We start from the raw sequence: 111202 nt of genomic DNA on the forward strand, positions 1-111202 counted from the left end.
GAGGCGCTGGGCGTGGGGCTCGCCCGCCGCGACGCGCGACGCGGCTTCATCCGCCGGGACATGCCGGCCGCGGCCGGCATAGAGCGGCGCGCCGTCGGGGTCGGTCGGAAAGGGCCGTCCGGTCGCTGCCGCATCGGCGGCCGCCAGGGCCTTCAGTTCGCCCCGGCTCTCGAAGCTCGGATAGACGAGACCCATGGCGCCGAGCCGCGCCAGCATGGCGCCGTGGTCGGCGAGATGCTCCGACTGCCGCCGGAACGGCGTCTCGAAGGGCAGCCCGAGCCAGGCGAGGTCGGCGATCATCGCCGCCTCGAGGTCGGGCCGGCAGCGGCTGCGATCGATATCCTCGATGCGCAGCAGCAGCCGGCCGCCGAGCGCTGCCGCCATCCTCTCGTTCTCCAGCGCGCTATGGGCGTGACCGAGATGGAGCAGGCCGTTGGGGCTCGGCGCGAAGCGCAGGACCGGATGCCGGGCTTTCGGGTGATGGGCGAGCGCCATGGCTTCAGCCTATGGTCGAGACGGCGGCGGGGTGCAAGATGCCGATGAAATCCATCGAGACGGAGGACGACCTCGACGCGCGGCTGACCGCCCTCGCCGGCCGCTGCGAGGTCATGGCGCGTCTCCACGCCCGCCATGGACGCCCGCCGCTGCGGCGCCGGCCGGCCGGCTTCGAGGGTCTGGTCCATGTCGTGGTGTTCCAGCAGATCTCGATCGCGGCGGCGGCGGCGATCTGGCAGCGGACGATCGGCGTCTTCGGCGCGATCACGCCGGAGCGGTTCACCGCGGCGAGCGACGAGGACTACCGGGCCGCCGGCCAGTCACGGCCGAAGGTCCGGACGCTGCGCGCCGTCGCCGCGGCGGTATTGGACGGTTCGCTCGATCTCGACGGGCTCGCGGACCTGCCGGCGGAAGCGGCGGAGGCGGCGCTGGTGCGGGTCAGCGGCATCGGGCCCTGGACCGCGGAAGTCTATCTCCTCACCTGCCTCGGCCATGGCGACGCCTGGCCGGCCGGCGACGTGGCGCTGCAGGCGGCGGCGGCGGAGGCGCTCGGCCTGCCCTCCCGCCCCGACCGGGCGGCCATGGTGGCGATCGGCGAGCGCTGGCGGCCGCACCGGGCGGTGGCGGCGCGGCTGCTCTGGGCGCACTATGCCGCGCTGAGGCAGCGGGCGGCGGTTCCCGCCACGACGGCGTGATCGCAGGCCCTTTGGGCTTCACAAGAGCGACACGATCCCCATAGTATCGGTCAGTGCCTGAATTCGCGGCTCGCGAATCGCCGAGCTGCCCGATCGCAAGGAGTTCATCTTGACGGTCGCCGTATCGCCTGGGGACATGCCGGTCTCGGCCGCCATCTCCCCCGGTTCATGGCCGGCCCTTGTGCTCAACGCGGATTACCGCCCGCTGAGCTACTATCCCCTGTCGCTGTGGTCATGGCAGGATACGATCAAGGCCGTCTTTCTCGACCGCGTCACTGTCGTCTCGACTTACGAGAAGGCGATTCACTCGCCCAGCTTCGAGATGAGGCTGCCGAGCGTGGTGTCGCTGAAGACCTATGTGAAGCCGTCGCGCAACCCGGCCTTCACCCGGTTCAACGTCTTCCTGCGTGACCGTTTCCGCTGCCAGTATTGCGGCCATGGCGAGGAACTGACCTTCGACCATCTCGTGCCGCGCTCCAAGGGCGGCCAGACGACCTGGGACAACGTGCTGACCGCCTGTTCGCCGTGCAACCTGCGCAAGGGCTCGAAGTCGCTCAGGGAATCGGGATTGCAGCTGGGCCACCTGCCCTTCGCGCCCACCGTCCAGGATCTGCACAGCAACGGCCGGCTGTTCCCGCCGAACTATCTGCACGAGAGCTGGATGGACTATCTCTACTGGGACACCGAACTGGAGCCGTGAGGCTTCAGACGCGCTCGTGCGGCCGGCTCGCCGCTGCGAGCGCCACCAGCGCCAGTGCCGAGGCGATCAGCACGTTCCAGCCCGCCAGCGACAGGCCTAGGAAGCGCCAGCCGGCGACCGTGCAATCGGCCAGCGGCTTGGCGGCCTGCAACTGGCGCAGGAGATCGGCCGGGTTGCGGGCGATGGTTGTCGGCTGGGCGCAGGTCGTCGGTCCCTGCCAGAAGCCCCATTCGGCCCCGGCGTGATAGATGCCGAGCCCGGCGCCCCAGACCATCAGGGCGGCGAGGCCGAACAATCCCAGGCGGACGAAGGGAGCCGGCCAGCGGCGCCAGGCCATGAAGGCGACGAAGAACGCCGCCGGGACAACGGCGTAATAGGGATGGCGCTGCTGCAGGCAGAGCGGGCAGGGCGGCAGGCCGACCACGAATTCGAAAAAGAAGGCGCCGAGGATCGTGCCGATCGCGGCGGCGGCGACGAGCAGGGCGCCGGAAAGCCATGGCCGGCCGACAGCCCCGGCAACGAGCGTTGTGGTCTTGATCATGAGGCCGGTTCTAGCCGCTCACGACGTTCTGTCCAGTGGGAGCCCCTCGCACCGAGGGTTTCCATTGACCCGGCCGGCCCCCTCGTTCATCACAAGATCATGAGCTCGGCTGATCCGATCGCCCGCCCACGTCGGGGCGGCACCTACAGCGTTCCGAACCTTCTCACCTACGGTCGCGTCCTCGCCGTGCCGCTGGTGGCCGCCTGTCTCTTCGCCCAGGTCATCTTTGAAGGCGGGATATGGCTGCGCTGGGTCGCGCTGGCGATCTTCGTCATCGCCGCCATCACCGACTATTTCGACGGCTACCTGGCGCGCGCCTGGTCGCAGCACTCGGCCATCGGCCGGATGCTCGACCCGATCGCCGACAAGCTGCTGGTCGGCATCGTGCTGATGATGCTGGCCGCGGACGGCACGATCCTCGGCTGGTCGCTCTGGGCCGCCATGGTCATCCTGGCGCGTGAGATCCTGGTGTCGGGTCTGCGCGAATTCCTCGCCGAACTGCGCGTCTCGGTGCCGGTGACGCGGCTGGCGAAATGGAAGACGGCGCTGCAGCTCATCGCCGTCGGCTTCCTCATCGCCGGGCCCGCCGGCGACCAGATCGTCTCGGGCGTCACGATGGTCGGCATCGGGCTTTTGTGGTGCGCGGCGATCCTGACGCTCTATACCGGCTACGACTATTTCCGCGCCGGTGCCGGGCATCTGATCGAGGAGGACGAGCCATGAGGGTCCTCTATTTCGCCTGGGTGCGCGAGCGGATCGGCAAGCCGTCCGAAGATATCGAAGTCCCGGCCGATGTCGTCACTGTCGGCGACCTCGTCACCCATCTGATCGGCCGGGGCGAGGACTACGCCCATGCCTTCGAGAACCGCACGGTGATCCGCGCGGCGATCGATCAAGTCCACGTGAAGCCCGACGCGCCGCTGGCGGGAGCCCGCGAGATTGCCTTTTTTCCGCCCATGACCGGCGGCTAGCTGGCGCGATGAGCAGCTCGCAAGACCCCTCCCGCCGCAAGGTCAACCGCCGCCGCCTTCTCGGCGTTCTCGCCTCGGTCCCCGTGATCGGCGGTGCCACCGGCGCCGTCGCCTATCGCAGCCAGCCCTATTACGCGGGGCCGGTGAGCGACCATTTCGACGGCACCCGCTTCTTTGATCCCCACGGCATTCCCCCCAAGCCCCTCACCGACCTGCTGCGCTGGCAGTTCGGCGGCGACGAGCGGGCCCGCTGGCCGGAGAGCTGGCCGCTGGAGCGCACTGACGTGCCGCCACCGCGGGTCGAGGGTGACGCGATCCGCCTGTCCTATGTCGGCCACGCGACGATCCTGATGCAGACGCGCGGGCTCAACATCCTGTTCGACCCGGTCTGGTCGGAGCGGGTCTCGCCGGTCTCCTTCGCCGGGCCGAAGCGGGTCAATGCACCGGGCATCGCCTTCGAGGCCCTGCCGAAGATCGACCTCGTCCTGGTCAGCCACGGCCATTACGACCATCTCGACGTCGAGACGCTCTCCCGCCTCCAGGCCGTCCATCAGCCGCGGGTGATCACACCGCTCGGCCAGGATGCGATCATGAAGGCGCACGACCCGGCCATCCGGGCCGAGGCGCATGACTGGGGCGACCGCGTCGTGATCGGCAACGACATGGCGGTGCACCTCGCGCCGATGCGGCACTGGACCGCGCGCGGCCTTTTCGACCGGAACAAGGCGCTGTGGGCGGCCTTCGTCGTCGAGGCGCCGGGCGGCCTCGTCTATCACATCGGCGATACCGGCTACGGCGACGGGCACCATTTCCGCGAGGCGAAGCGCCGGTTCGGTGGCTTCCGCCTCGCCATCCTGCCGATCGGCGCCTATGAGCCGCGCTGGTTCATGCGCGACCAGCACATGAACCCGGCAGAGGCCGTGCAGGTGATGATTGATTGCGGGGCGCGGCGCGCCCTCGCCCATCACTGGGGAACGGTGCAGCTGACCAACGAGGCGATCGAGGAGCCGCGCGTGGCGCTGCATGCGGCGTTGGCCGAACGTGCGATCGCGCCCGACCTGTTCCGCGCCATCCGCCCCGGCGAGGCCTGGGACCTGCCGGCCGCCGAGGCCTGAGCGCTACTGGATCTGCAGGCCGCGCAACAGCCGCTCGATATAGTCCATCTCGATCTGCGGGCGGTCCTGCTCTGACAGGCGGCGGCGCAACTCTTCGAGAACCCGCTGGGCCCGCTGGGCGGCGCCCTCTCCGGCATTGGGAACGCGCACGTCGGAATTTTCATTCGCCTCACGGCCGCGGGTCGGGCGTCCGAGGGGATCGTAATCCTGATTGCCGGCCTGCCCCTGGCGACCGCCCGGCTGGCCGGGCTGGCCCGGCTGGCCCGGGCCCTGGCCCTGGCCCTGGCCCTCCTGCATCTGCTGGGCGAGGCCCTGGGCACCCTGCTGCAGGCTGCGCAGGGCGCGGCCCTGGGCATCGGTGGCGCCCTGTCCGTTGCCGCGGCCGAGCGCCTCTTCCGCCTCGCGCATGGCGCGGCCGGCATTGCCCATGCCCTCCTGCGCCTGACGGCCGGCATCGGATTGACCCTGTCCCTGCCCTTGGCCCTGGCCTTCTCCCTGCTGTCCCAGCTGCTCGCGCAGCTGGTCGAGGAGTTCGCGGAGCTCGCGCTGGGCGTCGCCGAGCTGGCCGTAACCCTGTTCGCCCTGCTGTCCCTGTTCGCCCTGCTGGCCGGGCTGCTGCTGGCCCTGTTGCCCCTGCTGGCCGCGCTGGCCGGGGCGCTGCTGGCCCCGCTGGGCGCGACGCTGTTCCTGGTTGCGGCGGAACGTGTCGTCGCGCAACTGCTGCTGGCGGCGGATCATGTCGGCGAGACGGTCGAGCGGGCCCTCGCCCTGCTCACCCTGTTCGCCGTTCTGGCCCTGCTGCTGCTGTTGCTGGCGGCCGGCCTGCAGGCCCTGCAGCATCTGCTGCAATTCCTGCATCAGGCGCTGGGCCTGCTCGCGGGCGCCGCTGCGCGCGAGGTTCTCGATGCGGTTGAGCATGTCGCGCAGGTCCTGCGGGCGGACCTGGCGGGAATTGGGGTCGCGTTGCGCCTGCTGCTGCTGTTGGTTGCCGTCCTGGCGGTTGCGCATGGCCTGTTCGGTCAGTTCGCGCATCAGCCGGTCCATGGCCTGGCGCAGATCCTGCGACAGCCGGCGGATCTCCTCCTCTGACGCACCGCGCTCGATGGCCTGGCGCAGCCTTTCCGCCGCCTGGGCGACAGAGCGCTCGGCCTCGGAGACGTCGCCGTCCTCCATGCGCACCGCGATGTCCCAGAGATAGTCCATGACCTCCCGCAGCGCCGCGTCGTTGCGGGCGCGGACGAGGCGGAAATAGGCAGTGCGCAGACCGAGATAGACCGGGGTCTCCATGCCGAACCGGTCGGGCGCCGTCGTCAGCGCCTCCAGCGCGCGGGCGACGCGCGGCGCGGCCTTGGCGTCGAGGGCGAGGATGCGGCGCTGCTCGACGAGGACGCGCGGTATGGGCTTCGAGAAGACGCGGGCCGGGAGGGTGCCGTAGACGGTCTCCGAGAAGCCCTCGTTGCCGGCATCGTCCTTCGCCCTAAGCCGCACCGCCACCTGCAGGCCGGCGAAGGGGTGGGCGACGAAATCGCGCGACGTCTGGCTGCTCCCCGTGCGGGTGCGCGCCTGGGGCAGGGTCAGCGGCAGCGGCGGCAGCTCGGCGAGAGGCCGGGCGCCCTCGCGCTGGAGGGCGAGGGCGGAGGGCGCGAGCGACAGGGTCGCCTCGGCTTCCTTGACGCCGTAATCGTCCTCGACCTTGTAGGAGAGGACGAACTGGTTGCGCTGGTCGGTCTGCGGCGCGCGCTCGAAGGCGATGGTCGGCGCGGTGTCGGCGATGGCCTCGAAACGCCAGGTCAGCGGCTGGGCCCCGGTTCCGGTCACCTGGAGCGTACCGTTCTGGCTGATCGTCCAGCGGGTTTCCGCGAGATTGGCCTGGGTCTGGCTCGCTTGGGCCGGAGCCGGCGCATCGGCGGCACGCTCGGGCACCGGTGCGGCGGCGACACCGCCCTCCGGCTTGATAGCGACATCGGCGAGGCCGGCGACGCGCAGGGTGATGACGGAGCCCGCCGGCACCCGGAAGATGTCGGGCTCGGCCGCCGCGGCCGCGGTGACGGGCGGAGCGGCGTCCTCGGCGACGCGGCGGGTCGGCAGGATCACCGGCGGACGGGCCGTATAGGCCGGCGGGGTGACCCAGGCGTCGATGCGGTAGTTGACCGGCACGGGCGGCGCCCGCCAGTCGAAGGCCGTCATCAGACGCTGGGTGCGCTCGTCGCCGGCGAGGAAATAGGCGGGGACGATGAGCAGCAGCGCCAGGGCGCGGATGGCATAGCGATCGAGACTGGGCATGCGCGGCGTCGGAATGCCGGTGCGCAGCCGGCCGGCCGCGGCGGCGACCCGGGCGCGGTGTTCCTCCCAGAGCGCCTTGGCGAAAGGATCATCGGACGTCGCCAGATCATCGTTCAGCGCCGTCGCCGGACGGTGGCCGCCCTCGGTGGCCCGGTCGATGCGGCGCAGCGCCTCCTGATCGGAGGGGCGGCGGATCGTCACCAGCGGCCAGGCGGCGAGCAGCAGCAGGCCGAGGACGAACAGGACTCCACCGAAACGCGCCCAATAGGGCACGACCTGCCAGAAGCCGAGCCAGGACACGGCGAGGACGCCGCCGAAAATGGCGAGGAAGAGGACGAGACGCGGCCAGACCCGTTCCCAGAGGATGACGAGCTTGGCGCGATCGATCGCGTGACCGAGAGCGAGCTGATGTTCGTTGGGGGCCCGGGGCCGATCCCTGTTCATGCCGTCGCTCAAGATCCGCTCCGGTTCGAGGTCTCCTGCAAATTTCAGGCTAACACGCTAGGTCGCAAAAACCACCATTTCATGGCAGCCGGCCGATCACGGATCGTTCAGCGCTCAGGCGTCCGTGACAAGACCAGAAAGCGCGGCGAGATCGACATTGGCGCCGCAGGCGAGAACGCCGACCCTTTCGCCCGGAGCCGGCTCATAGGCGCCGCAGACAAGGGCGGCGAGGGCCGCCGCGCCGCCCGGTTCGCTCGCCGCCCGCAGGCCGAGCCAGAGCCGCTTCTGGGCGTCGCGGATGGCAGCGTCGGGGACGAGCGCGACATGGTCGACATAGGCCGCCGCCGTCGCGTGGACACGGGCGAAGACGTTGCGGGCGCCGAGCGAATCGGCGGCAATGGACTGGACGTCGACATCCACCGGGCCGCCGGCGGCGAGCGCGGCATGGAGCGCCCGCGAGCCCTCGGGCTCGACGCCGACCACCTTGACCCGCCGGTCGAACCACCGCGAGATGCCGCCGATCAGACCACCGCCGCCGACCGCCACCAGGACCGTGTCAAGGCCGCCGGCATCCTCCTCCCACTCCAGGCCGACCGTTCCCTGCCCCGCCATGGTCGGCCAGGCGTCATAGGCATGGACGGAAAGGGCGCCGGTCTCGGCGGCATAGGCCTCGCAGGCGGCCAGAGCGTCGGAATAGCGGGCGCCGCCGACGATGAGGGCGGCGCCGGTCTCGCGGATGCGGGCGATCTTCGCCGGCGAGGAGATCTCGGGCACGAAGATGCGGGCGGGCAAGCCGAGGGTCGCCGCCGCATGGGCGACGGCGATGCCGTGATTGCCGCCCGAAGCGGCGCAGACGCCGGCCGCCGGCATGGGTCCGGCGAGCAGGGTGTTGAAGGCGCCGCGGGCCTTGAACGTGCCGGTCACCTGCAGGAATTCGAGCTTCATGACGACGGGGACGGGCGTGCCGAACGTGTCCGCGCTCAGGGTCATGGTCGGCGTGCGGCGCACCCGCCCCGCGATACGTTCATGGGCGGCGCGGATATCGTCGGTGGTGAGCATGGTCGGGTCCTGATGGGAGGGGCACGGGAGCCCAGTTCGGCCGGTGCGGTCAAGCCCAGATGGCGACGGGCAGGCCATGCGCGTCGCGGGCCGGAGGGCTGGGAAACGACAAGGCTGTGCCGGCATGGAGGCGGCGGGCGACGAGGGCGCAGACGCAGGCGTCGAGGAAGTCGTCCGGTTTCGCGCCCCACTCGACGGGGGCATCCAGGAACGCTGCCGGGAAGCCGTGGCGTTCCAGCAGGTCCCGTCGTTCGCGCAGGCCCTGAGGCTTGGATTTCGGGAAGAGCATGGGCGCCTCATCATTGGCGCGCCAGAAGGCCACTTCCGGATGCGTTTCGAAAACCCGCGCAAGCAACGAGGCGTCGTTCCGCAGGAGCGAATCGATCTGCCTGATCTTGGGAAACAGGAAGAAGGCCTGCTTCGAGATTTTCCGAGGCGGATCAGATGTGGCCTCGGCGAGGCGGCACGCTTCGGGATAGTCCAGCGCATAAACTGCGCTGCGCGAGGGAACCGAAAACACCGACGACCTGCGACCACCCAAGACGACGCGAGCGGCTGTTTCGGCACCCCGGCCGCCCGGTCCGGCGCGCTCGGGCAGGCCGATCGGCATGTCCACGGCGATTTTTTCGACACCGGTGGTCAGATCGGCGAAGTTTCGCGTTATCGTGACGCCTGGCGTCAGCGGACCCTCGGCAGCGATGGTCACGGCGATCCAGCCGGCGGGGCATCCGTCGACGCCGCGCACCATCGCCCGCTCCCCGCCGGGGATGGGCGTCACCTCGTTCCGGATGGCCATGATCCGCCTCCTGCGCCGTTTCGTGCTCGCTGCCGTCCTGCTGGCCCTGACGCCGCTGGTGCTGACGGTCCTCTATACGGTCGTGACGCCGGTCTCGACACGCATGATCTGGCGCATGGTGACGCTGCAGGGCTACGAGCGGAGCGTCGTGCCGCTGGAGGCGGTGGCCCGCGCCGTGCCGGCGGTGCTCATCGCCTCGGAGGATGCCCAGTTCTGCCGCCACCGCGGCGTCGACTGGCGCGAACTCATGGCGGTGATCGAGGACGAGGACGGCCCGTCGCGCGGCGCCTCGACCCTGCCGATGCAGGTCGCCCGCAACCTCTTTCTCTGGCAGGGTGACACCGGTTTAACGGCGATCATCCGCAAGGGGCTGGAAATTCCGCTCGCCCTGATGATCGACCTCGTCTGGTCGAAGCGGCGGATGATGGAGATCTATCTCAACATCGCGGAATGGGGGCCGGGCGGCGAATTCGGCATCGAGGCAGGCGCCAGACGCGCCTTCGGCAAGCCGGCATCGCGCCTGACCATGGCCGAGGCGGCGCTGCTGGTGTCGATCCTGCCGAACCCGATCCGCCGCGACGCGCGGGCGCCGTCGACCGGCGTCCGGCGCAAGGCGGCCATCATCTCCCGCCGGGCCGGGGCGGCCGACACGGCCTGTCTCGGGCTGGCGGCGTCATGACCAGGGCCATCCGGTGGACGCGCCGGGCAAATCGCGCTTCTAATCCGGGCATGCTGCAAGCCATCGTCCTGCTGGTCATTCTGCTGATCCCGGCCGCCGCCGCCCGCGCCCAGGCGCCGGCGGCCCAGCCCGATGCCGCACTGACCGAGAGGGCCGTCGGCGCCTGGGAACTCTCCAACCCGGCGGGCACCCGCAAATGCGCCGTCACTTTCAGGGCCGACAGGGCGGGGACCGCAAGGGCCCTGTCCTTCGGCGAGGGCTGCGTCACGACCTTCCCGGCGGTCGCGACGATCGTCGCCTGGTCGGTGGGGCCGAGCGGGTCGATCCGCTGGATCGACAGGACGGGCCAGCCGGCCTTCGATTTCGAGGAGACCGAGGTCGGCATCTTCGAATCGCTGCGGCAGGGCGATCCCAACGTCTATTTCCTGACGAGCCTCGCCCTCGCCGGCAAGACACTGCCGACCGCCGAGGAGATCATCGGCGCCTGGAGCCTCGGCCAGCCCTCGGGGCGCAGCCTCTGCGCGCTCCTGCTGAAGCAGGAACTGGCGGCCGGTGCGGGGGCGCTGGAGCAGCGCTTCGCCGTGGATGTCGCCGCCGGATGCGAGCGCTCCATCGCCGCCCTCGGCCTCTCCCACTGGCGGCTCGATCGGGAATTGCTGGTCTTCGGCGGCCGGACGGGCACGCTGTCGTTCAAGCGGGAGGACGACGGCCGCTGGACCAAAACCCCGCCCGACAGCCGCCCCCTGGTCCTGTCCCGGCCCTGACGGCACCGCCCGAATTGGGGACTGGCGTTTCGCCGCCCGATTTCGTCCACTGAAACGATGCTTCGTCCGCGCTCCGGGCCCGGACCTCCATGACAGGAAGGACTGACCATGACCGCGACGACCGTCGAACCCTCGGTGCGTGTCGAAAGGGACGGGGCCGTCGCGACCCTCGTGCTCAACGAGCCGAAATCGATGAACGCCATGTCCGCCGGGATCAAGGCGGGGATCGAGGACCATCTGCCGGCGCTGCTCGCCGATCCGGAGGTCCGCGCCATCGTCATCACCGGAACGGGGCGGGCCTTCTGCGCCGGCGGCGACATCCGGTCGATGGACGACCGCGGCACGCTCACGGTCAGGGCCCGCATGACGCGGACCTACCGGTGGCTCGTCCCGCTGCTCACCGCCGACAAGCCGGTAATCTGCGCCGTCAACGGGGCCGCGGCGGGCGCCGGCCTGTCGCTGGCGCTCACCGGCGACCTCATCGTCGCCTCGCGCGACGCGCGCTTCAAGGCGGGCTTCCCCGGCCTCGGCGCAGCAGCCGATCTCGGCCTCGCCTATACGCTGCCGCGGGCCGTCGGCTACCAGCGTGCCAGCGATATCCTGCTGACCAACCGCGAGGTATCCGCCGAGGAGGCGCATGCCATGGGTCTGGTGGCGCGACTCACCGAACCGGAGGCGCTGATGGCGACGACGATGGAACTGGCGCAGGCGCTCGCCCGCGGCCCCACCGTGTCGCTCGCCCTGACCAAGCGGCTGATGCGCCGCGCCTACGAGCTGCCGATCGAGGGGTTTCTCGAAGCCGAGGCCCTGTCGCAGGCTGTCGCCTTCGGCAGCGCCGATTTCGACGAGGGCGTGGCGGCCTTCAAGGGCAAGCGAAAGCCGGACTTCAAGGGCCGCTGAGACGGCACCGGACGAGCCGAGGGAGACGACGATGTTCAAGGACGGGCTGCTCGCGGGCAAACGCATTCTCGTCACCGGCGGTGGCACCGGGCTCGGCCGGGAGATGACGGAGGATTATCTCCGGCTTGGCGCGACGGTGCATATCTGCGGCCGCCGCCTCGGCGTGCTCGACGAGACCGCGCGCGAACTGATGGACCGCCACGGCGGCAAGGTCATCACCCATTCCGTCGACATCCGTGTCGCCCAGGCGGTGGAGGAGATGATCGAGGAGATCTTCGCCGCGGGGCCGCTGACCGGCCTCGTCAACAATGCCGCCGGCAATTTCATCAGCCCGACCAAGGACCTGTCGCCGCGTGGCTTCGACGCCATCGCCGGCATCGTCTTCCATGGCTCGTTCTACGTGACGCTGGCCTGCGGCAAGCGCTGGATCGCCGGCGGCCACAAGGCCTCGGTCATCTCGATCCTGACCACCTGGGTGTGGAACGGCGGACCCTTCACCGTCCCCTCTGCCATGTCGAAGGCCGGCATCAACGTCATGACCCAGTCGCTGGCCGCCGAATGGGGACGCTACGGCATCCGCCTCAACGCCGTCGCGCCGGGCCCGTTTCCGACCAAGGGTGCCTGGGAGCGGCTCAATCCGGGCCTCGCCGCCGAGCAGGACAAGGGCCGCGCGGGGAGCCCGATGGGCCGCAACGGCGAGATGCAGGAGCTGAAGAACCTCGCAACCTTCCTGATGGCCGACGGCTGCGAGTACCTGACCGGCCAGACCATCGCCATCGACGGGGCCCGCTACAATGCGACGGGCGGCAATTTCTACAACCTCGCGACGCTCTCCGACGCCGAATGGCAGGCGATGAGCGAGATGATCCGTGCGGCGAACGAGAAGGACCGGGCCAGCCGCACGGCCTGAGGTCCACCGTCCCGGCCGGATGACAAGCGGTCCCCGGACATACGGCCGGGTCTGTTATGATAGCCTCGGCGAATCCTGCGGTGCCATCGCACCGCGGGGTGATCAGGAACCCGTCATGCCGTCGTTCGAACCCGTCATCGCGCTCTCGCGCGGCCTCGAAATCCTCCGCGTCCTGAACGCCGAGCGGCGTTCGACGGTGGGGTCGCTGCACAAGGCGACGGGCCTGAACAAGGCGACCATCGTGCGCATGCTGGAGACGCTGGAGCACGAAGGCTACGTGATGCGGGATGCCGAGCGGACCGAATATCTGCCGACCGGCCGCTGCCTGCTGCTCGCCCAGGGCTATGACCAGCACCTGTGGATCGGCGGCGTCGCCGAACCCATCATGCACGAGTTCCGCAAGCAGATCGGCTGGCCCTCGGACATCGCCATTCTCGACCGGGACGCCATGATCGTCGCCCAGACGACGCGCGAGCCGGGATCGATGCTGTTCTCGCGGCGGCCGGGCTTCCGCTTTCCGCTGCTCGCCACATCCATGGGCCGGGCCTATCTCGCCTTCTGCCCGGAGGAGCAGCAGCAACGGATCATCGCCCTGCTTTCCGCCATCCCCGGCCGGTCAACCGAACTCGCCCGCCAGCCGAAGAAGCTCGCCTCCCTGCTCGCCGAGGTGCGCGAGCGCGGTTATGCGCTGATGGACGAGGCCTATAGCCAGGATGTCTTCGACGGGCGGGTCTGGGCCATGGGAGTGCCGGTGCGCGACGGCGACGAGGTCTTCGCCAGCATCAACATCATGATGCTGCACGGCGCCATCTCGGTGGAGGATGCGGTCAGGAACTTCCTCGGGCCGCTGCAGGATACGGCGGCGCTCATCGCCGCGGCGCTCACCGACAAGTTCCGCGCCACGCTGTGGGCGCCGGGCGGCGCGGCGGCCGACTAGCCGAAGGACGGATGCTCTTCCCAGATTTCAGCTCATGAAACGGGGTTTCATCGGTTTGACGGGTCGGGAGGCCCGTGAGAGCATCGCGGCGGGTCGGGAGCACCGCGCCGGAACGCTTGCGGACGTTACGAGAGGAGCGGCGGCGCGGCAGGATCGACCCTCACGAGAGACCTAGCGTCCAGAGGAAACGACCATGCCCATCCTGTTATCGCGCCGCGGCCTGATCGCCGCCGGCGCCGCAGCCACATTGGCGGCACCCCGTATCGGCCAGGCTCAGGCCTCGGCCTGGCCCAGCAAGCCCGTCAGGATTCTCTGCGCCTTCCCGGCCGGCGGCATCACCGACGCCTATGCCCGTGCCTATGGCGACTACATCCAGCAGAAGAGCGGCCAGACCGTCGTGGTCGAGAACCGCCTCGGTGCCGGCGGCGGCATCGCGGCCCAGGCCCTGAAGAGTGCGCCGGACGACGGCCACACCCTGATGATCACCATCTCCTCGACCATGCTCGGGAACCGGGTCATGTTCAGGAACCTGCCCTACGACCCGGACAAGGACTTCGCCTTCCTCGCCCTCATGTCGACGGGCCACCTGCCGCTGGTGGCGCAGAAGGCGACGGGGGCCAGGACCATCGCCGAATTCGTCGACTTCGCGAGGAAGAACCGGGTGAGCTTCGGCTCCTATGCCGCCGGCTCCTTCGCCCATATCGTCGGCGCCGAACTGAACCGGCGGTTCAACCTCGACATGACCATCGTCCACTACCGGGGCGAGGCGCCGATGTGGCAGGACCTCCTCACCGGCAGCAGCCAGGTGGCGATGGGCAGCTACACGGCGGCGAAGGGCACTCTCGACAGCGGCGCCGGGACGGCCATCGCGGTGCCGACGACACGGCGTATGAAGACCCTGCCGGATGTCGCGACCTATGCCGAGCAGGGCCTGACCGACAAGGTCTTCGACCTGGTGAGCTGGGCCGGGTTCTTCGGCAAGGCCTCCATGCCGGCCGAGATGGTGCAGCAGATATCCGATCTCATGGTAGAGGCCGGCAAGACGGAGCGCATCCAGCGGCTGACGGCGACGTTCGGGATCGACGACACGGCACAGGATCACCGCTATTTCCGCCACATCTACGAGAGCCAGGGGCCGATCTGGCTCGACCACGTCAACCGGCTCGGCATCACGCCGAGCTGACGGATTCCCCAAGGGGTCTGACAATCGGTCGCAGGCCGCGCAGCGGTCCGTGCGGCTAGGCTTTCCATGCAAACCAACGGGACACAGAATCCCGATCATCGATTGAGGAAACAACAATGTCTTTTTCAATGACCCGCCGCGGCCTCTTGGCCTCCGGCCTTCTCGCCCCCCTCGCGACACCGCTGATCGCCCGTGCGCAGGGAACAGCCTGGCCCAACAAGCAACTGCGTATTATCTGCGCCTTCCCGGCCGGCGGCATCACCGACGCCTTCGCCCGCGCCTATGGAGAATTTCTCAGCCAGAAGAGCGGCCAGACCGTGGTGGTCGAGAACCGCCCGGGGGCCGGCGGCGGCATCGCCGCCCAGGCCTTGAAGACCGCGCCGGACGACGGCCATACCCTCATGATCACCATTTCGACGACGCTGTTCGGCAACCGCGTCATGTTCAAGAGCCTGGCCTATGATCCGGACAAGGATTTCTCCCTGCTGGCGCTCCTGCCCACCGGCAGCCTGCCGCTGGTCGCCGCCAAGGCGACGGGCGCGTCCAACATCGCGCAGTTCGTCGAGTACGCCCGCAAGAACCGCGTGAGCTTCGGCTCCTATGCCGCCGGCTCCATGGCCCATATCGTCTGCAATGCGCTGAACCAGCAGTTCAACCTCGACATGACCGTGGTGAACTATCGCGGTGAGGCGCCGATGTGGCAGGACGTGCTCACCGGCAACAGCCAGATCGCGCTGGGCAGCTTCACGGCCGCCAAGGCGGTTCTCGACTCGAATACCGGGACGGCCATCGCCATCCCCTCGACAAGGCGCATGAAGGCGCTGCCGGACACGCCGACCTTCGCCGAGCAGGGCCTCGACAATCCGGTCTTCCGCCTGCTCAGCTGGGTCGGCTTCCTCGGCCAGTCGTCGATGCCGCAGCCTCTGGTCGAGACCGTGTCTGCACTGATGCTGGAGGCGGCGCAGACGGAGCGGATCCGCAAGCTGAACGAGACCTTCGGCATCGAGGACCCCGTGCTCGGCCATGCCGACTTCAAGAAGATCTACGATTCACAGGGCCCGATCTGGATCGAGAACGTGCGCAAGCTCGGTCTGACGCCCGCCTGACGATGCCGCGATCTCGCCGGGATCAGACGATCTCGGCGAGGCCGTTGGTCAGCACGACGATGTCGCGCTCGACCACCCGGGCGCGGAAGGAGATGACGCCGGCGTCCTGCCAGATCTCGGTGCGGATGGTCTCTCCCGGCATGACCGGCGCCGAGAAGCGCACGCCGAAGCGCCGGAGCCGGGCCGGATCGTTGCCGCAGCAGGCCTTGAGGATGGCGCGGCCCGCCACTGCATAGGTGCACAGGCCGTGCAGGATCGGCCGCTCGAAGCCGGCGCCGCGCGCCACGTCCGGATCGGCATGCAGCGGATTGTCGTCGCCTGAGAGGCGATAGATCAGCGCCGCCTGCGGCAGGGTCTTCAGGTCGACGGCCGCGTCCGGCGCTCGGTCGGGGAGCGGATGAGGCTCGGGCGTCGGCCCCGAGGGACCACCGAAGCCGCCCTCGCCGCGGATGAAGGTCGTCGAGGTCAGGGTCGCCAGCAGATCGCCCGAGGCCTTGTCGATCACATCGCGCGTGGAGAAGAGCAGCGCGCCCTTGCCCGGGCCCTTGTCGACGATCTCGGTGACGCGGGTTCGGCCAATAACCGTGCCGGTGGCAGGCAGCGGCCGGTGGATGACGAGGCCCTGTTCGCCATGCAGGACCTTGCGCCAGTCGACGCCGGTGGCCGGATTCTTCAGCCAGAAGCCGGGATAGCCGAGAACCACCGCCATGGTCGGCAGGGCCTTCAGGCCGTCCTCGTAGACGAAGGGCAATTCGGTGCGGTCCATCGGGTCCGCGCCGCAGCCCACACCGAGGGCGTAGAGGATCGTGTCCTTCGCCTCGTAGCGGTGCTCGAGGTCGGGGAAGTGCCAGTGCTTCAGCTTGTCGTAGTCGATGGGCATCGGTGATTGTCCGTTCGAACCTGGACCGTCATGCCCGGGCCTGTCCCGGGCATCCACGAATTCCTGTCAGCGCCGTGTTCAAGTCGTGGATGGCCGGGACAAGCCCGGCCATGACAATGCAGCGATGGTTCGCCGCCACTCACAGCGAGCGGGCGACGATCTCCTTCATGATCTCGGTGGTGCCGGCATAGATGCGCTGGATGCGGCTGTCGGCATAGGCGCGGGCGATCGGATATTCCCACATGAAGCCGTAGCCGCCGTGCAATTGCAGGCAGGTGTCGACGACACGGCCCTGCAACTCGGTCAGCCACCACTTGGCCATGGCGGCGGTGGTGACGTCGAGTTCGCCGCGCAGGAATTTCGAGATGCAGTCGTCGAGGAAGACGCGGGCGACGGTGACCTCGGTCTTCACCTCCGCCAGCTTGAAGCGGGTGTTCTGGAAATCGGCGACGGTCTTGCCGAAGGCCTTGCGCTCGCGGGTGTAGTCGACGGTCCAGCGCAGCGCCGATTCCATCACCGCGACGGCGGAGATGGCGACCAGCAGGCGCTCGCGCGGCAGCTCGGTCATCATGTAGGCGAAGCCGCGACCCTCCTCGCCGATGATGTTGGTGGCCGGCACGCGGACATTGTCGAAGAAGAGCTCGGAGGTGTCCTGCGCCTTCAGGCCGATCTTCTCGAGGTTGCGGCCGCGCTTGAAGCCCTCGCGGTCGGCCTCGACCAGGATGAGGCTGACGCCCTTGGCGCCTTCCTTCGGGTCGGTCTTGGCGGCGACGAGGATGAAGTCGGCGAGCTGGCCGTTGGTGATGAAGGTCTTCTGGCCGTTGACGACATAGTGGTTGCCGTCGCGGATCGCCGTGGTGCGGATGGCCTGGACGTCGGAGCCCGCCCCCGGCTCGGTCATGGCGAGCGCGCCGATGGCCTCGCCCGAGGCCATTTTCGGCAGCCAGTGACGCTTCAGGTCCTCGGAGGCGTTATTGAGGATATAGGGGGCGACGATGTCGGAGTGCAGGCGGAAGCCCGGGCCGGTGAAGACATGGCCCATCATCTCCTCGATCATGATGGCGCTGGTCAGGAAGTCCGCGCCGCCGCCGCCATAGGCCTCGGGAATGTTGGTGAGCAGCATGCCGGCCGCGCCCGCCTTCAACCAGGCCTCTCGATCGACGACGCCTTCCTTTTCCCAGCGCGCGTGGTGAGGGGCGATCTCCTCGGCGATGAAGCGGCGGCAGGCGTCACGGAAGAGGTGATGCTCTTCCTTGTAATAGGCGGCGGTGGCGGTCATGGCGCGCTTCTCCTGATCCGGGCGCGGCGGCTCGAAGCCCCGCGGCGAGCCTCTATCCTAAGACAGGCGTTTCGGCGAATGAAACGGGATTTCGTGCAATTGACGATCGGACTATGGTGCCGCCACGGTCGCCGATCAGGCGAGAACGGGACTTGGAGAAGAGGATCAGCATGGCGGGCACGGGCGCACTGGACGGCAAGGTCGTCATCGTCACGGGCGCGGGCCGGGGCATCGGCCGCGAGATCGCGCTGACTGCCGCCGCCGAGGGGGCCAAGGTGGTGGTGAATGATCTCGGCGGCGCCGCCGACGGTTCGGGCGCCAGCGCCACGCCGGCCGAAGAGGTGGTCGACGAGATCCGCAAGGCGGGTGGCCAGGCCGTCGCCAGTTTCGACAGCGTCGCCGAGGCCGCTTCGGCCAATGCCATCATCAAGACCGCGGTGGATGCCTTCGGCGGCCTCGATGCGGTCATCAACAATGCCGGCATCCTGCGCGACGCCATCTTCCACAAGATGAGCGTCGCGGACTTCGAACTGGTCATCAAGGTGCACCTGATGGGCACCTTCTACGTCTCCCATGCCGCCGCCCGCATCTTCCGCGAACAGACGAGCGGCGCCTTCGTCCATTTCACCTCGACCTCAGGCCTCATCGGCAATTACGGCCAGGCCAATTATGCCGCGGCCAAGCTCGGCATCGTCGGCCTGTCGAAGTCCATCGCCCTGGACATGGCGCGCTTCAACGTGCGCTCGAACTGTGTCTCGCCCTTTGCCTGGAGCCGCCTCATCGGCACGATCCCGACCGAGACCGAGGCGGAGAAGGCGCGGGTCGCCCGCCTGCAGGCCATGGGACCCGAAAAGGTGGCGCCGCTGACGGCCTTCCTCGCCTCGGACCGGGCGAAGGACGTGACCGGCCAGATCTTCGCGGTGCGCATGAACGAGATCGTGCTGATGGGCCAGTCACGGCCGATCCGCTCGGTCCATCGCGACGGCGGCTGGACCTGCGACAGTCTGGCCAGCCACGCCATGCCGGCGCTGAAGTCGTCCTTCTACCCGCTCGACCGCTCGGCCGACATCTTCTCATGGGATCCGGTGTGATGGACGGCGAGCAAGCCCTGCGGTCCCGCCGCGCACCTCTCCCCGGCGGGGAGAGGTCGCCGAGCTTCGCGAGGCGGGGGAGGGGGAGAGAGGCTGAACGGAACTTTGCCCCCTCACCCGACCTTCGGTCGACCTCTCCCCGCCGGGGAGAGGTGTACGGCGCGGCGGCCGCGATCCTTTTCCAGCCCGCAACGATCGGGATCTGACCTGATGACCTTCGGAATTCTCGCCTACGGCGCCTATATCCCGCGCCTGCGCCTGCAGCGCAAAGCCATCGCCGACGCCCATGGCTGGTTCAACGCCGCGCTCAAGGGCCAGGGAAAGGGCGAGCGCGCCATCGCCAACTGGGACGAGGACGCCGTCACCATGGCGGTGGAGGCGGCGCGCGACTGTCTCACGGGCCAGGACGCGACCCGCGTCGAGGCGCTGTGTCTCGCCTCGACCACCTTTCCCTTCCTCGACAGGCTGAATTCGGGCGTCGTCGCCGAGGCTCTGAATCTCGGGCAGGACCTCGCCGCCGGCGATGCCGGCCAGACCCAGCGCGCCGCGACCACGGCCCTCGCCAGTGCCCTGCGCGGCGGCCCGGCGACACTGGTCCTCGCCGCAGAAAACCGGACGGTGAAAGCCGCGAGCCCGCTCGAAATGGCTGCCGGCGACGGCGCCGCGGCCGTGCTCGTCGGCGAGGGCCGGCCGGTCGCGACGCTGCTCGCCGCGGCCACCCGCACCGCCGATTTCGTCGACCACTACCGCACGCCGGAATCGGAGTTCGACTACCAGTGGGAGGAGCGCTGGATCCGCGATGCCGGCTACATGCCGCTGGTGCCGCCGGTCATCAAGGCCTGCCTCGCCAAGGCCGGCCTCGCGCCCGAAGCCGTGACGCGCTTCTGCATGCCGGCCGTGCTCGCCAGGGTCGCCCAGACCGTGGCCAAGGCCGCCGGCATCGCCGAAGCCGCCGTCGCCGACAACCTGCACGCCGTCTGCGGCGAGACGGGTGCGGCCCATCCGCTGGTCATGCTGGTGGCGGCGCTGGAAAAGGCGAAGCCGGGCGACCGGATCATGGTCGTCGGCTTCGGCCAGGGCGCCGACGTCCTGCTGTTCGAGGTGACCGACGCCATCGCCGATCTGCCGGCCCGGCTGGGCGTGCAGGGGCATCTCACCCGCCGCAAGGAGGAGAGCAACTACGCGAAGTTCCTCGCCTTCAACGACACGGTGGAGCTCGAGCGCGGCATGCGCGCCGAAGCCGACAAGCAGACCGCCCTCTCGGCGCTCTGGCGCAACCGGGCGACGGTGACGTCCTTCGTCGGCGGCAAGTGCTCGAAGTGCGGCACGCTGCAGTTCCCGAAGACGCGGGTCTGCGTCAACCCCAACTGCACCGCCATCGACACCCAGGTGCCCGAGCCCTTCGCCGCCAAGACCGGCAGGATCAATTCCTACACGGCCGACCGCCTGACCTATTCGCCCGATCCGCCAGCCTGCTACGGCATGATCCAGTTCGAGGAGGGCGGGCGCTGGATGATGGACTTCACCGACGTGGACGAGAAGGATCTCTCCGTCGGTCAGCCCATGCGGATGATGTTCCGCGTCAAGGACATCGACAGCCAGCGCGGCTTCCGCCGCTATTTCTGGAAGGCGGCGCCGGCCGCAACAGGGAGGACCTGACCATGCCCAAAGGCATTCGCGACAAGGTCGCCATTCTCGGCATGGGCTGCTCGAAGTTCGGCGAGCGCTGGGACATGAACGCCGAAGACCTGATGGTCGAGGCCTATGTCGAGGCATTGGGCGACGCAGGCATCGAGACCAAGCAGATCGACGCCGCCTGGCTCGGCACCGCCATCGAGGAGCAGCATGTCGGCAAGTCGGCCGTGCCGCTCGCCGTGGCGCTGCGGCTGCCCTACATCCCGGTGACGCGGGTGGAGAATTTCTGCGCCACCGGCACGGAGGCCTTCCGCGGCGCGGTCTATGCGGTGGCCTCCGGCGCTGCCGACATCGCGCTCGCCCTCGGGGTCGAGAAGCTGAAGGACACCGGCTATGGCGGCCTGCCGCAGCGCGGCCGCGGCACGTTGCCCAACATGACCTGGCCGAACGCCTCGGCGCCCGGCTATTTCGCCCAGCTCGCCGCCGCCTACCGCGCCAAGCACGGCTCGGCGCCGGGGGACCTGAAGCGGGCCATGGCCCATGTCTCGGTCAAGAGCCACGACAATGGCGGTCGCAACGCCAAGGCGCATCTGCGCAACAAGATCACCATCGACACGGTGCTGAATTCGCCGATGATCGCCGAACCGCTGGGGCTCTATGACTGCTGCGGCGTGTCGGACGGGGCGGCCTGCGCCATCGTGACGACGCCGGAGATCGCCCGCAGCCTCGGCAAGAAGGACCTCGTCTCGGTCAAGGCGCTGCAGGTTTCGGTGTCGAACGGTACCGAGGCCCAGCACAATTCCTGGGACGGCAGCTATTTCGCCACCACCCGGATCGCCGCCACCCGCGCCTATCAGGAGGCGGGCATCGCGAAGCCGCGCGAGGAAATCAGCCTGATCGAGGTGCACGACTGCTTCTCGGTGACCGAACTCGTTACCATGGAGGACCTCCACATCTCCGCCGAGGGCCGGGCCATCCACGACATCCTCGACGGGTTCTACGACGCCGACGGCACCATGCCCTGCCAGATCGACGGCGGCCTGAAATGCTTCGGCCACCCGATCGGCGCCTCGGGCCTCCGGATGATCTACGAGATGTACCTGCAGATGCAGGGCCGGGCCGGCGAGCGGCAGCGCCAGGACATGCCGCGACTGGGGCTGACCCACAATCTCGGTGGCTTCCCGCACCAGAATGTCTGCTCGATCTCGATCGTGGGACGTTACGAGGGGTAGGGGTTCAAAAAAGCCCCACCCTTAACCCTCCCCTCTGGCGAGGGGAGGGAGACTATGACCTCGCGCGGGGTTTCGACCGGCTGGGCCTGGCTCGACCGTAGCCGATCCAACGGGACGCTGTGGTCCCCCTCCCCTTAAAGCGGAGCGCACCAGGGGAGGGTAAGGGTGGGGCCATCTCTTCAGCGCCCTCGCCTCACACCCCGATGCCGAGCGCCGGCAGCTTGAGCCCCTTCTCCCGCGCGCAATCCACCGCGATGTCGTAGCCGGCATCGGCATGGCGCATGACGCCGGTGCCAGGGTCGTTCCACAGCACCCGGCCGAGTCGCGCCGCGGCCTCCGGCGTGCCATCCGCGACGATGACGACGCCGGAATGCTGCGAATAGCCCATGCCGACGCCGCCGCCATGGTGCAGCGACACCCAGGTGGCGCCCGAGGCCGTGTTGAGCAGCGCGTTGAGCAGCGGCCAGTCGGAGACGGCATCAGACCCGTCCTTCATCGCCTCGGTCTCGCGGTTGGGCGAGGCGACGGAGCCGGAATCGAGATGGTCGCGGCCAATGACGACCGGCCCGATCTCGCCCCTGGCCACCATTTCGTTGAAGGCGAGGCCGAGGCGGTGGCGGTCGCCGAGGCCGACCCAGCAGATGCGAGCCGGCAGGCCCTGGAACTGGATGCGCTCCTTGGCCATGTCGAGCCAGTTGTGGAGGTGCGGATCGTCGGGGATCAGCGCCTTCACCTTGGCGTCCGTCTTCGCGATGTCCTCCGGGTCGCCGGTGAGCGAGGCCCAGCGGAAGGGGCCGATGCCGCGGCAGAAGAGCGGGCGGATATAGGCCGGCACGAAGCCGGGGAAGTCGAAGGCATCAGTGACGCCCATATCCTTCGCCATCTGGCGGATGTTGTTGCCGTAGTCGAGGGTCGGCACGCCCATGCGGTGGAAGTCGAGCATGGCGCGGACATGGGTCGCCATGGATTGCTTGGCGGCGACCTCCACCGCTTTCGGGTCACGCTCGCGTGCCTCTTCCCAATGGGCGAGGCTCCAGCCGGCCGGCAGGTAGCCGTTGAGCGGGTCATGGGCCGAGGTCTGGTCGGTCACGACATCAGGGCGGATGCCGCGGGCGACCATCTCGGGGAAGATCTCGGCGGCATTGCCGAGGAGGCCGACCGAGATCGGCCTGCCCGCCATGTGGGAACGCTCGACGATCTCCAGCGCCTCGTCGATGGTCCGTGCCTCGGCGTCGAGATAGCGCGTCTTCAGCCGCATCTCGATACGGCTCGGCTGGCACTCCACCGCGATCATCGAGGCCCCCGCCATGGTGGCGGCGAGCGGCTGGGCGCCGCCCATGCCGCCGAGGCCGCCGGTGAGGATCCACTTGCCCTTGAGCGAGCCGCCGAAATGCCGGCGGGCAACCTCGGCGAAGGTCTCGTAGGTGCCCTGAACGATGCCCTGGCTGCCGATGTAGATCCAGGAGCCGGCCGTCATCTGGCCGTACATCATCAGCCCGAGCTTATCGAGGTGGTGGAAGTGGTCCCAGGTCGCCCAGCCCGGGACGAGGTTGGAATTGGCGAGGAGGACGCGCGGGGCATCCGTGTGGGTGCGGAAGATGCCGACCGGCTTGCCGGACTGGATGAGCAGCGTCTCGTCCGCCTCCAACGACCGCAGCGAGGCGACGATGCGGTCGAAGCTCTCCCAGTCGCGCGCGGCGCGGCCGATGCCGCCGTAGACGACCAGCTCGTTCGGACGTTCGGCGACCTCGGGGTCGAGATTGTTCATCAGCATGCGGAGCGCCGCTTCAGCGCCCCAGGTCTTGGCCGACATTTCCAGGCCGCGCGGCGCCCGGATGAGGCGCGAATTGTCGAGACGGGTCGTCATGGGCGGGCCTCCAGAGTGGCAGCGGCGGCGAGGATCGCGGCGACGATCCGGTCGAGGACGGCTTCCGTCTTCGCCGCGACGGTCTCCTCATAGGTCCAGGGTGGCGCCTCGGCCATGTAGGCAGATTGCGCCAGCTCCATCTGCACGGCGTGGACGTGGCGGTCAGGCGCGCCGTAGTGGCGGGTGATCCAGCCGCCCTTGAAGCGCCCGTCGGCGACGAAGGTCAGGTCGGAGGCCCCCGCCACCCGGATCGCGGCGTCGCGGAGCGCGGGGGCGCATGAGAGGCCGCCATTGGTGCCGATGTTTAAGACCGGCAGCGTGCCCGGGAAAAGGTTGGGGACGACCGACCGGATCGAATGGCAGTCGTAGAGCACGCAATAACCGTGACGGATCCGCGCCGTCTCGATGGCTGCGGCCATGGCGGCATGGAAGGGCGCGAAATAGAGGCGCCGGCGGCGGCCGATCTCGGCGTCGTCCGGCACCTGGCCATCGCGGTAGATGGGTTCGGCATCGAAGGTCGCGGTCGGGCACAGCGTCGTGGTGTTCTGCCCGGGATAGAGCGAGACGCCTGAGGGGTCGCGGTTCACGTCGATGACGAAGCGCGACAGGTTCTGGCGGATGACGGTCGCGCCGGTTCGCGCGGCGATGCCGGCATAGAGCCGGTCGAGCCACCAGTCGGTGTCCGGCACCGAGCGGCCGAGATCGTTCAGCGCGACCGAGACCTCCGGCGGGATCATGGTGCCGACATGGGGCTGGCCGAGGACGAGCGGGCCATCGCCCGGAATGACGGTGACGGGGTTCATGCCATGTCTCCGAACAGCCGCTCCACGACATGGCCGAAGGGCGTCGTCAGCCCGCCGGTGGCGACGAGGCGGGCGGCGCGCTCCATCTCCGCCGAAAGCGGCCGGTCGACGTCGAGGACCGGTGCCGTGGCGCGGATGGCGGCTTGGGCCTTCTTCAGCAGCGGGCTGGTGGCCAGCGGCGCCCGCATGTCGATGCCTTGCGCCGCCATCAGCGCCTCGATGCCGATGATGCGGCAGAGGTTCTCGGCCATCGGCCCGAGACGGCGGGCGCCGTGGGTCGCCATGGAGACGTGGTCCTCCTGGTTCGCCGAGGTCGGGATCGTGTCGGTGACGGCCGGCGCCGCCTTCTGGCGGTTCTCCGAGGCCAGCGCCGCGCTCGCCACCTCGGCGATCATGAAGCCGGAATTGAGCCCCGGTTCGCGGACGAGGAAGGCCGGCAGGCCGGAAAGGACCGGGTCCACCAACATGGCGCAGCGGCGCTGGGCGAGATTGCCGACCTCGCAGGCGGCGAGCGCCAGCATGTCGGCGGCGAAGGCCACGGGTTCGGCGTGGAAATTGCCGCCGGAGAGCACGTCGCCGTTGTCGGACATCACCAGGGGATTGTCGGTGACGCCGTTCGCCTCGTGCAGAAGCATGGCCTGAGCCGAGCGGATGACGTCGAGGGCGGCACCCATCACCTGCGGCTGGCAGCGGATGGAATAGGGGTCCTGCACGCGGGGATCGTCGGCGAGGTGCGACCGGCGGATCTCGCTGCCCTCCATCAGGGCGCGCAGCACGGCGGCGACGGCGATCTGGCCGGGCTGGCCGCGCAGCGTGTGGATGCGCGCGTCGAAAGGCGTGTCGGAACCGGCGATGGCGTCGGTCGAGAGCGCCCCCGTGACGAGGGCGGCGGCGAAGGCGTTCTCGATGAGGAAGAGGCCGTGCAGCGCCAGGGCCGTGGAGACCTGGGTGCCGTTGAGGAGAGCGAGGCCCTCCTTGGGGCCGAGGACGACGGGCGTCAGCCCGGCCTTGGCCAGCGCCTCACCGCCGGTCATGCGCGCGCCGCGCCAGACCGCCTCGCCCTCGCCGATCAGCACCGCCGCCATATGGGCGAGCGGGGCGAGATCACCGGAGGCGCCGACCGACCCCTGCGCCGGAATGACCGGCAGGACGCCCTCCCGCAGCATGGCGACGAGGAGATCGACTGTCGCCGGCTGCACGCCGGAGGCGCCATGGGCCAGGCTCGCCGCCTTCAGCGCCAGAACCAGCCGGACGATCGGCTCTTCCAGCGGCTCGCCCATGCCCGCCTGGTGCGAGCGGACGATGTTGACCTGAAGCTGCGCCAGTTTCTCCGCCGGAATCCGGACGCTGGCCAGCTTGCCGAAGCCGGTATTGACGCCATAGACGGCATCGTTGCCGCGTGCCTTGGAGAGGAGCAGGGCGTGGCCATGAGCGATGGCGTCCTGCGTCGCGGGGTCGAGGCCGGGCGTGGCCCCGGCGGCAATCTGACGCCAGAAGCCGAGGGCGTTCCCCCCGGCGCGGATGAAAGCGGTCATCAGGCGCCTCTGTAGCGGGCGAAGAGCGGATTGAAACCGATCCGGTAGACCAGTTCGGCGAGGCGCTCCACCGACCAGAGGCAGAGATCGGCGCGCCGACCCGGTTCCAGAGCCCCGATATCGTCGCGCCCCAGCGCCTTCGCCGCGTTGCGGGTGAAGCCGAGGAGGCATTCCGCCACGGTCATGCGGAACAGGGTCGCGCCCATGTTCATGGTCAGAAGCGGCGAGGTCAGCGGCGAGGAGCCGGGATTGCAGTCGGTGGCCAGCGCCATCGCCGTGCCGTTGCGGCGGAAGGCTTCCACGGGCGGCACACGGGTCTCGCGGATGAAGTAGAAGGCGCCCGGCAGCAGCACGGCCACGGTGCCGGCCTTCGCCATGGCGGCCGCGCCCTCCTCGTCGGTATATTCGAGGTGATCGGCCGAGAGCGCGCCATGATCGGCGGCAAGCCTCGCACCATGCAGGTTGGAGAGCTGGTCGGCATGGAGCTTGACCGGCAGGCCATGGGAAGCGGCCGCGGCGAAGACGCGGGCGGTCTCCTCGGGTGAGAAGGCGATGCCCTCGCAGAAGGCGTCGACCGCATCGGCGAGCCCGTGATGGGCGATGGCGGGGATCATCTTGTGGCAGACGAGGTCGAGATAGGCCGCCTTGTCGCCGTTCGCCTCGGGCGGCAGCGCATGGGCGCCGAGGAAGGTGGTGACCACACCGACATCGCGCTTGTCGGCGAGCGACCGGGCGACCTTGAGCTGCTTCTCCTCGGTGTCCAGGTCGAGGCCGTAGCCGGACTTGATCTCGACCGTCGTCACCCCCTCGGCGATGAGCGCATCGAGGCGGGGCAGGCTTTCGTCGGCGAGATCGCGGGGTTTCGCCGCCCGCGTCGCCTTGACGGTGGAGACGATGCCGCCGCCGGAGCGGGCGATCTCCTCGTAGCTGGCGCCCTGCAGCCGCAGCTCGAATTCATGGGCGCGGCTGCCGGCATAGACCAGATGGGTGTGGCAGTCGACCAGGCCCGGGGTCATCCAGCGGCCCTCGCAGCGGATGGTCTCTTTCGGGTCGAGCCGCGGCGCGTCGGCGCGCGCACCGACATAGACGATGCGACCGCCCTCGGTCGCGACGACGCCGTCCTCGATGAGGCCGAGGCCCTGATCCGCACCGGTTCCGGCCATGGTGGCCAGCCGCGCGTCGCGATAGAGACGATCAACGCGCATGGGATGCTCTCGGCACGTCGTATTCCTCGCCCAACAATGCTAGGCGAAAAACCGTAGCATGGAGACGGCGATGGACAAGCTCCATCTGGACAGGGCGCTGACCCCGATGGGCTGGCGCGACAACGTGACCGTGGCGGTCGGGCCCGATGGACGCATTGCCGCGATTACCGAGGGGCCCGCCGCTGCGGGCGCGGCGCGCCTCGGCGGCATCGTCCTGCCGGGCCTGCCGAACCTCCATTCCCATGCCTTCCAGCGCGGCATGGCGGGGCTGACCGAGGTGGCCGGCACGGGCGAGGATTCCTTCTGGACCTGGCGCGACTGGATGTATCGATTCGCCCTGGCGCTGGAGCCCGAGGATGTCGAGGCCATCGCCGCCCTCGCCTATGTCGAGATGCTGGAGGCGGGGTTCACGACCGTCGGCGAGTTCCACTACCTCCACCACGGCCGCGACGGCCGACCCTATGCGGACCCTGCCGAACTCGCCCGGCGCTGCATCGGAGCGGCGGAGGCGACAGGCCTCGGCATCACCATGCTGCCGGTCTTCTACGCCCATTCCGGCTTCGGCGGCCTGCCCCCCGGCGAGGGCCAGCGGCGCTTCATCTGCGACCTCGACCTGTTCTCCCGTGTGGCGGAGGGCGCCCGCGCCGCCGCCGGCAGCTATGCCCGCGGCCAATTCGGCATCGCCCCGCATTCGCTGAGGGCGGTGACGCGGCACGAGCTGACGGCCCTGGTGGCCGCCTTCCCGGAAGGTCCCCTGCACATCCACGTCTCCGAGCAGGTCCGGGAAGTCGAGGACTGCCTCGCCGCGCATGGGACGCGCCCCATCGCGCTTCTCGCTGACACGGTCGCGCTGTCGGAGCGCTGGTGCCTCATCCATGCCACCCATGCCGACGCGGCCGAGCGGCGGATCATGGCGGAAGCGGGCTCCGTGGTCGGGCTCTGCCCGGTCACCGAGGCCAATCTCGGCGACGGCCTGTTCGACGGGGTCGATTTCCGCGGGCGCGGCGGCCGATTCGGTGTCGGAACCGATTCCAACGTCGCGATCTCCGCCAGCGGCGAGCTGTCGATGCTGGAATATGCGCAGCGCTTCGCCACCCGGCGGCGCACGGCGATGGCGGATCGTGGCGCCTCCACCGGGCGCTCCCTGTTCGAGGACTGCCTCGCAGGCGGCGCCCAGGCGCTGGGTCTCCGCCCGGCGGGGATCACGGTCGGCGCGCCGGCCGACTTCGTCGTGCTCGACGCCGGGCACATCGCCTTTGCCGGCCGTGGCGACGACGCGGTTCTCGATTCGTGGATTTTCGGGCCTTCGGCCGGTGCGCTGCGGGAGGTCTATGTCGGGGGACGGCGAGTGGTGGACGGCGGCCGGCACGTGGCACGTTCGACGGTCGAAGCGCGGGCACGGGCCGTGCTGGACCGGGTGATCGGTGGATGAGGGGTCCGGGCGGGTTCCCGGCTCACGCCGCCCGCTCCACCATGGCCGGCACAAGGCCGGGCATGACGAGGATGTCGCGGCCGACCCCCTCAGGGCAGCAGGTCCTTCAACCGCAGCAGGGCGATGCGCTCGACCTGGCGCAGCGCCTCGGCGAATTCGGCGGCGGCATCATGGCCGAGCCGCGCCTCGAAGGCGGCGCGAATCTCGTCCTTGGTCTTCCCTTTCACTGCGATGATGAAGGGAAAACCGAAGCGCGCCTTGTAGGCGTCGTTGAGCCGGGTGAAGGTCGCCCGCTCGTCGTCCGTCAGCCTGTCGAGCCCGGCGGAGGCCTGCTCGCCGGTCGATTCAGCGGTGAGCCGACCGGCCGCGGCGAGCTTGCCGGCAAGGTCCGGATGGGCGCGGATCAGGGCGAGCTTCGCCGGGTCGCCGGCAGCGCGCATGACGGCGACCATCGCCGCATGCAGGCCCTCGGCCGTGTCGTGGTCCGCGGTGAGGCCGGCGTCGACGGCGCCTTCCGCGATCCACGGCGAATGTTCGAAGACACCGCCGAAACGGGCGACGAAGGCCGGGCGGGCAAGGCGGCTGGGGCGGTCGGCTTCAGGGAGTTCGGCTTCAGTCATGGCGGCGTCCTGCGGTTCACCCGTCAGCCTAGAACCCGCCGCCGCCTCACTCCACCTTCTCGTTGGGATAAACGCCCCAGAGGCGCGTCTGCTCGATCCAGCCGTCGAAGCCCTGGCCGGTGATGCGGCACCAGGTGCCGTTGCAGGCGCGGACCATTCCCTGGACCTTCGGCTCGAGCCGCGCGACGACCCGGTCGCCACCCGGACGATTCATCAGCGAAACGAGGTCGTCGGAGTTGCCGCGCGGCATGACGATGCCGGTGCGCCGCCCCGAAAGCATGGAATGGAAGACCCAGGTCTCGGTGCCGTCATGGTCGCGGATGCGGCGCCAGTTGTCGAATTCGGCGGTGACCTCCACCGGCAGGCCGGAGCGCTGATAGATCCAGACCACCTGGTGTTCGCGCGTCGGCCCCATCCGCGCGTTGACGCGTTCCAGTTTCAGGCTGACGAAGCGGGGAACCGGGAGACGGGTCTGCGAGCCGAGCGACCCGGTGACCTCGGCGTAGGCGCTGGTCGGTGCGCCGGCCAGGACGGCCGCAATGACGACCGCAATGGCGGCCGGCACCGCTCTCAGGCGAAAAGCACTCATACGCAACCCACTGGCATCCGAAACGCACCACACCGTCGCCGGCCCCTTCGAAAGACGGGTCACGAGAGGGGACCGACGGCTTTGTCTGGCGCGACCCTTCTGGTAGACAGGTCGTGCCGGAAGTCATTGTCGCCGTTCAGGGTTAAGACAGGCTTGATGGCCGGCCGGAATCAACCGGCCGGGTGATCCGTTGCAGGGCGGCTCACGAGAATTCCAGAGGTTGGGGTATGCCGAACCGCAAGAAACCGCTCGTCGTCGTGACGAGGAAACTGCCGGACAGCATCGAGACGCGGATGCGCGAGCTCTTCGAGACGCGCCTCAACGTCGACGACAAGCCGATGAGCCAGGCCGATCTTGTCGCCGCGATGAAGACGGCGGAGGTCCTGGTACCGACCGTCACCGACCGGATCGACGCGGCCCTGCTGTCGCAGGCGGGCCCGCAGCTGCGCCTCATCGCGCAGTTCGGCAACGGCGTCGACAATATCGATGTCGCCACCGCGATCCAGCGCGGCATCACCGTGACGAATACGCCGGGTGTCCTCACCGAGGACACGGCCGACATGACCATGGCGCTGATCCTCGCCGTGCCGCGCCGCCTCGCCGAAGGGCTCGAAGTGCTGGAACACGGCGAATGGATGGGGTGGACCCCGACCTGGATGCTCGGCAAGCGCATCCACGGCAAGCGCCTCGGCATCGTCGGCATGGGCCGGATCGGCCAGGCGCTCGCCCGCCGCGCTGCCGCTTTCGGCATGCAGATCCACTATCACAACCGCCGGCGCCTGCCCGAGAAAACCGAACAGGCGTTGGACGCGACCTATTGGGAGAGCCTCGACCAGATGCTCGCCCGCATGGACATCATCTCGGTCAACTGCCCGCATACCCCGGCGACCTACCACCTGTTGTCGGCGCGGCGGCTGAAGCTCCTCAAGAAGGAGGCCTTCGTCGTCAACACGGCGCGCGGCGAGATCATCGACGAGGTAGCGCTCACACGGATGATCGAAGCGGGCGATCTCGCCGGCGCCGGCCTCGACGTGTTCGAGAGCGAGCCTGCGGTCAATCCGCGGCTGATCAAACTCGCCAAGGCGGGCAAGGTGGTGCTGCTGCCGCATATGGGCTCGGCCACCATCGAGGGCCGCATCGACATGGGCGACAAGGTCATCGTCAACATCAAGGCCTTCATGGACGGCCACAAGCCGCCGGACCGCGTGCTGCCCTCGATGCTGTGAGGCGCCATGAGCCTTTCCGCCATTCGCAATCTCGACCACACGGTCCTGCTCTGTGTCCGGCTGGCCGATACGCGCGCCTTCTATCGCGACGTGATGGGGTTTCCGATCGAGACGGACCATCCGACCTGGGTCAGTTTTCGCGTCGGATCGGCGCTTTTGTCGCTGCGGCCGCGCGGACCCTGGTCGGTCTGCGACGACGGCCCGGCCGTGGCGGGATCGGCCGCCGTCCAGCTCGCCTTCCGCGTGCCGCCGCCGGCGGTCGATGCCTGCCATACCGAGCTGGTCGCGAGGGGCGTGACGATCCTGCGGGCGCCCACCGACCTTCCGGCCTGGCGCCACCGCACGCTGTTCTTCCGCGACCCGGAAGACAATATCATCGAGATCTACGCCGAATATTGAGGCACGCGCGGGTGATCCAGCCTCAGGCGTCCTGCCCGTTCAGCGGGTTCTCCGGGTCCCAGCGGTAGCGCACCGTCTCGAAACGCATGGCGCGGGTGTCGATCATCAGCAGGCGGCCGACGAGGCCCTCGCCGAAACCAACGATCTCGCGGATGACCTCCAGCGCCATCATCGAACCGACGATGCCGGTCAGCGCGCCGAGAATGCCGGCCTCCTGGCAGGAGGGCACGGTTCCCGGCGGCGGCGCGTCGGGGAACAGGCAGCTATAGGTCGGGTTCGGGCGGCCCTCGCCGTCGTTCTCGTGCGGGCGCAGAGTCGTGAGCGTCGCGTCGAAGGTGCCGACCGCCGCCGTCACCAGCGGCTTGCCCTCATGGAAACAGGCGTCGGAGACCGCATAGCGGGTGGCGAAATTGTCGGAGCCGTCGGCGACGATGTCGTAGCCGCGGACGAGATCGCGGGCATTCGCCGCCGTCAGCCGGGTGATGTGGGACACCACCTCGACATGGGGGTTGAGCCGGCGGATGGCATTGGCCGCGCTCTCGGTCTTGAGGATGTCGACATCCTCGGTGCGGTGGATGACCTGCCGCTGAAGGTTCGACAGCGCCACGCCGTCATCGTCGACGATACCGATGGTGCCGACGCCGGCCGCTGCCAGATAAAGCAGCAGCGGCGCGCCGAGACCGCCGGCGCCGATCACCAGGACGCGGGCGGCCTTCAGCTTCTGCTGGCCTGGCCCGCCGACCTCGCGCAGGACGATGTGGCGGGCATAGCGCTCGAGTTCCTCAGCGGAGAACATCAGTCGATCGACAGCCCCAGGGATTGGCGCACGCGGGCGCGGACGGCATGCCCGTCACGGGTCGGCAGCACACGCTCGAGTTCGGCCTGGCCGATCCTGACCACCGCGACGCAGGGGCCGTTGCCGAGCGCGGTCGCGCGGGTCGCGAGCCCCTCGACATCGCCCATGGCGTCGATGGCCCGGGAATCGGCAATCCCGGAGGCGCCGGCAATGCCGGCGAGATCGGCGACCAAAGTGTGGCTCGCCTGCCCGCCGGTCTCGCCGTAGAGGCCGTTATCCAGGATGACGACGGTGAGGTTCTTCGGCGCCTGCATGGCGATGGTGGCGAAGGAGCCGACACCCATCAGCATCTCGCCGTCACCGGTGACGGCGATGACCGGGGTTTCGGGCCGGGCGAGCGCGATCCCGAGGGCCATCACGGCGCAACCGCCCATGGCGCCCCAGAGATAGACGTTGCGATCGTGGTCGCCGCAGGCGGCGACGTCATAGGTCGGCGATCCAAGCCCGGTGACGACGATGGCCTCGCCGCGGTCCTTCAGCAGGCGGGCGACGACGGCGCGGCGGTCGAGGCGGTTCACGGACTGGCTCATCTCACGAAGACCTTGGCACCGATGAGCTGCTGGGCGAGGAGAACAGCGACGGCGCTGCCGCCCTCATAGGCCATGCGGATGCCGGCGGCTGTGGCGGGACCAACCTCCTCGGGCCTGTCGGCCCTGAGCACATGCACGCCCATCAGCCGGAAGGCGTCGGGCGTGCTGGTTCCCATGGGAACCTGCCACGGATTGAACTCGCCCCATTCGCCGCGCATCGTCACGAAGGTGAGGAAGGGTCCGCCCATGTTGCGGACCAGCGACAGCATGTTGATGCAATTGCCGACGCCCGAGGACTGCATGAGCAGGCAGGCGCGGTCGCCGCCGAGCCAGGCGCCGGAGACCAGCGCGATGCCCTCCTCCTCGGTGGTCAGCGGAATGCCGATCATCGCCGGGTCCGCATGGACGGCGCGGATCAGGTCGGCATGGCCGCCATCGGGCACATAGGCGACCTGCCGGACACGGGCCGCTTTCAGGGCAGAGAAGATGTCGCCCGGCCAGCCGGCGGGCGAGGCATGCAAAGCATGAGGATGCGCGGCGTTCATGGGCTGGATAGGCTCCCCTTCCCTTGCGAGGGGCGGACCATGACGCCGCGCCCGCGGAGAAACAAGACTGACAATCGGGAGGACAGGCATGACGGTCGGATTCATCGGACTGGGAAAGATGGGACGGGGCATGGCCTCGAACCTGCAGACCAAGGGCTTTTCGCTGATGGTGCACGACGTGGTCGCGGCGCCGGTGGCGGCGCTGGAGGCCCTCGGCGCGAAGCGCGGCACGCCCGCCGAGATCGCCGCGTCCTGCGACATCGTCGTCACCATGCTGCCGACGGGCAAGGAGGTGGGCGAGGTCGTCCTCGCGCCCGGCGGCGTGCTCGACCATGCACGGCCCGGCACCCTCATCATCGACATGTCGACCATCGACCCGGAGACGACCGACAAGCTGCATGACGAAACGCGTCGGCGCGGCATGTCGGCCGTGGATGCACCGGTCGGGCGCCTCGCCTGGCATGCCGACCGGGGGCAGAGCCTGTTCATGGTCGGCGCCGACGATGCCGATTACCAGCGCGCCCTGCCTTTGCTTCAGGCCATGGGCACGACGATCCACCATTCCGGCGGTCCCGGCGCCGGCACCCGGATGAAGCTCGTCAACAACTACCTCGCCATCATCCTCTGCCAGCTCAATGCCGAGGCCCTGTCGCTGTCGCAGCGCTTCGGGCTGGATCTCGCGAAGACGCTGGACGTGCTCTACGGCACCACGGCGACCAACGGCCAGCTCAAGGTCAACTGGCCGAACAAGGTTCTGGCGGGCGACACGGAGCCCGGCTTCTCCATCGATCTCGCCCACAAGGACCTGACGCTGATCATCCAGGCGGCGAACAGCGCGCGCGTACCGCTGCCCGTCGCGGCGGCGGCTCGGGAGGCTTTCTCCCAGGCCCGCGCCCGCGGCTACGGCCAGAACGACTTCTCGGCGATGGTGGATGTCGCCTGCGATCTCTCGCAGATCGAGCGTGCCCGGCTGCCGAAGGGCTACACGCCGCCGGCTTAGAGCCTGCTGACAGGCACGCCCTTGTGGAAGCCAGCCCGACGCGGCACCACTAGGACATGCCGAGCCATCCGCGCGCCCTGACGATTCCCGCCTCGCGACCGCATCTGCGGACGCTGGCGGAGGCGATCCTGGCCGGCCGGGTCATTCCCGGCTGGCCGGATCCGGGTGACCCCCTGTCGCTGGCGGCGGGCACGATCCTGCTGCCGAACCGGCGCGCCTGCCGCACCATGCGCGACATCTTCGCCGAACTGACGCCGGCGGGCGCGGTGCTGCTGCCGCGAATCACGCCGATCGGCGATGTCGACGAGGACGAATGGGCCTTCGCCGATCCGCTGCCGCTCGACGTCCTCGGCCTTGCCGCCATCGGCCCGGCCATGCCGGGGCTAGACCGCCGCCTGACCCTCGCGACCCTGGTGCGGCGGTGGGCAGAAAGCGTCGACAGGGCGGTGATGCGCCTCAAGGGCGATGATCCGCTGATCGTCTCGACGGCGACGGCCGACGCCCTGTCGCTGGCCGCCGATCTGATGCGGCTGATGGACCAGGTGGCGACGGAGCGGGTGCCCTGGTCGAACCTCGACGGCATCGTCGACGCCGGGCTCGACGAGTTCTGGCGGATCACCCGCGCCTTTCTGACGATCGCCCGCGAGCACTGGCCGGCCCATCTCGAAACCCTCGGCCAGAAGGAGCCGGCGATTCGCCGCGACCGTATCATCGCCGCCGAGACGATCCGCCTCGCCGCGACGACCGGGCCGCTGGTCGCGGCGGGATCGACGGGCTCGATTCCCGCGACGCGCGACCTGCTGCGCATGGTGGCGCTGCATCCGCGCGGCGCGCTGATCCTGCCCGGCCTCGATACCGATCTCGACGGAGAGTCCTGGACGGCGATCGGCGGGGCGGCGGGTGCCGCGGCCCATGCCCATCCGCAATATGGCCTGAAGCGCCTCATCGACCATGTCGGGATCGACCGCGACTCGGTGGTGATCCTGACACCGCCCGCCACCTTCGGCCGCGAGGCCCTGGTGTCGGACGCCATGCGCCCGGCCGCCACGACCGACAGGTGGGTGGAGGCGCCGACCACGGCCACCGCCGAGGCACTGGACGGCCTGACCGTCATCGAAGCGGCCAACGAACGCGAGGAGGCGCTAGCGGTCGCCGTCGTCCTTCGCCAGGTGGCGGAGGATCCCGCCCGCGATGCGGCGCTGGTGACGCCCGACCGGGCGCTCGCCCGCCGCGTCGTGGCGGAACTCGCCCGCTGGAACGTTGCGGTCGACGATTCCGGCGGCCAGCCGCTCGCCGGCACGCCGGCCGCGACAGTGGTGCGGCTCTCGGCGGCGCTGGCGCTCGGCGAGCCCTCGCCGTCGGATCTGCTCGCCCTCCTCGCCCATCCGGCGCTGTCCCGGGACGACGAGGCGACGCGGGACGCGGCGATCGCCGCCATCGAGCTGAAGGCGCTGCGGGGACTGAGGCCGTCCGGCGGCCTCGCCGGTTTAGCCCGCCTGCTCGACGAAACCCTGCCGAGCCAAAGGCCGCGGCCCGAGGATGCGGCGAGCCGGGTGAACGGGGTGGCGCTGGAAGCCGGCCGGGCGCTGCTCGGTCGGACCATCGCCGCCCTCGAACCGCTGGCGACGCTGGACCGGCAGGCGCCGATCGCCGCCTTTGCCACGGCCCACCGCGAGGTGGCCCGGCGCCTCGGCCTCGACCCCGACGCGATCGGCGCCGAGGCCGTCACCGACCTCCTCGACCAGCTCGCGGCCTCCCCGCCGGCAGCGACCTTCCCGCTGGGGCGCGACGACTATCCTTCCGCCCTCGACGCGCTTCTGCAGACCGAAACGATCCGCCTGCCGGCCAATCCGGGGGCGCGCATCCGCATTCTCGGCCTCGTCGAGGCGCGGCTGCTGCACGTCGACTGTGTCGTGATGGCGGGCCTGGTGGAGGGCTCCTGGCCCGGCGAGACGCGGCTCGACCCTTGGCTCAACCGCGCCATGCGGGCGAGCTTCGGCATCGATCCGCCGGAGCGGCGGGTGGGCCTCGCCGCCCACGACTTCTGCCAGCTCCTCGGGCAGCGGCAGGTGGTGCTGACGCGTGCGACCAAGGCGGGCGGCGTGCCGACCGTGCCGTCGCGCTGGATGCAGCGCCTCGCCGTCGTGCTCGGCGCGGAGTCGTGGGCGGGCCTCCGCGCGCGCGGCGAGCAGGTCCTCGCCCTCGCCCAGAAACTCGACGCGGAGGAGACCGCGCGTCCCATCGCCCGTCCCCGTCCGGCGCCGCCGCTGGCACTCCGGCCGACACGGCTCTCGGTCACCGAAATCGAGACGCTGCAGCGCGACCCCTATGCGGTCTACGCGCGGCATATCCTGAAACTGCGCGCGCTGGAGGCGCTCGACCAGGTTCCCGGCGCCGTCGAGCGCGGCATCGTCATCCACGGCGCGCTGGACGCCTATACGCGCGCGGCGTCGGCGAGCCCGGTCGCCGATCCCGTCGGCCGTCTCGTCACGCTGGGCCGCGAGGCTTTCGCGCCCTACTGGGACGATCCGTCGGTGCGCGCCGTCTGGTGGCCGCGCTACCTGCGTATCGCCGCCTGGTTCGCCGGAGCCGATGCCGACCGGCGCCGGCTCTTCGCCGCTGCCCATGCGGAGCGGTCGGGCCATCTCGAATTCGAGACGCAGGCCGGCCGCGTCTTCCGGCTGACTACCAAGGCCGACAGGATCGACGTGACGGAGGACGGGCGCGCCGAGATCGTCGACTACAAGACCGGCAGCCCGCCGACCGACAAGCAGGTCAATTCAGGCCTCGCCCCGCAGTTGGCGCTGGAAGCAGCCGTGCTGAAGGCGGGCGGTTTCGCCGAAATCCATCCCGACCTGAAGGTCGACGCCCTCGTCTATGCCAAGCTCGGCGGCCGTGATCCGGCCGGCGAGTTCTGCCCCGTGACAGTCAAGGCCGGCGTCGAGACCCTGGTCGAGGACACGCTCGCCGGGCTGAAGCAGCTCATCGCCGCCTATGAGGACGAGAGCCGCGGCTATCTCTCCTGGGCCATGCCGCAATATGTCGGCGGCCGATCGGGCGACTATGCCCATCTCGCCCGCGTCAAGGAATGGTCGACCGGCACGGGAGAGAGCGAATGAGCCGCAGCCTCGCCGCCCCGCCGGAAGCGGTCATCGCCCAGCGCAAAGCCTCCGATCCCGCGCATTCGGCCTGGGTTTCGGCCAATGCCGGCTCGGGCAAGACCTATGTGCTGGCGCGCCGCGTCGTCCGCTTGATGCTGGCCGGCACTCCGCCGGGGGCCATCCTGTGCCTTACGTTCACCAAGGCGGCGGCGGCCACCATGGCGAACCGCGTCTTTGAACTGCTGGGACAATGGGCGCTGCTGGACGATCCGGCGCTGCGGGAGGCCCTCCATGCGCTGGACGGCCAGGACCACGACGACGCCACGCTGCGCCGGGCGCGCCGCCTCTTCGCCGAAGCGCTGGAAACGCCAGGCGGGCTGAAGGTGCAGACGATCCACGCCTTCTGCGAAAGGGTGCTGCATCAGTTCCCCTTCGAGGCCAATGTCGCCTCGCAGTTCACCGTGCTCGACGAGCGGGCCCACGAGGAGATGGTGCGCCGGGCCAAGCTCGGTGTCCTTCTGGAGGCCGCGGCGGAACCCGACGGCGAGACCGGCCGGGCGCTCGCCCATCTGTCGACGGTCGCTGCCGACACGACGGTGGACGACCTTCTCGGCGAGGCACTCGCCGCCCGCCACGCCATGGAGCAGGACATCGCCGCCCGGGGCGGCCTGGCGCGGGCGATCGCGACGCTCGGAGACACGTTCGGGCTCCTGCCCGGCGAAACCGAAGCGGCGTTGACCGCGGCCATCGTCGACGAGGCGGAACTGCCGCCCGGCGAATGGGAGGGGGTCGCCGACACGCTGATCCACAACTCCGACGCCGTCACCGACAAGGCCGTTGCGGCGGCGCTGCGACAGGCTGCCCGCGACGCGACACGGCGCAGCGACATCTACGAGCAGATCTACTTCACCCTGGCAGGCGAGCCGCGGAAGACGATCGTCACGGCGAAGATGAAATCCCGCGAGCCGAAGCTGGCGGAGCTGTTCGGCCGGGAGAAGGACCGGCTCGAGGCGCTGCGGCTGAAGCGCAAGGCCGCCGTCCTGCGCGACGGCACGGCCGCCCTGCTCACCCTCGCCCAGGCCATCTCGCAGCGGGTGGAAGCCGACAAGGCGGCGCGGGGAGCGCTGGATTTCGCCGACCTGATCGTCCGGACGCGCGACCTGTTCCGCAACGGCTCGGCGCCCTGGATCCTCTACAAGCTCGACCAGGGCATCGACCATGTGCTGGTGGACGAGGCGCAGGATACCAGCCCCGACCAGTGGGAAATCGTCAGCGCCCTGATCGAGGAGTTCACCGCCGGCGAGGGCGCGCGCGGCATGCCGCGCACCCTTTTCGTGGTCGGCGACGAGAAACAGTCGATCTATTCGTTCCAGGGCGCGGTGCCGCAGAACTTCAGCACACTGCGCGATGCCTTCGCGCGGCGGTTCGCAGCGGCCAAACGGCCCTTCGAACGCAATATCAGCCTCAACTTCTCGTTCCGCTCGACCAAGGCCGTCCTCAGCGCCGTCGACCGCGTCTTCGCCGACGACGATGCGCGCAAGGGCCTGTCCTTCGCGCCGGGCCCGCTGTCGCCGCACGAGGCGGCGCGGCAAGCCGCACCCGGTCTCGTGGAGCTCTGGCCGGCCGCCCTGCCGGAGGCCGGAGAGGATCCCTCGCCCTGGACCGCTCCGGTGGACGCACCCGGCCTCGGTGATCCCGCGGAACGGCTGGCGGCGCGGATCGCCTGCCATGTCAGGCTGTGGCTCGACGAGGGGCACCGCCTGCCCGACCGCGACCGGCCGATCCGCGCCGGTGACATTCTCGTCCTGGTGCGGCGGCGCGGGCCGATCTTCGAAAGCATCATCCGGGCGCTGAAAAATGCCGGCGTGCCGGTGGCGGGTGCCGATCGCCTCGTGCTGGGCGAGCATATCGCCGTCATGGACCTGCTGGCGCTCGGCGACTGCCTGCTGACGCCCGAGGACGACCTGTCGCTCGCTGCCGTGCTGAAGAGCCCGCTGATCGGCATCAGCGAGGATGACCTGCTGGAACTGGCCGCGGGCCGTTCCGGGTCGCTTTGGAACGCCTTGGTGGAGGATGAGCACCCGGCGGCGGCCCGGCTCGCCGGCTGGCGGGACGAGGCGCTCGCCCTTTCGCCCGCCGCCTTCTACGGCCGGGTGCTGGCGCGCGACCGCGGCCGGCGCGCCATGCTGGCACGCCTCGGTTCGGAGGCCGCCGACGCGCTGGACGAGTTCATGTCAATGGCGCTGTCCTTCGAGACGACGGACATCCCGACCCTGCGCGGGTTCCTGTCGTCCATGCGGGCGAGCGAGCTCAACGTGAAGCGCGACATGGAGCTCGGCCGCGACGAGGTGCGCGTCATGACCGTCCACGGTGCCAAGGGGCTGGAAGCCGACATCGTCTTCCTCGCCGACACGATGGGCAAGCCCGGCGGCAGCCACGACCCGAAGATCTTCGCCATCCAGCCGCCCAATGCGCCGGTCGGCTCACCGCCGCGCCTCGTCTGGTCGCCATCGTCGAAGACCGATGTCGGGCTGGTGGCGGAGGCGCGAAAGGCCAGTCGCGAGGCGCAGGCGGAGGAGTATCGCCGCCTGCTCTATGTCGCGATGACGCGGGCCGCCGACCGGCTCATCGTCTGCGGGGCGCGGCCGAAGCGCGCCGTTTCCGATGTCTGGTACGACATCGTCGACCGCACCATCGGCAGCGAAGCGGTCGAGGAGCCGGCCGATGACGGCGACGGCACCGTGAAACGCTGGCGCAAGGGGCCGCCCCTCCCGGCCGAGCGGGCGCCGGCCGCGCGGAGCGCGCCGGCTGCCGTTCCCGTGCCGCACTGGCTGCAGACGGCCGCACCCGCCGTCGCGCCGCCGCCGCGGACCCTGACACCGTCGGGCTTCGGCGGCACGCCCGGCCGCCGAACGTCCGGGGAGGCGCTGAAGAGCCGCGAGGCGGCGATCCGGCGCGGCACGATCATCCATCGTCTGCTGCAATCACTGCCCGACCTTCCGCCCGACAGGCAGGCCGAGGCGGCGCAGCGCTTTCTGGCGGCGCAGAGCGACATCGACGCGGTGGTGGCGGCCGGACTGGCGGCCGAGGCGCTCCGGCTGATGGCGGACCCGCGGGTCGCCCCGCTCTTCGGTCCGCGCAGCCGGGCCGAGGTGCCGGTCGCCGGACAGCTCGGCGGCAAGACGGTCTCCGGCCAGATCGACCGGCTGGTGGTGACGCCCCTGTCCGTCATCATCGCCGACTTCAAGACCAATGATCCGGCCCCGACGCGCCCTGAGGACGTGCCGGAGAGCTATGTGGCGCAGCTCGCCATCTACCGTGCGCTGCTGGCCGAGATCCTGCCGGGACGGCGGGTCGAGGCCTGGCTCGTCTGGACCGCTGTCCCGGCGGTGATGCCGGTCGCCGCCGAGCGGCTCGACGCGATGATGGCGAAGCTCGGGCTGGCCTGAAGAGCGGCGCGCGCGGCCGCGATGCTCACAGGGCGGCGAGCGGCGGCAGGTTGTCGTCTTTGCCGGTCAGGGCCGAGGCGTGCAGGCCGCGGACACGTTGCTCGAGGAAATGGGCGATGGCCTTGCGGTCGGCGCTCGGATCGAAGGGCACGGGGTTACCGAAGATGAGGTCGACGTCGACGGCGCCGTCCTTCAGCAGCGCCCAGGCATGGGGCACCAGTTCGATGTCGCCGATCCAGGAAATGCGGGAGCGGTGCTGGCGGCCTGCCGGCAGGCCGTTGATGCGGCGATAGGCCAGCGCGATCGGCTGGATCCAGACGGTCTCGCCGGTGGCGCGGGCGAGGCTTTCGGCGGCTCCCACCAGGGCGGGGCGGAAGCGCAGGACGCGGTTGCCGTCGGAGGACGTGCCCTCGGCGAAGAGCACGACGGGCTCGCCCTCGCGCATGCGGGCGATCATTTCCTGCGCCGTCCGCGAGGTGGTGTGGCGGCGGTCACGATCCACGAAGATCGACCGCTGCAGCTTGGCGAGATAACCGAAGAGCGGCCAGTTGGCGATCTCCGCCTTGGCGACGAACGAGACCGGCGCGAAGGCGCCGAGCACCATGATGTCCATCCAGGTGACGTGGTTGGGCACGAAGAGCGCCGGCCGGTGCGTGGTCGCCTCGCCGCGCACCGTGATCCGGGCGCCGAGGGCCTTGAGCACGATCCGATGGAACAGCATGGGGATGGTGCGGCGGGCGTTGAGACCGAAGCCGTGGGCGATCATCTGGGCGGGCAGCAGCACCAGCGCCGCGGCGATCAGCAGCGCCAGCCAGACCAGGGCCCGGATCGAATCGAAGATGCTCGGACCGCCGCGGCCGAACTCCGTGCCCGGCCTGTCAGGATTCTTCATCGAGCGGCACGCAATAGAGTTCGAGGCGATGGTCGACCAGCCGGTAGCCGAGCTTGCGGGCGATCTCGGCCTGCAGCCGCTCGATTTCCTCCGACTGGAACTCGACGACCCGGCCCGACCGGAGGTCGATCAGATGGTCGTGATGGGCTTCCGGGATGGTCTCGTAGCGGGCGCGTCCGTCACCGAAGGCGTGTCGGGTGATGATGCCGGAATCCTCGAACAGCTTGACGGTCCGGTAGACCGTCGACAGGGAGATGTTCGAATCGACGGCATTGGCCCGCCGGTGCAGTTCCTCGACGTCGGGATGATCGGCCGCCGCCTCGATGACGCGGGCGATGACGCGGCGCTGATCGGTCATCCGCATGCCCTTGGCGATGCAGGCTTCCTCGATCGTACTGGTCCGGCTCTCGATCCGGGGCGCTATCACCACGGTCCTCCTCAACGGCGACGGACCGATCCTATAGCTTTGCACGCCCGCCCCGTCACCCCCGCGCGACGGTCATGGCCACCGGTGCGGCTGCCGCCGCCGGCTGTTCCTCATCCTCGTCGTCATACATCATGGCGATCGCGCGCTGACGGTCGGCGATGGAGGTGTTCAGCCGGTCGAGGGCGAGGGTGAGTGTGGCGAACTGGCTCGAGTCGAAGCCGGGCCGTTTCGACGCCTCGATGGATTCGACGAAGATGTCGTCGGCGCGCTTGGCGATCTCGTCGAGCACGTCGGTGTCGTCGGAGGCGCGAGCCTGTCGGAGGAGAAGCAATACTTCAGGCAGGAACCCCGGGTCCTTCTCACGTCGGCCGACGCCGAAATAGCCGGCCGCCCCGGCGAGCGCCGAGCCGCCGAGGGACAGGCCGAAAATGGTCAGATAGAGGAAATCGCTGTATTTTTCGAGAAAGGTCTTCTGCTCACCCGTCAGATAGGCGAGGGCGCCGGGGTGGACCTGGATCGAGGATCCCTTTTCCGTATCAGGCACTTCCAGACGGTTTGCAGCGGGGTGCTGGGCGGCGAACGAAGGGCGCAGGGTGAACAGCTGCTGGGTGAATTCGGCGGCCACCGCATCGTCGACGCTGCGGCGCGCCACGAGATAGTGCACGACGCCGAGCGTCGGGAAGCTCTCCGTCGGCCGGGGCGGGTTCGACCCGAAGGAGCCGGCGACGATGTCCATCGATTCCAGAAAGACGACCCGGTCGGCGACCGCTTCGGCCTCGCGCACCGGCACGAAGGTGACCTTGCCGTCTGGCGTCTCGCGCACGAGGCCGGCGATGGCGTCGGCGACAGGCTTCGAAGAGGGCGGGCCGACGGTGACCAGCGCCTCGATCTGCTTTTTGCGGAAGATTTCCGCCGTCTCCCAGGGCAGGACCTCGACCATCCGCACGGTCGAGGGCTGAACACCGTGTTCGCGCAGAATGGTCTGGATCAGACGGGCATTGTAGCCGATGCCGCGTCCCATGACGCCGATCGTCTTGCCGCCGAGATCCGTCCAGCGCTCGATGCCGGCGGCAGCCGGTGCCGCCAGGATGACCGGGTTGCGCTGCCAGGTCGCCACGGTCATGGCGCTGGGGGGAAAGGCGATGTCGGCCCTGACGATGGCGAAGTCGACCTCCTCGCGCTCCAGCTTGGCGGCGCTGTCGGAGGGCGAATCGGATGAGACGAGACGCAGACGCACGCTGGAGCGCTCGCGTTGCAGGGCCACGCGGAACGCGTCGATCAGACGCGCCGCTTCCGACCCGGACGGCCCCACCGCGATGGTGACCGTCGTCGGCCGGTTGTACGAAAAGGTCGCCAGAGCGGCGCAGCCGATAAGGGCGCAGACGACAGCGACGATGATGAGACGCGTGCGGGACATCAATGATCAGGTTCCGCAGAGATCATGGCTCTTTTGCGGTGCAAATACCATCGCCTCGCCGAGACCGCTGGTGGCTGCTGGCGATATCAGCGGCGACGCGGCGAATCCTCGATCATGATGGAGGGTGTGCCCGTCGACCGCGACTGCGTCGCCGCACGGTTGATCCGATCCCGCTCGGCCTCGGTCAGCGTCCGGCGGGCCCCTCCTCCCTGTACCGCGCGGCCGGGAGCGGTACGGGCCTCGTCCGCGTCGCGTCCCCGACGACGATCGGCATCGCGCTGGCGCTGCTGGTCGCGTTGCTGGCGGCGCAGTGTTTCGAGATTGCGGTCGGTTTCACGCTGCTGGCTGCGCTGAAAGCTGTCGAACGAGCGCCGGTCGCTGTCCCGCTGGCGCAGGATCTCGAAATGCTGCTGCGTCGGATTGCCGAAGGAGGGCGGCGCCATGCCCGGCGCCGGCGGTGGATAGCCGACCTGGGCACGGAGCGGGCCGGAACCACCGGCAAGGCCGGCGAAAGCGATGAGAACGAGCGTCAGGGCGGTGCGCTTCGTCGGCATGGACTGATCCTGATCCTCCGGGCGTCAACGCCGCGATGCCGCGGGTGTTCCAGACCAGTCTGTCAGTCGATCGTGACCACGACGCGGCCGCGGATCCGCCCTTCGAGGATGGCCGCACCCGCCTCGATCACCGCTTCCAGCGGAATGGTGGAGGTGATGCGGGCGAGGCTACCGCGATCGAGTTCAGTCGCGAGCCGCGACCAGGCTTCCAGCCGCAGCGTCTTCGGGGCCATGACCGAATCGACGCCGAGCAGCGAGACGCCGCGCAGGATGAAGGGCGCGACGGTCGTCGGCAGGTCCATGCCCTGGGCGAGGCCGCAGGCGGCGACCGCACCACCATAACGCGTCATGGAGAGCACATTGGCAAGGGTGTGCGAGCCGACGGAATCGATGCCGCCGGCCCAGCGCTCCTTGCCGAGCGCGCGGCCGGGAGCGGAGAGTTCGGCGCGGTCGATGATCTCGGCGGCGCCGAGGGACTTCAGATAGTCCGCCTCCTGCGGCCGGCCGGTGGAGGCGACGACGTGATAGCCGCGGCGGGCGAGAAGGGCGGTCGCGACCGAGCCGACGCCGCCGGCCGCACCCGTCACCACCAGCGGGCCGCGTTCGGGCGTGATGCCGTGGCGCTCCAGCGCCATGACGCAGAGCATGGCGGTATAGCCCGCAGTGCCGACGGCCATGGCCTCGGCGGCGGTGAGGCCCTCGGGCAGCGGCACCAGCCAGTCGCCCTTGACGCGCGTCTTTTCGGCATAGGCGCCCAGATGGGTCTCGCCGGTGCCCCAGCCGTTGAGGATGACGGCGTCGCCCGGCCTGAAGTCGGCATGGGCAGAGGTCTCGACGATGCCGGCGAAATCGATCCCGGGAATCATCGGGAAGCGGCGCACCACCGGCGCCTTGCCGGTCAGGGCGAGGCCGTCCTTGTAGTTGAGGGTCGAATGCGAGACCCGCACCGTGACGTCACCGTCCATCAGGTCGGCCTCGTCGAAGCGCGCCAGCGCCGCCTGCGTGCCGGTTTCGGTCTTGGTGACCACCACCGCCCTGAACGTCCCCATGGTCGTCGCCTCCCTGTCGCGCCGGCGACAGTCTCCCGCCCCGCCGCGGAGGGCAAGCGGCCGATGCTCCGCCGAAGGACCGATGGGCAAGCATCCGCAAACAACCGGAGGGCTGTCCGCTGCGATTGTCCGCTACGGTCGCGACGGGGATGGAGACATGGCCATCGACACCACCTCACCACCGGCCGACGACGCTCGCGGTTTGGCAGAAGCGCCGCATTTTCACGGCCATCGCGAGAGGCTGCGCAGCCGCTTCCGCGAGGCCGGAGCGGAGGCACTGGCGGATTACGAACTCCTCGAGCTGATCCTGTTCCGCGCCATTCCGCGGCGTGACGTCAAACCCCTCGCCAAGGCGCTGCTGAAGCGCTTCGGCTCCTTCGCCGACGTCCTCGCCGCACCCGAACCGCGGCTCGCGGAGGTTGAAGGCGTCACCGCCACCGTCGCCACCGAGCTGAGGCTCGTCCACGCCGCGGCGCGGCGCATGGGACGCGCCGAGATCTCCCGTCGCCCGGTGCTGTCCTCATGGGCGGCGCTGATCGACTATTGCCGCACCGCCATGGCCTTTGCCGAGCGCGAGCAGTTTCGCGTGCTTTATCTCGACCGGAAGAACGCGCTGATCGCCGACGAGGTGCAGGGCGAGGGCACGGTCGACCACACGCCGGTCTATCCGCGTGAGTTGGTGAAACGGGCGCTGGAGCTGTCATCGACCGCCGTGATCCTGGTGCACAACCACCCGTCCGGCGATCCGACGCCGTCGCGGCCCGATATCCTGATGACCCAGCAGATCGTCGACATCGCCCGGCCGCTGGGTATCACCGTGCATGACCACATCATCGTCGGCCGCGACGGCCATGCCAGCTTCAGGGCACTGAAGCTGATCGCCTGATCCGTCGTCTCGCCCTTGACCGCGCCGGCGCGGTCGCTCACAGGCTCCGGCATGTTCATTCCCTCCCACTTTCCAGCCGGCCTCGCCTGCGCGGCGCTGCTGATGGTCGGCGTCGCAGCGCCCGGCGCCCAGCCCTCATCCCCGCGCAGCTGGACGGAGGAAAAGTGCCACCGCTACAGCCAGGGCTGGGACGAGGCGCTGAAGCGCCATGGAACGAGCGGCCTGGCGCCGGAGTTTCTCGCGGCCCACGGAAGGTTCATCGCCGGCGGCTGCCTCGGCCCGGCCCGAGTCTGCCCGCGCTCGGCGCGCGAGACGGATCTCGCCAATATCATGACCGTCCGCGCGCTGAATGCCGGGATGGCGAGTACGTTTCTGCCCTGGGGCTGTCCCTGAGGCGCAGCGCGCCCTTCCCCTCCGCGCCGTTCTTGTTTAGTTCTGTCGGCCATGTCCGCCCGCCATGATGCCGATCTGACCGACGCGCTGCTGCTGCCAGAGCGGTTCGGCGCCTGGTTCGCCGGGCGTGGCTGGGCGCCGCGGGCCCACCAGCTCGACCTCCTGCGGCTAGCGCAGGACGGGCGATCGGCGTTGCTCGTGGCACCGACGGGCGCCGGCAAGACCCTTGCGGGCTTCCTCCCCTCGCTGGTCGAACTCGCCGGGAAGCCTGCGCGAAAGGCATCGGATTCGCCGACAAAACCTGTCGGGCGGGCACCGCCGCCGCGCCAGCGGGGCCTGCACACACTCTACATCTCGCCGCTGAAGGCGCTCGCCGTCGACGTGGCGCGCAATCTCTACCGCCCGACCGAGGAGATGGGCCTCGCCATCCGCATCGAGACCCGCACCGGCGACACCCCGGCCTCCAAGCGCCAGCGCCAGCGCGCCGATCCGCCGGACATCCTGCTGACGACCCCGGAACAGCTCGCCCTGCTGCTGGCCTCCGCCGACGCGCCCTATCTGTTCGGGTCGCTGAAACGGGTCGTGCTCGACGAGCTGCACGCGCTTGTGACCTCCAAGCGGGGCGACCTTCTCGCCCTCGGTCTCGCCCGCCTCTTCACCCTGGCGCCGGATCTCGTGACCGTCGGCCTGTCGGCGACAGTCAAGGATCCCGATGATCTCGCCCGTTTCCTGACGCCGCAACGGCCGGGCGCGGCACGGGCCGCCGTCGTCATGGCGGCGGCGGGCGCCAGGCCCGACGTGACGATCCTGGAAACGGCGGAACGCCTGCCATGGGCCGGACATTCGGCACGCCACGCGGCAGGCGAGATCTACGAGGCGATCAAGGCGCACAGGACGACGCTGGTCTTCGTCAACACCCGCAGCCAGGCGGAACTCCTGTTCCAGCTGCTCTGGACCATCAACGAGGAGGACCTGCCGATCGCCCTCCATCACGGCTCCCTCGACGTCGCGCAGCGGCGCAAGGTCGAGGACGCGATGGCGGCCGGGAAGCTGAAGGCGGTCGTCTGCACCTCGTCGCTCGACCTCGGCATCGACTGGGGCGATGTCGACCTCGTCCTCAACATCGGTGCGCCGAAGGGATCGAGTCGGCTGATGCAGCGCATCGGCCGGGCCAATCACCGGCTCGACGAGCCCTCGCGCGCCGTTCTGGTTCCGGCCAACCGCTTCGAGGTGATGGAGTGCCGCGCCGCGCTGGAGGCCATCGACCTCGGCGCGCAGGACACCGAGCCGCTGCGCACCGGTGCCCTCGACGTGCTCTGCCAGCATGTTCTCGGCATGGCCTGCGCCGGTCCGCTCGACGAAGCCGCGCTCTATGCCGAAGTGACGGCGGCGGCACCCTACGCGGCGCTCGACGCGGCGACGTTCCAGGACGTCATCGCCTTCGTCGCCACCGGCGGCTATGCCCTGAAGTCGTACGAGCGCTTTGCCAAGATCCGCAAGGACAAGAAGGGCCTGTGGCGTGTCGCCCATCCCTCCGTCGCCCAGCGCTACCGCATGAATGTCGGCACGATCGTCGAATCGCCGATGCTCAAGGTGCGGATGGTGCGCAGTGCCCGGTCCGCGACCCGGGGCCCGTCAGGGCCGCTGATGCGCGGCGGACGGGTGCTGGGCGAGGTGGAGGAGTATTTCATCGAGGGTCTCGTCTCGGGCGACACGTTCCTCTTTGCCGGCGAGGTCCTGCGCTACGAGGCGCTGGTCGAGAACGAGGTCTATGTGTCGCGCTCGACGGCGCGCGAACCGAAGGTGCCGGCCTATGCCGGCGGGAAGTTCCCGCTTTCGACCTTTCTGGCCGAGGGCGTCAGGCGGATGCTGTCCGACCCGGCGGAATGGCGAAAGCTGCCGTCCCAGGTCGCCGAATGGCTGGAACTGCAGCGCACCGTCTCGGTGATCCCCGGACGCGACCAGTTGCTGGTCGAGACCTTCCCGTGTGGTGACCGCTTCCATCTCGTCGCCTATCCCTTCGAGGGCAGGTTGGCCCACCAGACGCTCGGCATGCTGCTCACCCGGCGGCTGGAGCGGCGCGGCCTGAATCCCATGGGCTTCGTCGCCAACGACTATTCCCTGTCGGTCTGGTGCCTGACCGACCTTGGCGCGGCGATACGCTCGGTTGACCTGTCGATTGCCGCGCTATTCGACGAAGACATGCTGGGGGACGACCTCGAGGCCTGGCTGGATGAAAGCCAGTTGATGAAACGGACGTTTCGCACCTGCGCCGTCATCGCCGGCCTGATCGAGCGGCGCCATCCCGGCAAGGAGAAGACCGGTCGGCAGGTGACCATCTCCACCGACCTGATCTACGACGTGCTGCGCCGGCACGAGCCGGGGCACCTTCTGCTGCGGGCGGCGCGGGCCGATGCGGCGACCGGCCTTCTCGACATCGGCCGGCTCGGTCAGATGCTGTCACGCATTCGCGGACGAATCGTGCACAGTGACCTGAAGCGTGTTTCACCTCTGGCGGTTCCGGTGATGCTGGAGATCGGTCGCGAGCCGGTTTATGGCGAAGCGGGCGAGGCTCTTCTCGCCGAGGCCGAGGCTTCGCTGCTGGCGGAAGCCGGTATGGCCGAGCAAACATGACGACCATCGATTCGGATCAGGAATGACTGCGCGGCCGGGACAGATATCGGAAACCACCATCGCTCTTCTCGGCCGCGGCTTCGTCGCGGATCCGTCGGGGGCGCTGTGGTGTCCGGCATCGCGGCTCGTCGTCGTGTCGGACCTCCATCTCGAAAAGGGCTCCTCGCTCGCCGCAAGGCGGATGCTGCTGCCGCCCTATGATACGGCGAGGACGCTGGCGATGCTGGCAGCCGTCATCGCGCGCTACCGGCCGCGGACGGTGATCTCGCTGGGCGACAGCTTTCACGACCGGGCAGGACCCTGCCGCATGGCCGAGGCCGATGTCGTGACGCTGAGGGCATTGCAGGCCGGCCGGGAGTGGGTCTGGGTCGCCGGTAACCACGATCCGTCGCTCGACGGCGCACTTCCGGGGCTGTGCTGCGACGAGGTCACGGAGGGGGGGATTCGATTCGCCCACGAACCGACCCCGACGCCGCAGGGTGGCGAGATCGCCGGCCACCTGCATCCCTGCGTCAAGGTCACCGGACGTGGCGGCAGCGTCCGCCGCAAGGCATTTGTTTCATGTGAAACGCGGATCGTGATGCCGGCCTTCGGCGCCTTCACCGGCGGACTCGACATCCGGTCGCCGGCGATCCGCTCGCTGTTTCCCGACCGAATGGCGGTTTTCGCCCTCGGGCAGCAGCGCGCCTACCAGGTGGCCGCCTGACCGATCAGGGCCGCTGGTAGACCCAGACCCGGGCCGGGGGAATATTGCGCCAGATGCGCTCGGAGGGCGTCACCGTCAGCCCCGCTCCCTTGATCGGGACCGGCGAGGTCACCGAATAGGTGAACTGGACGAAGGGCGCGCCGGGCTTCATCAACGCCAGCGCCTCGTTCAGCAGCTTCAGCCGGATCGGCTCGGGGCGCGTCATCAGAGGCAGCCCGGATACGACGGCGTCGGCGGGTTCCGAGAGGCGGCCGATCAAGGTCCGGTTCAGCGCATAGGCGTCACCGTGGACGATGGTCGCCGCCGGGAAGCGCTCGCGCAGCAGGCGGCAGAAATCCATGGAATATTCGACGAGGACGAGGCGCTTCGGATCGACGCCATGGGCGACCAGCGCGGCGGTAATCGACCCGGTTCCGGGGCCCAGTTCGATGACGGGGCCGGTACCTGCCGGGTCGACATAGCTCGCCATCCGGTGCGCCAAAACCGGCCCCGAAGGAGCGACAGCCCCCATCCGCAGCGGATTTTTCAGCCAGCTTTTCAAGAACTTGCCGTCGTACTCCCGCCGTTTTTCCGGCCGGCGAAGCACGGCAACGCGACTCATGGGTGTCTGGTCGACCATTCATCGGCCCGATGAAGACGAGCTCCCCACGAGCCCTGTCACAAGGCTGTCATTCCTATCGGTATGTCAGCGGGGGGTCAAGGCAGAGGGTTCTGCGGCCGGTCGCGGCAGCTGGTCATACCAGATGGCCTTGTCGCCAAATTCCTCGATGAAAGCAGCGTGGGCCGCGATGTCTTCTTCGGTCAGCCGCGGCGTCAGAGGGACAAGCCTCTGGACCAGGACCGCCTGGCCCCGGGCAGCCCGCTGGGTGGCGCGGCCCGCATCGGCGAGGCCGAAGGAGGCCTGCCGACCGCCAATGAGCTCGATATAGACATCGGCCAGAAGCTCGGCATCCAGAAGGGCGCCGTGCCGGGTGCGGCGCGAATTGTCGATACCGAAGCGCGAACACAGCGCGTCGAGGCTCGCCGGCGAGCCGGGGAAGCGGCGGCGCGCCATGGCGAGGGTGTCGACCACGCGATCCATCGGGAAGAGTGTACGTCCGACGCGCTTCAACTCGGCATTGATGAAGCCCATGTCGAAGGACGCGTTGTGGATGACGAGCCGGGCATCCTCGACGAAGGACCAGAAGTCGTCGACCACCTCGGCGAAGCGCGGCTTGTCGGAAAGAAAGGCGGCGGACAGGCCGTGGACGCGAAAGGCCTCGTCCGGCATGTCGCGCTCGGGATTGATATAGACGTGGTAGGTCCGGCCGGTGGGGAAATGGTTGATGAGCTCGATCCCGCCGATCTCCACCAGGCGATCGCCGCGCAGCGGATCGAGGCCGGTCGTTTCGGTGTCGAGAATGATCTCGCGCATCAATGGCTCCTGCGGCTGCCGGCGAGGGCCCGGATGATGTCGGCGACCTGTCGGCGCGCCGTATCGAGACCATAACCCGATTCGATCACGAAATGAGCCCGGGCGCGCTTCTCGGCGTCAGGCATCTGGCGGGCGAGGATCGCCGCGAGCTTCTCCTCGGTCATGCCTGGGCGCGCCAGAACCCGCTGCCGCTGGGTCTCGGCGGGGGCGGAAACGACCGCCACCGCATCGACGCGGCGCTCGGCGCCGGTCTCCAGAAGCAGCGGAATGTCGAGGACCGCGACGGCGTGACCCGCCGCCCGCATCCGGTCGCGGAAGGCGCGTTCGGCGGCGCCGACGAGCGGGTGGACGATGGCCTCGAGCCGCTTCAGCGCCGCGCCGTCCTTGAGCACGATGGCGCCAAGACGCGTCCGGTCGACCCGCCCGTCGACCACGACGCCGGGGAAAGCCTCGCCGATGGCGCCGACGGCGCCTCCGGCATAGAGCCGATGCACGGTGGCGTCGGCGTCATGCACGGGGATGCCGACGGCGCGGAAAATGTCCGACGTGGTCGACTTCCCCATGCCGATCGAGCCGGTCAGTCCGAGCACGAACATCTCAACGGCCCCGCACGTCGGCGGCGAGATGCTCATAGAGTTCCGGCGTCACCTCCGGCGTGACGCCGAACCAGCGGGCGAAGCCCGGGACCGCCTGGTGCAGCAACATGCCGAGACCTTGGACGATGTGATGATCGCGCGCAGCCGCGCGCGCGAGAAGATCGGTCACCAGCGGCACGTAGACGATGTCGGAAACGATGGCGGAGGGCTTCAGCGTCTCCAGCGGCAGGTCGAGCGATGGGTGGCCGCTCATGCCGAGGGAGGTCGTGTTGACGAGCAGGTCGACGTCGCCGAGGGCGGCCGGCAGGCCCTGCCAGTCGTGCGTCCTGATCGCGCCGGGATGAGCGGCGGCTATGGCTTCGGCCTTGCCGAGGGATCGATTCGCCAGCGTGACGAGCGGAACGCCGCGCGACAGGAGGCCATGGACGACGCCGCGGGCGGCGCCACCGGCGCCGAGGACCAGGGCATGGGCGACCTCGCCCTCCCAGGCAGGCACATGGTCGTCGAGGTTCTTCAGGAATCCGACCACATCGGAGTTCATGCCGACAAGGCGGCCGGCCTCGCGCCAGACCGTGTTGACGGCGCCGACGGCAACCGCCCCGGGATCGACCTCGTCCATGGCCGCAAAGGCGGCTTCCTTGTGCGGGATCGTGACATTGCAGCCGGCGAGGTCGCGGTCGGCGAGGCTGTGGAGGAAGCGCGCGACGTCACCGGGCTCGACAGCCTCCCGCGTATAAGCGCCCTCGATACCGTATTGCGCCAGCCAGAAGCCGTGGATCAACGGCGAGCGGATGTGGGTGACCGGCCACCCGATGCAGCAGGCGCGGATCATGTCGCGATCATGCCCTGGCTGCGCAAGGCGGCCAGAAGGGGCAGCAGTGGCATGCCGAGGATGGTGAAATAATCGCCGCTGATCCGCTCGAAAAGCTGGATCCCTTCGGCTTCGAGCTGGTAGCAGCCGACCGAGGCCAGGGCCCGATCTCCGGCCCCCGCGAGATAGGCGTCGAGGAATTCCTCGGAGAAGGGGCGCATGGTCATGGCCGCCGACGCGACCGTGGAGAAGACGATCGCGCCGCCGCGCGCAACGGCGACACCCGAATGGAGGTGATGGGTCTGGCCACGCAGCGCCAGCAGGTTGTCACGGGCCTCGGCGAGGCTGGCCGGCTTTGAAAACCGGCGCGGCCCGAGCGCGAGGGTCTGATCGGCGCCGATGACGGTGGCCTCTGGGTCGGCGCGGCTGACCGCAAGGGCTTTCGCCTCGCCGAGCCCGCGGGCGATGGCGGCGGGGTCCCGTCCTTCGCGCGTCCAGGCCTCGTCGAGCGCCCTTTCGTCGACGGGAGCGGCGGCGAGGTCGATGTCGAGCCCCGCGCCGCGCAGCATGGCGGCACGGGCCGCCGATTTCGATGCGAGGACCAGGCGGGTCATGCGCGGGACCTGTCGTCGAGGGCGCGGCGATGATCCTTCAGCAGGGTGATGATGCCGGCCGCGGTTTCCTCGATCGAACGACGGCTGACGTCGATGATCGGCCAGTTGTTCGTGCCGAAGAGCCGGCGCGACTGGGCGATCTCCTCGGCAACCGCGACACGGTCGACATAGCTCGAGCGGTCCTGGGGAGCGTTGAGGGTGAGGATGCGGTTCTCGCGGATCTGCACGATGCGTTCGGGGCTGGCGAAGAGGCCGACGATCAGCGGCTTCTTCAGCGACCAGATGACTTCGGGCAGGGGGATGCCCGGTACGAGTGGAATATTGGCCGCCTTTACGCCGCGGTTGGCGAGATAGATCGATGTCGGCGTCTTCGAGGTGCGCGAGACGCCGACGAGCAACACGTCGGCCTCTTCCCAGTTTTCCGGCAGCTGGCCGTCGTCGTGCATCATCGTGTAGTTGAGCGCGTCGATCCGCTGGAAATATTCGGCGTTGAGCACATGCTGCGCGCCGACCCGGGGCGTCGATGCTGCTCCCAGATAGTTCTGGAACATCGAGAGGATCGGTGCGAGCACGGAGAGGGAGGGACAACCGAACTCCTTGCACTTGGCATTGAGACGGTCGGTCAGTTCCTGGTCGACGAGCGTGTAGAGGACGATGCCGGGACTGGATTCGATCTCGCTCAGGACACGATCGAGCTGCTTCTGCGACCGCACCAGCGGATAGACGTGCTCGATGGCCGATACGGTGGAGTACTGCACAGCAGCCGCACGACCAACCGTCATCAGCGTCTCGCCGGTGGCGTCGGAAACGAGATGAAGGTGGAAATAGCTCTCGCGACGATGCGGCATCAGCACTCTGTATGAAGACGGCCGGGGCTGTGGACGAGCAGGGAAAAGGACACGGAAGCCGGCGCTCTGCAAGAGGCAGCGGGTTGTTCGTCACAAAGTCGTCCCCAGGCGTCGGCATGGGTGGCCGATCGACGGGCGTCGGGGGATAAGCTGCCGACGGGCGCCCGAACCGACACCAGCCGCTATCGGATAACGTCGTCATATCAGGGGCTTGCGGCGCTTTTCCGCGGCCCTTTCAAGCGGCCGAACCGGCCTGGCTCCAGGCAGGCAGCGGTGGACAACTTGTGAAGGAGAATGTCTTCTCCTAATCCAGTGTCAAGGAATCAAAGAAGACTCTCTTTCATCAAGTATGAAGGGAAAGGGAGCATGAGGGAGCGACCGTGCACAAACCTCTTCTCGCAGTGCTCAAGGGTCACCATCCGGCCTCACCACCGATCTGGATGATGCGCCAGGCGGGACGCTATCTCCCGGAATATCGGGAGGTCCGTGAAAAGGCCGGATCGTTCCTCGATCTTTGCTTCAACCCGGAACTGGCTGCCGAAGTGACGTTGCAGCCGCTGCGTCGGTTCGGCTTCGACGGGGCGATCCTCTTTTCCGACATCCTCGTGGTCCCGCACGCTCTCGGGCAGACCGTCACCTTCGAGGTGGGCGAGGGTCCAAGGCTGGATCCGCTGGTCGATGCAGGTGGTCTCTCCCGGCTTTCCGATGCGCTCGCACCGGAGATCGTGGGCAAGGTCTATGAGGCGGTTGCGCGCATCAAGGAGCAACTCCCCGAGACGACGACGCTGATCGGCTTCTGCGGGGCTCCCTGGACGGTCGCGACCTACATGGTCGCCGGCCGCGGCGGCGACGACCAGGTCGCAGCCCGGCTTTTTGCCTATCGCGATCCCGAAGGGTTTTCACGGCTGATCGATCTGATCGTCGAGGCCTCCATCGGCTATCTGCTCGGGCAGATTCGCGCCGGGGTCGAGGTCGTACAGATCTTCGATACCTGGGCTGGGGTCCTGCCGAATGCGCAGTTTGCCAAATGGTCCGTCGAGCCCATCGGCCGCATCGTCGCCGGGGTTAAGGCGGTGGCTCCGCATATTCCGGTCATCGTCTTCCCGAAAGGCGCCGGGCCGAGGCTTGCGGCGATCGTTTCCGAGACCGCGGCCGATGCTGTCGGTCTCGACTGGACGGCGGATGCCGGTTTCATCACCCGGGAGGTCCTGCCTCACGTGGCGGTGCAGGGCAATGTCGATCCCATCGCGCTGCTGGCCGGCGGGGATGCTCTCGACCAGGCGGTCGATACGGTGCTGCGCTCCTACGGTGGCGGCCGGCTCATCTTCAATCTCGGTCACGGCATCCTGCCGCCAACACCCATCGCTCATGTCGAACAGATGGTCAGTCGGGTCAGGTCCTGGAGGACGGCGCAGTGACGATCATCTCAGACACCGGCAGCGATCCGGCGATGACGCCGCGGCGACGCATGATCCGCGTGGTCCTGGCGCTTGCCATCACCCTGGTCGGCGTCATCGCGCTGGGGGTCATGGCGCCCGTCGCGGCGGTCGCCTGGATCAAGGTTCTGCATGTGCTGGCGGTCATCTCGTGGATGGCGGGGCTGCTCTACCTGCCGCGCCTGTTCGTTTATCACAGCCAGGTCGCGGCGGGCTCCGAGACCTCCGAAACGTTCAAGGTGATGGAGCGCAAGCTTCTGGAATACATCATCAATCCCGCGATGATCGTGACCTGGATCGCGGGACTCTGGCTGGCCTGGCAGGTCTATGGCTTCCAGGGCGGGTGGCTGCACGGAAAGATCGCGCTGGTTCTGCTGTTGTCCGGCGTGCATGGCTTCTTCGCTGGCGCCGTGCGCAAGTTCGGTGCGGACAAGAACACCCGTGGCCACGGGTTCTGGCGCATCATGAACGAGGTGCCGACGGCCATCATGGTGCTTGCGGTGATCCTCGTCATCGTCAAGCCGTTCTGAGGCTTCCGCCGCATCACGCCGCTGCAGCGAACCTGCATCGGCGGGACTTGCATTCAGCCGATTCAGGGCTTATTCGGAAGATCCCTTCTCACGCAGACAGGGTGTTTCGAGGCGGCTCTCACGAAGAGCACGGCCCGCGCCCAGCCGCTGACCTCGCTTCAGGGTCCGGCCACAGATCTGCAATCCATCGCCTTCCCTGATCAGGCCCGGCTCTCGTACCGTGTTTCGCGCCTCCGGCCGTTCCGACCATTTGTGGTTCCGATGCAGCAGATCAAACTTCAGGACATCAAGTCGAAGTCCCCGACGGAGCTTCTCGTCTTTGCCGAGGAGTTGCAGGTCGAGAATGCGTCGACGCTGCGCAAGCAGGAGCTGATGTTCGCCTGCCTCAAGCAGCTTGCATCGCAGGAAACCGACATCATCGGCGAGGGCGTCGTCGAGGTTCTGCAGGATGGTTTCGGCTATCTGCGGTCACCGGATGCCAATTATCTCGCGGGTCCGGACGATATCTACGTCTCGCCCTCGCAGATCCGCCGCTTCGGCCTGCGCACCGGCGATACGGTGGAGGGGCAGATCCGCTCGCCGAAAGAAGGCGAACGCTACTTCGCCCTCCTCAAGGTCAACCGGATCAATTTCGAGGAGCCCGAGAAGGCCCGCCACAAGGTCAATTTCGACAACCTGACGCCGCTCTATCCGAACCAGCGGCTGAAGATGGAGGCTGAGGATCCGACCAAGAAGGACTTCTCGGCACGGATCATGGACGTGGTGGTGCCGCTCGGCAAAGGCCAGCGCGCCCTCATCGTGGCGCCGCCGCGGACCGGCAAGACGGTTCTGCTGCAGAACATCGCCCAGTCGATCACCCGCAATCACCCGGAATGCTACCTCATCGTGCTGCTCATCGACGAGCGGCCGGAAGAGGTCACCGATATGCAGCGCTCGGTCAACGGCGAGGTCATCTCCTCGACCTTCGACGAGCCGGCGACGCGCCACGTCCAGGTCGCCGAAATGGTCATCGAGAAGGCCAAGCGCCTGGTCGAGCACGGCCGCGACGTCGTCATCCTGCTCGATTCGATCACCCGTCTGGGCCGGGCCTACAACACGGTCGTGCCGTCGTCCGGCAAGGTGTTGACCGGCGGCGTCGACGCCAATGCGCTGCAGCGTCCCAAGCGCTTCTTCGGTGCCGCCCGCAACATCGAAGAGGGGGGATCGCTGACCATCATCGCGACCGCACTGATCGATACCGGCAGTCGCATGGACGAGGTCATCTTCGAAGAGTTCAAGGGCACCGGTAACTCCGAGATCATCCTCGACCGCAAGGTGGCGGACAAGCGGACCTTCCCGGCGATCGACATCACCCGCTCCGGCACCCGCAAGGAAGAGCTGCTGGTGGCACCCGACATCCTCAAGAAGATGTATGTGCTGCGCCGTATCCTCAATCCGATGGGGACGGTCGACGCCATCGAGTTCCTGCTCGACAAGCTGCGCCAGACCAAGGTGAACAGCGACTTCTTCGACTCGATGAACACCTGATCCGATTCACGAGCGAAACGAATCGGGTGGGCTCCATCCGATTCGCCTGCGAAACAGCGGGGCCGCCATGATCGCCCGTACCATCGCGTCCATCTCCACCCCGCCCGGAACCTCTGGTGTGGCCGTGATCCGGGTGTCCGGGCCGGACGCTGCAAAGGTCGCCATCCAGCTCACCGGGCGGGTCCCCAGTGCCCGTCGGGCGACCCTGGTCACCCTGACCGACCCCGCCAGCTGCGAACCTCTCGACCGGGCTTTGGCGCTCTGGTTTCCGGGGCCGCACAGCTTCACCGGCGAAGATGTCCTTGAGCTTCAGGTCCATGGCGGGCGCGCCGTCGTCGCGGCCGTCCTGCAGGCGGTTTTGGCCGTGCCGGGATCACGTCCGGCGGAGCCTGGAGAGTTCACCCGGCGCGCCTTCGAGAATGGCCGTCTCGACCTCAGCGAGGTCGAGGGGCTCGGCGACCTGCTGCAGGCCGAGACGCAGGCCCAGCGACGGCAGGGCTATGGCCTTTTTACAGGGCGGCTGACATCCGAGGCCGACAGGCTTCAGGCCCGTCTCCTGCCGATCCTCGCGGGCGTCGAGGCGACCATCGACTTTCCCGACGAGGGGGACGTCACCGGTGCGGCGCTGGTTTCGGCGCGGCGCGACCTTTCTTTGCTCGCTGCTGATGTCGATGCGCTTCTCGCCGGCGCGGCGCGCGGCGAGAAGGTGAGGGATGGCGTCATCGTGGCGATCGCCGGCCCGCCCAATGCCGGCAAGTCGACGCTTCTCAACGCCCTGGCGCGGCGGGATGTCGCCATCGTGTCGGCGGTGGCCGGCACCACCCGCGACAATCTCGAGGTGCACCTCGACCTCGGTGGCGTCGCCGTGATCCTGGTCGATACGGCAGGGCTGCGGGAAACCGTTGACCCCGTCGAGGCCGAAGGCATTCGCCGCACGCGCGAAAGGATGGCCGGCGCCGATCTGACACTCTGGCTCTGCGCCGGCGCGCCGGCTGGCGATGCCGACCTCGCGGCCGGCCCGGGTCGCAGCGAACTGTGGCGCATCGCAACGCAGATCGACCGCGGCGGCGCGGTCCGCCCGGACGCTGCGCATCGGATCTCCGCCTTGACCGGTGAGGGGATGGCCGGGCTGGTCGATGCGATCGCCAGTTTCGCCGCGGCCAGGACGGGTGGCGAGCCGGCGGTCGTCGTTCACCAGAGGCATCGCCTGATCTTCCAGGAGGCGGCAGACGCGCTGGCGTCAGCCCTGGCTTTGCCGGCCTGGGACGATCAGCCTGAACTGGTCGCGGAGCGATTGCGGCAGGGCCTTGCCGCCCTCGGCCGCAGTCGTGGGCGCGTCGGGACCGAGGCCATGCTGGATCAGCTGTTCTCGGCCTTCTGCATCGGGAAGTAGGTCTCGGCCTCCGCCGGTGTTTCACGTGAAACGATCGATTCGCTCCCGGAACACTTCGTCGCTTTCGATGGCGATTGCCGTGACGGGAGCGCGCCGGTAAAGACGAAGCAGGAACAGGAACGATGGATCAGCGCTTCGACGTCGTGGTGATTGGTGGCGGGCATGCGGGCTGCGAGGCGGCTGCGGCATCGGCGCGTCTCGGCGCACGCACTGCGCTCGTTACCCAGCGCTTCGAGACGATCGGCGCGATGTCCTGCAATCCAGCGATCGGCGGGCTCGGCAAGGGCCACCTCGTCCGGGAGATCGATGCGCTCGACGGCTTGATGGGGCGCGTTGCCGATGCGGCCGGCATCCAGTTCCGGGTTCTCAACCGCCGAAAGGGGCCGGCTGTCCGCGGGCCGCGGACCCAGGCGGATCGCCAGCTCTATGCGGCTGCCATGCAGCGCGAGCTCAAGGCGCAGCCGGGCCTGGCCATCATTCTCGGCGAGGCGAGTGAACTGGTCGTCTCAGAAGGGCGCGCCACGGGCCTCGTTCTGGCGTCCGGCGAAAGGCTCGATGCGGGAGCCGTGGTCATCACCACCGGAACCTTTCTGCGGGGCGTCATTCATCTGGGCGAGCGGCAGTGGTCCGCAGGGCGGGAGGGTGATGCCGCGAGCGTCGGTCTCGCAAGCAGTCTGGCAGCGACCGGCTTTGCGATGGGACGCCTGAAGACCGGCACGCCGGCGAGGCTGGATGGCCAGACGATCGACTGGGCTGCGGTCGAGATGCAGCAGGCCGATTCGGAGCCGGAACCTTTTTCGACCCTGACGGATCGCATCACGACACCGCAGATCGCCTGCGGCATCACCCGGACGACGCCGGAGACCCATGCCATCGTGCGCGACAACCTCGCGCGTTCCGCCATGTACTCCGGGCGGATCGAGGGGGTAGGGCCGCGCTACTGCCCGTCGATCGAGGACAAGATCATTCGATTCGGCGATCGCGACGGCCATCAGATCTTCCTCGAACCCGAGGGGCTGAACGACAGCACGGTTTATCCGAACGGCCTGTCGACATCGCTGCCCGAGGATGTCCAGGAGGCGTTCCTGCGGTCCATTCCCGGGCTGGAGAAGGTCGTCGTCAAGCGCTTCGGCTATGCCATCGAGTATGACCATGTCGATCCGCGGGAGCTGGAGCCGACGCTGGAGACCCGCCGTGTTTCAGGGCTTTTTCTGGCCGGCCAGATCAATGGAACGACGGGCTATGAGGAGGCCGCGGCGCAGGGCCTGCTCGCCGGGCTCAATGCCGCCCTGCGGGCCGGCGGTAGCACCGGAGTCGTGATCGGGCGCCACGAGGGCTATACCGGTGTGATGATCGACGACCTCACGAGTCGCGGTATTACCGAGCCCTACCGGATGTTCACCTCCCGCGCAGAGTTTCGCCTGGCGCTGAGAGCGGACAATGCCGACCAGCGCCTGACCCCGATGGGAATGGCCCTCGGCTGTGTCGGCCAGAGGCGGTCGATTCGCTTCCGTGACAAGACCGAGGCTCTTGCTGGCGTTCATGCACGGTTGGCGGAGCTGACGCTCACTCCGAGCCAGGGCGCGCTTGCCGGCCTCTCGATCAATCAGGATGGCATTAGGCGCTCGGGCTTCGAACTGCTGTCGCGGCCGGATATCGACTGGGCGACGCTCTGTCGTCTCTGGCCCGCCCTGAACGATGTGCCTCAGGGCATCGCGGTGCAGGTCGAGATCGATGCTCATTACTCGGTCTATCTCGACCGCCAGCAGGCGGAGATCGACGCCCATCGGCGCGACGAAAACCTCGCGCTTCCGGAGGAGTTCGACCTCGAAGGCCTTCCGGGGCTTTCCAACGAGATCCGCGCCAAGATCCAGACCTACAGGCCGCGGACGCTCGGCCAGGCGGCACGGATGGATGGCATGACGCCGGCTGCCTTGACGCTGATCGCTGTCTGGGCGCGACGGGCCGGCGCGAGGACGGCCGCGTGACCGACATCGATTCGGCCCTGGCTGCGGCCGACCTCGCGGGCGTGCCTGTTTCACGTGAAACGGCCGAAGCGCTCGCCCTCTATGTCGCCCTGCTCAGGCGCTGGAACCCGTCGAAGAACCTCGTCTCGGCCGCAACGCTGGATTCGGTCTGGACGCGGCACGTCGCCGACAGCCTGCAATTGTTGCGCTTCGCGCCGGATGCCCGTCGCTGGGCCGATCTCGGCTCCGGCGGCGGCTTGCCGGCGCTGGTGATCGCGGCGCTCCTGAAAGGGCGCGACGGGGCGGTCATGCACTGCATCGAGAGCAAGCTCGGCAAGGCGGCCTTCCTGCAGGAGGCGGCGCGGCAGATGCAGGTTCCCGTCCGGGTCTGGGCCAAGCGCATCGAGGACGTCGTGGGTCGCGAGCCGCTGGATGTCGAAGTCGTGACGGCCCGGGCCCTGGCACCACTCGGCGAACTCCTGCGACTTGCCAATCCCCTGTTGAAAACCGGTGCCGTTGGAATCTTTCCCAAGGGGCAAGATGTAGTGTCTGAATTGACGGAAGCCTCTAAATGTTGGAGGTTCATGCATACATCGACACCGAGTGTGACGGAGTCTCGCGGCCGAATCCTGATGGTCAGCGAGGTTTCCGAAGTCACCGGATGAACTCCAGAAATCGGACGTGACCCATGTCGCTCCTGCCCCCCTCATCCTCCTCCATGGCGCCCCGCGTGCTGGCGCTCGCCAACCAGAAGGGCGGCGTCGGCAAGACGACCACCGCCATCAATCTGGGGACGGCGCTGGCGGCGATCGGTGAGCGCGTGCTCATCCTGGATCTCGACCCGCAGGGAAACGCCTCCACGGGGCTGGGGATTGATCGCCGCGCCCGCAGCAAGTCTACCTACAGCGTTCTCGTCGGGGATCATTCTCTCACCGAAACGATCCAGGAGACCTCTGTTCCGCGGCTGTCGATTTCACCCTCGACGATGGATCTCTCCGGCGTCGAACTGGAGATTGCCAGCGCCAAGGATCGGGCCTACCGGCTGCGCCGTGCGGTAGAGAGCCTCGGCAGCGAATACAGTTATGTGCTGATCGACTGCCCGCCGTCGCTCAACCTGCTGACGATCAATGCGATGACGGCCGCCGATGCCATCCTCGTGCCGCTGCAGTGCGAGTTCTTCGCGCTCGAGGGGCTGTCGCAACTGATCAAGACGGTCGAGCAGGTGAAGACCACCCTCAATCCCGGCCTGACGATCCACGGCATCGTCCTGACCATGTATGACGCGCGCAACAACCTCTCGGCCCAGGTGGTCGACGACGTGCGCCAGTTCATGGGCGACAAGGTCTACCAGACCATCATTCCGCGAAATGTCCGGGTTTCCGAGGCGCCGAGCTACGGCAAGCCGGTCCTGCTCTACGATCTCAAATGCGTGGGGAGCCAGGCCTATCTGCGCCTCGCCTCCGAGATCATCCAGCGTGAGCGCGTGCTGCGGGCGGCCTGACCATGGATTCGATTCGCCCGCGTTTCGATTTGCCTGCCGACGTCGTTACGCTGGCGTCCCGAAGGAGACAAGACATGGCTGAGGATGCCAACCGGTCGCGGCTGGGACGGGGCCTTGCCGCCCTGATCGGCGATGTCGGCGAGGAGACCGCGGCGGTCGACCGGATCCGCGCGACGCGCAAGGTGCCGATTTCCTTCATTCGCCCCAATCCGCGCAATCCGCGCCGGATGTTCCGAGAGGAGGATCTGCAGGAGCTGGCCGACTCTATTCGCGAGCGCGGCATCATCCAGCCGATCGTCGTGCGGACAGTCGCGGGCGCCGTCGACGCCTATGAGATCGTCGCTGGCGAGCGGCGCTGGCGGGCGGCGCAGCGTGCCGAACTGCACGAGGTGCCGATCCATCTTGTCGAGGTCGGCGACCGTGAGGCTCTTGAGCTCGCCATCATCGAGAACGTGCAGCGCGCCGACCTCAATCCGCTGGAAGAGGCCCTCGGCTACAACGAGCTGATCGAGCAGTTCGGCTACAGCCAGACCGATCTGGCCAAGATCATCGGCAAGAGCCGCAGCCATGTCGCCAATACCCTGCGCCTGATGAAGCTGCCCGAGAACGTGCAGGGCATGCTGCGCGAGGGGCAACTGACTGCCGGCCACGCCCGGGCGCTGCTGGCCGTGGACGACCCCGGCAAGGTCGCCTCGCAGATCATCGACCAGGGGCTCAATGTCCGGCAGGTCGAGGCATTGACTCAGGAGCAGTCGGAGAAGGCCGGCCGGCCGCCCAAGCAGCGGGAGCGCCTCGAGAAGGACGCGGACACCAGGGCGCTGGAAAAGACGCTGTCCGACGCGCTGGGGATGATCGTCAGCATCGACCACCGCGGATCGGGCGGCGAGTTGCGCGTCCGCTACCGCTCGCTCGAGCAGCTCGAGGACATCTGCCGGCGGCTGCAAGGCTGATCGTCGGGTGGCTGCGCGTCAGCCGCGGGCACCCTGGCGCGCTGCCGTCGCGATGGACATCAGGAGGCGTCCGGCGAGTGTCGGGGCGATCGCGGCGCGGGCACGCGTCTCGAAGCCGGCTTCAGCGAGCCTGACGACGATCCGGTGCAGCTTCTCGGCCGTCCACAGGCCGATCTGCCTTTCGACGGAGAGCTTGCGCCGGAAAAAGACCGGCGGCTCGAACCGTTCCACAGCGGTTCGGGCAGGCGTGCCGCTTTCCACCGCCAGACGAGCCTTGTGAAGGCTGAGCGCGTGTCGTGTCGTGGCCGAAATAATCTGCGCAACCGCTATGCCGGCGCCGTCGGCGCGCAGCAGCAGGCGATCGAGTTCGTCCGGCTGGCCACCGAGCGCCGCATCGACGATGGCGTCGACCCCCAGCGTGAGGCTTTCTCCGGCGACGGCCTCGATATCCGCGACCGTGATGGTGCCCTGGCCGTGGCAATAGAGGCAGATCTTGCGGATTTCGGCGCGTGAAGCGGCGCGGTCGCCGCCGATGATCTGGGTGAGGAGCGTCACCGCGGCCGTTTCGACCTGAAGGCCGGCCTGGCGTGCCTCCTCGACGACCAGCCGCTTGAGATCGGCTTCGCCATCGGCATAGCAAGGAATGACAGCGGCGGCGCCGGAGCGTTCCGCATCGGTCCGCAGCGGCGCCGTCTTCTTGAGATCGCCGGCCTCGACGAGAATGGTGGCGCCTTCCGGCGGGGACGCGAGCAACGGTGCCACGGCGGCGGCGATCGGCTTCTCGCCGGCCCTGACCCAGATGAGCCGCCGTCCGCCGAACATCGACAGCGTGCCGGCCTCGTCGGCGAGCCGCGCCGGGTCGCTGGCGAGGATGTCGCCGTCGAGCCGGGTGACGGAGAAGGGATCGTCGAGGTCGGGCGCGATCTTGCCGGCGATGGCGCGGGCGCGCTCGGAAACGAGTCCGACGTCGGGGCCATAGACCAGGATAATGGGGCGCCGCGGGTCTGGTCCGGCGATGAACCGATCGATGTCGGTGCCCTTGAGGATCGTCACGCCGTCATCTCGGGCGGGTCGCGTACCAGCCGGCGACCTGGGTGACGATGTTCTCGGCGAGCGCCTTGGTCGCGCGCTCCTGCGCCTCGATGACGGCACGGTCTGAGGCGAGACGCTGGGCGGTGCGATCGAAGGAGGCGGAGGCGAAGGCCGAGCCGCGATGGATGACCTGCGCGTCGCCGACCGCCGTGATCGTATAGAAGCCGAACATGGTGACGGACTGGGCTGACGGCCGTCCGGCGGCGGTGTTGAGCGCCAGAGGCACGGTGTCGACGCCGACGGCGACACGCAGCACATGGGTCGGCGAGGCGGCGCGGCCGCCGCCACCCTGCGTCAGATATATGAGCTCGTTGCGCAGGATGACGCCGCTGCGACCGGGAATCTCGGGAATGTCGAGATCGCGCAGCGCCGCCTGGGCGTTGCGGCCGCCGGTGACCACTGCCGGGTCGCCGTAGAGCGGCGCGAAGCATCCCGCCAGCGCGGCGGAACAGGCGCAGACCGCGACGAGGCGGCTCAGGCGAGCGAACGAGGTGTCAACCCACGACATTCACGATCCTCTGAGGCACGACGATGATCTTTTTCACGGGCCGACCTTCCAGCGCCTTGCGAACGGCGTCGAGAGCGATCGCAGCGGTCTCGATATCCTTTTGGGCCGCCTCGCGCGCGATCGTCAAGTCCGCTCGCTTCTTGCCGTTGACCTGAACCGGCAATGTGATCGTGTCCTCGACGAGAATGGCCCGGTCGACCACCGGCCAGGGCTCCTCGGCCACCAGACCCTGATGGCCGAGCGCCGACCAGCATTCTTCAGCCAGATGCGGCATCATCGGGGCGACCAGGCGCACGAGGATGCCACCCGCCTCGGCGAGGGCAGCCGCCATGTCCGGCGCCGGAACACCGCCACGCAGGGCGTCGAGCGTCTTCGCCAGGGCATTGGCGAGCGTGTAGACGTGGGCGACGCAGCGGTTGAAGGCGAGTCGCTCGACGTCGGCCTCGACCGCCGCCAGGGCCTGATGCGCAGCCCGCCGGACGGCGGTCGCTTCCTCGCCGTGCGAGGCCGTCGCCGTCGCCGCCGCCGAGGCCGTCTGCTCGGCGATTTCGCCGACGATCCGCCAGAGCCGCTGGACGAAGCGGCTGGCGCCCTCGACTCCGGCCTCGGTCCAGATCACGTCGCGCTCGGGGGGCGAATCCGACAGCATGAACCAGCGGGCGGTGTCGGCGCCGTAGGTGTCGATGATGTCGTCGGGATCGACGACGTTCTTCTTCGACTTCGACATCTTCTCGATGGAGCCGATTTCCACCGGCTGGTTCGAGCCCTTGAGCACAGCCAGGCGCTGGTCGCCCTCGCCGGAGATCGTGATCTCAGCCGGCGTCACATAGGTCCCGTCCGGGATGCGATAGGTTTCGTGGACCACCATCCCTTGGGTGAACAGGCCGCGGAACGGCTCGTCGAGGCCGGCATGGCCCGTCGCCTTCATGGCCCGGGTGAAGAAGCGCGAATAGAGCAGGTGCAGGATCGCGTGCTCGATGCCGCCGATATACTGGTCCACAGGCAGCCAGGCATCAACCACGGCCGGATCGGTCGGGCTTTCGGTGCGCCAGGGATCGGTGAAACGGGCGAAATACCAGGACGAATCGACGAAAGTATCCATCGTGTCCGTCTCGCGGCGGGCGGGCTTGCCGCAGGACGGGCAGGCGACGTGCTTCCAGGTCGGATGCCGGTCGAGCGGGTTGCCCGGCATGGAGAAGTCGGCATCGTCGGGCAGGATGACGGGCAGCTGGTCGTCCGGCACGGGCACCGCACCGCAATCGTCGCAATGGATGACCGGGATCGGGCAGCCCCAGTAGCGCTGGCGAGAAATCAGCCAGTCGCGCAGGCGGAAATTGACCTTGCGCGCTGCGGCGGGGGCATGGCCGAGAATGGTTTTCTCGAGGCGGGCTGCAACCTCCGCAAAGGCCGCCTCGGTCGTCAACCCGTCGAGGAAGCGCGAGTTGATCATGACGCCGTCGCCGTCATAAGCGGTGTCGGTGACGGTGAAATCGGAACCGGCATCGGCCGGTTTCACCACCGTCTGGAAAGCCAGGCCGTATTTGTTGGCGAATTCGATGTCGCGCTGGTCGCCGGAGGGGCAGCCGAAGATGGCGCCCGTTCCATAGTCCATCAGGATGAAGTTGGCGACGTAGACCGGCACTTCCCACGTGGGATCGAAGGGATGGATCGCCTTGATACCGGTGTCGAAGCCGAGTTTCTCCGCCGTCTCCAGCGTCGCCACCGAGGTCCCCATGCGGCGGCACTCGTCGGAGAAAGCCGCCAGATCCGGATTGGTTTCGGCGGCGGCCCGCGCCAGCGGGTGATCGGGCGCGATCGCCATGAAGGCGGCGCCGAACAGGGTGTCCGGCCGCGTCGTATAGATCTCGAGGTCGGCATGGCCGGCGGGCGCGGTACCGTTCGTCAGGGCCCAGCGGATCATCAGGCCCTCGGACCGGCCAATCCAGTTCTTCTGCATCAGCCGGACCTTTTCAGGCCAGCGGTCGAGGCCGTCCAGCGCCGTCAGCAGGTCGTCGGAATAGTCGGTGATCTTGAGGAACCACTGGGTCAGGTCGCGCTGCTCGACCAGTGCCCCGGAGCGCCAGCCGCGGCCATCAATGACCTGCTCGTTGGCCAGCACGGTCTGGTCGACGGGATCCCAGTTGACCTTGGCCGAGCGACGCTCGACGAGGCCGGCGCGCATGAAATCGGCGAAGAGCTTCTGCTGGTGGCGGTAGTAGGAAGGATCGCAGGTGGCGAGTTCGCGCGACCAGTCGAGCGACAGGCCCATGCTCTTCAGCTGCGCCTTCATGGTGGCAATATTGGCGTAGGTCCATTCCTTCGGGTGGACCTTGGAAGCCATTGCGGCGTTCTCGGCCGGCAGGCCGAAGGCGTCCCAGCCCATGGGATGGAGCACGTTGAAGCCGCGGGCGCGCTTGTAGCGGGCCACCACGTCCCCCATCGTGTAGTTGCGGACATGGCCCATATGGATGCGCCCGGACGGGTAGGGGAACATCTCGAGGACGTAGTATTTCGGCCGCGGATCGTCGTTCTTCGTCTCGAAGATGGCCTTCTCGTCCCAGACCGCGCGCCATTTCGGCTCGGCGGTGCGGGCATTGTAGCGTTCGGTCGACATGATGGGCGGCGGGTCCGGACAACGGGGCAAAAGCGAGCGCGGACAACACACGAAAGGGCCCGGCCGGTCAAGGATTTGGCGCATATGGGGGCCTTGCTGGTCGTCTGACGCGGCGCGTGGTAGCTCGAACGCCGCCCAAGGAGCCCAGCCATGTCCGACGCCGTATCCCGTCTTGCCGAGGTGAAGGCCGCCATCGCCGCCGCGACGGCTGATGCGAAGCGCCCGGACGGATCGGTGACGCTCGTCGCGGTGTCAAAGACCTTCCCGGTCGAGGCGATCGAGCCGGTTCTGGCCGCTGGCCATCGCGTCTTCGGCGAGAACTATGTGCAGGACGCCAAGGGAAAGTGGCCGGAGCTGCGCGCGCGCTATCCCGACGCCCAAGTCCACATGATCGGGCCGCTGCAGTCGAACAAGGCGAGGGAAGCTGTCGCCCTCTTCGACGTGATCGAGACCCTCGACCGTCCGTCTCTGGCGAAGGAACTGGCGAAGGAGATCGAGAAGGCAAGCGGCACGCGGCGTCCGCGCTTTCTCGTCCAGGTCAATACCGGGGCCGAGCCGCAGAAGGGCGGCGTGCTGCCGGACGAGGCCGATGCCTTCATCGCGGCTTGCAGAAATCAGTATGGGCTCGATGTCGAAGGCGTCATGTGCATCCCCCCGGCAGACGAGCCCCCAGCGCCCCATTTCGCACTGCTGACGACCATCGCGCGCCGCAACGGGCTCTCCACCGTGTCCATGGGCATGAGCGCCGACTATCCCGTCGCCATCGCCATGGGCGCGACCCATGTGCGTGTCGGCAGCGCCATTTTCGGGGCGCGCGGCTGATCGTCAGCCGGTGCCGATGGCAACGGCGCCCTTGCTCAGGAATGGAGGAAGGGCGGCCACGCATGGCCGCTGCCCAGACGCCTCACGGCCCTTTGCATGTGTATCGGCGGTCGATACAACCGTTCCGAAAGAGCCCGTCGGCGGGCATTGTGAGGGTTCCGTATCGTGTCGACGCAGCAGGGTTTCGAGCGCCGCTATCAGGCGCCAGAGCGCGAACCGATCATCGAGGTCGACGAGCGCCTGTTCCTCAAATCCGCGGCGCGATCATTCTATGTGCTGGAGGCCTTTGCGCGCAGCCCGCGCCCGCTGTCGCTGGCGGAGGTCGCCAAGGGTGCCAAGATTTCCAAAAGCGCCGCCCAGCGTGTCGTCCAGACGCTGCTCGTCCTCGGGTATCTTGAGCGCTCGCCGACCGGGACGGGTGTCATTCCGGGCCGGCGCATCCTCGACCGGTCCTTCGATTATCTCCGGTCGAATCCCCTGATCGAACGGGCGACGCCGATCCTCACCGAGTTGCGCAAGACCTGTGGCGAGCGCGTCGACCTGAGCCTCTTCGACGATGTGACGATCCTCTACGCGATCCGCCTGCAGAGCAAACGGGAGACCTTCTACGCGACCCTGTCGGGCCGCCGCATGCCGACCTTCGCCACCGCCGGCGGCCGGGCGATGCTGGCCTGCCTCGACGACCGCCATGCCGATGACATCGTCCGGCGGTCGAAGCTTGCGCCACTGACACCGAAGACCCTCGTCGATCCCGCGCTGATCCGCCAGCGCGTCGAGGAAGCCAGGCGGGACGGCTATGCCTATGTGCTGGAGGAAAGCCTGCTGGGCGAGATCGTCGTCGCCGCCGCGGTGATCAAGGAGCGTAACATGCCCGTCGGCGCCATCCACATTGCGGGATCGCTGGCCGACTGGTCCGCAGAGGATTTCCGCAAGCGCTTCGCGCCGCTTGCCATCGAGGCGGCCCGTGCCCTGTCGGGGTGAAGACACCCCGAAGTGATCTCCGGGCCGGGCGGCCCGCCTTGCTGCAGTGCGGCAGAGCCCCCAAGTCGCTCAGACCCCTTTCCCGCGGATGCCAGAGCCGCCCCTTTCAGCAGGAGATGACCATGAGCCAGGATTCCGGTCCGTTGTTCCAGCCCTTCACCCTCGGCGACCTGACGCTTCCCAACCGCATCGTCATGGCGCCGCTGACCCGCAACCGCGCCACGCCGGGAACCGACGCGGCCAATGCGATGACCGCGACCTATTACCGGCAGCGCGCCACGGCCGGCCTGATCATCTCCGAGGGCACCCAGGTCTCGCCGCAGGGCCAGGGCTATCTGCAGACCCCCGGCCTCTACAGCGATGCGCAGGTCGCCGGCTGGAAGACCGTCACCGACGCAGTCCACGCCGCCGGCGGGCGCATGTTCGCCCAGATCTGGCATGTCGGCCGCGTCTCGCACGAATCGCTGCTCAACGGCGGCGCGCCCGTGGCGCCCTCCGCCGTTGCGGCCAAGTCGAAGACCTATATCGCGGGCGGGTTCGCCGACGTCTCGGCCCCGCGCGCCCTGGCGCTCGCGGAGATCCCCGGCGTCGTCGCCGAGTATGCCGATGCCGCCGTCAATGCGCGCAAGGCCGGGTTCGACGGCGTCGAGATCCACGGCGCCAACGGCTATCTCATCGACCAGTTCCTGAAGGACGGCGCCAACCAGCGCCAGGACGCCTATGGCGGTTCGGCGGAGAACCGGGTGCGGTTCGGCCTCGAAGTGGTCGACGCCATCCTCAAGGTCTTCCCGAAGACCCGCCTCGGCATCCGGCTGTCGCCGGTCAGCCCGGCCAACGACACCGTCACCTCCGATCCGGCCGAGGTCTTCGGCCTCTTCGTGGCGGAGCTCTCGAAGCGCGGCATCGCCTTCATTCATGTCGTGGAGGGTGCGACGGGCGGTCCGCGCGACAACGTGCCCTTCGACTGGGTGGCGCTGCGCAAGTCCTTCTCGGGCGCCTATATCGCCAACAACGGCTATACGCGCGACATGGCCATCGACGCCGTCCGTGACGGGCGGGCCGACCTCGTCGCCTTCGGAAAGGCCTTCATCGCCAATCCGGACCTGGTGGAGCGTCTGCGCCTCGACGCACCGCTGAACGAACTCGACAAGACGACGCTCTATGGCGGCGACGCGAAGGGCTATACCGACTATCCCGCGCTGGCCGAAGCTGCGGAGTGACGACCCGGGACGGGGCGGCGCGAAGCCGCTCCGTCGCTGCAAAAGCCGAATGGGAGGTCTGGCGGTCCCGAAGCCCGCCAGATTAGCCGATCTAGTAATGTCCAGGTCGATCATCCAGATCGAAATTCGGCCTATTCCCCATAGACCTACCGAAACGACTCTCTCAGCCTGATCCTGTCGAAGTCCACCAATCGCGACTGCCAATTGGGGCAGCCGTTAGGGCAGCGATTAGGACAGGTTGGAGGAGGCGTAAGAGTCGAGCGCTTCATAAATTGAGTGACCGCTTTGTTGAGAAAGTGAGCGAGCCGAAGCACCACGGCGATGAAGGTGGCCTCTATCCATCTGTCCGGCTTGCGGGCATGCAGGGCCTGCTCCAGCGCGTCGAGCACGACACCCGCCGTCTGCGTACGGCTGACCCGCCAGCCAACGTTGCGCCTGGGCGAAATACGCGCTCGCCTTGCGCAGGATCTCGTTCGCCTGGCGCAGCTCGTGGACCTCGCGCTCCAGCGCCTTCAGCTTCTCCGTGACATCAGAGGGAACGCCAGCGCGCTTCCCGCCATCAACCTCCGCCCGCTTGACCCATTCCAGCAGTGTGTGGGTCGAGCAGCCGATCTTTGCGGCAATCGAGGCGCAGGCAACCCAGCGCGAGGAATGCTCGCCCTCCTGGTCCAGCACCAGCCGAACCGCTCGCTCGCGCACCTCAGGTGAAAACTTGTTCGTCGTCTTGCTCATGATGGCTCATCCTTCTCAGGAGTTGAGCCCTCCGGCAAACCCAGTGCGGTTCAGTTCAGGGATCGGCCGCGTGCCTCAGCGACCGGCTGTGGGCCCTGTAGCGCAATGGCGCGCGACAGCAGCGTGGGTGGCGAACCAGCAGCCGCCGCGGGCCTTCATGTGCCGGATCAGTTCCTCGACGATGAAGATGCGGGATCGGTAGCCGATGACGTGGGGATGCATGGTGAGGAGAAACAGGCCGCCTTCCTCATGCGCGCGGTCGAATTCACGGATGAAGATGTCGAGAACAGCGGGCGGCGGCGTATGCGGCCGCAGGCCTTTGAACCGGTCCATGTTGAAATAGGGGGCGTCGTCCCGGATCCACTCGACAGGCAGTTCGACGATGCCCGTGGGCACGCCGTCCTCGACCAGTTCATAGGGATCGTCGTCGGCCATCAGCGAGGAATCGTAGATCAGGCCGAGTTCGCGCTGGATCTTCAGGGTCGAGGGTGAAAAGTCCCAGGACGGCGTCCGCATCCCGACGGCACGGATGCCGGTGATTTTCTCGAGCTGGTCCGCGGCGCGAAAATGCAGGTCGCGCTCGACCGCCTCCGGCAGGACGGAGTTGAGCTCGTGGATCCATCCGTGGAGACCGATCTCGTGACCCTCGGCAATGACCCGGCGCTGTTCGTCGGGATGAAGCAGGGCCGCGACCGCCGGCACGAAGAAGGTGGCGGGCACCGATTCGCGACCGAGCACGGAGAGGATGCGGGGGATGCCCCGGCGCGCACCATACTGCCCCCAGGACATCCGCCCGATGGAGTTGCCGCCGTCACGCAGTTCGTTGGTCTCGTGGTCGGAATCGAAAGAGAGTGCGACCGCGCAGCGGGCGCCGCCGGGCCAGCTGGCAGGCTTCAGCGACCGTCCGGCGCGCACATGTTCGACGCGACCGCGCCATTCCGCCTCGTCCCATTGCCACGGTTCCATGGGTCACGTCCTGTCGTCGATCAGCGGGTGGTGGCAGGCCGCGCGCCGTCCATCGGCGAGGTCGCGGAGATCGGGGGCCTCGCTGCGGCATCGCGCGTCAGCGGCAGGGCATCGCAGGTGAAAGTGGCAGCCGGGCGGCGGCGCGAGCGGCGAGGGCAGTTCGCCGCTGATCGGCCGGAAGCTGACGAGGTCGTCGCCCGTCGTCACGAGCTTGGGCACGCTGTCGAGCAGGGCGCGGGTATAGTGATGGGCGGGGCGGGTGTAGATGTCCTCCGTCCGGCCGAGCTCGACGATGCGCCCGAGATACATGATCGCCACCCGGTCGCAGATGTGCCGGATCACCCCGAGGTCATGGCTGATGAACAGCATGGTGAGGTTCAGTTCGCGCCGCAGCTTCAGGAACAGGTTGATGATCTGGGCCTGGATGGACACGTCGAGCGAGGCGACGGGCTCGTCGCAGACGAGAATGTCGGGCTGCATGGCGAGGGCCCGCGCGATGGCGATCCGCTGGCGCTGGCCGCCGGAGAACTGATGCGGAAAGCGGTCCGCGGCATCGGCCGGCAGGCCGACCGCCGAGAGCCAGCGGGCGACCTCGGCGCGGGCCTCGGCGCGTCGGATCAGGCCGTGGGCGATGGGCCCCTCGGCGATCGTCGCTCCGATGCGAAAGCGCGGGTCGAGCGAGCCGAACGGATCCTGGAAGATCATCTGCACGCGCGTCGTCGTCTTCACCCGGCGGCGTGAGCCCCCCATCACCGGCTCGCCGTGGATGAAGGCCTCGCCGTCGCTCGGCGGGTGGATTCCCGCAATGACGCGGCCGAGGGTCGACTTGCCACAGCCGGATTCGCCGACAAGGCCGAGGACCTCGCCGGGGGCGATGTCGAGGCTGACACGGTCGACCGCGTGGACCGTGCGGTTCTCGACATAGGCCCCGAAAAGCCCGGCGATCCGCTCGCCGATGGAGGGGGTCGGCGCGAAGCGGCGGGAGACGTTGCGGACCTCGACAATCGCGGGGCTCATGAGGTCGGCTCCGCATGCGGATGATGGCATCGCCAGCGGCGATCGCCCGCGACCGTCGGCGCCGGCTCGGCGTCGCAGGCCCCGTCTGCCCGCAGGCAACGCGGCGCGAAAGCACAGCCCGGCGGCAGCGCCAGCATCGAGGGGGGCGCGCCGGGGATCTGCATCAGGTCCTTGCCGGCAACGGCCTTGGCCGGGAGCGAGTCGAGCAATCCCCGCGCATAGGGGTGACCCGGCGCCGACAGCACCTGGCGGATCGGTCCTTCCTCGATCACCCGGCCCGCATACATGACGATGATGCGGGAAGCGAGGGATGAGACCGTCGCAAGGTCATGGCTGATCCAGATCAGCGCCGTCCCGGTATCGCGTGCCAGAGCCCGCATTTCCGTGAGAATCTGTGCCTGGACGGAGACGTCGAGAGCGGTCGTCGGCTCGTCGCAGATGATCAGCTTCGGCCGGTTGAGCAGGGCCGTCGCAATGGCGACGCGCTGGCGCATGCCGCCGGAGAACTGATGGGGATAGGCGTCGAGCCGGCGCGCGGCATCGGGGATGCCGACCAGGGTCAGAACCTCCGCCACGCGGGCCCGTGCCGCCGCGGCGCTGACAGTCTCGTGGGCGTGGATGGCGAGGGCCATCTGGTCGCCGATGCGCAGGACGGGGTTGAGCGTCGCCGCCGGGTCCTGGAAGACCATGGCGATCTCCCGGCCGCGCATGGCGCGCAGGTCGCGGGCGGGCAGGCCGACCAGCTCGCATCCCGCCAGCCTGACCGAGCCGCCGGTGATCCGCCCGGGCGGGTCGATCAGGCCGAGGATCGAAAAACCCGTGACGCTCTTGCCCGAGCCGGATTCGCCGACGAGGCCGAGGATTTCGCCGGCCTCGACATGGAAGCTGACCTCGCGCACCGCCCGCACGATGCCGGCCCGCGTCGGAAACTCGGTGGTCAGGCCCTCGACGACGAGTAGCGGCCCGCTCATCGCCGGAGCCGCGGGTTGAGCTGGTCACGCACCTGGTCGCCGACGAGATTGATGGAGGCGATGAGCACGATCAGGGCGATGCCGGGATAGATCGAGATCCAGTAGCGTCCCGACAAAAGGTACTGGAAGCCATTGGCTATCAGCATGCCGAGCGACGGCTCGCTGACGGGCAGGCCGAGACCGAGGAAGGAGAGCGTGGCTTCCAGGGCGATCGAATTGGCCACCTGAACCGTGGCGACGACGATCAGCGGCGGCATGCAGTTCGGCAGGATATGCCGGAGCACGACGACGTGCGGCTTGAGCGGCGTGGACAGGGCCGCCTCGACATAGTCCTTCGAGCGCTCGGTCGCGGCGGCGCCATGGGCGGTCCGCGCGAAATAGGCATATTGGGCCGTCACCAGCGCGGCCACGAGCTGCCACTTGCCCTGGCCGAGCACGGCGGCGAGGACCAGGGCGAGAAGGATGGCGGGAAAGGACAGTTGCAGGTCGATGAAGCGCATGATGAGCGCCTCGATGCGGCCGCCGAGATAGGCGGCGAAAGTGCCTAGCGTGACGCCCAGCGAGAAGGCGATGATCCCGGCCGACAGACCGATCTCGATGGAGACGCGCAGCCCGTAGAGGATCGCCGAAAGGACATCACGCCCCTGGCCGTCGGTGCCGAGCCAGTGGGTGATGCCCGTGCGGGGGCTGACGAAGCCGGGCGGCCGACGGGCGTCGGCCAGGCGCAGGCCGGCCATGTCATAGGGGTTCTGCGGGGTGATCCACGGCGCCACCAGCGACAGCACGACGATGGTGGCGACGATGGCGAGCGCGACCACCGCAACGCGGTTGACGCGAAACTCGCTCCAGAATTGTGCGACGGGGCCCGCGATCATGACGCGGCTCGCAGCCGGAGGCGCGGGTCGAGCGCCACATAGACGATGTCGATGGTGAGGTTGACGAGGATGAAGAAGAAGGCGACCAGCATGAGGTAGGCGACCATGACCGGCCGGTCGAGCGTGTTGATGGAATCGATGATGAGTTTTCCGACCCCCGGCCAGGAGAAGATCGTCTCCGTGACCACGGCGAAGGCGAGCGTGGAGCCGAATTCCAGCCCGAAGACCGTGACGATTGGAATGGCGATCAGGCGCAGGACATGGCGGCGCAGGATCGTCGCCTCGCTCTCCCCGGCAGCGCGCGCGAATTTGACGGTATCGGTCAGCATGATCTCGCGGGTGCCGGCGCGGGCGAGCCGCACCATCATGGCGAACTTGAACAGGGCCAGATTGAGCGCCGGAAGGAACAAATGCTGCCAGCCATTGGCGGTCAAGACGCTCCACGAGATGCCGAAGAGTTCCCGCGTCTCGCCGCGGCTGCCGGCGGGCAGGATGCCGAACTGCACCGCGAAAATGAAGATCAGGACGAGGCCGATCCAGAAGGTCGGCACCGAGAAGCCGAGGATGGAGATGCCCATGATGGCGCGGGCAGCCAGGCTGTCAGGCTTGTAGCCGGCATACATGCCGAGCGGCACGCCGACGAGCGTCGCACCGACGACGGCCACGAGGGTCAACTCCAGCGTCGCCGGGAGCCGCGACAGGATCAGCGGCAGGACCGGCGACCCGAAGACGAAGGACCTGCCGAAGTCGCCCTGGACGAGCCGGCCGACGAAGTCGAGATATTGTTTCCACAGCGGCTGGTCGAGACCGTAGGTGCGGATCGCCTCCTCGCGGATCTGCTGGGTGGCATCGGGTGAGATCAGGACGTCAATCGGGTTGCCCACCGCATAGACGCCGCAGAAGACCAGCACCGAGATGATCATCATCACGACGACGGCCTGCAGCAGGCGCTGGATGATGAAGCCGAGCATGGATCAGGCCCAGCCTTCGGCGATGACGGCGCGCGTTTCGTCCACTGCAATGTCCCAGATGGCCAGCATCTCCGCGTCGGACCGCTGATAGAGGCCGCCGTAATTGCCGTCGCCGAGCATGGCCTTCTTGGCGCCGGGATCGAGCTGCTGGAACCGCCCGAGGTCGAGCATCGGCTTCTGATGGGACGGCGCCGCGACGTCCGGAAGCCGCGTCCAGGGGAAATTCTCCATCCAGGAGGCGTGGGAAGCGACGGGATCGATCGCTTGCACTTTGGCGAAGGTCTTCGGCGCGTTCCACCAATTGTGCCATTTCACCTGGCAGCCGCGGTTGCGGTCGAGCCATTCGAGGATGGCCCCGTGGGCGGGCGAGTTGCCGCCGTGCCCGTTGACGAGGGTGATGTGGCGGAAGCCGGACCGCACCATTCCGTCGAGCACGTCGACGAGAATGGCGCAGAGCGTCGACAGGCGCAGCGTCACGGTCCCCGGATAGTCGACGAAGCTCGGCGTGAAGCCGTAGTTCACCACCGGAAAGACCGGGATGGCGAGCGGTGCGGCAGCCTCCAGCGCGACGCGTTCCGCCAGGATCGAATCGACGCAGAGGCTCAGGCCGGCGTGCTGCTCGGTCGACCCGACCGGCAGCACCGCGCGCAGGTCGCGTTGCGCCTGCGCCTCCACCTGCATCCAGTTCGTCTCGGCGATCCGCATGGCGTCCTCACTCCCCCTTGTCGCCCGCATGGAACATGCCGAGCACGACCTTCGCCATCAGCATGGACAGTTGCTCGCGCTCGATCAGCGAGAGCGGCTCGAGCATCTCCTCCTCGAGCGCGACGAAACGCGGCATGGCCTCGGCCAGGAGGTCCTGGCCGGCCGGCGTGAGATGCAGCGGCTGGGCCCGGCGATCGGTGGCGTCGGCCCCGCGCCGGACCACGCCGCGCTTGGCGAGAACGCCGACGGCGCGGCTCAGCGTGTTTTTCGGGAAGGCGGTGGAGGAGGCGATCTCCGAGGCGGTGACGCCGTCCGTGATGCCGAGGCTGTAAAGGATGACGAATTCCGGCCGCGACAGGCCGAAGCGCTCCTCGACCCAGCCATAGAGCGGCTGGTTGTAGCGAAGAGCCAGGTAGTTGAACCGCGCCGCGAAACCGCAGGGATTCTTCCACAGGCGCGCATGGGTGAAGGCGTCGAGACGCCGCTGGGGGCTCGCGACTTCCGGCTCGGCAACGCGCGGGGAGGCAATAGATGGTTCCAAAGAGAACTTCCTTGATCCGAAGCCTGATTATATCGGCCGGAAATGGTTCCACAAGGGATTGACTAGGAGGTGTGCACGCCATTTGAATGGGCGGTGACGGGTGGTGCCCGCCACCGGATCCGGTATCCCGACCAGGAGGTTCCCATGCGTATTCTCAGACGTTCCCTGATGCTCGGCCTGCTGGGCGTCGCCACCATGCTGCCCGGCACGGCGCCGTCCGCCCATGCCCAGATCCTCACCATCGGTGTGCGCGGCGGCCCCGATTCGATCGATCCGCATTTCACGGCGACCGGCACCCATGCGGAAGCCCTGAAACATGTCTTCGACACGCTGGTCTGGTCCGGCCGTGGGCTGGAACTGGAACCGCGCCTGGCCGAGAGCTGGCGCGTCGTCGACGCCACCACCTGGGAATTCAAGCTGCGCCGCGGCGTCAAGTTTCACGACGGGTCGGATTTCACCGCCGAAGACGTGAAGTTCTCCATCGAGCGGATTCCGGTGGTCTCCGGCCCCAATCCGACGACCATCTATGTCCGGCGCGTCAAGGAGACGCGCATCATCGATTCCCACACGATCCACGTCGTCACCGACGGGCCGGCGCCGAACCTGCCGAACGACTTCATCCGGCTCTTCATCGTCTCGTCCAAGGCGGCGGCAGGTCTGACGCGCGAGACCGCGAACGAGGCCTTCAATTCCGGCCGGGCGGCCATCGGTACAGGTCCTTATCGCTACGTCTCCTGGCAGCCGCGCGGCGAGCTCGTGCTCGCCCGGTTCGACGGCTACTGGGGCCCCAAGGAGCCGTGGGAGCGCCATGTCCGCCGCGAGATTCCGAATGATGCGGCGCGCGTCGCGCAGTTGCGTGCCGGCCAGCTCGATCTCATCACCCGTGTCCCGGCCTCCGACGTTGCCACCCTGCGCCGTGACAACCGCCTGACGGTTCAGACCGTCGACACGGTCTATGTCTTCAACGTCGAGCTGGACATGCGTGAGCGGGCAAACGGCATCACTGCCAAGGACGGCTCCGCACTGGCGGCCAATCCCTTCCGCGACCTGAGGGTTCGCCAGGCCATCGATCTGGCGATCGACCGCACGGCGCTCGCCGAGGTTGCCATGGAAGGGCTGGGCAAGCCGGTCAACCAGATGGTGACGCCGACCATTTTCGGGTTCAACGCCGCCCTTCCGGCCTTGCGCCATGATCCGGCCGAGGCCAGGCGCCTGCTGACGGCGGCCGGCTTTCCCAACGGCTTCCGCATCCCCTTCGCCTTCACCAACGACCGCCTTCCGGGTGACCGCGATGTCGGTACGGCGATCGCCCAGATGCTCGCGGCCATCGGCATCGAAGCCCAGCCGAACGGCATGCCGGCGGCGGTCTTCTTCCCGGCGCGGACCCGTGGCGAACATTCCATGTCGATGTCCGGCTGGGGCACGCTGACCGGCGAGGCGCATTACACCCTGTCCTCCCTCGTCCATTCGAACGATCGCGAACGCCGCATGGGTGCCTTCAACGTCCTCGGCTATGCCAATCCCCAGATGGACAAGCTGCTGCAGGACGCGGCCATCGAGATGGACGAGGCGAAGCGGCGCAAGCTCCTGGAAGATGCCAATGCGCTGGTTTCTGCCGACAAGCAGCGGTTGCCGATCGTCGCCGTCTCCTCGGCCTGGGCCATGAACAAGGCCAGGCTGACGCTGTCGCCGCGGGTCGACGAGGACACGCTCGCCATGGACATCCGCCCGGCGCGATGACGCCATGCGGCGGCGGCCCCCGGGTCGCCGCCGTCCCTCGCATGAAGGACAGGCCGATGGCCGAGAGACCCATCCTGATCTGGGGTGCCGGCGCGATCGGCGGGACGCTCGGCGCCTATTGGGCGCGTGCCGGTCTGCCGGTGGTGCTGGTCGATCAGGTCGCCGAGCATGTCGAGGCCTGCCGCACCCGCGGCCTGCATGTTTCCGGCCCCATCGAGGACTTCACTCAGGTGGTGCCGGCGCTGACGCCGGACGAGGTCACAGGCACCTATGACATCGTCGTTCTGGCCGTGAAGGCGCAGGCGACGGAGACGGCCCTGCACCAGCTTTCGCCTCATCTCGCCGCCGACGGCTACGTGCTCTCCGCCCAGAACGGTCTCAATGAACTCGCCATCGCCGCTGCGGTGGGCGCCGATCGCACCATGGGCTGCTTCGTCAATTTCGGCGCCGACTGGCATGGTCCCGGCGAGATCCTCTTCGGCAACCGCGCCGCGGTGGTTGTCGGCGAGATCGACGGCACGGTGCGCGAGCGGACGCGGGCGATGCATGCCAAGCTCGCCCTCTTCGAGCCGGGTGCGGTGCTGACCGATAATGTCTGGGGCTATCTGTGGGGCAAGCTCGCCTATGGCGCGATGCTCTTCGCCACCGCCCTGACCAACGATTCGATGACGGAGAACTTCGCCGATCCGCGCCGGACCACCGTCTTCGAACGCCTCGGCCGCGAGGTCATGGCGGTTGCGAAAGCGCGTGGCGTGGTGCCCATCGGCTTCAACGGCTTCGATCCCGCGGCTTTCGCTCCGGGAGCCTCGGCCGAGGGGGCAAGGGCCTCCATCGCGGCGCTTGCCGAATTCAACCGGCATACCGCCAAGACCCATTCCGGCATCTGGCGGGACCTGGCAGTGCGCAAGCGCCGCACCGAAGTGGATCCGCAGATCGGGGTGATCGCCAGGCTCGGCGCGGAAGCTGGCGTCGAGACGCCGGCCATTGCCAAGCTGGTGGAACTCATCCACGCCATCGAGGACGGTGTCCGCCCTATGGACATGGCGACCTTCCAGGACCTGATCGACACATGCACATCGACCTGACCGGCCGCGTCGCCCTCGTTACCGGGGCCGCACAGGGCATCGGCAAGGCCATCGCCCTGGCACTGCGCGCGTCGGGAGCCACCGTCGTGGTCGCCGATCTCGACGGCGATGGGCTCGGCAGCTTCGCCGCGGCCGAGGGCTTTGCCGCGCGCACGATCGACGTATCCGACCGTGCCGCGGCCCATATGGCAGTGACGGACGTGGTTGCCGCCCAGGGGCGCATCGATATCCTCGTCAATGCCGCTGGCGGCGTGCGCGGACAGGTCGGCCGCCCGATCGCCGCGGTGTCAGAGGACGAGTGGCGGGTGCTGTTCGAGGCCAATGTCGACGGTGCCTTCTGGCTGGCGCAGGCCGTCAGCGGGCCGATGGGGAAGGCTGGCCATGGTCGCATCGTCAACATCGCATCGGGTGCGGGCCTGCGTCCAAGCCTGACCGGCATCCAGGCCTATACGGCGGCGAAACATGCGCTGGTCGGCCTGACCAAGCAGCTCAGCCAGGACCTCGGGCCATCCGGCATCACCTGCAATGCGGTCGCGCCGGGCTTCGTGCTCTCCAATCCGGCGACGGAACGGCAATGGAACGCCTATGGCCCCGACGGCCAGAAACGGCTGGTGGAATCCATCCATGTCCGTCGCCTCGGCACGGCCGCGGATATTGCCCATGCCGTGCTGTTCCTGGTCAGCGATCAGGCCGGCTGGATCAGCGGCCAGATCCTGTCAGTGGACGGTGGTCGCTCCTGAAACGCGGGACCACCGTCATCGGGCGCCTTGCCGATGACCTGCCTCGGGCTGGCCATCCGCGATCCATGCCGGCGATCGCGTCGGCGCAGACAGCCGCGTGATGTCGATATCCTCCGGCTGATCGGGTGGAGGTGCCGCTGGAGCCGCCTGCCGCCTGCCATACTGGCGCGCGGGTCCGGAGGCCTTTGACAGAAAATCGCGCCCCTGTTCCGGCGGGAACAGTCCGGGCGGTGGGGCGGGGTTAGGGTCTGGACATCGGGGCAGCAGACGCCCCTGCCAAACCTGAGGGACCACCGCCATGACCCGCTTCAAGACCTTCGCTCTCGCCGCCGTCGCCGCCGCCACCCTGTCGCTCGCCATGGCGCCGCCGGCCGAGGCCCGCTCGCGCAACGCCGCCCTTGGCATCGGCGCCCTGGCTTTCGGCCTCATCGTCGGCAGCGCCGTCGCCTCCAGCCGCGCCCGGGCCTATGAGGCCCGCGAGTGCTACACGATGCGCCGCTGGGTCGAGGGTCCCTACGGCATGGAGCGCCGCACCGTCCGCGTCTGCGAGTAAGCCGCCGCACCCAACCGCCGTGGGGCATTGTCAGGGCAACATCGGGGTTGCCCTGTGAAGGGCATGGCGGCATCGCTCGGAGCCATGTCCCTTGCTCGCCGTTTCTGCGACTTCAACACGTCGCCCGAGGTGATCCGCCTGGCGGTCATGATGAGCGCGCGATGCTGCGGTTTCGACGGATGCACAGCCTCGAGAAATTCGCCGCTTTGCGCGGCTCCGTTCACAACCACTTCAACCAGGACCGACACCTTTCATGCCGCGGGCACTTCAAGGCCCGACGTGCTGCCGCTCTCGCGCAGTGGCGTCGGCTCTGCGCGGCCTGACGACGCGCGCGGGCAGGGGACTCTGAGACCAGTTTGGTTTGTCTGACAGCAGACACGGCGGCAAAGCCGGTCATCTCGCGCAGAATCCACACGCCGGAGAGTCGATCGATGTCTGGCTTCGGTCAGACGGCGAGCGATCCGGCGACCCGTGCGGCCTGGATCGCCGCCAGGACGGCCTGATGCTCAAGCGGGCTCGGAGCAGGTTGCGGCGGCCTAACGACGGCCGTGGGAATCCGGCCGCCGTCAGCAAGCGCCAGCTTCAGGCGGGCGGTAGCCCGGCCACCTGGCGCATCGCGGTAGATGGCGACGGCGAGGGGATAGATGCTGTCGTGCAGCTTTCGCGCCGTCGTCCAGTCGCCGCTGGCGGTGGCCGCGAAGAAGGCGACCAGCAGGTCGGGCACAAGGGCTGCGAGCGACACCTGCGCGCCGGCAGAGCCGATGATCGCGCTGGTCAGGAGATGCTCGTCGCCCGAGCCCATGACGACGAAATCCGGCCGCAGGCCTTCCAGAAGCCGCTTGTTCGCCTCATAGGCGGCGACCTCCCAGCTCCCCTCCTTGACCGCGATGATCCGCTCGTCGGCGGCGAGTCTGGTGAGGGTTTCAGCCGAATAGGCCATCCGGCCGGCCCCGACCGGGGCGGCATAGAGCATCAGTGGCAGGCTGGAGGCCGCCGCGACATGGTCATGGTGGATGTCGACCACCCGCTCGTCATGGCCAAGCGCCCAGGAATTTGGCGGGAAGACCAGCAGGATGTCGGCGCCGGCCTGCTCGGCGTCGGCGGCATCCCGGGCCGCCTGCAGGCTCGATTCCGCATTGATGCCCGAGCAGATGACACAATCGGCGGGTGCCACCTGCCGCGCGATCGCGATCACGCGGCGCTTTTCGGCGGAATCGAGGACGAAGTTTTCGCCGGCATGGCCGTTGATCAGGAGGCCGCGAATGCCGGGGCGGTTGGCGACCGCCGCGATATGGGTGGCTAGCGCATCCTCGTCGACGGAGAAGTCGGCACGCATTGGCACGATGGTCGCGGCATGGATGCCGGTGAGGCGGGATGCGAGCGGGTGGGTCATGGCGGAGCGGCCTTCATCAGGCGGTCGATGGGAAAGAGCGGCAGGTCGGGCTCGCGGCCGAGGATGACATCGGCGAGCGAGCGGGCAATGGAGGGACCGCTGGTATAGCCCGAATGGATGGAGCCGCAGACATAGGCATCGGGAATGCCGGGAATGGGTCCGGCGGCGGGCAGGGCGTCGGCGGTCTCCGCCTCGAGGCCCGCCCAGGCGCGGGCTAGCCTTGCGCCGGCCAGTTCCGGGATGGCGTGGCAGGCGAGCCGGATATTGCCGACGAGCCGTTCGGGGACGAGTTCGACGCCACCGCGCTCGCGGTCGCCGATACCCTGCCAGCCCCCGCCGATGACGACCGTGCCATGGGGATATTGCTTCAGTGACAGGAGCCCCGACGCGATTCCGACCACGGTGCGCATGACCGGCCGGATGCGTTCCGTCACCGACAGCTGGTTGACCAGCACCTTGATCGGCAGGTGAACGCCGAGCCAGGCCATCATCGGCTCGATCCAGACTCCACCGGCGAGTACGACGCGGCGGAAGGAAACGGGGCCTTGCGCCGTCCGGGCGACGAAGCCGTTGTCCGTGCGGTCGAGTCCGCTGACCCCGCGGTTCTCCATCACCGCCACGCCGGCATCCACCAGCGCTGCCCGGAAGGCCTGACCGGTCAGATAGGCATTGGCATAGCCGTCGACCACGCAATGGCCGGCCATCAGGGTCCTGTCGGAGATACCGGGCTCGACCCGCAGCGCCTCGTCGCGGCTGATGATGGTGATCGGCGCGCCAGCGGCCCGGCGCTTCCCCGCCCGCTCCTCCAGAAGCGCCGCTTCGCGTTCGGTGAAGGCGAGCGACAGGCCGTCGCAGACCACAACGCCGACATCATGGCCAAGCCAGTCGCGGGCGGAGGCCCACATGGCATGGGCCCGCATCGCGTGGGGGATGAGCGCGACACGGGTCATCTGCAGGGTCAGCGTGCCCGCATTGACTCCGGAGGCCTCGCGGCAGAGCGGGCCGCGGTCGAGGAGCGCGGTAGACAGGCCGCCGCGCTGGGCCAGCAGCGCCAGCGTGGAACCGACCACGCCGCCGCCGATGACGCCGAGATCGTAGATGGGCGCTTGGCTCATAGCGGCGCCGGTGGCGGGATCGGGATGTCGGCATAGTCGAAACTGCCGATCATCGTGTCGAAGGGAACGGGTCTGAGCGGCACGCGCTGGGTCCAGTAGCCAACTGTCTCGCGCGTCACGCCGCGCCGCTGGGCGACAAGCTCGGCGGCGACATCGCCACACATCCGGCCCTGGCAGGGCCCCATGCCACAGCGGGTGAAATGCTTCATCTGGTTGATGTCGCCGGCGCCCGCATCGACGGCGGCATCGATCTCGGCGCGGCTGACGTCCTCGCAGCGGCAGACCACGGTGGCGGGGGTGATGGCGGCGACCTGCGCGGGTTTGAGTGCCATGGCGCCGGCGACGGTATCGGCGAAGGGGCGATAATCCGCCAAAGCCTGGAGCGTGGGTTCTGCGAGCGCGGTGAAGGCCGTCGCATCGAGCCGGCCGGCGTCATGGGCCGCGGCGAGACCAGCCAATCGGCCCGCGACCGCCGACGGACGCGCGCCGCGGATGCCGGTGCCGTCGCCGCAGGCATAGAGGTTCTCGATCGTGGTGCGGCCATAGGGGTCGAGTTCCGGAATGAAGCCGCCGCGCAATCTGTCATACAGATGGGCGGCACGCAGGATCTTCGGCACTTCACCGCCCGGAACGAGCCCGTGGCCGACGGCCAGCGCATCGCATGCGAACCGCCGCTCCGGCCCTGCGATCGGTGCGCCGTCGGCATCGACCGGCCCGACGATGACGGCTTCGACTTCGGACCGGCCTGCCGCGCAGCGCACGCCATGGCCGGCGAGAAAGGGCACGCGGGCGCCGAGGATCGACCAGGTCCAGCCCAGCCCCTCCTTCAGCAGATCCAAGCGGCGGGCGAGGCCGGGCAGCCGTCTCGCCCAGGCGAGCCGGCCGTCCATGTCGACGATGGCCGCGACCTCACCACCCTTGGCGATGATGCCGGCGGCGACCGCGAATAGCAGCGGCCCTGCGCCCGCAACCACCACCCTGCGGCCGGGCAGGACCGCCTGCGCCTTCAAAAGGACGGTGGCGCCGGCAAGACCGATGACCCCCGGCAGGGTCCAGCCGGGAAAGGGCACGACGCGCTCATGGGCCCCGGTGGCAGCGACCAGGCGCGGGGCCTCGTAGGCTTCCGCGCCGTCCGGGCCCACGGCGTCGAGCCGGAAGGCACCACCGACCGACCAGACCCGGCGACCAAGCCTGCGGTCGACGCCGGATGCGGCAAGCCTTGCCCTCAAGCCATCGCCCGCCTCGGCATCAGCGCCTTTTCGCGGCATGGTGAGGCCGGAAAGCGGCGCGCGCCAGCCCTGGCCGCCGGCATCGGCCTGTTCGTCGATCAGCACCACATCGAGGCCGGCCTCTGCTGCGGCCAGCGCCGCCTCGGTCCCGGCGGGGCCTGCTCCCAGCACCAGACAATCGGCGGGGCGGATCACCGGAGCGTGCCTCCGAGCCCGACCTGCATGCCGGCGCGGACGGGCGTCAGGCAGGCCTGGACGATGCGCCCGTCGACCGTGACGACGCATTCCTGGCAGAGTCCCATGTGACAGAAGGCGCCGCGCGGAGTTCCGCCGCGCGGACTGTCGCGCAAGCCGAGCAAGCCTGCGGCGGCGAGCGCGGTTGCTAGCGGTTCGCCGGCCGGCGCGCTGACTTCCATGCCATCCACCGCGAAGGTGGCCGCGGCCGGCCGCGTCACGCCGTTGGATACGCGCACCAGGCTCATGCCGGCAGCACGGGCGTGCGCACCGTCCGGGCCTGATCGACGAGCTTGCGCTCGGCATAGCGTCCGGCAGCCGAGAAGGCGTAGGAAATGACGAAATAGAGCACCAGCACCGTGCCGAAACAGATCAGGGCCGAGAATCCGCGCTGGTTCAGCATGCGGGCCGAAAAGGTGAGCTCCAGAAAGCCGATCTGCGAGACCAGCGACGTCTCCTTGATCATGCTGACCGTGTGGATGGTGGAGGGCGGCAGGATGACCCGCCAGGATTGCGGCAGCACGATGCGGAAGAGCGCCGTCAGCGGCGGGATGTTCATGGTCAGCGCCGCGTCCCACTGGCGCTCCTGGACAGCCTCGTAGCCGGCACGGACATTCTCGGCCGACAGTGCCGACATGCGCAGCGCGACCGACGTCACCGCGATCAGGAACAGGCTCGCCTGGACGCCGGAAAGCTGGAAGCCGAAGAACACGCACATCAGCAGGACAAGGAAGGGGATGCGCCGGATGGCCTCGACATAGAGGATCAATGCGCCGCGCACCGGCCCGACCGGGGTGATTTGCGGCAGGCGGAAGGTGGCGATGGTGAAGCCGAGCGCATAGCCGGCGAGGCAGCCGATCAGCGAGACCAGCAGCGTGTTGAGCGCCGCATTGGCCAGGAACAGCATGTTCCAATAAGTGAAGAAACGCGGCGCCTCTTCCATCAGTCCGGCGATGATGCCCATCAGAAGGCCCTCGCCTTGACGCGGAACAGCACCCGCCCGAGCGCATAGAGCATGGCGGAAGCGATGATGGTCAGCCCGATATAGATGAGCGCGGTCATCGAGAAGATCTCGATCGAGCGGAAGGTGACCGCATTGGCGTTGAGGGCGCGGGCGGTGAGTTCCTCGACCCCGAAGATCGCCGCCATCGAGGTGCCCAGCATCATGATGATGTACTGGTTGGAAAGGCCCGGATAGAGCGTGCGGATGATGTGTGGTGCCACCACGTAGCGGACCAGTTGGAACCTCGAAAAGCCCAGCGTCTCCGCCGCATCGATTTCGGCGCGCTGGATCGACTGGAATCCGGCGCGCTGGATCTCGGTGAGATAGGCGCCGGCATTCAGTGTCATGCCGATCAGCACGGCGGCATAGGGCGACAGGATGATGCCCATGTCAGGCAGGGCGAAGAACAGGAAGAAGATCTGCACCAGCTGCGGTGTGTTGGTGCAGAAGCTGACATAGGCGCGGATCGGCGCCCGGGCGAGCGTGCCGCCGTAGGTCAGCACGGCTGCGCCGAAAAGCCCGATCAGCAGACCCATGGCGAAGGCGAGCGAGGCGATCTGCAGCGAGAGCCAGGCGCCGGCCAGGAAGTCCGGCAGATAGGAGATCACCTGGCCGTATTGGAGGCTCATCGTTGCATGCCTTGGCGGGGAGAAGGCGGCCGGGGAATGTCCCCGGCCGATGGGCGTCAGAACATCGGGTTGAGCGGAACCGGCGTCTTCATCGGCACACCGAACCACTTTTCCCATGTCTTGCCGACGAAGCCGGAGCGATGCATCTCGAACAGGGTGACGTTCAGCACGTCGCGCAGCGTCGCATTGCCCTTCTGCACGCCGATGCCGACCCAGGTCGATCCCAGCACCTCGTCGAGGACCTTCCACTTCACGTTCTGGACGTTGCGCATCGGGATGACGATCGATTCGAGCACGTCGACCATGGCGTCGGCGCGGCCCTGCTGGAGCGCGCGGAACGTGTCCGGATAGTTGTCGAGCAGGGTAACCTGCGCCTGTGGCGCATTGGCCTGGATCCACGGAATGCCGACCGTGCCGCGCACCTGGACGAGCTTGACCTGCGGATTGTTGAGGTCGGCGGGCTTGGCGATCGGCACCGTCGTGCCACCGTCCTTGGTCAGCACCACGACGCTCTGGGTGTGCAGCGGCACGGTGTAGTCGATGACCAGCGCGCGCTCGACCGTGCGCGTCATGGCGCCGAGCACGATGTCGATGCGGTCGGCCTGCAGGAACGGAATCCGGTCTGGCGAACCGACCTGGACGATTTCCAGTTCCACCCTCATCTGGCGCGCAAGTTCGCGCGCGATGTCGGCGTCGAAGCCGTCGATCTGATTCTGTGCGTTGAACACCCCGAACGGCGGCAGGGTCGGATTGATGCCGGCACGCAGCTTCTTGGCGGCGAGCACCTTGTCGAGCGGCAGCGCGCTGGTGCCGTCCGTTCCGATGGCAGCGAGCGTTGCGGCGCCTGCGGCGAGGCTCAACGCCGCGCGGCGGGAGATCGGACGCTTCGGCAGATCAGTCATGTCGTCGTTCCCTTCAATCCGAGGTGGGCCTTGCCTTGCCGGGCCCTTGACCTTCGGGCAGGCTAGCGTGCTGCTCGAAACAGGAGCAAGCCTGTTAAGGAGGCACGCCTATGCGGAATCCGGACCGGGCTTGCAGGAGACATTGGCTTGACTTTCTTGACGGTTCAGCGGCTCGCCGCCCGCTACGGTGCCATCGACGTGCTGTCCGGCATCGACCTCTCCATCGGCCGCGGTGAGATCCTCGCCCTGATCGGCCCTTCGGGCTCGGGCAAATCGACCCTTTTGCGCACACTCGTCGGGCTGATCCGGCCGCATGCCGGCCATGTCGTGCTGGACGAGGAGCGGATCGACTATGGGTCGAAGGCCTCGCTGAAGCGCGCGCGTGACCGGTTCGCCATCGTGTTCCAGCAGTACAATCTGTTCCAGAACATGACGGCCCTGCGCAACGTCACGATCGCACCGACCATCGTGAAGGGCAGGGCGCGCCGCGATGTCGAGGCCGAGGCGCGCGAACTCCTCGCCAAGGTCGGGCTGTCCGCCAAGGTGGGGGCCTATCCCGACGAACTGTCCGGGGGGCAGCAGCAGCGTGTGGCGATCGCCCGGGCGCTCGCGCTGAAGCCCGATGTGCTGCTGCTTGACGAGGTGACCTCCGCGCTCGACCCCGAACTGGTCACGGAGGTGCTTGACACGATCCGTGCGCTCGGACGCGAGGGCATGACGATGATCATCGTCAGTCACGAGATGGGCTTCGTCCGGGAGGTGGCGAGCCGCGTCGCCTTCATGGACCAGGGCAGGATCGTCGAAATCGGCACTCCCGCACGTGTCTTCGACGCGCCTGAAACCGACCGTCTCAAGGATTTCACCGCCAAGATCCTGAGACATTGAGGTGGTTGCCGCGAGCGACGACGGCCTGATCGCCGGCGCCGTCGACTGCCATGTCCACGCCTGCCCCCACATCAATGCCCGCTCGCTCGACGTGGTCGAAGCTGCGCGCGAAGCGCTGGCCGCCGGCATGGCCGGCCTTGGCCTGATGGACAATTTCGCCAATTCCGCCGGCTACGCCGCGCTGGCCCGGCGGGTGCTGGGTTCCGTCGACCTCGAGATCTGGGGCGGGTTGATCATGGAGCCGCCGGCGGGCGGTGTTTCGGCCGAGGCGGTCGCGATCGCCCTCGCCTATGGCTACGGGCCGGGTACCGGCGCGCGTTTTATCTCTCTGCCGACACACCACACCCGCCATGTGGCGCGCGGGGAGGGCCGCTCACCGCTCTATGTGGAGGCCTGTTTCGAGGTGCCGGAGACGGGACCGCTGCCCGACCCGCTCCCGGCAATCCTCGATCGCATCGCCGCTGCGGATGTCGTTTTCAATACCGGCCATGTCGCGGCCCATGAGGCGGTGCGGCTGGTCGAGTGCGCCCGTGCCCGCGGCGTTGGTCGCATCCTCGTGCCCGCCTCGCATTACGACGACGCGGCGATCACGGCGGTGATCGGCGGCGGGGCCGTTGCCGAACTCTCCTATTTCTTCGCGTCGCCGGCCGCCGATGTCCCGCTCACCCATGTCGATGCCGAGGCCCATGTCATCGCCGGCGTCAGCATAGCGCGCATGGCCGCGATCATCCGGCAGCACGGTGCCGGCCACATCATTGTCTCGAGCGATTGCGGTGTCGGCATCCTGCCCCGGCCGGTCGAGGGATTGCGCCTGTTCCTGCGCCTGCTGGGCGCGGCTGGCGTCGCACGGGACGAGCTCGCGCGGATGGTTCGCGACAATCCTGCCCGCCTGTTCAGGGTCGGCGCGTGACAACTGTCCGCTCCGAACGCAGGACCGTCGTCCTCGCGGCGCTGGCCATGACCAGCGCGGTGTTCCTGTTCGTCGTGATGGATTCGCTGATGCGAGTGGTGGCGCGTGAGGCCTCGGTGGCGGTCGTCGTATTCCTGCGCAATGCGGTGCAACTCGCGGCGCTGGGCGTCTGGGCGCTGGCGACCGACTGGACACGCTTCGTCGTCACCCGCCATCCGCTGCTGCAGATCGTCCGCGGCCTCTGCCTCGCCGGCACGACGCTCTTCGTGGTGCTGTCGCTGACGCATCTCACGCTGTCGCAGACCTATGCCATCGCGCTCTCCGCGCCGCTGCTCGCCACCGCCCTGGCCGGACCGGCGCTCGGCGAGCCGACGCGACCTTTGCAATGGCTGCTCATCGCGATGGGCTTTGCCGGCGTGCTGATCGCGCTCGATCCCGGCGCGCCCTTTCTCTCGCTGGCGCTGCTGTTTCCCCTGGCGCTCGCCGGTCTCAATGCCGTCTATCAGGTGCTGACGCGCCATACCGGACGGACCGATCCGATGACGGCGCTGCTCTTCCATGCGAGTTTCTGGGCGCTTGTCGTGTCGGGTATCGGCGCGCTGGTCTTTCCCGGAATGCCCGACCTCGAAGGCGTGGGCCTGCTGGTCATTTCGGGGCTCTGCGGCGTCGTCTCCCATATCCTGCTGGTCTGGGCCTTTACCAACGCTCCGGCGGCCGTGGTCTCGCCGATGACCTACAGCCAGATCATCTGGGCTTCAGGCATCGGGCTCATCGTGTTCGGGGAAGTGCCGACGCCGACGACGCTTGTCGGCGGCGCCATCGTCGCGGTTTCCGGTGTCCTGCTGATCGTCTTCTCCGCACGAGGGGTCAAGAAGGGCGTCGACGCGTCGACTTAGATCGCCACCGCGTTTGCCGGCGGGGTCCCGCGCACTGTCAGCGGAACATCGGGGTTGCCCTGTGAAGGGCATGGCGGCTAGCGCGGAGCCACGTCCCATGCTCGCCTGTTTCGCTACGTCAAGACGTCGCCCGAGGTGATCCGCCTGGCGGTGACGATGTATGTTCGCTACCCGTTGTCGTTGAGGAACGTCGAGGACTGATCTGATCTGATCGGTTCCCAAGAAACTCCACCTTCCGGCGTTCCAAAGGATGGGACCGGATCACGTCGATCATGCGCCCGATGCGGTAGCCGAAGGTCAATGCCGGTCCCAGGGTGATGCCTGCGCCAGGGTAGTGGCCGCCCATGATCGAGGCCATGTCGCTTCCGCAACAGTACAGTCCGGCGATGGGCTCACCATTGCCGTCGAGGACGCGGCCGTCAGGGTCGGTCAGCAGCCCCGACGCCGTGCCGATATCGCCGGGATAGACGCGGACGGCATAGAACGGCTGTTCGGCAATCGCGCCGAGGCATGGATTTCCCGCGATGGCGGGGTCGCCATAGTAGCGGTTGTATTCCGACGAGCCCTTGCCGAAACCGGCATCGATCCCGTCCGCCGCCGCTTGGTTCATCTCCGCGATGGAGGCACCGAGCGCGTCTGCTGGGACATCGAGCTTTCTCGCCAGTTCGGCGATCGACGCAGCCTCAATCAGATAGCCGTCGCGGATCAGGTGAGTGCGGGGGCGTCCGCCGGGAAGGGCGAGCCCCAGGCCCCAGCGGTCGACGAACGGGCGGTCGGCGAGACGAAATAGGAACAGGCCTCGGCGACATCCTCGGTGGTCCCGATTCTGCCGAGCGGAATGCTCGACGACATCTCGGCGTCGCGGCCGGCGTGTCGCTCGGCTATCTCGACTTCCGCTTCCCCGACATCGGCTGGCGCAACGGCCATGCGCGGCTCGCCGCCTGGTATGCCGGCTTCGCCGAGCGGCCTTCCATGAAGGCGACGGCGCCGTTGGGATAGGCCTATTGGCTTGGTCGGTTCGGCGAATGTGGCGGCCGCTCGGCGCGAGATTTCGTGTACCGTGGATTTTGGCGGCCGCCATCCAGGCCTATCCTCGCCGAATGGGCGGGATGATTTTCGAGGGCATCCGACCCCCTCAGTTTGAAGCGATGACGACGGGCGGCGGGCAGATGTCCGTCAAGCGTCAAATGACCCGAGCTTACGTCGGCGCGTCCGAGCCCGGAACGTCGGCCCGAGAAGGGACCGATCGCGCAGGTTCTGCTCTGCGCCTCAATAGCAGACTTTGGCTCTGTGGTCTGAAGCCGACCTTGGACTGCGGATCCGCCGATGCCTGGTCAAACCCGGCTTTGGCCGTTGCTCGACGCTACCGCACGTGGCGAGCCTCTGTTGGAACAATGGTCGCGCCCGCCACGGGTTGCGGCGCATACGTCGCAGGGACCGGCATTGCAGCTGGAGGCGGAATGGCCTATGGGGCGATTTCAACGCGCTCGTTGGACAATTCCAGTCTCTTGTGAGCGACCATGAACATGCTCATGTTTCTCGGCGGCCTGGTCCTGCTGGTCGTCGGCGCGAATGTGCTGGTGCGAGGCGCATCGAAACTCGCGCTATCGTTCGGCATCAGCCCGCTCGTTGTCGGCCTGACGATTGTTGCCTTCGGGACCAGTGCGCCCGAAGTCGCCGTAAGCGTCGGAGCGGTGCTCGATGGCAAGACCGACATTGCCATTGGCAACGTCGTGGGCAGCAACATCTTCAACGTGCTGTTCATCCTGGGCGTCAGTGCGCTGATCACGCCGCTTGTGGTCAACATTCAGCTGATCCGGCAGGAGGTGCCCATCATGCTGGGCGCCAGCCTGTTGCTGCTGGCATTCACCTTCGATGGCAAGCTTTCCTTCCTGGAGGGCGGCGCGCTGTTTGCCCTGCTCGCAGCCTACACCATCTTCCTGATCGTGCAGTCGCGCCACGAAACCCAAGCGGCCCAGGACGAGTTTGCCGAAGCGGTTCAACCCGCCGAGGCTGGCGGCTGGGACAGTCACTGGGTCGCACAGGTGGGCCTGATCGCCGCGGGTCTCGTGGCCCTCGTTTTCGGATCTGACTTTTTGGTCAAGGCCTCGGTCAGTTTTGCGAAGGCGATTGGCGTGAGCGACCTCGTCATAGGACTGACCATTGTGGCGGCGGGCACGAGCATGCCAGAGGTTGCAACGAGCATCGCGGCGGCGTTGAAAGGCGAACGTGACATTGCGGTCGGCAACGTCGTCGGCAGCAACACCTTCAACATCTTGGGTTGCCTTGGCGTATCGGGGCTTGTCTCGGGCGATGTGGGGCTGGTCATGGCACCGTCACTGCTGGCCTTCGACATCTGGGTGATGCTGGCTGTAGCGCTGGCATGCTTGCCTGTTTTCATGACCGGAGGAGAGATCGCCCGTTGGGAGGGCGGCGTTTTCCTCGGTTACTACGCCGCCTATGTGTCCTATCTGATCCTTGCCGCCCAACAGCACGATGCTTTGCAAGCCTTCTCGGGATTGATGTTGAGTTTCGTGGTCCCTCTGACCGTTTTGACGCTGGTGGTGATGATGATCCGCCGTCCATCCGCGTCGGGCAAATCTTGAATCCATTTTTTCGCCACTGAAGAATTCCAGGGAGAAGTGCTCCCGGGAGTTCCGGGGTGAAATGAGCCGGGTTGAAGATGTTTCCCGCGGGGTGAACCACCCCGGGTCTGCCGGAGGCCGGTGGTCTTGATTTCTGACGAGGCCGCCTGAGCCTAGAGCGGACTTACATGGCTTGGTCTTTTACGCGAGGGCCCGCTGAGGCAGCTCCTCCAACGCAGCCTGTTCGACTTTGGCGGTGGCGAGCCTGAGCCCATGCCGAAACGCCACTAGGGCGTTAGCGTTGAGGTGAGTTGCGATACAGGCGATTTTTCCCAGCAAAATCGATGTGCATTGGCGGTCCCGAAGGGATTCGAACCCCTGACCTTCGGTTTAGGAAACCGCTGCTCTATCCTGCTGAGCTACGGGACCGGTGCGCCCTCTATCTCACGCCGGCCGCCCGGGCGGCAAGACGGGAAAGCAGCCGAAACCGCCGATCACGTACCGAAGAAGGAACTCCGCTTCGCCGCGGCGGGCGCCGGCTGCTCGGGGCCCGGATCGTCCGGCGGGCGGGCCATCGGGAAGACGGTTTCGGTCGGTACGATCTTCGGACGGTTCGGGGCCGCAGGTGAAGGGTCGTTGGCAGGCTCGGCCGCGGGCTGGGCCACCGCCTCGACGATCTTCGGGGCGGGCGCGGCCGGCATCTCCTCTGCAACCACAACCGGCTCCAGCTGGGCTGCGGCCGGTGCCGGCTGCATCTCGGGCGGGGAGGCCACCGGCGGCTCGACCGCCGCAGGGACCAGTTCGATGATAGGGGCCGGGGCTGGCGGCGCCGGCTGTTCCGCCTCGTGATGATCGGCGAGGACATCGTCAACCTGCAATACCGGACCGCCGATCTCGGCGACGGGCACTTTCCACTCGAAGGCGTCGAGGCGGCCGGTCACCAGCGATGCCGGCAGCCAGACATCGCTCGCCTGGCCGTCGGCGGTCCAGACCGGATCGCGGGCGGCGCGCAGGGCGCGGGCCATCCATTCGCGTGCGCGGCCGTGATCACCATGTTCCTTGGCGCTGATCTCGGCCTGCAGCAGGCAGGCCCGCTGGGTCGGTGTCGCCGTGGCGGCGATGTCGTCGAGGGCGCGCCGGGCGACGGCGAATTCGCCGGCATCGATGGCAGACCGCGCGATGGCCATCAGGCCCTCGGGATGCGAGGGGACGAGGCGGGCGAGATATTCGACGCGCTTGAGTTCGTCGAGGCGCGAATCGCCCCGGCGGGCATGGGAATAGACCTCTGCGAGATCCGGGTGGGGCGTCGCTTTCCAGGCGGCCTCGATCACCCGCGAGGCCTTGCGGGCATCGCCATCGGTGGTGAGAAGACGGCCAGCGATCACGGCTGCCGGGACCAGGGTCGGGGCGAGCCCGTGCGCCTCGATCGCCAGCGCCTTGGCGGCGACGGGATCGCGATCCTCGAGGGCGATGGCCTTGGCGGTGAGCAGCACGGCGCGGCGGCGCCTGGCCTGGTCCTTGTCGATGATGCGTGCGGCATACTGCTTCTCGATGCTGGTCAGCGCATCGTCCCACTCGCCGCTCAGTGTCTGGCTCTCCAGAACGGCCTGGGCGGCCCATCCGGCCGAGGCCGATTCCTTGATAGCCTCGTCGGCGATGGCGCGGGCGACGACCGTGTCGGAACGGCGCTGCGCCTCCACATAGAGCCCGCGCAGGCCGAGGAGCTTGGTTTCCGGCGACCCCAGCATGGCGCGGAAGGCCTGTTCGGCGCCACCGCGATCGCCGGCGAGCTGCGCCGTCTGCGCCTTGAGCAGCAGGGTCAGCGGCTGGTCGGCTGCATATTTCGCGGCATCGGAGGCATGGCGTTCGGCGCTGCGCCGATCTCCCGCGCCGATGGCGATAATGCCCCGGCTGATGGCCTCGGTGCCCTTGCGGCGACGCCTGCGGCGCAGGGCGCGGGCAGCGAGCGCCGGGCTGGCGATGAGCCAGCGGGCGAGGCCGATCACCACCATCACCAGTGCGGCACCGACAACCAGGGCGATGAGGCCGGTGACGACCTCGAATTCGATCTGGCGGCCGAGCCAGACGATCGAGACGGTGCCGGGCTGGTCGGCCATCCAGGCGGCGCCGAAGGCGAGGGCGGCGAGAAGGACGAGGAAGAGGACAACGCGGATCATGATCTCTCCTCAACCTCCGCTCAGGGCGCTGGCGGCATCGGTCGACAGGCGGCGCAGGGCGGATTCGGCTGCGGCGCGGGCACGCGCCTCGGCGGCCCAGTCGGCTCCCAGCGCCCGGACGGGCTCCGGCAGCCGGTCGAAGTCGGCGAGCGCTCCGGCCAGGTCGGCGCGGCGCAGCTTGGCCTCGATGCGGGCAATCGCGGTCGGCACGTCGTCACCGGCCGCCTCGCCCACCGGGCGGATACGGACGAGGTTCTGCGCGCTCGCCGTCAGACGTTCGAGCATCGTGCCGTCGGCCGCAGGGCCGGGTGCGGCGCGCAGGAGCGCCGGGGCCAGGGCTGCGAAGCGTTGGGCGAGGGCACCCGTCGCGGGCAGGCCGCGTTCGGCGTGGGACTGGAGTGCACTCGCCGCCTCGGCGGGCAGGCCGAGGGCGCTCGCCATCCGCAGCTCTTCGGCAAACGGCTGTCCGCGGTCGACGGCGGCACGCAGCGCGCCGAGCCCGATGACGAGGGCGGCGCGCCGGCTGGAATCGCCGGCCTGCGCCCTGGCCGCTTCGAGCGCCGTGACCTTTTCCGTGAGGGTGGCGCCGGTGGCCGCCGTCGCCTTCATCTCCGCCTCGAGCAGCTGAAGCGTGCTGCCGATCTCGGCGATGCGACCGGACTGTGGCGCCGTGAGCGCCGCCACCCGCGCCTCGACGCTCGCCATGTCGATGGAAGGGGCGGGCGGGGCCGGCGGCGGCGCGGGGGGCGTGGCGCGCTGGGCCGTGGCGACAGCCTCGACGGCGGTCTTCAGGGCGTCGATCTCGGTCCTGAGCGGCGCCAGATCGACGGCGGGCACCGGAGTGGCGGCTGCGGCCGAACCGCCGGCCGCGGGGGCCGGCCGCTGTTCGAGGGCGGCGAGACGGGTCTCCAGGCCGGAGCGGGCCGCGTCCAGCGCCTCGATGCGCCGGGTGACGGGCGCCAGATCGACCGCCGGTGCACCCGTCGCAGCCGGACGGCTGGCCATCTGGCGAACCTGGCTGTCGAGGGCGGCGAGGCGCTGTTCCAGCGCGCCGTTGTCCTGAAGGGCGGCGGTCGGCCAGTACCCGGCCATCTGTGCGCCCGCGGCGAGACCCCCGGTGAGCAGGGCTCCGACGAGACCGGCCGCAACGAGACGGCCGAAGCCCGTTCCAGACGGTGTGGCGGCCTCGGAGGTCGCAGGCGGCGGCGGAACATCCCGGGACGGTGTCGGAGGGGGCGTGTCAGGGGGCGTCTCTCGTGCTGCGCTGGTCACGGGGTCCTGGTCCGAACCTTCTCCGACCCTGGAACCGGGGGCCTCGACGGGCACGGCGTCCGGCGTGGGCGCATCGGCCTTCATGGAACTGGTCGCCGGCGCGGCCGCCGCATCTATGGCCGACGGCGCGTCGGAGGAGTGCCGATCGCCCAAACCGATGCCGACATCGGGTGATCCATCGGTCGCGGCCGCCACGGTTTCCGTCGCAGGCTCCGGCGCAGGCGCGCTCTCGGGACCCCCATTTGCGGCGATCCCGGCGGTATCGGACGCGGCGGTATCAGCGGCCGGCACCACTTCCTGCGCCTCGAGAGTGATCGTCGGGGCCTTGCCGCGACGCTTGAGCTTCGGATCGTCGCTCGGGCGGTCGTTACTGGCCATCAGCTGTCTCCCGCTTGCCCCTCGGCATGATCTAGCGCGCTGGTGGACCCCGCCGCAACCCGAGTCAGGTCAAAGGGCGGCGAGGAGGGCGGCCTCGTCGGGGCGCTGAGCGGTAATGACGCATGAGGGCCCGAGAGGTTCCAGCATCGCTGCCACCGCCGGCGACAGGCAGACATGCCGGAGGCGGCGGGCCACGGCCGCCCCTCCCAGGGTCAGGCACAAATGGCAGAAGACCTCCGCGGCACGCGGAGAATAGTGCAGGACGGCGCCGAGGGTTCCATCGGCCAGGGTCCTCGCAGCAGCTTCCGGCCACTCGGTCACCGGCGCCATCCGATAGACGACGGCGGAGACGACAGCGAGCCCGGACGGGGCGAGGGCCTCGGCGAGGTCGCCGGCCCGGTCCTCGCCGCCGGGATGGAGAATACGGGCGCCGCGGGGAAGCCCGGCAGCCGCGATCAGCGCCGAAAGGGCGCGCAGGTTGCCCGCCGCGGAGCGGATGTCGGTGAAGCCGGCGTCGGCGAGCGCCCCGGCCGTGCGGTCACCGACGGCAAAGGCAGGGAGCGCGACAAGCGCGGCAAGCCGGCCTGCGGGCATCATGGCGATCGTGCGGGGACTGGTTACGGCCAGAGCGGCAAACGGGCCGCCGATCTCCGCCGCGACCGGCACGGCGGCGAAGAGCGGTGCCACCACCGCCTCGTGGCCGCGCGCCGCGAGAGCCTCCGCCGTGCGGGAGGCCTCCGGCTCGGGCCGCGTCACGAGGACGCGCATCAGGACGGTCCGAAGAAACCGGCTCCGGCACGGCCCTTGAGTTCGGCCCCGGCGTCCCGGCCGAGGGCAACCGCCTCGGCGGACCTGCCGCTGCGCGCCGCCACATGGCTCTCACTGCCATCGGGTCGCAGGATCTCTCCGGTAAAGGACAGGGTGTCGCCGACGAGGGTGGCGAGGCCGGCGATGGGCGTGCGGCAGGACCCGTCGAGCACGGCGAGGAAGGCTCGCTCGGCGGCGAGCGCCAGTGCGGTCGGCGGATGGTCGAGGGGAACGAGGAGGTCACGGGTGCGGATGTCGTCGAGCCGGGTCTCGATGCCGATGGCGCCCTGGCCGACGGCGGGCAGGAACCGGTCCGCCGCGACGATCTCGGTGACCTCGTGGGCGATCCCGAGGCGGTTCAGCCCGGCCATGGCGAGCATGGTGCCCGCGACCTCGCCGGCATTGAGCTTGGCCATGCGTGTCTGGACGTTGCCGCGGAAGGTGACGACGTCGAGGTCCGGCCGCTCCCGCCGGATCTGCGCCTGGCGGCGCAGCGAGGAGGAGCCGACCACGGCGCCCTGCGGCAGGCCGGCGAGGGTGGTCGCGGCGCGACCGATGAAGCCGTCGCGCACGTCCTCGCGCGCGAGGAAGCAGACGAGACCGAGCCCCTCGGGCAGGGCGGTCGGCATGTCCTTGGAGGAATGGACGGCGAGATCGATGCGGCCGTCGAGAAGCTGCTCCTCGATCTCCTTGGTGAAGAGCCCCTTGCCGCCGGCTTCCGACAGCGGCCGGTCGAGGATCGCGTCACCGGTGGTCTTGATGATCTTGACCGCGATGTCGTCTTCCGGGACGCCATGGGCTTGAGACAGAAGGCGTCGCACCAGATGGGCCTGGGCGAGCGCCAGGGCCGAGCCACGGGTGCCGATGCGGAGGAAGGGCGATTGCGCCATGGGAAGGTCCGGTGATACGCGGGGCTCAGATCATAGCGAGGGATCGGCGGACAGGAAGGCCCGTCGAACTGCCTGTGGCGAGGGATGAGGCCGATGCTGGTTCTCGGGATCGAGACCACCTGCGACGAGACGGCGGCGGCGGTCGTGCGCATGGGCGCCGACGGGCGCGGCACGATCCTGTCCAACATCGTGCGGACCCAGATCGAGGAGCACGCGCCCTATGGCGGGGTGGTGCCGGAGATCGCCGCCCGCGCCCATGTCGAGATCGCCGACCGGGTGACGGCCGAGGCGCTGCGGGCGGCGGGGGTGAGCGCCGGTGACCTCGACGCCGTGGCGGCGGCCGGGGGGCCCGGCCTCGTCGGCGGCGTCCTCGTCGGGCTCACCACCGCCAAGGCGATGGCCCTGGTGCTTGGCAAGCCGCTGGTGGCGGTCAACCACCTCGAGGCCCATGCCCTGACGGCGCGTCTCACCGACGACGTCGCCTTCCCCTTCCTGCTGCTGCTCGTCTCCGGCGGCCATACCCAGCTTCTCGCGGTCAAGGGCGTCGGCGACTATGCCAAGCTCGGCACCACGATCGACGACGCCATCGGCGAGGCCTTCGACAAGGTCGCCAAGCTCCTCGGCCTTCCCTATCCGGGGGGGCCGGAGGTGGAGCGTCGGGCTATGACCGGCAATCCCCGCCGCTTCGCCTTCCCGCGACCGCTCCAGGGCCGCCCCGAACCGGATTTTTCGCTGTCCGGGCTGAAGACCGCCGTCCGGCTGGCAGCGGAGGATCTCCGTGCGGCATCGGGGACGCTCTCCTTGCAGGATGTCGCCGACCTCTGCGCCTCCTTCCAGGCGGCTGTGGCCGACATGGTGGCCGACCGCTGCAAGCAAGCGATCCGGATTTTCCGGGCGCGCTACGGTGAACCCGCGGCGCTGGTCGTCGCCGGCGGCGTCGGCGCCAATCAGACCCTCAAGGCCGTCCTGCAGAAGACGGCCGATGCGGCCCGCTTGCAGCTGGTGGTCCCGCCGCCGAAACTGTGCACGGACAATGGCGCGATGATCGCCTGGGCCGGCGCCGAAAGGCTGAGGCTCGGCCTCAGCGATCCGCTCGACGTGGCGCCGCGGGCGCGCTGGCCGCTCGATGCCGGCGCGGCCACCATCGGTTCGGGCCGGCTGGGAGCGAAAGCATGAGCGTTGGAACGGGGGCGTTGAGATGACTGACAGGACGCGGGTGGCGGTACTCGGCGCCGGGGCCTTCGGAACGGCGCTGGCCAATGTGGCGGCGCGGGCCGGCTGCCGGGTCTCGCTCTGGGCCCGCGAAGCGGCGACCGTGGCCGAGATCAACGGCCGCCGCACCAATCTCTCCCGGTTGCCCGGCGCGCAGATCCACGACCAGGTGACCGCGACGGCCTCTCTGGAGCAAGCGCTGGCCGCCGATATCGTGCTGGTGGTCGTCCCGGCCCAGGCGCTGCGACAGGTTCTCGCAGCCTGCGCGCCGCATGTCCTGCCCGGCACGCCGCTGGTCGTCTGCGCCAAGGGCATCGAGCGCTCCACCGGGCGCTTCCTGTCGGACGTCGTCGGGGAGGTTGCCCCGGTCGGCCTGCCCGCCGTGCTGTCGGGACCGAGTTTTGCCGCCGACATCGACCGCGGCCTGCCGACGGCCGTGACGGTCGCAGCCGCCGAGGAGACGGTGGCACGCCGCCTCGCCGCCGCGCTCGGTTCGCCGGCCTTCCGCCTCTATCACTCCACCGATGTGCGCGGCGTCGAGATCGGCGGCGCGACGAAGAATGTCCTCGCCATCGCCGCCGGCATCGTCGCCGGACGCCGTCTCGGCGCCAGCGCGACGGCGGCGATCACCGCCCGGGGCTTTGCCGAAATGACGCGGTTCGGTACGCATTTCGGCGCCAAGGCCCAGACGATGATGGGCCTTTCCGGCCTCGGCGACCTGATCCTCAGCTGTGCCAGCGTCCAGTCGCGCAACTTCGCCCTCGGCCATGCGCTGGGGGAGGGCAAGGGGCTCGATCTCCTTTCCGGCAAGGGGGCGCTTGCGGAAGGCGCGCTCACCGCAGAGATATTGGTGGAGAAGGCCCGCGAGGCCGGCATCGACATGCCGATCGCCGAAGCCGTCGATGCCGTGCTCGGCGGGATCATCGACGTCGACGAGGCGATCGTGCAGCTGATGGCGCGTCCGCAGCGGGCCGAATGAACGTCCTGGTGACCAACGAGAGGCGATGGAGCAGCCGATGACCAATTTCTTCGACAAGCTGGCCCGTGGGGTCGAGGCCGCCACCAAGGCCATGGGCTCCGACCTGGTGGCCGAGACCCACCCCTTCGACCTCACCCATTCGGTGGTCTTCCCCGTCGCCAAGCTGATGAAGCGGCGCACCGGCGGCGAGCCGATCGTCGTGATCGAGCTCTCCGACGGCAAGACGACCATGACCCTCGCTGAATTCGACCGGTTTGTCACCGAGCTCGACGCCTTCCGCAAGCTCATCCCCACCGCCTCCGCCGCGCCGAAGATCGAGGGGGAGTGAATGGCGCACTGGCTCTACAAGTCCGAGCCCTTCAAATGGTCGTGGGACCAGCAGGTCGCGGCGGCCGCCGAGGGAACCTTCTGGGACGGCGTGCGCAACCATGCCGCCAAGCTCAACCTGATGCGCATGAAGGTCGGTGACCGCGGCTTCTTCTACCATTCCAACGAGGGCAAGGAGATCGTCGGCGTCGTCGAGGTGATCCGCGAGGCCTATCCGGACCCGACCGCAGAGGCGGGCGAACCCTGGGTGGTCGTCGACATCAAGGCGGTGAAACCGCTGCAGGTTCCGGTGAGCCTCGAAGCGGTGAAACATGCGCCCGACCTCGCCGAGATGGCGCTCCTCAGGCTGTCGCGCCTCTCGGTCCAGCCGGTGACGGATAGGGAATGGTCGATCGTCTGCGCGATGGGCGGGATCGAGCCCTGAAGCTCCGAAATGGGGAACGCCGCCATGGACGGGGACCGCAGCGGCCACTGGGAGGCCGTTTATTCGACCAAGCGCGAGTCTGACGTCAGCTGGTTCCAGCAGGATCCGGCCACGTCGCTCGCCTTGATGGCATCGGCCGGCGCGACAGCGGCCTCGTCGGTCATCGACATCGGCGGCGGTGCCTCGCGGTTGGTCGATGCGCTGCTGGCGCGGGGCTATGACGACGTGACGGTTCTCGACCTCTCGGCCGCCGCCCTGGCGACCGTGCGCCGCCGCCTCGGACCGGACGGTGACAGTTTCCAAGGGATCGTGGCGGATATAACGACCTGGCGGCCGCGCCGTCGCTACGATGTCTGGCACGACCGCGCGGCCTTTCATTTCCTGACCGATGCCGCGGAACGGGCCGCCTATGTCGCGGCGCTGAGGGCGGCGCTACCGCCGGACGGCCACGCCGTCATCGCCACCTTCGCTCTCGACGGGCCGGAGCGCTGCAGCGGCCTCCCGGTCACGCGCTATGACGGCGAGAGCCTCGCCGCGGTCCTTGGGGATGATTTCGAGCGATTGGAAACGGTGGCTCACAGCCATGTCACACCCTGGGGCGCGCCGCAGTCGTTCCAGTTCAGTCTGTTCCGCCGCGTCTGAGGCCTGCTGCCGACGCCGTTCACCGCGTCCGCCGCACCGGCTTCGCAAGACAGGCCTTGCCAGCTATCATGTGCGAAACGCCGTTTCGTTGAAGGCTTTTTCCTGAAGGCTTTGTCCATGCCCCAATCCCCCGCGCCGCGCGGACCGCTCGCCGGCATCCGTATCCTCGATCTCACGTCGGTGATCCTCGGCCCTTACGCGACCATGCTGCTCGGCGACATGGGTGCCGAGATCATCAAGGTCGAGAGCCCCGGCGAGGGCGGCGGCGACATCATGCGCTGGCCGGGCTCCGGGCCGGAGGAGGCAGGCCCCGGCATGGGCCCGCTCTTCATGATGTACAACAAGAACAAGAAGTCGGTGGCGCTCGACCTGAAGCGCCGCGAGGATCAGGAGGCCTGCATCGCGCTGGCGAGGACCTGCGACGTCGTCTGTTCCAACATGCGGATGGACACCGCCGCCCGCCTGACCATGGACTACGACAGCCTCAGGGCGCACATGCCCAACATGATCTACATCCATGCTGCGGGTTTCGGCGCGGAGGGGCCCTATGCCGGCCGGCCGGCCTATGACGACCTTATCCAGGGCATTTCAGGCGGGGCCGACATTCTCCCCCGCGTCGACGGCAATCCGGCGCCGCGTTACCTGCCGACGCTGGCCGCCGACAAGACGGTCGGGTTGTTCATGGTGCAGGCGGTGCTGGCCGCCCTGTTCCACAAGCAACGGACCGGCGAAGGGCAGTTCGTCGAGGTGCCGATGTTCGAGTGCTACACGCATTACGTCATGCACGAGAACCTCTACGGCCATGTCTACGACCCGCCGCCGCCGGGAACCGGGTTCGGCTACGGGCGCATCCACAATCCCGACCGGCGGCCCTACAAGTCGCAGGATGGCTGGATCGGCATCTTGCCCTACACCGACCGCAACTGGACCGATTTCTTCGTCCTGGCGGGCCGGCCCGAACTGAACGCCGACCCGAAATTCTCGACCTACCGGGCGCGGATGGTGAACATCAAGGAGCTCTATTCCATGATGGATGCCATGGTCTCGACGCGGACCAATGCCGACTGGGCCAAGGTCCTGACCGAGAAGGCGATCCCCTTCGCGCCCATCAACCGGTTCGGTGATCTGATGGAGGACCCGCATCTGAAGGCGGTGGGCTTCTTCCGCAAGCACGCCCATCCGGACGGCTACACCTGGGTCGACATGAAGCACCCGGTGAACTACGCGGCGACCCCGGCCTCGACGCGGATGGCGCCGCCCAAGCTCGGGCAGGATACGGCCGATGTGCTGCGCGAGGCGGGTGTGGCGCTGCCGAAGGCGGCGGAATAGGCGCCGGAGCTCCGGCGCCCCGTCGGGCTCAGTTGAAGAGCGCGTCGATATCGTCCTGGCTGGCGTGGCCGGCATCCTCGGAGAGCTTGGGACCATTGAGCAGGGCGGCGTCGCCGGTCGCCTCGCTGATGCCCTCCACCGCGATGTCCTTGAAGCTGTCGAGACCGCCCCAGATCTCCATCATCCGCATGATCCGGTCCTCGATGAACTTCAGCGTATTGACCACCTTGGTGATGCGCTGTCCTGTGAGGTCCTGGAAGTTGCAGTGCTCGAAGACGGTGATGATCTTCTGCTGGATGTCGTCGATCGCCGCCTGATCCTGCGTGCTCTTGAGCTTGGCTGCGAGCTGGCTGGCGATCTGGTCGATGCCCTCGGCGGCGGTGAGGATGCCCTCGGTCGCCTCCTGCGTGCCGGTGACGATGGCGTCGAGCTCATGCGTCACGCGCGTCATCTGCTTGCCCTTGAAGCCGGTGACATGCAGCGTCGCGATCTCGTGCTTGGTCTGGTCGATGGCCTGCCAGATCTGGTCGAGCTCGGCCTTCAGTTTCATCGCCTCCTGCATCTCCGCCCGGTAGGCGTCGATCATCTGCTTCGAGACCTCCTCCGGCGGACGGATCAGTGCGCGCAGCTGCTTGATCTCGGAGAGGATCTCCTGATGGCTGCCGCTGGCGGACGCTCCCTTGGAATGCGGTGAAGTCTCCGGCTGGGAGATCACTTCGATGCGAAAGGCTCTTTTCTGGGCGCGCATGGACGATCCGGGCAAGACGTAGCCTCCGGCCGAAAGCGACCGGTTTGCATAAAAGTACCGGCAGGGAGTTAAGAGGCGGTTCCGCCGCATTCACCCAAAAAATCAAGGTACGCTGCAAAAAAAATTAGGGTTAATCATATCTTTCTCCAGCGATTGAGTGGTCCTGGCCAGTATCCAGCGCTTGTTTACGTGGGCTTAACCGTAATGAAACGCGATGGCTGTTGACGCTTCGAAAAGGATGTTTCCGGCCGCGGCGTTTACCATTCACTGGCGGCTTTGGGCGCTTTTCTGAAGCCTCCTGAGACGATCGGCTGTTCCACCCCTCGCCCTGTGTTGTGTATCAGAGTTCGGCGATGCCCCTTTCCCGTCTGACGGCCGCCGTCGCGGCCCTTTGCCTCTTCGGCACGACCTTCCAGGCCTCCGCGCAGATCGCGGGGGCCCGCCGCGACCTCGGCGGCGGCTTCATCGAGTTCCTCTACAACGGCGGCCAGCCGGCCGGGCCGATCGCCGGCGCCCACCGCGCCGGGGTGCAGCATCGCGCTGCCCCGACCTCGCCTGCCCATCTCAGGGCCTCCCACACGGTCGCTCCCGATCTCGAGCCGGTGCGCCCGCTCGTGCCGCGGTCGGCAGAGTCGAGGTTGCAGCGCGAGGCGGCGCCACGTTCTGCCCCAGCCCGGGGCATCGACCCGCGTTTCCTGCCGCAGCAGGTGACATTCCAGAGCAGCCATCGCCCCGGCACGATCGTCATCAACACCGCCGAGCGGCACCTCTATCTCGTCCAGGCCGGCGGCACCGCCATGCGTTACGGCATCGGCATCGGGCGCCCCGGTTTCGGCTGGAGCGGCACCAAGACCGTCACCCGCAAGGCCGAGTGGCCGGACTGGCGACCGCCGGCACAGATGCTGCGCCGCCGCCCGGATCTGCCGCGTTTCATGGCCGGTGGGCCCGCCAACCCGCTCGGCGCCCGGGCCCTCTATCTTGGCTCGTCGCTCTACCGCATCCACGGCTCGAACGAGCCCTGGACCATCGGTCAGGCGGTCTCCTCCGGCTGTTTCCGCATGCGCAACGAGGACGTCATCGACCTCTACAACCGCGTGCGCGTCGGAACCCGGGTGGTGGTGATGTGAGCTTCGCCGCCGGGCCTTCGGGCCCTGCGGCTGTCCTTGCGGCGGGAAAGCGTAACAGCGCCCCGCCGCGGCGCTCGACATGAGCGGACAGGAGGGGCCGCTCCGTCTCAGGACGGGGCGGCCTTTCTGCTGTGCGGGCGTCAGGCGCCGCCGATGAGGATGCCGGCGGCCAGAACCAGGGCGCCGCCGAGCACGATCTGGAAGGTTGCCCGGAGGAAGGGCGTCTCCATGTAGCGGTTCTGGATCCAGACGATGGCCCAGAGCTCGACGAAGACCACAGCGAAGGCGATGGCGGTCGCCGTCCAGAAATCGGGGATGAGATAGGGCAGGGCGTGGCCGAGCCCGCCGATCGTCGTCATCACGCCCGAGGCGATGCCACGCTTCAACGGCGAGCCGCGCCCCGACACCTTGCCGTCGTCATGGGCCGCTTCGGTGAAACCCATGGAAATGCCGGCGCCGATGGAGGCCGAGAGCCCCACCAGGAAGGTCGTCCAGGGGTTCTGGGTGGCGAAAGCGGTGGCGAAGATCGGCGCCAGCGTCGAGACCGAGCCGTCCATCAGGCCCGCCAGGCCAGGCTGCACCCAGGTCAGCACGAACTGGCGATGGGCGGCGGCATCCTCGGTGGCGCGCCCCTCCTCGGTCAGATGGGTCTCGCCGAGGGCATTGGCCTCGCGCTGATGGGCCGCTTCCGCGGCGGCGAGATCGCCGAGCAGCCTGCGGGTATCGGCATCCGTCGTCCGCGCCGCTGCCGCGACGTAGAAGGCGTGGGCCTGCCGCTCCATGTCGGCCGCCTCCTCGCGGATGCGGTCGAGGGCGAGGTTCTCCACCAGCCAGACGGGGCTGCGGGCGTAGTAGCCGGACACATGCTCGCGGCGGATCGGTACGATGAAGTCGCCGAAACGGCGCTTATAGGTGTCGACCAGCCGGCGGCGGTGCTCGTCCTCGGTCGCGGCCATGCCCTCGAACACCGCGGCTGAATGCGGGTAGCTCTGGGCGAGCTTGGCGGCATAGGCCCGGTAGATCTGGCCGTCCTCCTCCTCCGAGGAGATGGCGAGTGCCAGGACCTCCTGTTCGCTGAGGTCGTCGAAGCGGCGCTTGCTGCCGAAGCCCGGCAGGGGAAGGCGGCTGAGCATGGCGGGCGCCTTTATTAGAATTATTCTAGAAAAGAACTAATCTCTGCGCCACCGGGGCGCAAGGCCACGTTCGCGCGTCTCCCCTGCGCTCGGCAAAGGCTGCCCGCTCGGGCGTCAACCGCATTCCTCCCCTTCGCTGCGCCGGCTTGCTCCCTGTCCGCTGCTTGGTATGCTCATTCGAGATCAGGGCCCTTTCGGAGATTTTTTTCCATGTCCAAGACGAGCGCGCTGCGTGTGGTGGGCGACGACGCCACCAACACCGCCATTCCGAACGACCTCCAGGCCTTCTGGATGCCGTTCACGGCCAACCGCTCGTTCAAGGCCCGCCCGCGCATGATCGCCCGCGCCAAGGGGCTCTATTACTACACGCCCGAGGGCAAGCAGATCCTCGACGGCACGGCGGGGCTGTGGTGCTCCAGCGCCGGCCATTCCCGCGACCCGATCGTCGAGGCGATCCAGAAGCAGGCGGCCGAGCTCGACTTCGCTCCGTCCTTCCAGTTCGGCCACCCCAAGGCCTTTGAACTGGCGAACCGCATCGCAGCGCTGGCGCCGAACGATCTCGACCACGTCTTCTTCTGCAATTCCGGCTCGGAAGCCGCCGACACCGCGCTGAAGATGGCGATCGCCTACTGGCATGCCCGCGGCAAGGCCTCCAAGACCCGCCTGATCGGCCGCGAGCGCGGTTATCACGGCGTCGGCTTCGGCGGCATCACGGTCGGCGGCATCGTCGCCAACCGCAAGGTCTTCGGCTCGCTGCTGGCCGGCGCCGACCACCTTCCGCACACCTACAACCGCGAGAAGCAGGCCTTCTCGAAGGGTGAGCCGGAATGGGGCGCCCATCTCGCCGACGAGCTCGAGCGCATCGTCGCGCTGCATGACGCCTCCACCATCGCCGCCGTCATGGTCGAGCCGATGGCCGGCTCGACCGGCGTGCTGCCGGCGCCGCAGGGCTATCTGAAGCGCCTGCGCGAGCTCTGCGACAAGCACGACATCCTGCTGATCTTCGACGAGGTCATCACCGGTTTTGGCCGCCTCGGTGCGGCTTTCGCCGCCGAGCGCTATGGCGTCACGCCGGACCTGATGACGTTTGCCAAGGGCGTCACCAATGCCGCGGCGCCGATGGGCGGCGTCATCGCCCGCAAGCACGTCCACGACGCCTTCATGACCGGGCCGGAGCATCTCGTCGAGCTGTTCCACGGCTACACCTATTCGGCCCATCCGCTGGCCTGCGCCGCTGGCCTGGCGACGCTCGACCTCTATCGCGACGAGGGTCTGTTCGAGCGCGTCAAGATGCTGGAGCCGATCTGGGCCGACGCCATCTTCGGCAAACTCCAGGGCAAGGCCGGCGTCCTCGACATCCGTCAGGTCGGCCTCACCGCCGCCATTGACATCGAGGGCTGGAAGGACCTGCCCGGCAAGCGCGGTTTCACCGCCATGGACAAGGCCTTCCACGAGGAGGGCATCATGATCCGCATGGCCGGCGACTGCCTCGTCGTCACGCCGCCCTTCATCGTCACCGAGAGCGATATCGGCATGATCGCCGACAAGCTGTCGAACGTCATCGACTCGACGGTCAATCCGTCCTGAGGCGCACCGCGCCCGCAGGCGACAAGGCCCGGCCCAGTGCCGGGCCTTTTGCTTTGGTGCGTCATGCACCGGGGAGAGGTGAAGCAGCGGCGTCGGCAGCGACCCCCTTCACCCGAAAGCGATCTGCACCTTCATCGCCTTCGACCGGTCCGAGGCCAGATGAAACGCCTCGACCGCCCGTTCCATCGGCAGGGTGGCGGTGAGCAGAGGACGCACGTCGATGCGCCGCTCGCCGATCATCGACACGGCGGTGGCGAACTCGTGATGGAAGCGGAACGTGCCGCGGATCTCGAATTCCTTCGCCACGAGCACGGAGATGGGCAGCGTGAAATCGCCGCCCGTGCCGACCTGCACGATCACTGCGCCCGGCTTCAAGGCGGCGAAGGCCCCGGTCAGCGCCTTCATGTTACCGGAGGCTTCGAACAGCACGTCGAAGCTGCCCTTGTCCGTCTCGTAGGGCCGCAAGGCCTCCGGATCGGTGGCGGTGTTCAGCGTCGTGGCGATGCCCATAGCCCCGACGACGGCCAGCGTCGCCTCGGCTACGTCGGTGGCGACGATCTCGGCCGCGCCCGCCGCCCTCGCCGCGAGGATGCAGAGCGCGCCGATCGGTCCGCAGCCGGTGACGAGCACGCGTTTGCCGAGCAGCGGTCCGGCCCGCCGCGCCGCGTGGAGACAGACCGCCAGCGGCTCACAGAACGCGGCTTCCCCCAGGCTGACACCGTCGGCCACCTTGTGGGCCTGCACCGCGTCGCAGACGAGCACCTCGCGGAAGGCCCCCTGTATATGCGGAAAAGGCATGGCCGAGCCATAGAAGCGCATGTGGAGGCAATGGTTGGGCATGCCGTCGAGACAGTAGCGGCACTGGCCGCAGGGCCTGGACGGGCTCACCGCCACCCGGTCACCGGGGACGAGCGATGCGACGTCGGCACCGACCTGCTCGACCGTTCCGGCGATCTCGTGGCCGAGGATCATCGGTTCCCTCAGCCTGACGGCGCCGAAGCCGCCGTTGTGGAAATAGTGCAGGTCCGAGCCGCAGATGCCTCCCGCCCCGATCCTGACCGCGACCTCTCGCGGCGCGAGCGGCGCGAGCGCGCGCTCCTCCAGCCGGAGGTCGTGGGGAGCGTGGATGACGAGCGCCTTCATGGGATCCTCCGGGTCGCCCGATCTTGGACCGCCCTCCCTTCGGACAGCGGCGGCAGGCCTCACCACAGCCTAGCAGGCCGGCGTGCCCGTGGAAGGCCCGGGTACTGCGTCGCAGACCAGCCGCGTCTCAGAACAGCCGTGGCAGGGGGCGGCCGGCGAGCGCCTGCTGGTAGCTGGCCAGGACGATGCCGGTCCAGCCGATGGCCGCGATCCAGACCGCCGCCATGGCGGCCGCCGGCGGCAGGCTGCGGGCGGCGACCAGGCCGAAGAGAGGCAGCGCCTGGATCATGTGGGTGGCGAGGAAATGCGAGACGCGCAGGTCTCCGACCATCAGCGACCAGCCGGTGAAGGCCATCCGTGCGCCGCCGGGCGGGTGGACGCCGACATGCGGGCTGAGACGGCTGCCGATGGTGAAGGCGGTGACGAGCGTCAGCACCGCCCCGCCGACGAGCCCGAGCAGGAGGGCGAGCCGCAGGGCCGGGGCGATCCTGGCATCCGCGTCGGCATAGGCGACGATGCCCACCACCGCGGCGCTGAGCGTGATGACGACGGCGCCGGACGCCATGGCGGTGTACATCGCGCGGGTGAAGGGCGTCGCGAGGTTGAAATGCGAAGCCTGCTGCCGTGCCGCCTGGATGATGATGTAGATCATCTCGCCGAGCGAGGCGAAGGCGCAGGCGGCGGCGACAACGGCCAGCAGCGTTCCCGTCCGCCAGCCCTCGCCGAGCAGCGCGACGACGAGCGCCAGCGTCGCCATGTGGACGGCGAGGGAAATGGCGAACTTCATCGGCTTTGCCCAGACACTGACCTCGTTGATCAGTCGCTTGTCGATGGTCCAGAACACCAGGGCGAGCGCCAGCATGAGGACCATGACCAGCGTGGCAGTCCAGAAGATGGCCTCGGCAAGGCCCAGGCGGCCGGCGGTCATGGCAGATCCTTCAGCAAGAACGCGGCGGTCATCGCCGCGTGGAGGCGCCCGTCGCACGGGGCTTCGAGGGGGCGCGGACGAAACCGACGCGACGACATCGGCGCTTTCCCCTGGAGCGTCACCAGAGAGTTCCTCAGGACCATAATCCCCGGCCCGCGGCCGGCAAGTCGGCCCGGGTGCCATAGGAAGCGGGACGGCCGAGACGTGTCTGCGATAGCGGCTGACCTGAGGCGGACATCAGGGAAATCCCGGCGCGAGTGAGCGATGGCGGTGCCTATCAAGGCGCGTTGACACTGTCAACATCGAGGCATTTCCGTGATTGCGAGGCGTGACGCGGCGTGGTTCATTCCGCGCCGTCACATCAGCGGCCGCGCGCCGCCACCGATCGTCCGGAGCCTTTCATGAAATCGCGTGCCGCCGTCGCCTGGGAAGCCAACAAGCCCCTCACCATCGAGACCATCGACATCGAAGGACCGAAGGCAGGTGAAGTGCTCGTCGAGATCATGGCGACCGGCGTCTGCCATACCGACGCCTACACCCTGTCCGGCCTCGATTCGGAGGGCAAATTCCCGGCGATCCTCGGCCATGAGGGTGCGGGCATCGTCCGCGAAATCGGCGCCGGCGTCACTTCGGTGAAGGTCGGCGACCACGTCATCCCGCTTTACACGCCGGAATGCCGCGCCTGCAAAACCTGCCTGTCGCAGCGTTCGAACCTGTGCACCGCCATCCGCGGCACCCAGGGCCAGGGCCTGATGCCGGACGCCACCTCGCGCTTCTCCTGCGAGCCG

The 111202-nt window shown here is 68.4% G+C and carries 107 protein-coding genes, 1 tRNA gene and 2 pseudogenes (1 of these 110 cut by a window edge); 54 read left to right on the plus strand and 56 right to left on the minus strand.

Annotated features, from left to right (window positions below):
- Nucleotides 1-495: glutamate--tRNA ligase family protein (locus Q8O26_RS05730; protein WP_305574372.1), on the minus strand; the 495-nt coding region annotated here is incomplete at its 3' end.
- Nucleotides 496-539: 44 nt separating this feature from the next.
- Between Q8O26_RS05730 and Q8O26_RS05735 the strand changes: the two genes are divergently transcribed.
- Both Q8O26_RS05735 and Q8O26_RS05740 read left to right on the plus strand, forming a co-directional pair.
- Nucleotides 540-1190, plus strand: coding sequence for a DNA-3-methyladenine glycosylase (locus Q8O26_RS05735; protein WP_371134468.1), 651 nt, complete (start codon nt 540-542; stop codon nt 1188-1190).
- A 136-nt stretch (nt 1191-1326) separates the two neighbouring features.
- Entirely contained in the window at nt 1327-1890 is a 564-nt protein-coding gene (locus tag Q8O26_RS05740) for an HNH endonuclease (RefSeq protein WP_305574624.1), read from the plus strand.
- Between the two features lie 4 nt (nt 1891-1894).
- On the opposite strand, the gene Q8O26_RS05745 is transcribed toward Q8O26_RS05740, so the two are convergent.
- On the minus strand, nt 1895-2431 hold the full coding sequence (locus Q8O26_RS05745) for a disulfide bond formation protein B (RefSeq protein WP_305574376.1): 537 nt from the start codon (nt 2429-2431) through the stop codon (nt 1895-1897).
- Nucleotides 2432-2530: 99 nt separating this feature from the next.
- Between Q8O26_RS05745 and pgsA the strand changes: the two genes are divergently transcribed.
- Genes pgsA through Q8O26_RS05760 form a run of 3 tightly spaced genes read left to right on the plus strand, consistent with a single transcriptional unit; the run spans nt 2531 to nt 4517 of the window.
- Nucleotides 2531-3154 carry a CDP-diacylglycerol--glycerol-3-phosphate 3-phosphatidyltransferase gene (gene pgsA, locus Q8O26_RS05750; RefSeq protein ID WP_305574378.1) on the plus strand — a complete coding sequence of 208 codons (624 nt, stop codon included), beginning with the start codon at nt 2531-2533 and terminating at the stop codon, nt 3152-3154.
- Entirely contained in the window at nt 3151-3402 is a 252-nt protein-coding gene (moaD, locus tag Q8O26_RS05755; protein ID WP_305574380.1) for a molybdopterin converting factor subunit 1, read from the plus strand. Before pgsA ends, moaD begins: the two co-directional genes overlap by 4 nt.
- 8 nt (nt 3403-3410) lie before the next feature.
- The gene (locus Q8O26_RS05760) at nt 3411-4517 is read left to right on the plus strand and encodes an MBL fold metallo-hydrolase (protein ID WP_305574382.1); all 1107 of its coding nucleotides are present in this window, start codon (nt 3411-3413) and stop codon (nt 4515-4517) included.
- Between the two features lie 3 nt (nt 4518-4520).
- Here Q8O26_RS05760 and Q8O26_RS05765 read toward each other — a convergent pair whose 3' ends face one another.
- The 3 genes from Q8O26_RS05765 to Q8O26_RS05775 form a co-directional block, all read right to left on the minus strand.
- Nucleotides 4521-7244: a TIGR02302 family protein gene (locus Q8O26_RS05765; RefSeq protein WP_305574384.1), complete on the minus strand. Its 2724-nt coding sequence runs from the start codon at nt 7242-7244 to the stop codon at nt 4521-4523.
- 114 nt (nt 7245-7358) lie between these two features.
- Nucleotides 7359-8303, minus strand: a complete 945-nt coding sequence (locus Q8O26_RS05770) for a threonine/serine dehydratase (protein ID WP_305574386.1) — start codon at nt 8301-8303, stop codon at nt 7359-7361.
- 49 nt (nt 8304-8352) lie between these two features.
- Complete coding sequence (locus Q8O26_RS05775) at nt 8353-9051, minus strand: DUF429 domain-containing protein (RefSeq protein WP_305574387.1); 699 nt, start codon at nt 9049-9051, stop codon at nt 8353-8355.
- 46 nt (nt 9052-9097) lie between these two features.
- Here Q8O26_RS05775 and Q8O26_RS05780 point away from each other — a divergent pair, with 46 nt between their 5' ends.
- The 7 genes from Q8O26_RS05780 to Q8O26_RS05810 all read left to right on the plus strand — a co-directional run bounded on the left by Q8O26_RS05780 (nt 9098) and on the right by Q8O26_RS05810 (nt 15578).
- The gene (locus Q8O26_RS05780) at nt 9098-9778 is read left to right on the plus strand and encodes a transglycosylase domain-containing protein (RefSeq protein WP_305574389.1); all 681 of its coding nucleotides are present in this window, start codon (nt 9098-9100) and stop codon (nt 9776-9778) included.
- Nucleotides 9779-9828: 50 nt separating this feature from the next.
- Nucleotides 9829-10542, plus strand: coding sequence for an AprI/Inh family metalloprotease inhibitor (locus tag Q8O26_RS05785; RefSeq protein ID WP_305574392.1), 714 nt, complete (start codon nt 9829-9831; stop codon nt 10540-10542).
- 108 nt (nt 10543-10650) lie between these two features.
- Entirely contained in the window at nt 10651-11442 is a 792-nt protein-coding gene (locus Q8O26_RS05790; RefSeq protein ID WP_305574393.1) for an enoyl-CoA hydratase/isomerase family protein, read from the plus strand.
- A gap of 31 nt (nt 11443-11473) precedes the next feature.
- Complete coding sequence (locus Q8O26_RS05795; protein WP_305574395.1) at nt 11474-12352, plus strand: SDR family oxidoreductase; 879 nt, start codon at nt 11474-11476, stop codon at nt 12350-12352.
- Between the two features lie 115 nt (nt 12353-12467).
- Nucleotides 12468-13289 (plus strand): IclR family transcriptional regulator C-terminal domain-containing protein, encoded by an 822-nt coding sequence (locus tag Q8O26_RS05800; RefSeq protein ID WP_305574397.1) that lies wholly within the window; start codon nt 12468-12470, stop codon nt 13287-13289.
- Nucleotides 13290-13482: 193 nt separating this feature from the next.
- Nucleotides 13483-14472: a tripartite tricarboxylate transporter substrate binding protein gene (locus tag Q8O26_RS05805; protein ID WP_305574399.1), complete on the plus strand. Its 990-nt coding sequence runs from the start codon at nt 13483-13485 to the stop codon at nt 14470-14472.
- A gap of 116 nt (nt 14473-14588) precedes the next feature.
- Nucleotides 14589-15578, plus strand: coding sequence for a tripartite tricarboxylate transporter substrate binding protein (locus Q8O26_RS05810; protein WP_305574401.1), 990 nt, complete (start codon nt 14589-14591; stop codon nt 15576-15578).
- Between the two features lie 22 nt (nt 15579-15600).
- Here the strand turns inward: Q8O26_RS05810 and Q8O26_RS05815 are convergent, their stop codons facing one another.
- Together Q8O26_RS05815 and Q8O26_RS05820 are read right to left on the minus strand one after the other, a co-directional pair.
- A complete protein-coding gene (locus Q8O26_RS05815; RefSeq protein WP_305574403.1) occupies nt 15601-16458 on the minus strand; it encodes a MaoC/PaaZ C-terminal domain-containing protein in 858 nt (285 codons plus the stop codon).
- A gap of 139 nt (nt 16459-16597) precedes the next feature.
- Entirely contained in the window at nt 16598-17737 is a 1140-nt protein-coding gene (locus Q8O26_RS05820; RefSeq protein ID WP_305574405.1) for an acyl-CoA dehydrogenase family protein, read from the minus strand.
- A 170-nt stretch (nt 17738-17907) separates the two neighbouring features.
- Between Q8O26_RS05820 and Q8O26_RS05825 the strand changes: the two genes are divergently transcribed.
- From Q8O26_RS05825 to Q8O26_RS05835, 3 genes are all read left to right on the plus strand, one after another.
- Entirely contained in the window at nt 17908-18828 is a 921-nt protein-coding gene (locus tag Q8O26_RS05825; RefSeq protein WP_305574407.1) for an SDR family oxidoreductase, read from the plus strand.
- Nucleotides 18829-19038: 210 nt separating this feature from the next.
- Nucleotides 19039-20487 (plus strand): 3-oxoacyl-[acyl-carrier-protein] synthase III C-terminal domain-containing protein, encoded by a 1449-nt coding sequence (locus Q8O26_RS05830; RefSeq protein WP_305574409.1) that lies wholly within the window; start codon nt 19039-19041, stop codon nt 20485-20487.
- A 2-nt stretch (nt 20488-20489) separates the two neighbouring features.
- Nucleotides 20490-21695: an acetyl-CoA acetyltransferase gene (locus tag Q8O26_RS05835; protein ID WP_305574411.1), complete on the plus strand. Its 1206-nt coding sequence runs from the start codon at nt 20490-20492 to the stop codon at nt 21693-21695.
- A 193-nt stretch (nt 21696-21888) separates the two neighbouring features.
- Here the strand turns inward: Q8O26_RS05835 and hutU are convergent, their stop codons facing one another.
- Genes hutU through hutI form a run of 4 tightly spaced genes read right to left on the minus strand, consistent with a single transcriptional unit; the run spans nt 21889 to nt 27105 of the window.
- Nucleotides 21889-23562, minus strand: coding sequence for a urocanate hydratase (gene hutU, locus Q8O26_RS05840; protein WP_305574413.1), 1674 nt, complete (start codon nt 23560-23562; stop codon nt 21889-21891).
- A complete protein-coding gene (hutG, locus tag Q8O26_RS05845) occupies nt 23559-24365 on the minus strand; it encodes an N-formylglutamate deformylase (protein WP_305574415.1) in 807 nt (268 codons plus the stop codon). The genes hutU and hutG overlap by 4 nt, the downstream gene beginning before the upstream one ends.
- Nucleotides 24362-25903, minus strand: a complete 1542-nt coding sequence (gene hutH / locus Q8O26_RS05850) for a histidine ammonia-lyase (protein WP_371134469.1) — start codon at nt 25901-25903, stop codon at nt 24362-24364. Before hutH ends, hutG begins: the two co-directional genes overlap by 4 nt.
- Nucleotides 25900-27105 carry an imidazolonepropionase gene (gene hutI / locus Q8O26_RS05855; protein WP_305574418.1) on the minus strand — a complete coding sequence of 402 codons (1206 nt, stop codon included), beginning with the start codon at nt 27103-27105 and terminating at the stop codon, nt 25900-25902. Before hutI ends, hutH begins: the two co-directional genes overlap by 4 nt.
- 70 nt (nt 27106-27175) lie before the next feature.
- On the opposite strand from hutI, the gene Q8O26_RS05860 reads away from it, so the two are divergent.
- The gene (locus tag Q8O26_RS05860) at nt 27176-28537 is read left to right on the plus strand and encodes a formimidoylglutamate deiminase (protein ID WP_305574420.1); all 1362 of its coding nucleotides are present in this window, start codon (nt 27176-27178) and stop codon (nt 28535-28537) included.
- A gap of 89 nt (nt 28538-28626) precedes the next feature.
- Here Q8O26_RS05860 and uraD read toward each other — a convergent pair.
- A pseudogene (uraD, locus tag Q8O26_RS05865) lies at nt 28627-29139 on the minus strand (2-oxo-4-hydroxy-4-carboxy-5-ureidoimidazoline decarboxylase); the annotation flags it as partial.
- 64 nt (nt 29140-29203) lie between these two features.
- Nucleotides 29204-29746 carry an SH3 domain-containing protein gene (locus Q8O26_RS05870; protein ID WP_305574422.1) on the minus strand — a complete coding sequence of 181 codons (543 nt, stop codon included), beginning with the start codon at nt 29744-29746 and terminating at the stop codon, nt 29204-29206.
- Nucleotides 29747-29973: 227 nt separating this feature from the next.
- On the opposite strand from Q8O26_RS05870, the gene Q8O26_RS05875 reads away from it, so the two are divergent.
- Together Q8O26_RS05875 and Q8O26_RS05880 are read left to right on the plus strand one after the other, a co-directional pair.
- Nucleotides 29974-30972, plus strand: coding sequence for a D-glycerate dehydrogenase (locus Q8O26_RS05875; protein ID WP_305574424.1), 999 nt, complete (start codon nt 29974-29976; stop codon nt 30970-30972).
- Between the two features lie 6 nt (nt 30973-30978).
- The gene (locus Q8O26_RS05880; protein ID WP_305574426.1) at nt 30979-31371 is read left to right on the plus strand and encodes a VOC family protein; all 393 of its coding nucleotides are present in this window, start codon (nt 30979-30981) and stop codon (nt 31369-31371) included.
- Between the two features lie 22 nt (nt 31372-31393).
- Here the strand turns inward: Q8O26_RS05880 and Q8O26_RS05885 are convergent, their stop codons facing one another.
- The 3 genes from Q8O26_RS05885 to Q8O26_RS05895 are packed head-to-tail and all read right to left on the minus strand — an operon-like array spanning nt 31394 to nt 33302.
- Nucleotides 31394-32167 carry a molybdopterin-synthase adenylyltransferase MoeB gene (locus Q8O26_RS05885; protein WP_305574428.1) on the minus strand — a complete coding sequence of 258 codons (774 nt, stop codon included), beginning with the start codon at nt 32165-32167 and terminating at the stop codon, nt 31394-31396.
- Nucleotides 32167-32757: a thiamine pyrophosphate-dependent enzyme gene (locus Q8O26_RS05890; RefSeq protein WP_305574430.1), complete on the minus strand. Its 591-nt coding sequence runs from the start codon at nt 32755-32757 to the stop codon at nt 32167-32169. The genes Q8O26_RS05885 and Q8O26_RS05890 overlap by 1 nt, the downstream gene beginning before the upstream one ends.
- Nucleotides 32754-33302 carry a phosphonopyruvate decarboxylase gene (locus Q8O26_RS05895; protein WP_305574432.1) on the minus strand — a complete coding sequence of 183 codons (549 nt, stop codon included), beginning with the start codon at nt 33300-33302 and terminating at the stop codon, nt 32754-32756. The genes Q8O26_RS05890 and Q8O26_RS05895 overlap by 4 nt, the downstream gene beginning before the upstream one ends.
- Before the next feature lie 88 nt (nt 33303-33390).
- Between Q8O26_RS05895 and Q8O26_RS05900 the strand changes: the two genes are divergently transcribed.
- Genes Q8O26_RS05900 through addA form a run of 3 tightly spaced genes read left to right on the plus strand, consistent with a single transcriptional unit; the run spans nt 33391 to nt 40852 of the window.
- Nucleotides 33391-34302 carry an NAD(P)-dependent oxidoreductase gene (locus tag Q8O26_RS05900; protein ID WP_305574434.1) on the plus strand — a complete coding sequence of 304 codons (912 nt, stop codon included), beginning with the start codon at nt 33391-33393 and terminating at the stop codon, nt 34300-34302.
- A 56-nt stretch (nt 34303-34358) separates the two neighbouring features.
- On the plus strand, nt 34359-37421 hold the full coding sequence (gene addB / locus Q8O26_RS05905) for a double-strand break repair protein AddB (RefSeq protein WP_305574436.1): 3063 nt from the start codon (nt 34359-34361) through the stop codon (nt 37419-37421).
- Nucleotides 37418-40852 (plus strand): double-strand break repair helicase AddA, encoded by a 3435-nt coding sequence (gene addA / locus Q8O26_RS05910; RefSeq protein ID WP_305574438.1) that lies wholly within the window; start codon nt 37418-37420, stop codon nt 40850-40852. Before addB ends, addA begins: the two co-directional genes overlap by 4 nt.
- 25 nt (nt 40853-40877) lie before the next feature.
- Here the strand turns inward: addA and Q8O26_RS05915 are convergent, their stop codons facing one another.
- The 5 genes from Q8O26_RS05915 to Q8O26_RS05935 form a co-directional block, all read right to left on the minus strand.
- On the minus strand, nt 40878-41744 hold the full coding sequence (locus Q8O26_RS05915) for a 1-acyl-sn-glycerol-3-phosphate acyltransferase (protein WP_305574440.1): 867 nt from the start codon (nt 41742-41744) through the stop codon (nt 40878-40880).
- Nucleotides 41731-42108 (minus strand): Fur family transcriptional regulator, encoded by a 378-nt coding sequence (locus Q8O26_RS05920; protein ID WP_305574626.1) that lies wholly within the window; start codon nt 42106-42108, stop codon nt 41731-41733. Before Q8O26_RS05920 ends, Q8O26_RS05915 begins: the two co-directional genes overlap by 14 nt.
- A 118-nt stretch (nt 42109-42226) precedes the next feature.
- Nucleotides 42227-43588, minus strand: coding sequence for a TAXI family TRAP transporter solute-binding subunit (locus Q8O26_RS05925; protein ID WP_305574442.1), 1362 nt, complete (start codon nt 43586-43588; stop codon nt 42227-42229).
- 86 nt (nt 43589-43674) lie between these two features.
- Nucleotides 43675-44142, minus strand: a complete 468-nt coding sequence (locus Q8O26_RS05930) for a hypothetical protein (RefSeq protein WP_305574444.1) — start codon at nt 44140-44142, stop codon at nt 43675-43677.
- A 62-nt stretch (nt 44143-44204) separates the two neighbouring features.
- Nucleotides 44205-45191 (minus strand): MDR family oxidoreductase, encoded by a 987-nt coding sequence (locus Q8O26_RS05935; RefSeq protein WP_305574446.1) that lies wholly within the window; start codon nt 45189-45191, stop codon nt 44205-44207.
- A 157-nt stretch (nt 45192-45348) separates the two neighbouring features.
- Here Q8O26_RS05935 and radC point away from each other — a divergent pair, with 157 nt between their 5' ends.
- Genes radC through pdeM form a run of 4 tightly spaced genes read left to right on the plus strand, consistent with a single transcriptional unit; the run spans nt 45349 to nt 49810 of the window.
- Nucleotides 45349-46077, plus strand: a complete 729-nt coding sequence (gene radC / locus Q8O26_RS05940) for a DNA repair protein RadC (protein ID WP_305574448.1) — start codon at nt 45349-45351, stop codon at nt 46075-46077.
- A 51-nt stretch (nt 46078-46128) separates the two neighbouring features.
- Nucleotides 46129-46470 carry a hypothetical protein gene (locus Q8O26_RS05945; protein WP_305574450.1) on the plus strand — a complete coding sequence of 114 codons (342 nt, stop codon included), beginning with the start codon at nt 46129-46131 and terminating at the stop codon, nt 46468-46470.
- Between the two features lie 51 nt (nt 46471-46521).
- Nucleotides 46522-49104 (plus strand): ligase-associated DNA damage response DEXH box helicase, encoded by a 2583-nt coding sequence (locus tag Q8O26_RS05950; protein WP_305574452.1) that lies wholly within the window; start codon nt 46522-46524, stop codon nt 49102-49104.
- Nucleotides 49105-49126: 22 nt separating this feature from the next.
- Nucleotides 49127-49810 (plus strand): ligase-associated DNA damage response endonuclease PdeM, encoded by a 684-nt coding sequence (gene pdeM / locus Q8O26_RS05955; protein WP_305574454.1) that lies wholly within the window; start codon nt 49127-49129, stop codon nt 49808-49810.
- A gap of 4 nt (nt 49811-49814) precedes the next feature.
- Here the strand turns inward: pdeM and Q8O26_RS05960 are convergent, their stop codons facing one another.
- The 6 genes from Q8O26_RS05960 to Q8O26_RS05985 form a co-directional block, all read right to left on the minus strand.
- Complete coding sequence (locus tag Q8O26_RS05960; protein ID WP_305574456.1) at nt 49815-50411, minus strand: class I SAM-dependent methyltransferase; 597 nt, start codon at nt 50409-50411, stop codon at nt 49815-49817.
- A gap of 84 nt (nt 50412-50495) precedes the next feature.
- Nucleotides 50496-51224, minus strand: coding sequence for a DNA polymerase III subunit epsilon (gene dnaQ / locus Q8O26_RS05965; protein ID WP_305574458.1), 729 nt, complete (start codon nt 51222-51224; stop codon nt 50496-50498).
- Nucleotides 51224-51820 carry a dephospho-CoA kinase gene (gene coaE / locus Q8O26_RS05970; protein WP_305574460.1) on the minus strand — a complete coding sequence of 199 codons (597 nt, stop codon included), beginning with the start codon at nt 51818-51820 and terminating at the stop codon, nt 51224-51226. The genes dnaQ and coaE overlap by 1 nt, the downstream gene beginning before the upstream one ends.
- Nucleotide 51821: 1 nt before the next feature.
- Complete coding sequence (locus tag Q8O26_RS05975) at nt 51822-52652, minus strand: shikimate dehydrogenase (RefSeq protein WP_305574461.1); 831 nt, start codon at nt 52650-52652, stop codon at nt 51822-51824.
- Nucleotides 52649-53245 carry a Maf family protein gene (locus tag Q8O26_RS05980; protein WP_305574463.1) on the minus strand — a complete coding sequence of 199 codons (597 nt, stop codon included), beginning with the start codon at nt 53243-53245 and terminating at the stop codon, nt 52649-52651. The genes Q8O26_RS05975 and Q8O26_RS05980 overlap by 4 nt, the downstream gene beginning before the upstream one ends.
- Nucleotides 53242-54093 carry a pyruvate, water dikinase regulatory protein gene (locus Q8O26_RS05985; protein WP_305574465.1) on the minus strand — a complete coding sequence of 284 codons (852 nt, stop codon included), beginning with the start codon at nt 54091-54093 and terminating at the stop codon, nt 53242-53244. Before Q8O26_RS05985 ends, Q8O26_RS05980 begins: the two co-directional genes overlap by 4 nt.
- Nucleotides 54094-54473: 380 nt before the next feature.
- Here Q8O26_RS05985 and hemE point away from each other — a divergent pair, with 380 nt between their 5' ends.
- The 8 genes from hemE (at nt 54474) to Q8O26_RS06025 (ending at nt 63397) form a co-directional block, all read left to right on the plus strand.
- A complete protein-coding gene (gene hemE, locus Q8O26_RS05990; protein ID WP_305574467.1) occupies nt 54474-55511 on the plus strand; it encodes a uroporphyrinogen decarboxylase in 1038 nt (345 codons plus the stop codon).
- A gap of 32 nt (nt 55512-55543) precedes the next feature.
- The gene (hemJ, locus tag Q8O26_RS05995; protein WP_371134470.1) at nt 55544-56059 is read left to right on the plus strand and encodes a protoporphyrinogen oxidase HemJ; all 516 of its coding nucleotides are present in this window, start codon (nt 55544-55546) and stop codon (nt 56057-56059) included.
- A 261-nt stretch (nt 56060-56320) separates the two neighbouring features.
- The gene (gene rho, locus Q8O26_RS06000; protein WP_305574469.1) at nt 56321-57586 is read left to right on the plus strand and encodes a transcription termination factor Rho; all 1266 of its coding nucleotides are present in this window, start codon (nt 56321-56323) and stop codon (nt 57584-57586) included.
- Nucleotides 57587-57653: 67 nt separating this feature from the next.
- On the plus strand, nt 57654-58979 hold the full coding sequence (gene mnmE, locus Q8O26_RS06005) for a tRNA uridine-5-carboxymethylaminomethyl(34) synthesis GTPase MnmE (protein ID WP_305574471.1): 1326 nt from the start codon (nt 57654-57656) through the stop codon (nt 58977-58979).
- Between the two features lie 122 nt (nt 58980-59101).
- Complete coding sequence (gene mnmG / locus Q8O26_RS06010; RefSeq protein WP_305574473.1) at nt 59102-60967, plus strand: tRNA uridine-5-carboxymethylaminomethyl(34) synthesis enzyme MnmG; 1866 nt, start codon at nt 59102-59104, stop codon at nt 60965-60967.
- Between the two features lie 5 nt (nt 60968-60972).
- Nucleotides 60973-61611: a 16S rRNA (guanine(527)-N(7))-methyltransferase RsmG gene (gene rsmG, locus Q8O26_RS06015; protein ID WP_305574630.1), complete on the plus strand. Its 639-nt coding sequence runs from the start codon at nt 60973-60975 to the stop codon at nt 61609-61611.
- A 23-nt stretch (nt 61612-61634) separates the two neighbouring features.
- On the plus strand, nt 61635-62447 hold the full coding sequence (locus tag Q8O26_RS06020; RefSeq protein ID WP_305574475.1) for a ParA family protein: 813 nt from the start codon (nt 61635-61637) through the stop codon (nt 62445-62447).
- A gap of 74 nt (nt 62448-62521) precedes the next feature.
- Nucleotides 62522-63397, plus strand: a complete 876-nt coding sequence (locus tag Q8O26_RS06025) for a ParB/RepB/Spo0J family partition protein (protein WP_305574477.1) — start codon at nt 62522-62524, stop codon at nt 63395-63397.
- Nucleotides 63398-63415: 18 nt separating this feature from the next.
- On the opposite strand, the gene holA is transcribed toward Q8O26_RS06025, so the two are convergent.
- The 3 genes from holA to leuS are packed head-to-tail and all read right to left on the minus strand — an operon-like array spanning nt 63416 to nt 67611.
- Nucleotides 63416-64450, minus strand: coding sequence for a DNA polymerase III subunit delta (holA, locus tag Q8O26_RS06030; RefSeq protein WP_305574479.1), 1035 nt, complete (start codon nt 64448-64450; stop codon nt 63416-63418).
- Between the two features lie 4 nt (nt 64451-64454).
- Complete coding sequence (locus tag Q8O26_RS06035; RefSeq protein ID WP_305574481.1) at nt 64455-64997, minus strand: hypothetical protein; 543 nt, start codon at nt 64995-64997, stop codon at nt 64455-64457.
- Complete coding sequence (leuS, locus tag Q8O26_RS06040; protein WP_305574483.1) at nt 64984-67611, minus strand: leucine--tRNA ligase; 2628 nt, start codon at nt 67609-67611, stop codon at nt 64984-64986. The genes Q8O26_RS06035 and leuS overlap by 14 nt, the downstream gene beginning before the upstream one ends.
- 150 nt (nt 67612-67761) lie before the next feature.
- On the opposite strand from leuS, the gene Q8O26_RS06045 reads away from it, so the two are divergent.
- The 3 genes from Q8O26_RS06045 (at nt 67762) to Q8O26_RS06055 (ending at nt 70634) form a co-directional block, all read left to right on the plus strand.
- Entirely contained in the window at nt 67762-68433 is a 672-nt protein-coding gene (locus tag Q8O26_RS06045; RefSeq protein WP_305574485.1) for a YggS family pyridoxal phosphate-dependent enzyme, read from the plus strand.
- Nucleotides 68434-68598: 165 nt separating this feature from the next.
- On the plus strand, nt 68599-69414 hold the full coding sequence (locus tag Q8O26_RS06050) for an IclR family transcriptional regulator (protein ID WP_305574487.1): 816 nt from the start codon (nt 68599-68601) through the stop codon (nt 69412-69414).
- Nucleotides 69415-69536: 122 nt separating this feature from the next.
- A complete protein-coding gene (locus Q8O26_RS06055; protein WP_305574489.1) occupies nt 69537-70634 on the plus strand; it encodes an alkene reductase in 1098 nt (365 codons plus the stop codon).
- Between the two features lie 441 nt (nt 70635-71075).
- On the opposite strand, the pseudogene Q8O26_RS06060 reads toward Q8O26_RS06055, so the two are convergent.
- The 8 genes and pseudogenes from Q8O26_RS06060 to Q8O26_RS06095 form a co-directional block, all read right to left on the minus strand.
- Nucleotides 71076-71366, minus strand: a pseudogene (locus Q8O26_RS06060) (transposase); the annotation flags it as partial.
- 75 nt (nt 71367-71441) lie between these two features.
- Nucleotides 71442-72332, minus strand: a complete 891-nt coding sequence (locus Q8O26_RS06065) for a polysaccharide deacetylase (RefSeq protein WP_305574491.1) — start codon at nt 72330-72332, stop codon at nt 71442-71444.
- A gap of 3 nt (nt 72333-72335) precedes the next feature.
- Complete coding sequence (locus tag Q8O26_RS06070; RefSeq protein WP_305574493.1) at nt 72336-73349, minus strand: ABC transporter ATP-binding protein; 1014 nt, start codon at nt 73347-73349, stop codon at nt 72336-72338.
- Nucleotides 73346-74320 carry an ABC transporter ATP-binding protein gene (locus Q8O26_RS06075; RefSeq protein ID WP_305574495.1) on the minus strand — a complete coding sequence of 325 codons (975 nt, stop codon included), beginning with the start codon at nt 74318-74320 and terminating at the stop codon, nt 73346-73348. Before Q8O26_RS06075 ends, Q8O26_RS06070 begins: the two co-directional genes overlap by 4 nt.
- Complete coding sequence (locus Q8O26_RS06080) at nt 74317-75195, minus strand: ABC transporter permease (RefSeq protein ID WP_305574497.1); 879 nt, start codon at nt 75193-75195, stop codon at nt 74317-74319. The genes Q8O26_RS06075 and Q8O26_RS06080 overlap by 4 nt, the downstream gene beginning before the upstream one ends.
- Nucleotides 75192-76166: an ABC transporter permease gene (locus Q8O26_RS06085; protein ID WP_305574499.1), complete on the minus strand. Its 975-nt coding sequence runs from the start codon at nt 76164-76166 to the stop codon at nt 75192-75194. Before Q8O26_RS06085 ends, Q8O26_RS06080 begins: the two co-directional genes overlap by 4 nt.
- A 3-nt stretch (nt 76167-76169) precedes the next feature.
- Nucleotides 76170-76871: a creatininase family protein gene (locus Q8O26_RS06090; RefSeq protein WP_305574500.1), complete on the minus strand. Its 702-nt coding sequence runs from the start codon at nt 76869-76871 to the stop codon at nt 76170-76172.
- Between the two features lie 7 nt (nt 76872-76878).
- Nucleotides 76879-77412, minus strand: a complete 534-nt coding sequence (locus tag Q8O26_RS06095; RefSeq protein ID WP_305574502.1) for a MarR family winged helix-turn-helix transcriptional regulator — start codon at nt 77410-77412, stop codon at nt 76879-76881.
- A gap of 144 nt (nt 77413-77556) precedes the next feature.
- Between Q8O26_RS06095 and Q8O26_RS06100 the strand changes: the two genes are divergently transcribed.
- The 4 genes from Q8O26_RS06100 (at nt 77557) to Q8O26_RS06115 (ending at nt 81530) form a co-directional block, all read left to right on the plus strand.
- A complete protein-coding gene (locus Q8O26_RS06100) occupies nt 77557-79152 on the plus strand; it encodes an ABC transporter substrate-binding protein (protein ID WP_305574504.1) in 1596 nt (531 codons plus the stop codon).
- Between the two features lie 56 nt (nt 79153-79208).
- Entirely contained in the window at nt 79209-80237 is a 1029-nt protein-coding gene (locus tag Q8O26_RS06105) for a ketopantoate reductase family protein (RefSeq protein WP_305574506.1), read from the plus strand.
- A complete protein-coding gene (locus tag Q8O26_RS06110) occupies nt 80222-80977 on the plus strand; it encodes an SDR family NAD(P)-dependent oxidoreductase (protein ID WP_305574508.1) in 756 nt (251 codons plus the stop codon). Before Q8O26_RS06105 ends, Q8O26_RS06110 begins: the two co-directional genes overlap by 16 nt.
- Before the next feature lie 298 nt (nt 80978-81275).
- Nucleotides 81276-81530, plus strand: a complete 255-nt coding sequence (locus Q8O26_RS06115; RefSeq protein WP_305574510.1) for a hypothetical protein — start codon at nt 81276-81278, stop codon at nt 81528-81530.
- A 445-nt stretch (nt 81531-81975) separates the two neighbouring features.
- On the opposite strand, the gene Q8O26_RS06120 is transcribed toward Q8O26_RS06115, so the two are convergent.
- Genes Q8O26_RS06120 through Q8O26_RS06150 form a run of 7 tightly spaced genes read right to left on the minus strand, consistent with a single transcriptional unit; the run spans nt 81976 to nt 88035 of the window.
- Complete coding sequence (locus Q8O26_RS06120; protein ID WP_305574512.1) at nt 81976-82923, minus strand: dihydrodipicolinate synthase family protein; 948 nt, start codon at nt 82921-82923, stop codon at nt 81976-81978.
- Complete coding sequence (locus Q8O26_RS06125) at nt 82920-84038, minus strand: FAD-binding oxidoreductase (RefSeq protein WP_305574513.1); 1119 nt, start codon at nt 84036-84038, stop codon at nt 82920-82922. The genes Q8O26_RS06120 and Q8O26_RS06125 overlap by 4 nt, the downstream gene beginning before the upstream one ends.
- Complete coding sequence (locus tag Q8O26_RS06130; RefSeq protein WP_305574515.1) at nt 84035-85462, minus strand: NAD(P)/FAD-dependent oxidoreductase; 1428 nt, start codon at nt 85460-85462, stop codon at nt 84035-84037. Before Q8O26_RS06130 ends, Q8O26_RS06125 begins: the two co-directional genes overlap by 4 nt.
- Nucleotides 85459-85749 (minus strand): 2Fe-2S iron-sulfur cluster-binding protein, encoded by a 291-nt coding sequence (locus tag Q8O26_RS06135; RefSeq protein ID WP_305574517.1) that lies wholly within the window; start codon nt 85747-85749, stop codon nt 85459-85461. The genes Q8O26_RS06130 and Q8O26_RS06135 overlap by 4 nt, the downstream gene beginning before the upstream one ends.
- Nucleotides 85746-86465 carry an amino acid ABC transporter permease gene (locus tag Q8O26_RS06140; protein ID WP_305574519.1) on the minus strand — a complete coding sequence of 240 codons (720 nt, stop codon included), beginning with the start codon at nt 86463-86465 and terminating at the stop codon, nt 85746-85748. Before Q8O26_RS06140 ends, Q8O26_RS06135 begins: the two co-directional genes overlap by 4 nt.
- Nucleotides 86465-87133 carry an amino acid ABC transporter permease gene (locus Q8O26_RS06145; protein ID WP_305574521.1) on the minus strand — a complete coding sequence of 223 codons (669 nt, stop codon included), beginning with the start codon at nt 87131-87133 and terminating at the stop codon, nt 86465-86467. Before Q8O26_RS06145 ends, Q8O26_RS06140 begins: the two co-directional genes overlap by 1 nt.
- Nucleotides 87134-87189: 56 nt before the next feature.
- Nucleotides 87190-88035: a transporter substrate-binding domain-containing protein gene (locus tag Q8O26_RS06150; RefSeq protein WP_305574523.1), complete on the minus strand. Its 846-nt coding sequence runs from the start codon at nt 88033-88035 to the stop codon at nt 87190-87192.
- A gap of 147 nt (nt 88036-88182) precedes the next feature.
- Here Q8O26_RS06150 and Q8O26_RS06155 point away from each other — a divergent pair, with 147 nt between their 5' ends.
- Genes Q8O26_RS06155 through Q8O26_RS06165 form a run of 3 tightly spaced genes read left to right on the plus strand, consistent with a single transcriptional unit; the run spans nt 88183 to nt 90726 of the window.
- On the plus strand, nt 88183-88920 hold the full coding sequence (locus Q8O26_RS06155; protein ID WP_305574525.1) for an amino acid ABC transporter ATP-binding protein: 738 nt from the start codon (nt 88183-88185) through the stop codon (nt 88918-88920).
- Between the two features lies 1 nt (nt 88921).
- Entirely contained in the window at nt 88922-89830 is a 909-nt protein-coding gene (locus tag Q8O26_RS06160; RefSeq protein WP_305574527.1) for a DUF6282 family protein, read from the plus strand.
- Nucleotides 89827-90726, plus strand: coding sequence for a DMT family transporter (locus tag Q8O26_RS06165; RefSeq protein ID WP_305574529.1), 900 nt, complete (start codon nt 89827-89829; stop codon nt 90724-90726). The genes Q8O26_RS06160 and Q8O26_RS06165 overlap by 4 nt, the downstream gene beginning before the upstream one ends.
- Before the next feature lie 118 nt (nt 90727-90844).
- Here Q8O26_RS06165 and Q8O26_RS06170 read toward each other — a convergent pair whose 3' ends face one another.
- A complete protein-coding gene (locus Q8O26_RS06170; protein WP_305574632.1) occupies nt 90845-91474 on the minus strand; it encodes an FAD-binding protein in 630 nt (209 codons plus the stop codon).
- Entirely contained in the window at nt 91432-91578 is a 147-nt protein-coding gene (locus Q8O26_RS06175; protein WP_305574636.1) for a hypothetical protein, read from the minus strand. The genes Q8O26_RS06170 and Q8O26_RS06175 overlap by 43 nt, the downstream gene beginning before the upstream one ends.
- An 18-nt stretch (nt 91579-91596) precedes the next feature.
- Here Q8O26_RS06175 and Q8O26_RS06180 point away from each other — a divergent pair, with 18 nt between their 5' ends.
- Together Q8O26_RS06180 and Q8O26_RS06185 are read left to right on the plus strand one after the other, a co-directional pair.
- Entirely contained in the window at nt 91597-91725 is a 129-nt protein-coding gene (locus tag Q8O26_RS06180; protein ID WP_305574638.1) for a hypothetical protein, read from the plus strand.
- 521 nt (nt 91726-92246) lie between these two features.
- Nucleotides 92247-93332: a calcium/sodium antiporter gene (locus Q8O26_RS06185; RefSeq protein WP_305574531.1), complete on the plus strand. Its 1086-nt coding sequence runs from the start codon at nt 92247-92249 to the stop codon at nt 93330-93332.
- 331 nt (nt 93333-93663) lie between these two features.
- On the opposite strand, the gene Q8O26_RS06190 is transcribed toward Q8O26_RS06185, so the two are convergent.
- The 5 genes from Q8O26_RS06190 to hemC all read right to left on the minus strand — a co-directional run bounded on the left by Q8O26_RS06190 (nt 93664) and on the right by hemC (nt 98835).
- Nucleotides 93664-93740: transfer RNA gene (locus tag Q8O26_RS06190), tRNA-Arg, on the minus strand.
- 65 nt (nt 93741-93805) lie between these two features.
- Complete coding sequence (locus Q8O26_RS06195) at nt 93806-95488, minus strand: heme biosynthesis HemY N-terminal domain-containing protein (protein WP_305574533.1); 1683 nt, start codon at nt 95486-95488, stop codon at nt 93806-93808.
- Between the two features lie 9 nt (nt 95489-95497).
- Nucleotides 95498-97138 carry a COG4223 family protein gene (locus Q8O26_RS06200; protein ID WP_305574535.1) on the minus strand — a complete coding sequence of 547 codons (1641 nt, stop codon included), beginning with the start codon at nt 97136-97138 and terminating at the stop codon, nt 95498-95500.
- Between the two features lie 69 nt (nt 97139-97207).
- Nucleotides 97208-97906: a uroporphyrinogen-III synthase gene (locus Q8O26_RS06205; RefSeq protein ID WP_305574537.1), complete on the minus strand. Its 699-nt coding sequence runs from the start codon at nt 97904-97906 to the stop codon at nt 97208-97210.
- Nucleotides 97906-98835, minus strand: coding sequence for a hydroxymethylbilane synthase (gene hemC, locus Q8O26_RS06210; protein ID WP_305574539.1), 930 nt, complete (start codon nt 98833-98835; stop codon nt 97906-97908). The genes Q8O26_RS06205 and hemC overlap by 1 nt, the downstream gene beginning before the upstream one ends.
- A gap of 93 nt (nt 98836-98928) precedes the next feature.
- Between hemC and tsaD the strand changes: the two genes are divergently transcribed.
- From tsaD to Q8O26_RS06240, 6 genes are all read left to right on the plus strand, one after another.
- A complete protein-coding gene (gene tsaD / locus Q8O26_RS06215; RefSeq protein WP_305574541.1) occupies nt 98929-100011 on the plus strand; it encodes a tRNA (adenosine(37)-N6)-threonylcarbamoyltransferase complex transferase subunit TsaD in 1083 nt (360 codons plus the stop codon).
- A gap of 22 nt (nt 100012-100033) precedes the next feature.
- Nucleotides 100034-101026 carry an NAD(P)H-dependent glycerol-3-phosphate dehydrogenase gene (locus tag Q8O26_RS06220; RefSeq protein WP_305574543.1) on the plus strand — a complete coding sequence of 331 codons (993 nt, stop codon included), beginning with the start codon at nt 100034-100036 and terminating at the stop codon, nt 101024-101026.
- Nucleotides 101027-101063: 37 nt separating this feature from the next.
- The gene (locus Q8O26_RS06225; RefSeq protein WP_305574545.1) at nt 101064-101354 is read left to right on the plus strand and encodes a hypothetical protein; all 291 of its coding nucleotides are present in this window, start codon (nt 101064-101066) and stop codon (nt 101352-101354) included.
- Nucleotides 101355-101777, plus strand: coding sequence for an EVE domain-containing protein (locus tag Q8O26_RS06230; protein WP_305574547.1), 423 nt, complete (start codon nt 101355-101357; stop codon nt 101775-101777).
- 24 nt (nt 101778-101801) lie between these two features.
- Nucleotides 101802-102419: a trans-aconitate 2-methyltransferase gene (locus Q8O26_RS06235; RefSeq protein ID WP_305574549.1), complete on the plus strand. Its 618-nt coding sequence runs from the start codon at nt 101802-101804 to the stop codon at nt 102417-102419.
- Between the two features lie 117 nt (nt 102420-102536).
- Nucleotides 102537-103748, plus strand: a complete 1212-nt coding sequence (locus tag Q8O26_RS06240) for a CaiB/BaiF CoA-transferase family protein (protein WP_305574551.1) — start codon at nt 102537-102539, stop codon at nt 103746-103748.
- Between the two features lie 28 nt (nt 103749-103776).
- Here Q8O26_RS06240 and Q8O26_RS06245 read toward each other — a convergent pair whose 3' ends face one another.
- Complete coding sequence (locus Q8O26_RS06245) at nt 103777-104496, minus strand: protein phosphatase CheZ (protein ID WP_305574553.1); 720 nt, start codon at nt 104494-104496, stop codon at nt 103777-103779.
- 353 nt (nt 104497-104849) lie between these two features.
- Here Q8O26_RS06245 and Q8O26_RS06250 point away from each other — a divergent pair, with 353 nt between their 5' ends.
- Nucleotides 104850-105623, plus strand: a complete 774-nt coding sequence (locus Q8O26_RS06250; protein ID WP_305574555.1) for a L,D-transpeptidase — start codon at nt 104850-104852, stop codon at nt 105621-105623.
- 140 nt (nt 105624-105763) lie between these two features.
- On the opposite strand, the gene mbfA is transcribed toward Q8O26_RS06250, so the two are convergent.
- A complete protein-coding gene (mbfA, locus tag Q8O26_RS06255; protein WP_305574557.1) occupies nt 105764-106756 on the minus strand; it encodes an iron exporter MbfA in 993 nt (330 codons plus the stop codon).
- A 210-nt stretch (nt 106757-106966) separates the two neighbouring features.
- On the opposite strand from mbfA, the gene Q8O26_RS06260 reads away from it, so the two are divergent.
- Complete coding sequence (locus Q8O26_RS06260) at nt 106967-108343, plus strand: aspartate aminotransferase family protein (RefSeq protein WP_305574559.1); 1377 nt, start codon at nt 106967-106969, stop codon at nt 108341-108343.
- Between the two features lie 108 nt (nt 108344-108451).
- Here the strand turns inward: Q8O26_RS06260 and Q8O26_RS06265 are convergent, their stop codons facing one another.
- Complete coding sequence (locus Q8O26_RS06265; protein ID WP_305574561.1) at nt 108452-109486, minus strand: L-idonate 5-dehydrogenase; 1035 nt, start codon at nt 109484-109486, stop codon at nt 108452-108454.
- A gap of 127 nt (nt 109487-109613) precedes the next feature.
- The gene (locus Q8O26_RS06270) at nt 109614-110414 is read right to left on the minus strand and encodes a hypothetical protein (protein ID WP_305574563.1); all 801 of its coding nucleotides are present in this window, start codon (nt 110412-110414) and stop codon (nt 109614-109616) included.
- A gap of 401 nt (nt 110415-110815) precedes the next feature.
- Here Q8O26_RS06270 and Q8O26_RS06275 point away from each other — a divergent pair, with 401 nt between their 5' ends.
- A protein-coding gene (locus Q8O26_RS06275) for an S-(hydroxymethyl)glutathione dehydrogenase/class III alcohol dehydrogenase (protein ID WP_305574564.1) crosses the window boundary here: on the plus strand, nt 110816-111202 show its 5' end (the start). It continues 744 nt past the right edge of the window; only the first 387 of its 1131 coding nucleotides appear in the window; its start codon is at nt 110816-110818; its stop codon lies beyond the right edge, outside the window.

It is taken from the genome of Phreatobacter sp., assembly GCF_030691135.1.
In the GTDB taxonomy this organism is placed as follows: domain Bacteria; phylum Pseudomonadota; class Alphaproteobacteria; order Rhizobiales; family Phreatobacteraceae; genus Phreatobacter.

Excerpts from the sequence above, each read along its gene's own strand:
- Q8O26_RS05735 (WP_371134468.1), top strand. The coding sequence starts at position 540 with ATGAAATCCATCGAGACGGAGGACGACCTCGACGCGCGGCTGACCGCC.
- Q8O26_RS05740 (WP_305574624.1), top strand. The coding sequence starts at position 1,327 with ATGCCGGTCTCGGCCGCCATCTCCCCCGGTTCATGGCCGGCCCTTGTG.
- Q8O26_RS05745 (WP_305574376.1), bottom strand. The coding sequence starts at position 2,431 with ATGATCAAGACCACAACGCTCGTTGCCGGGGCTGTCGGCCGGCCATGG.
- pgsA (WP_305574378.1), top strand. The coding sequence starts at position 2,531 with ATGAGCTCGGCTGATCCGATCGCCCGCCCACGTCGGGGCGGCACCTAC.
- moaD (WP_305574380.1), top strand. The coding sequence starts at position 3,151 with ATGAGGGTCCTCTATTTCGCCTGGGTGCGCGAGCGGATCGGCAAGCCG.
- Q8O26_RS05760 (WP_305574382.1), top strand. The coding sequence starts at position 3,411 with ATGAGCAGCTCGCAAGACCCCTCCCGCCGCAAGGTCAACCGCCGCCGC.
- Q8O26_RS05765 (WP_305574384.1), bottom strand. The coding sequence starts at position 7,244 with ATGAACAGGGATCGGCCCCGGGCCCCCAACGAACATCAGCTCGCTCTC.
- Q8O26_RS05770 (WP_305574386.1), bottom strand. The coding sequence starts at position 8,303 with ATGCTCACCACCGACGATATCCGCGCCGCCCATGAACGTATCGCGGGG.
- Q8O26_RS05775 (WP_305574387.1), bottom strand. The coding sequence starts at position 9,051 with ATGGTGCGCGGCGTCGACGGATGCCCCGCCGGCTGGATCGCCGTGACC.
- Q8O26_RS05780 (WP_305574389.1), top strand. The coding sequence starts at position 9,098 with ATGATCCGCCTCCTGCGCCGTTTCGTGCTCGCTGCCGTCCTGCTGGCC.
- Q8O26_RS05785 (WP_305574392.1), top strand. The coding sequence starts at position 9,829 with ATGCTGCAAGCCATCGTCCTGCTGGTCATTCTGCTGATCCCGGCCGCC.
- Q8O26_RS05790 (WP_305574393.1), top strand. The coding sequence starts at position 10,651 with ATGACCGCGACGACCGTCGAACCCTCGGTGCGTGTCGAAAGGGACGGG.
- Q8O26_RS05795 (WP_305574395.1), top strand. The coding sequence starts at position 11,474 with ATGTTCAAGGACGGGCTGCTCGCGGGCAAACGCATTCTCGTCACCGGC.
- Q8O26_RS05800 (WP_305574397.1), top strand. The coding sequence starts at position 12,468 with ATGCCGTCGTTCGAACCCGTCATCGCGCTCTCGCGCGGCCTCGAAATC.
- Q8O26_RS05805 (WP_305574399.1), top strand. The coding sequence starts at position 13,483 with ATGCCCATCCTGTTATCGCGCCGCGGCCTGATCGCCGCCGGCGCCGCA.
- Q8O26_RS05810 (WP_305574401.1), top strand. The coding sequence starts at position 14,589 with ATGTCTTTTTCAATGACCCGCCGCGGCCTCTTGGCCTCCGGCCTTCTC.
- Q8O26_RS05815 (WP_305574403.1), bottom strand. The coding sequence starts at position 16,458 with ATGCCCATCGACTACGACAAGCTGAAGCACTGGCACTTCCCCGACCTC.
- Q8O26_RS05820 (WP_305574405.1), bottom strand. The coding sequence starts at position 17,737 with ATGACCGCCACCGCCGCCTATTACAAGGAAGAGCATCACCTCTTCCGT.
- Q8O26_RS05825 (WP_305574407.1), top strand. The coding sequence starts at position 17,908 with ATGGCGGGCACGGGCGCACTGGACGGCAAGGTCGTCATCGTCACGGGC.
- Q8O26_RS05830 (WP_305574409.1), top strand. The coding sequence starts at position 19,039 with ATGACCTTCGGAATTCTCGCCTACGGCGCCTATATCCCGCGCCTGCGC.
- Q8O26_RS05835 (WP_305574411.1), top strand. The coding sequence starts at position 20,490 with ATGCCCAAAGGCATTCGCGACAAGGTCGCCATTCTCGGCATGGGCTGC.
- hutU (WP_305574413.1), bottom strand. The coding sequence starts at position 23,562 with ATGACGACCCGTCTCGACAATTCGCGCCTCATCCGGGCGCCGCGCGGC.
- hutG (WP_305574415.1), bottom strand. The coding sequence starts at position 24,365 with ATGAACCCCGTCACCGTCATTCCGGGCGATGGCCCGCTCGTCCTCGGC.
- hutI (WP_305574418.1), bottom strand. The coding sequence starts at position 27,105 with ATGCGCGTTGATCGTCTCTATCGCGACGCGCGGCTGGCCACCATGGCC.
- Q8O26_RS05860 (WP_305574420.1), top strand. The coding sequence starts at position 27,176 with ATGGACAAGCTCCATCTGGACAGGGCGCTGACCCCGATGGGCTGGCGC.
- Q8O26_RS05870 (WP_305574422.1), bottom strand. The coding sequence starts at position 29,746 with ATGAGTGCTTTTCGCCTGAGAGCGGTGCCGGCCGCCATTGCGGTCGTC.
- Q8O26_RS05875 (WP_305574424.1), top strand. The coding sequence starts at position 29,974 with ATGCCGAACCGCAAGAAACCGCTCGTCGTCGTGACGAGGAAACTGCCG.
- Q8O26_RS05880 (WP_305574426.1), top strand. The coding sequence starts at position 30,979 with ATGAGCCTTTCCGCCATTCGCAATCTCGACCACACGGTCCTGCTCTGT.
- Q8O26_RS05885 (WP_305574428.1), bottom strand. The coding sequence starts at position 32,167 with ATGTTCTCCGCTGAGGAACTCGAGCGCTATGCCCGCCACATCGTCCTG.
- Q8O26_RS05890 (WP_305574430.1), bottom strand. The coding sequence starts at position 32,757 with ATGAGCCAGTCCGTGAACCGCCTCGACCGCCGCGCCGTCGTCGCCCGC.
- Q8O26_RS05895 (WP_305574432.1), bottom strand. The coding sequence starts at position 33,302 with ATGAACGCCGCGCATCCTCATGCTTTGCATGCCTCGCCCGCCGGCTGG.
- Q8O26_RS05900 (WP_305574434.1), top strand. The coding sequence starts at position 33,391 with ATGACGGTCGGATTCATCGGACTGGGAAAGATGGGACGGGGCATGGCC.
- addB (WP_305574436.1), top strand. The coding sequence starts at position 34,359 with ATGCCGAGCCATCCGCGCGCCCTGACGATTCCCGCCTCGCGACCGCAT.
- addA (WP_305574438.1), top strand. The coding sequence starts at position 37,418 with ATGAGCCGCAGCCTCGCCGCCCCGCCGGAAGCGGTCATCGCCCAGCGC.
- Q8O26_RS05915 (WP_305574440.1), bottom strand. The coding sequence starts at position 41,744 with ATGAAGAATCCTGACAGGCCGGGCACGGAGTTCGGCCGCGGCGGTCCG.
- Q8O26_RS05920 (WP_305574626.1), bottom strand. The coding sequence starts at position 42,108 with ATGCGGATGACCGATCAGCGCCGCGTCATCGCCCGCGTCATCGAGGCG.
- Q8O26_RS05925 (WP_305574442.1), bottom strand. The coding sequence starts at position 43,588 with ATGTCCCGCACGCGTCTCATCATCGTCGCTGTCGTCTGCGCCCTTATC.
- Q8O26_RS05930 (WP_305574444.1), bottom strand. The coding sequence starts at position 44,142 with ATGCCGACGAAGCGCACCGCCCTGACGCTCGTTCTCATCGCTTTCGCC.
- Q8O26_RS05935 (WP_305574446.1), bottom strand. The coding sequence starts at position 45,191 with ATGGGGACGTTCAGGGCGGTGGTGGTCACCAAGACCGAAACCGGCACG.
- radC (WP_305574448.1), top strand. The coding sequence starts at position 45,349 with ATGGCCATCGACACCACCTCACCACCGGCCGACGACGCTCGCGGTTTG.
- Q8O26_RS05945 (WP_305574450.1), top strand. The coding sequence starts at position 46,129 with ATGTTCATTCCCTCCCACTTTCCAGCCGGCCTCGCCTGCGCGGCGCTG.
- Q8O26_RS05950 (WP_305574452.1), top strand. The coding sequence starts at position 46,522 with ATGTCCGCCCGCCATGATGCCGATCTGACCGACGCGCTGCTGCTGCCA.
- pdeM (WP_305574454.1), top strand. The coding sequence starts at position 49,127 with ATGACTGCGCGGCCGGGACAGATATCGGAAACCACCATCGCTCTTCTC.
- Q8O26_RS05960 (WP_305574456.1), bottom strand. The coding sequence starts at position 50,411 with ATGAGTCGCGTTGCCGTGCTTCGCCGGCCGGAAAAACGGCGGGAGTAC.
- dnaQ (WP_305574458.1), bottom strand. The coding sequence starts at position 51,224 with ATGCGCGAGATCATTCTCGACACCGAAACGACCGGCCTCGATCCGCTG.
- coaE (WP_305574460.1), bottom strand. The coding sequence starts at position 51,820 with ATGTTCGTGCTCGGACTGACCGGCTCGATCGGCATGGGGAAGTCGACC.
- Q8O26_RS05975 (WP_305574461.1), bottom strand. The coding sequence starts at position 52,652 with ATGATCCGCGCCTGCTGCATCGGGTGGCCGGTCACCCACATCCGCTCG.
- Q8O26_RS05980 (WP_305574463.1), bottom strand. The coding sequence starts at position 53,245 with ATGACCCGCCTGGTCCTCGCATCGAAATCGGCGGCCCGTGCCGCCATG.
- Q8O26_RS05985 (WP_305574465.1), bottom strand. The coding sequence starts at position 54,093 with ATGCCGCATCGTCGCGAGAGCTATTTCCACCTTCATCTCGTTTCCGAC.
- hemJ (WP_371134470.1), top strand. The coding sequence starts at position 55,544 with ATGACGCCGCGGCGACGCATGATCCGCGTGGTCCTGGCGCTTGCCATC.
- rho (WP_305574469.1), top strand. The coding sequence starts at position 56,321 with ATGCAGCAGATCAAACTTCAGGACATCAAGTCGAAGTCCCCGACGGAG.
- mnmE (WP_305574471.1), top strand. The coding sequence starts at position 57,654 with ATGATCGCCCGTACCATCGCGTCCATCTCCACCCCGCCCGGAACCTCT.
- mnmG (WP_305574473.1), top strand. The coding sequence starts at position 59,102 with ATGGATCAGCGCTTCGACGTCGTGGTGATTGGTGGCGGGCATGCGGGC.
- Q8O26_RS06020 (WP_305574475.1), top strand. The coding sequence starts at position 61,635 with ATGTCGCTCCTGCCCCCCTCATCCTCCTCCATGGCGCCCCGCGTGCTG.
- Q8O26_RS06025 (WP_305574477.1), top strand. The coding sequence starts at position 62,522 with ATGGCTGAGGATGCCAACCGGTCGCGGCTGGGACGGGGCCTTGCCGCC.
- Q8O26_RS06035 (WP_305574481.1), bottom strand. The coding sequence starts at position 64,997 with ATGTCGTGGGTTGACACCTCGTTCGCTCGCCTGAGCCGCCTCGTCGCG.
- leuS (WP_305574483.1), bottom strand. The coding sequence starts at position 67,611 with ATGTCGACCGAACGCTACAATGCCCGCACCGCCGAGCCGAAATGGCGC.
- Q8O26_RS06045 (WP_305574485.1), top strand. The coding sequence starts at position 67,762 with ATGTCCGACGCCGTATCCCGTCTTGCCGAGGTGAAGGCCGCCATCGCC.
- Q8O26_RS06055 (WP_305574489.1), top strand. The coding sequence starts at position 69,537 with ATGAGCCAGGATTCCGGTCCGTTGTTCCAGCCCTTCACCCTCGGCGAC.
- Q8O26_RS06065 (WP_305574491.1), bottom strand. The coding sequence starts at position 72,332 with ATGGAACCGTGGCAATGGGACGAGGCGGAATGGCGCGGTCGCGTCGAA.
- Q8O26_RS06070 (WP_305574493.1), bottom strand. The coding sequence starts at position 73,349 with ATGAGCCCCGCGATTGTCGAGGTCCGCAACGTCTCCCGCCGCTTCGCG.
- Q8O26_RS06075 (WP_305574495.1), bottom strand. The coding sequence starts at position 74,320 with ATGAGCGGGCCGCTACTCGTCGTCGAGGGCCTGACCACCGAGTTTCCG.
- Q8O26_RS06080 (WP_305574497.1), bottom strand. The coding sequence starts at position 75,195 with ATGATCGCGGGCCCCGTCGCACAATTCTGGAGCGAGTTTCGCGTCAAC.
- Q8O26_RS06085 (WP_305574499.1), bottom strand. The coding sequence starts at position 76,166 with ATGCTCGGCTTCATCATCCAGCGCCTGCTGCAGGCCGTCGTCGTGATG.
- Q8O26_RS06090 (WP_305574500.1), bottom strand. The coding sequence starts at position 76,871 with ATGCGGATCGCCGAGACGAACTGGATGCAGGTGGAGGCGCAGGCGCAA.
- Q8O26_RS06100 (WP_305574504.1), top strand. The coding sequence starts at position 77,557 with ATGCGTATTCTCAGACGTTCCCTGATGCTCGGCCTGCTGGGCGTCGCC.
- Q8O26_RS06105 (WP_305574506.1), top strand. The coding sequence starts at position 79,209 with ATGGCCGAGAGACCCATCCTGATCTGGGGTGCCGGCGCGATCGGCGGG.
- Q8O26_RS06110 (WP_305574508.1), top strand. The coding sequence starts at position 80,222 with ATGCACATCGACCTGACCGGCCGCGTCGCCCTCGTTACCGGGGCCGCA.
- Q8O26_RS06115 (WP_305574510.1), top strand. The coding sequence starts at position 81,276 with ATGACCCGCTTCAAGACCTTCGCTCTCGCCGCCGTCGCCGCCGCCACC.
- Q8O26_RS06120 (WP_305574512.1), bottom strand. The coding sequence starts at position 82,923 with ATGACCCACCCGCTCGCATCCCGCCTCACCGGCATCCATGCCGCGACC.
- Q8O26_RS06125 (WP_305574513.1), bottom strand. The coding sequence starts at position 84,038 with ATGAGCCAAGCGCCCATCTACGATCTCGGCGTCATCGGCGGCGGCGTG.
- Q8O26_RS06135 (WP_305574517.1), bottom strand. The coding sequence starts at position 85,749 with ATGAGCCTGGTGCGCGTATCCAACGGCGTGACGCGGCCGGCCGCGGCC.
- Q8O26_RS06140 (WP_305574519.1), bottom strand. The coding sequence starts at position 86,465 with ATGGGCATCATCGCCGGACTGATGGAAGAGGCGCCGCGTTTCTTCACT.
- Q8O26_RS06145 (WP_305574521.1), bottom strand. The coding sequence starts at position 87,133 with ATGAGCCTCCAATACGGCCAGGTGATCTCCTATCTGCCGGACTTCCTG.
- Q8O26_RS06150 (WP_305574523.1), bottom strand. The coding sequence starts at position 88,035 with ATGACTGATCTGCCGAAGCGTCCGATCTCCCGCCGCGCGGCGTTGAGC.
- Q8O26_RS06175 (WP_305574636.1), bottom strand. The coding sequence starts at position 91,578 with ATGTCGTCGAGCATTCCGCTCGGCAGAATCGGGACCACCGAGGATGTC.
- Q8O26_RS06185 (WP_305574531.1), top strand. The coding sequence starts at position 92,247 with ATGAACATGCTCATGTTTCTCGGCGGCCTGGTCCTGCTGGTCGTCGGC.
- Q8O26_RS06195 (WP_305574533.1), bottom strand. The coding sequence starts at position 95,488 with ATGATCCGCGTTGTCCTCTTCCTCGTCCTTCTCGCCGCCCTCGCCTTC.
- Q8O26_RS06200 (WP_305574535.1), bottom strand. The coding sequence starts at position 97,138 with ATGGCCAGTAACGACCGCCCGAGCGACGATCCGAAGCTCAAGCGTCGC.
- Q8O26_RS06205 (WP_305574537.1), bottom strand. The coding sequence starts at position 97,906 with ATGCGCGTCCTCGTGACGCGGCCCGAGCCGGAGGCCTCCCGCACGGCG.
- hemC (WP_305574539.1), bottom strand. The coding sequence starts at position 98,835 with ATGGCGCAATCGCCCTTCCTCCGCATCGGCACCCGTGGCTCGGCCCTG.
- tsaD (WP_305574541.1), top strand. The coding sequence starts at position 98,929 with ATGCTGGTTCTCGGGATCGAGACCACCTGCGACGAGACGGCGGCGGCG.
- Q8O26_RS06220 (WP_305574543.1), top strand. The coding sequence starts at position 100,034 with ATGACTGACAGGACGCGGGTGGCGGTACTCGGCGCCGGGGCCTTCGGA.
- Q8O26_RS06225 (WP_305574545.1), top strand. The coding sequence starts at position 101,064 with ATGACCAATTTCTTCGACAAGCTGGCCCGTGGGGTCGAGGCCGCCACC.
- Q8O26_RS06230 (WP_305574547.1), top strand. The coding sequence starts at position 101,355 with ATGGCGCACTGGCTCTACAAGTCCGAGCCCTTCAAATGGTCGTGGGAC.
- Q8O26_RS06235 (WP_305574549.1), top strand. The coding sequence starts at position 101,802 with ATGGACGGGGACCGCAGCGGCCACTGGGAGGCCGTTTATTCGACCAAG.
- Q8O26_RS06240 (WP_305574551.1), top strand. The coding sequence starts at position 102,537 with ATGCCCCAATCCCCCGCGCCGCGCGGACCGCTCGCCGGCATCCGTATC.
- Q8O26_RS06245 (WP_305574553.1), bottom strand. The coding sequence starts at position 104,496 with ATGCGCGCCCAGAAAAGAGCCTTTCGCATCGAAGTGATCTCCCAGCCG.
- Q8O26_RS06250 (WP_305574555.1), top strand. The coding sequence starts at position 104,850 with ATGCCCCTTTCCCGTCTGACGGCCGCCGTCGCGGCCCTTTGCCTCTTC.
- mbfA (WP_305574557.1), bottom strand. The coding sequence starts at position 106,756 with ATGCTCAGCCGCCTTCCCCTGCCGGGCTTCGGCAGCAAGCGCCGCTTC.
- Q8O26_RS06260 (WP_305574559.1), top strand. The coding sequence starts at position 106,967 with ATGTCCAAGACGAGCGCGCTGCGTGTGGTGGGCGACGACGCCACCAAC.
- Q8O26_RS06265 (WP_305574561.1), bottom strand. The coding sequence starts at position 109,486 with ATGAAGGCGCTCGTCATCCACGCTCCCCACGACCTCCGGCTGGAGGAG.
- Q8O26_RS06270 (WP_305574563.1), bottom strand. The coding sequence starts at position 110,414 with ATGACCGCCGGCCGCCTGGGCCTTGCCGAGGCCATCTTCTGGACTGCC.